General features: G+C 62.7%; 112 protein-coding genes (1 of these 112 only partly in view). 52 read left to right on the top strand and 60 right to left on the bottom strand.

Annotation, left to right across the window (positions count from 1 at the left end; translation table 11 throughout):
- From HJA_RS07120 to HJA_RS07090, 7 genes are all read right to left on the bottom strand, one after another.
- Positions 1 to 679, bottom strand: partial view of an alpha/beta hydrolase gene (locus tag HJA_RS07120; protein ID WP_035580145.1) — the 5' portion only. 356 nt of this gene lie to the left of the window's left edge; only the first 679 of its 1035 coding nucleotides appear in the window; it begins with the start codon at positions 677 to 679; its stop codon lies off the left edge, out of view.
- Positions 680 to 751: 72 nt separating this feature from the next.
- Entirely contained in the window at positions 752 to 1375 is a 624-nt protein-coding gene (locus tag HJA_RS07115; RefSeq protein ID WP_035580143.1) for a TetR/AcrR family transcriptional regulator, read from the bottom strand.
- 133 nt (positions 1376 to 1508) lie between these two features.
- The gene (locus HJA_RS07110; protein ID WP_051597469.1) at positions 1509 to 2543 is read right to left on the bottom strand and encodes a hypothetical protein; all 1035 of its coding nucleotides are present in this window, start codon (positions 2541 to 2543) and stop codon (positions 1509 to 1511) included.
- A 7-nt stretch (positions 2544 to 2550) separates the two neighbouring features.
- Positions 2551 to 3249 (bottom strand): DUF6498-containing protein, encoded by a 699-nt coding sequence (locus HJA_RS17940; protein WP_051597468.1) that lies wholly within the window; start codon positions 3247 to 3249, stop codon positions 2551 to 2553.
- On the bottom strand, positions 3246 to 3851 hold the full coding sequence (locus HJA_RS07100; protein ID WP_035580140.1) for a hypothetical protein: 606 nt from the start codon (positions 3849 to 3851) through the stop codon (positions 3246 to 3248). Before HJA_RS07100 ends, HJA_RS17940 begins: the two co-directional genes overlap by 4 nt.
- A gap of 33 nt (positions 3852 to 3884) precedes the next feature.
- Positions 3885 to 4556, bottom strand: coding sequence for a M23 family metallopeptidase (locus HJA_RS07095; protein ID WP_051597467.1), 672 nt, complete (start codon positions 4554 to 4556; stop codon positions 3885 to 3887).
- Positions 4553 to 5884 carry a flavin-containing monooxygenase gene (locus HJA_RS07090; RefSeq protein WP_035580138.1) on the bottom strand — a complete coding sequence of 444 codons (1332 nt, stop codon included), beginning with the start codon at positions 5882 to 5884 and terminating at the stop codon, positions 4553 to 4555. The genes HJA_RS07095 and HJA_RS07090 overlap by 4 nt, the downstream gene beginning before the upstream one ends.
- Before the next feature lie 90 nt (positions 5885 to 5974).
- On the opposite strand from HJA_RS07090, the gene HJA_RS07085 reads away from it, so the two are divergent.
- Together HJA_RS07085 and HJA_RS07080 are read left to right on the top strand one after the other, a co-directional pair.
- Complete coding sequence (locus HJA_RS07085) at positions 5975 to 6454, top strand: PaaI family thioesterase (protein WP_051597466.1); 480 nt, start codon at positions 5975 to 5977, stop codon at positions 6452 to 6454.
- The gene (locus HJA_RS07080) at positions 6454 to 6885 is read left to right on the top strand and encodes a PaaI family thioesterase (RefSeq protein WP_035580137.1); all 432 of its coding nucleotides are present in this window, start codon (positions 6454 to 6456) and stop codon (positions 6883 to 6885) included. The genes HJA_RS07085 and HJA_RS07080 overlap by 1 nt, the downstream gene beginning before the upstream one ends.
- Positions 6886 to 6965: 80 nt before the next feature.
- Here the strand turns inward: HJA_RS07080 and HJA_RS07075 are convergent, their stop codons facing one another.
- Positions 6966 to 8129 (bottom strand): serine hydrolase domain-containing protein, encoded by a 1164-nt coding sequence (locus tag HJA_RS07075; protein WP_051597465.1) that lies wholly within the window; start codon positions 8127 to 8129, stop codon positions 6966 to 6968.
- Between the two features lie 44 nt (positions 8130 to 8173).
- Between HJA_RS07075 and HJA_RS07070 the strand changes: the two genes are divergently transcribed.
- On the top strand, positions 8174 to 8506 hold the full coding sequence (locus tag HJA_RS07070; protein WP_035580135.1) for a hypothetical protein: 333 nt from the start codon (positions 8174 to 8176) through the stop codon (positions 8504 to 8506).
- Positions 8503 to 8946 carry a DUF6265 family protein gene (locus HJA_RS07065; RefSeq protein ID WP_051597464.1) on the top strand — a complete coding sequence of 148 codons (444 nt, stop codon included), beginning with the start codon at positions 8503 to 8505 and terminating at the stop codon, positions 8944 to 8946. The genes HJA_RS07070 and HJA_RS07065 overlap by 4 nt, the downstream gene beginning before the upstream one ends.
- Positions 8947 to 8961: 15 nt before the next feature.
- Here the strand turns inward: HJA_RS07065 and HJA_RS07060 are convergent, their stop codons facing one another.
- Both HJA_RS07060 and putA read right to left on the bottom strand, forming a co-directional pair.
- A complete protein-coding gene (locus HJA_RS07060) occupies positions 8962 to 9849 on the bottom strand; it encodes a DUF3298 and DUF4163 domain-containing protein (RefSeq protein ID WP_035580129.1) in 888 nt (295 codons plus the stop codon).
- A gap of 9 nt (positions 9850 to 9858) precedes the next feature.
- Positions 9859 to 12993, bottom strand: coding sequence for a bifunctional proline dehydrogenase/L-glutamate gamma-semialdehyde dehydrogenase PutA (putA, locus tag HJA_RS07055; RefSeq protein WP_035580127.1), 3135 nt, complete (start codon positions 12991 to 12993; stop codon positions 9859 to 9861).
- A 151-nt stretch (positions 12994 to 13144) separates the two neighbouring features.
- Here putA and HJA_RS07050 point away from each other — a divergent pair, with 151 nt between their 5' ends.
- The gene (locus tag HJA_RS07050) at positions 13145 to 14365 is read left to right on the top strand and encodes a glycosyltransferase family 4 protein (RefSeq protein WP_422119971.1); all 1221 of its coding nucleotides are present in this window, start codon (positions 13145 to 13147) and stop codon (positions 14363 to 14365) included.
- Between the two features lie 16 nt (positions 14366 to 14381).
- Here HJA_RS07050 and HJA_RS07045 read toward each other — a convergent pair whose 3' ends face one another.
- The gene (locus HJA_RS07045; RefSeq protein WP_241764313.1) at positions 14382 to 15491 is read right to left on the bottom strand and encodes a substrate-binding domain-containing protein; all 1110 of its coding nucleotides are present in this window, start codon (positions 15489 to 15491) and stop codon (positions 14382 to 14384) included.
- A 277-nt stretch (positions 15492 to 15768) separates the two neighbouring features.
- Here HJA_RS07045 and HJA_RS07040 point away from each other — a divergent pair, with 277 nt between their 5' ends.
- Entirely contained in the window at positions 15769 to 16962 is a 1194-nt protein-coding gene (locus HJA_RS07040) for a type III PLP-dependent enzyme (protein ID WP_035580125.1), read from the top strand.
- Here the strand turns inward: HJA_RS07040 and murI are convergent.
- Positions 16908 to 17777 carry a glutamate racemase gene (murI, locus tag HJA_RS07035; protein ID WP_051597463.1) on the bottom strand — a complete coding sequence of 290 codons (870 nt, stop codon included), beginning with the start codon at positions 17775 to 17777 and terminating at the stop codon, positions 16908 to 16910. The two genes, HJA_RS07040 and murI, sit on opposite strands and share 55 nt — an antisense overlap.
- 186 nt (positions 17778 to 17963) lie before the next feature.
- On the opposite strand from murI, the gene HJA_RS07030 reads away from it, so the two are divergent.
- The 5 genes from HJA_RS07030 (at position 17964) to HJA_RS07010 (ending at position 22088) form a co-directional block, all read left to right on the top strand.
- Positions 17964 to 18251 carry a DUF2218 domain-containing protein gene (locus HJA_RS07030; protein WP_035580123.1) on the top strand — a complete coding sequence of 96 codons (288 nt, stop codon included), beginning with the start codon at positions 17964 to 17966 and terminating at the stop codon, positions 18249 to 18251.
- Positions 18252 to 18347: 96 nt separating this feature from the next.
- Positions 18348 to 18746, top strand: coding sequence for a hypothetical protein (locus tag HJA_RS07025; protein WP_035580121.1), 399 nt, complete (start codon positions 18348 to 18350; stop codon positions 18744 to 18746).
- A gap of 76 nt (positions 18747 to 18822) precedes the next feature.
- Positions 18823 to 20832 (top strand): copper resistance system multicopper oxidase, encoded by a 2010-nt coding sequence (locus HJA_RS07020; protein ID WP_035580115.1) that lies wholly within the window; start codon positions 18823 to 18825, stop codon positions 20830 to 20832.
- Positions 20832 to 21641, top strand: a complete 810-nt coding sequence (locus tag HJA_RS07015; RefSeq protein ID WP_035580112.1) for a copper resistance protein B — start codon at positions 20832 to 20834, stop codon at positions 21639 to 21641. Before HJA_RS07020 ends, HJA_RS07015 begins: the two co-directional genes overlap by 1 nt.
- Positions 21642 to 21785: 144 nt before the next feature.
- Positions 21786 to 22088 carry a hypothetical protein gene (locus HJA_RS07010; RefSeq protein ID WP_035580105.1) on the top strand — a complete coding sequence of 101 codons (303 nt, stop codon included), beginning with the start codon at positions 21786 to 21788 and terminating at the stop codon, positions 22086 to 22088.
- 14 nt (positions 22089 to 22102) lie between these two features.
- Here the strand turns inward: HJA_RS07010 and HJA_RS07005 are convergent, their stop codons facing one another.
- On the bottom strand, positions 22103 to 23500 hold the full coding sequence (locus HJA_RS07005; RefSeq protein ID WP_051597462.1) for a sensor histidine kinase: 1398 nt from the start codon (positions 23498 to 23500) through the stop codon (positions 22103 to 22105).
- A gap of 211 nt (positions 23501 to 23711) precedes the next feature.
- On the opposite strand from HJA_RS07005, the gene HJA_RS07000 reads away from it, so the two are divergent.
- From HJA_RS07000 to HJA_RS06970, 7 genes are all read left to right on the top strand, one after another.
- The gene (locus tag HJA_RS07000; protein ID WP_035580100.1) at positions 23712 to 25166 is read left to right on the top strand and encodes an efflux transporter outer membrane subunit; all 1455 of its coding nucleotides are present in this window, start codon (positions 23712 to 23714) and stop codon (positions 25164 to 25166) included.
- A 19-nt stretch (positions 25167 to 25185) separates the two neighbouring features.
- The gene (locus HJA_RS06995; protein ID WP_035580097.1) at positions 25186 to 26457 is read left to right on the top strand and encodes an efflux RND transporter periplasmic adaptor subunit; all 1272 of its coding nucleotides are present in this window, start codon (positions 25186 to 25188) and stop codon (positions 26455 to 26457) included.
- Entirely contained in the window at positions 26454 to 29687 is a 3234-nt protein-coding gene (locus HJA_RS06990) for an efflux RND transporter permease subunit (RefSeq protein ID WP_035580094.1), read from the top strand. The genes HJA_RS06995 and HJA_RS06990 overlap by 4 nt, the downstream gene beginning before the upstream one ends.
- Before the next feature lie 77 nt (positions 29688 to 29764).
- Complete coding sequence (locus HJA_RS06985; protein ID WP_035580087.1) at positions 29765 to 31951, top strand: M13 family metallopeptidase; 2187 nt, start codon at positions 29765 to 29767, stop codon at positions 31949 to 31951.
- 148 nt (positions 31952 to 32099) lie between these two features.
- Positions 32100 to 32456 (top strand): hypothetical protein, encoded by a 357-nt coding sequence (locus HJA_RS06980; RefSeq protein ID WP_035580084.1) that lies wholly within the window; start codon positions 32100 to 32102, stop codon positions 32454 to 32456.
- Positions 32457 to 32649: 193 nt separating this feature from the next.
- Positions 32650 to 33831 (top strand): thiolase family protein, encoded by a 1182-nt coding sequence (locus HJA_RS06975; protein ID WP_035580082.1) that lies wholly within the window; start codon positions 32650 to 32652, stop codon positions 33829 to 33831.
- An 82-nt stretch (positions 33832 to 33913) separates the two neighbouring features.
- Positions 33914 to 34372, top strand: a complete 459-nt coding sequence (locus HJA_RS06970) for a GNAT family N-acetyltransferase (protein ID WP_035580078.1) — start codon at positions 33914 to 33916, stop codon at positions 34370 to 34372.
- A 13-nt stretch (positions 34373 to 34385) separates the two neighbouring features.
- Here the strand turns inward: HJA_RS06970 and HJA_RS06965 are convergent, their stop codons facing one another.
- Complete coding sequence (locus tag HJA_RS06965; protein ID WP_034769371.1) at positions 34386 to 34871, bottom strand: Lrp/AsnC family transcriptional regulator; 486 nt, start codon at positions 34869 to 34871, stop codon at positions 34386 to 34388.
- A gap of 127 nt (positions 34872 to 34998) precedes the next feature.
- Between HJA_RS06965 and HJA_RS06960 the strand changes: the two genes are divergently transcribed.
- Both HJA_RS06960 and HJA_RS06955 read left to right on the top strand, forming a co-directional pair.
- On the top strand, positions 34999 to 38457 hold the full coding sequence (locus HJA_RS06960) for an indolepyruvate ferredoxin oxidoreductase family protein (RefSeq protein ID WP_035580073.1): 3459 nt from the start codon (positions 34999 to 35001) through the stop codon (positions 38455 to 38457).
- A gap of 55 nt (positions 38458 to 38512) precedes the next feature.
- Positions 38513 to 39892 (top strand): serpin family protein, encoded by a 1380-nt coding sequence (locus tag HJA_RS06955; protein ID WP_035580070.1) that lies wholly within the window; start codon positions 38513 to 38515, stop codon positions 39890 to 39892.
- A 2-nt stretch (positions 39893 to 39894) separates the two neighbouring features.
- On the opposite strand, the gene HJA_RS06950 is transcribed toward HJA_RS06955, so the two are convergent.
- The 3 genes from HJA_RS06950 to HJA_RS06940 all read right to left on the bottom strand — a co-directional run bounded on the left by HJA_RS06950 (position 39895) and on the right by HJA_RS06940 (position 42212).
- Positions 39895 to 40221, bottom strand: a complete 327-nt coding sequence (locus HJA_RS06950) for a hypothetical protein (protein ID WP_035580066.1) — start codon at positions 40219 to 40221, stop codon at positions 39895 to 39897.
- A 70-nt stretch (positions 40222 to 40291) separates the two neighbouring features.
- A complete protein-coding gene (locus tag HJA_RS06945; RefSeq protein WP_035580063.1) occupies positions 40292 to 41884 on the bottom strand; it encodes a lysine--tRNA ligase in 1593 nt (530 codons plus the stop codon).
- Between the two features lie 91 nt (positions 41885 to 41975).
- Entirely contained in the window at positions 41976 to 42212 is a 237-nt protein-coding gene (locus HJA_RS06940) for a hypothetical protein (protein WP_206741695.1), read from the bottom strand.
- A gap of 173 nt (positions 42213 to 42385) precedes the next feature.
- Between HJA_RS06940 and HJA_RS06935 the strand changes: the two genes are divergently transcribed.
- Together HJA_RS06935 and HJA_RS06930 are read left to right on the top strand one after the other, a co-directional pair.
- Positions 42386 to 42808 (top strand): hypothetical protein, encoded by a 423-nt coding sequence (locus tag HJA_RS06935; protein WP_051597461.1) that lies wholly within the window; start codon positions 42386 to 42388, stop codon positions 42806 to 42808.
- 2 nt (positions 42809 to 42810) lie between these two features.
- Positions 42811 to 43038, top strand: coding sequence for a helix-turn-helix transcriptional regulator (locus HJA_RS06930; RefSeq protein WP_035580060.1), 228 nt, complete (start codon positions 42811 to 42813; stop codon positions 43036 to 43038).
- On the opposite strand, the gene HJA_RS06925 is transcribed toward HJA_RS06930, so the two are convergent.
- Positions 43010 to 43627 carry a TetR/AcrR family transcriptional regulator gene (locus tag HJA_RS06925; protein WP_035580058.1) on the bottom strand — a complete coding sequence of 206 codons (618 nt, stop codon included), beginning with the start codon at positions 43625 to 43627 and terminating at the stop codon, positions 43010 to 43012. The two genes, HJA_RS06930 and HJA_RS06925, sit on opposite strands and share 29 nt — an antisense overlap.
- A gap of 76 nt (positions 43628 to 43703) precedes the next feature.
- On the opposite strand from HJA_RS06925, the gene HJA_RS06920 reads away from it, so the two are divergent.
- The 3 genes from HJA_RS06920 (at position 43704) to bfr (ending at position 45307) form a co-directional block, all read left to right on the top strand.
- Positions 43704 to 44411 (top strand): O-methyltransferase, encoded by a 708-nt coding sequence (locus HJA_RS06920; RefSeq protein WP_051597460.1) that lies wholly within the window; start codon positions 43704 to 43706, stop codon positions 44409 to 44411.
- Positions 44412 to 44455: 44 nt separating this feature from the next.
- Positions 44456 to 44665, top strand: a complete 210-nt coding sequence (locus tag HJA_RS06915; protein WP_241764312.1) for a (2Fe-2S)-binding protein — start codon at positions 44456 to 44458, stop codon at positions 44663 to 44665.
- Between the two features lie 153 nt (positions 44666 to 44818).
- Entirely contained in the window at positions 44819 to 45307 is a 489-nt protein-coding gene (gene bfr, locus HJA_RS06910) for a bacterioferritin (RefSeq protein WP_035580055.1), read from the top strand.
- A gap of 71 nt (positions 45308 to 45378) precedes the next feature.
- Here the strand turns inward: bfr and HJA_RS06905 are convergent, their stop codons facing one another.
- Entirely contained in the window at positions 45379 to 46194 is an 816-nt protein-coding gene (locus HJA_RS06905; protein WP_162177037.1) for a lipoprotein N-acyltransferase Lnb domain-containing protein, read from the bottom strand.
- Between the two features lie 5 nt (positions 46195 to 46199).
- Complete coding sequence (locus HJA_RS06900) at positions 46200 to 47792, bottom strand: FMN-binding glutamate synthase family protein (RefSeq protein ID WP_035580050.1); 1593 nt, start codon at positions 47790 to 47792, stop codon at positions 46200 to 46202.
- A 334-nt stretch (positions 47793 to 48126) separates the two neighbouring features.
- Between HJA_RS06900 and HJA_RS06895 the strand changes: the two genes are divergently transcribed.
- A complete protein-coding gene (locus HJA_RS06895; RefSeq protein WP_081814583.1) occupies positions 48127 to 48549 on the top strand; it encodes a DUF2853 family protein in 423 nt (140 codons plus the stop codon).
- A gap of 79 nt (positions 48550 to 48628) precedes the next feature.
- On the opposite strand, the gene HJA_RS06890 is transcribed toward HJA_RS06895, so the two are convergent.
- The 4 genes from HJA_RS06890 to HJA_RS06875 all read right to left on the bottom strand — a co-directional run bounded on the left by HJA_RS06890 (position 48629) and on the right by HJA_RS06875 (position 52719).
- Complete coding sequence (locus HJA_RS06890; protein WP_035580048.1) at positions 48629 to 49765, bottom strand: acyl-CoA dehydrogenase family protein; 1137 nt, start codon at positions 49763 to 49765, stop codon at positions 48629 to 48631.
- The gene (locus HJA_RS06885; RefSeq protein WP_035580045.1) at positions 49762 to 50130 is read right to left on the bottom strand and encodes a single stranded DNA-binding domain-containing protein; all 369 of its coding nucleotides are present in this window, start codon (positions 50128 to 50130) and stop codon (positions 49762 to 49764) included. Before HJA_RS06885 ends, HJA_RS06890 begins: the two co-directional genes overlap by 4 nt.
- On the bottom strand, positions 50131 to 51345 hold the full coding sequence (locus tag HJA_RS06880; RefSeq protein ID WP_035580043.1) for an acyl-CoA dehydrogenase family protein: 1215 nt from the start codon (positions 51343 to 51345) through the stop codon (positions 50131 to 50133).
- A gap of 75 nt (positions 51346 to 51420) precedes the next feature.
- The gene (locus HJA_RS06875; protein ID WP_162177036.1) at positions 51421 to 52719 is read right to left on the bottom strand and encodes a glycosyltransferase family 2 protein; all 1299 of its coding nucleotides are present in this window, start codon (positions 52717 to 52719) and stop codon (positions 51421 to 51423) included.
- Positions 52720 to 53085: 366 nt separating this feature from the next.
- Here HJA_RS06875 and HJA_RS06870 point away from each other — a divergent pair, with 366 nt between their 5' ends.
- The 3 genes from HJA_RS06870 (at position 53086) to HJA_RS06860 (ending at position 55567) form a co-directional block, all read left to right on the top strand.
- The gene (locus HJA_RS06870; protein ID WP_241764311.1) at positions 53086 to 54669 is read left to right on the top strand and encodes an FAD-binding domain-containing protein; all 1584 of its coding nucleotides are present in this window, start codon (positions 53086 to 53088) and stop codon (positions 54667 to 54669) included.
- Positions 54670 to 54945: 276 nt separating this feature from the next.
- Positions 54946 to 55128: a hypothetical protein gene (locus tag HJA_RS06865; RefSeq protein WP_035580036.1), complete on the top strand. Its 183-nt coding sequence runs from the start codon at positions 54946 to 54948 to the stop codon at positions 55126 to 55128.
- A 127-nt stretch (positions 55129 to 55255) separates the two neighbouring features.
- Positions 55256 to 55567: a UrcA family protein gene (locus tag HJA_RS06860; RefSeq protein WP_035580033.1), complete on the top strand. Its 312-nt coding sequence runs from the start codon at positions 55256 to 55258 to the stop codon at positions 55565 to 55567.
- A 105-nt stretch (positions 55568 to 55672) separates the two neighbouring features.
- On the opposite strand, the gene HJA_RS06855 is transcribed toward HJA_RS06860, so the two are convergent.
- Positions 55673 to 56197 carry a SixA phosphatase family protein gene (locus HJA_RS06855; RefSeq protein ID WP_035580028.1) on the bottom strand — a complete coding sequence of 175 codons (525 nt, stop codon included), beginning with the start codon at positions 56195 to 56197 and terminating at the stop codon, positions 55673 to 55675.
- A 114-nt stretch (positions 56198 to 56311) separates the two neighbouring features.
- On the opposite strand from HJA_RS06855, the gene HJA_RS06850 reads away from it, so the two are divergent.
- Positions 56312 to 56947 carry a peroxiredoxin gene (locus HJA_RS06850; protein ID WP_035580025.1) on the top strand — a complete coding sequence of 212 codons (636 nt, stop codon included), beginning with the start codon at positions 56312 to 56314 and terminating at the stop codon, positions 56945 to 56947.
- Between the two features lie 60 nt (positions 56948 to 57007).
- Here the strand turns inward: HJA_RS06850 and HJA_RS06845 are convergent, their stop codons facing one another.
- The gene (locus HJA_RS06845) at positions 57008 to 57892 is read right to left on the bottom strand and encodes a branched-chain amino acid aminotransferase (protein ID WP_035580020.1); all 885 of its coding nucleotides are present in this window, start codon (positions 57890 to 57892) and stop codon (positions 57008 to 57010) included.
- 55 nt (positions 57893 to 57947) lie between these two features.
- On the opposite strand from HJA_RS06845, the gene HJA_RS06840 reads away from it, so the two are divergent.
- From HJA_RS06840 to HJA_RS17935, 5 genes are all read left to right on the top strand, one after another.
- On the top strand, positions 57948 to 58412 hold the full coding sequence (locus HJA_RS06840; protein ID WP_051597458.1) for a MarR family winged helix-turn-helix transcriptional regulator: 465 nt from the start codon (positions 57948 to 57950) through the stop codon (positions 58410 to 58412).
- Entirely contained in the window at positions 58412 to 59092 is a 681-nt protein-coding gene (locus HJA_RS06835) for a response regulator (protein WP_035580017.1), read from the top strand. Before HJA_RS06840 ends, HJA_RS06835 begins: the two co-directional genes overlap by 1 nt.
- A gap of 6 nt (positions 59093 to 59098) precedes the next feature.
- Positions 59099 to 60394, top strand: a complete 1296-nt coding sequence (locus HJA_RS06830) for an ATP-binding protein (RefSeq protein WP_035580015.1) — start codon at positions 59099 to 59101, stop codon at positions 60392 to 60394.
- A 69-nt stretch (positions 60395 to 60463) separates the two neighbouring features.
- On the top strand, positions 60464 to 62014 hold the full coding sequence (locus tag HJA_RS06825; RefSeq protein WP_035580012.1) for a bifunctional GNAT family N-acetyltransferase/carbon-nitrogen hydrolase family protein: 1551 nt from the start codon (positions 60464 to 60466) through the stop codon (positions 62012 to 62014).
- Between the two features lie 69 nt (positions 62015 to 62083).
- A complete protein-coding gene (locus HJA_RS17935) occupies positions 62084 to 63946 on the top strand; it encodes an alpha/beta hydrolase (protein WP_051597457.1) in 1863 nt (620 codons plus the stop codon).
- Here the strand turns inward: HJA_RS17935 and HJA_RS06815 are convergent.
- Positions 63915 to 64925: an alpha/beta fold hydrolase gene (locus HJA_RS06815; RefSeq protein WP_081814582.1), complete on the bottom strand. Its 1011-nt coding sequence runs from the start codon at positions 64923 to 64925 to the stop codon at positions 63915 to 63917. The genes HJA_RS17935 and HJA_RS06815 overlap by 32 nt on opposite strands.
- Positions 64926 to 65043: 118 nt before the next feature.
- On the opposite strand from HJA_RS06815, the gene HJA_RS06810 reads away from it, so the two are divergent.
- Positions 65044 to 65544, top strand: a complete 501-nt coding sequence (locus HJA_RS06810; RefSeq protein ID WP_035580009.1) for a hypothetical protein — start codon at positions 65044 to 65046, stop codon at positions 65542 to 65544.
- A gap of 3 nt (positions 65545 to 65547) precedes the next feature.
- On the opposite strand, the gene HJA_RS06805 is transcribed toward HJA_RS06810, so the two are convergent.
- Positions 65548 to 66450 (bottom strand): GNAT family N-acetyltransferase, encoded by a 903-nt coding sequence (locus HJA_RS06805; protein ID WP_081814581.1) that lies wholly within the window; start codon positions 66448 to 66450, stop codon positions 65548 to 65550.
- Positions 66451 to 66707: 257 nt separating this feature from the next.
- Here HJA_RS06805 and HJA_RS06800 point away from each other — a divergent pair, with 257 nt between their 5' ends.
- The 3 genes from HJA_RS06800 (at position 66708) to zapE (ending at position 69002) form a co-directional block, all read left to right on the top strand.
- The gene (locus HJA_RS06800; RefSeq protein ID WP_035580006.1) at positions 66708 to 67151 is read left to right on the top strand and encodes a DNA-binding transcriptional response regulator; all 444 of its coding nucleotides are present in this window, start codon (positions 66708 to 66710) and stop codon (positions 67149 to 67151) included.
- A 100-nt stretch (positions 67152 to 67251) separates the two neighbouring features.
- Positions 67252 to 67866, top strand: coding sequence for a rhomboid family intramembrane serine protease (locus HJA_RS06795; RefSeq protein ID WP_035580003.1), 615 nt, complete (start codon positions 67252 to 67254; stop codon positions 67864 to 67866).
- 8 nt (positions 67867 to 67874) lie between these two features.
- Positions 67875 to 69002, top strand: a complete 1128-nt coding sequence (gene zapE / locus HJA_RS06790) for a cell division protein ZapE (protein ID WP_035579999.1) — start codon at positions 67875 to 67877, stop codon at positions 69000 to 69002.
- Here the strand turns inward: zapE and HJA_RS06785 are convergent.
- On the bottom strand, positions 68989 to 69933 hold the full coding sequence (locus HJA_RS06785; RefSeq protein ID WP_035579996.1) for a LysR substrate-binding domain-containing protein: 945 nt from the start codon (positions 69931 to 69933) through the stop codon (positions 68989 to 68991). The genes zapE and HJA_RS06785 overlap by 14 nt on opposite strands.
- Positions 69934 to 70223: 290 nt before the next feature.
- Between HJA_RS06785 and HJA_RS06780 the strand changes: the two genes are divergently transcribed.
- The 3 genes from HJA_RS06780 to rpoH all read left to right on the top strand — a co-directional run bounded on the left by HJA_RS06780 (position 70224) and on the right by rpoH (position 73761).
- The gene (locus HJA_RS06780) at positions 70224 to 70895 is read left to right on the top strand and encodes a carbonic anhydrase (protein WP_035579993.1); all 672 of its coding nucleotides are present in this window, start codon (positions 70224 to 70226) and stop codon (positions 70893 to 70895) included.
- Positions 70896 to 70924: 29 nt separating this feature from the next.
- Positions 70925 to 72595 (top strand): SulP family inorganic anion transporter, encoded by a 1671-nt coding sequence (locus HJA_RS06775; RefSeq protein WP_051597456.1) that lies wholly within the window; start codon positions 70925 to 70927, stop codon positions 72593 to 72595.
- A 266-nt stretch (positions 72596 to 72861) separates the two neighbouring features.
- Positions 72862 to 73761, top strand: a complete 900-nt coding sequence (rpoH, locus tag HJA_RS06770; RefSeq protein ID WP_035579990.1) for an RNA polymerase sigma factor RpoH — start codon at positions 72862 to 72864, stop codon at positions 73759 to 73761.
- On the opposite strand, the gene HJA_RS06765 is transcribed toward rpoH, so the two are convergent.
- Entirely contained in the window at positions 73758 to 74981 is a 1224-nt protein-coding gene (locus HJA_RS06765) for a hypothetical protein (protein WP_035579987.1), read from the bottom strand. The genes rpoH and HJA_RS06765 overlap by 4 nt on opposite strands.
- Before the next feature lie 158 nt (positions 74982 to 75139).
- On the opposite strand from HJA_RS06765, the gene HJA_RS17930 reads away from it, so the two are divergent.
- A complete protein-coding gene (locus tag HJA_RS17930; RefSeq protein WP_051597455.1) occupies positions 75140 to 75472 on the top strand; it encodes an RcnB family protein in 333 nt (110 codons plus the stop codon).
- A 111-nt stretch (positions 75473 to 75583) separates the two neighbouring features.
- On the opposite strand, the gene HJA_RS06755 is transcribed toward HJA_RS17930, so the two are convergent.
- Positions 75584 to 76171, bottom strand: a complete 588-nt coding sequence (locus HJA_RS06755) for a hypothetical protein (RefSeq protein WP_035579985.1) — start codon at positions 76169 to 76171, stop codon at positions 75584 to 75586.
- 115 nt (positions 76172 to 76286) lie between these two features.
- Between HJA_RS06755 and HJA_RS06750 the strand changes: the two genes are divergently transcribed.
- The gene (locus HJA_RS06750) at positions 76287 to 77114 is read left to right on the top strand and encodes a TrmH family RNA methyltransferase (RefSeq protein ID WP_241764310.1); all 828 of its coding nucleotides are present in this window, start codon (positions 76287 to 76289) and stop codon (positions 77112 to 77114) included.
- 87 nt (positions 77115 to 77201) lie between these two features.
- Here the strand turns inward: HJA_RS06750 and HJA_RS06745 are convergent, their stop codons facing one another.
- Genes HJA_RS06745 through cysG form a run of 6 tightly spaced genes read right to left on the bottom strand, consistent with a single transcriptional unit; the run spans position 77202 to position 82423 of the window.
- Positions 77202 to 77945 carry a phosphoadenylyl-sulfate reductase gene (locus HJA_RS06745; RefSeq protein WP_035579983.1) on the bottom strand — a complete coding sequence of 248 codons (744 nt, stop codon included), beginning with the start codon at positions 77943 to 77945 and terminating at the stop codon, positions 77202 to 77204.
- 4 nt (positions 77946 to 77949) lie between these two features.
- Positions 77950 to 78444, bottom strand: coding sequence for a DUF934 domain-containing protein (locus HJA_RS06740; RefSeq protein ID WP_035579980.1), 495 nt, complete (start codon positions 78442 to 78444; stop codon positions 77950 to 77952).
- Positions 78431 to 80086, bottom strand: a complete 1656-nt coding sequence (locus tag HJA_RS06735) for a nitrite/sulfite reductase (protein ID WP_035579977.1) — start codon at positions 80084 to 80086, stop codon at positions 78431 to 78433. Before HJA_RS06735 ends, HJA_RS06740 begins: the two co-directional genes overlap by 14 nt.
- Positions 80086 to 80718, bottom strand: coding sequence for a glutathione S-transferase family protein (locus tag HJA_RS06730; protein WP_155839885.1), 633 nt, complete (start codon positions 80716 to 80718; stop codon positions 80086 to 80088). The genes HJA_RS06735 and HJA_RS06730 overlap by 1 nt, the downstream gene beginning before the upstream one ends.
- Positions 80718 to 81023, bottom strand: a complete 306-nt coding sequence (locus tag HJA_RS06725; RefSeq protein ID WP_035579974.1) for a DUF2849 domain-containing protein — start codon at positions 81021 to 81023, stop codon at positions 80718 to 80720. Before HJA_RS06725 ends, HJA_RS06730 begins: the two co-directional genes overlap by 1 nt.
- Positions 81020 to 82423 carry a siroheme synthase CysG gene (gene cysG / locus HJA_RS06720; protein ID WP_035579971.1) on the bottom strand — a complete coding sequence of 468 codons (1404 nt, stop codon included), beginning with the start codon at positions 82421 to 82423 and terminating at the stop codon, positions 81020 to 81022. The genes HJA_RS06725 and cysG overlap by 4 nt, the downstream gene beginning before the upstream one ends.
- A 109-nt stretch (positions 82424 to 82532) precedes the next feature.
- On the opposite strand from cysG, the gene gcvA reads away from it, so the two are divergent.
- Complete coding sequence (gene gcvA, locus HJA_RS06715) at positions 82533 to 83465, top strand: transcriptional regulator GcvA (RefSeq protein ID WP_035579966.1); 933 nt, start codon at positions 82533 to 82535, stop codon at positions 83463 to 83465.
- Position 83466: 1 nt separating this feature from the next.
- Here gcvA and HJA_RS06710 read toward each other — a convergent pair whose 3' ends face one another.
- Positions 83467 to 85617, bottom strand: a complete 2151-nt coding sequence (locus HJA_RS06710; protein WP_035579961.1) for a hypothetical protein — start codon at positions 85615 to 85617, stop codon at positions 83467 to 83469.
- Positions 85618 to 86010: 393 nt separating this feature from the next.
- Between HJA_RS06710 and HJA_RS06705 the strand changes: the two genes are divergently transcribed.
- Positions 86011 to 86391: an Hpt domain-containing protein gene (locus HJA_RS06705; protein ID WP_035579958.1), complete on the top strand. Its 381-nt coding sequence runs from the start codon at positions 86011 to 86013 to the stop codon at positions 86389 to 86391.
- Here the strand turns inward: HJA_RS06705 and HJA_RS06700 are convergent.
- From HJA_RS06700 to yghU, 3 genes are all read right to left on the bottom strand, one after another.
- Entirely contained in the window at positions 86352 to 86696 is a 345-nt protein-coding gene (locus tag HJA_RS06700) for a chorismate mutase (protein WP_051597454.1), read from the bottom strand. The two genes, HJA_RS06705 and HJA_RS06700, sit on opposite strands and share 40 nt — an antisense overlap.
- An 84-nt stretch (positions 86697 to 86780) precedes the next feature.
- Positions 86781 to 87758 carry a hypothetical protein gene (locus tag HJA_RS06695; RefSeq protein ID WP_035579950.1) on the bottom strand — a complete coding sequence of 326 codons (978 nt, stop codon included), beginning with the start codon at positions 87756 to 87758 and terminating at the stop codon, positions 86781 to 86783.
- Complete coding sequence (yghU, locus tag HJA_RS06690) at positions 87755 to 88636, bottom strand: glutathione-dependent disulfide-bond oxidoreductase (RefSeq protein WP_035579947.1); 882 nt, start codon at positions 88634 to 88636, stop codon at positions 87755 to 87757. The genes HJA_RS06695 and yghU overlap by 4 nt, the downstream gene beginning before the upstream one ends.
- A 177-nt stretch (positions 88637 to 88813) precedes the next feature.
- On the opposite strand from yghU, the gene HJA_RS06685 reads away from it, so the two are divergent.
- Entirely contained in the window at positions 88814 to 89515 is a 702-nt protein-coding gene (locus tag HJA_RS06685; RefSeq protein WP_051597453.1) for a class I SAM-dependent methyltransferase, read from the top strand.
- Here the strand turns inward: HJA_RS06685 and odhB are convergent.
- From odhB to HJA_RS06645, 8 genes are all read right to left on the bottom strand, one after another.
- A complete protein-coding gene (gene odhB / locus HJA_RS06680; RefSeq protein ID WP_051597452.1) occupies positions 89512 to 91026 on the bottom strand; it encodes a 2-oxoglutarate dehydrogenase complex dihydrolipoyllysine-residue succinyltransferase in 1515 nt (504 codons plus the stop codon). The genes HJA_RS06685 and odhB overlap by 4 nt on opposite strands.
- A 35-nt stretch (positions 91027 to 91061) precedes the next feature.
- Positions 91062 to 94070, bottom strand: a complete 3009-nt coding sequence (locus tag HJA_RS06675) for a 2-oxoglutarate dehydrogenase E1 component (RefSeq protein ID WP_035579944.1) — start codon at positions 94068 to 94070, stop codon at positions 91062 to 91064.
- Between the two features lie 165 nt (positions 94071 to 94235).
- Positions 94236 to 95138, bottom strand: coding sequence for a succinate--CoA ligase subunit alpha (sucD, locus tag HJA_RS06670; RefSeq protein WP_035579941.1), 903 nt, complete (start codon positions 95136 to 95138; stop codon positions 94236 to 94238).
- Between the two features lie 8 nt (positions 95139 to 95146).
- On the bottom strand, positions 95147 to 96343 hold the full coding sequence (sucC, locus tag HJA_RS06665) for an ADP-forming succinate--CoA ligase subunit beta (RefSeq protein ID WP_035579938.1): 1197 nt from the start codon (positions 96341 to 96343) through the stop codon (positions 95147 to 95149).
- A 105-nt stretch (positions 96344 to 96448) separates the two neighbouring features.
- A complete protein-coding gene (locus HJA_RS06660; protein ID WP_081814580.1) occupies positions 96449 to 97801 on the bottom strand; it encodes an MFS transporter in 1353 nt (450 codons plus the stop codon).
- A gap of 5 nt (positions 97802 to 97806) precedes the next feature.
- Positions 97807 to 98973: an alkaline phosphatase D family protein gene (locus tag HJA_RS06655; protein ID WP_035579931.1), complete on the bottom strand. Its 1167-nt coding sequence runs from the start codon at positions 98971 to 98973 to the stop codon at positions 97807 to 97809.
- A 69-nt stretch (positions 98974 to 99042) separates the two neighbouring features.
- On the bottom strand, positions 99043 to 99591 hold the full coding sequence (locus tag HJA_RS06650; protein WP_155839884.1) for a DUF2306 domain-containing protein: 549 nt from the start codon (positions 99589 to 99591) through the stop codon (positions 99043 to 99045).
- 38 nt (positions 99592 to 99629) lie between these two features.
- Complete coding sequence (locus tag HJA_RS06645; protein ID WP_035579928.1) at positions 99630 to 100049, bottom strand: DUF2141 domain-containing protein; 420 nt, start codon at positions 100047 to 100049, stop codon at positions 99630 to 99632.
- 175 nt (positions 100050 to 100224) lie between these two features.
- Here HJA_RS06645 and HJA_RS17925 point away from each other — a divergent pair, with 175 nt between their 5' ends.
- A complete protein-coding gene (locus HJA_RS17925; protein ID WP_206741694.1) occupies positions 100225 to 100965 on the top strand; it encodes a LytTR family DNA-binding domain-containing protein in 741 nt (246 codons plus the stop codon).
- A gap of 10 nt (positions 100966 to 100975) precedes the next feature.
- Here the strand turns inward: HJA_RS17925 and HJA_RS06635 are convergent, their stop codons facing one another.
- The 4 genes from HJA_RS06635 to HJA_RS06620 are packed head-to-tail and all read right to left on the bottom strand — an operon-like array spanning position 100976 to position 102741.
- Entirely contained in the window at positions 100976 to 101251 is a 276-nt protein-coding gene (locus HJA_RS06635; protein ID WP_051597450.1) for an HNH endonuclease, read from the bottom strand.
- The gene (gene folD / locus HJA_RS06630) at positions 101248 to 102135 is read right to left on the bottom strand and encodes a bifunctional methylenetetrahydrofolate dehydrogenase/methenyltetrahydrofolate cyclohydrolase FolD (protein WP_035579925.1); all 888 of its coding nucleotides are present in this window, start codon (positions 102133 to 102135) and stop codon (positions 101248 to 101250) included. The genes HJA_RS06635 and folD overlap by 4 nt, the downstream gene beginning before the upstream one ends.
- The gene (locus HJA_RS06625; protein WP_035579922.1) at positions 102132 to 102413 is read right to left on the bottom strand and encodes a DUF167 domain-containing protein; all 282 of its coding nucleotides are present in this window, start codon (positions 102411 to 102413) and stop codon (positions 102132 to 102134) included. The genes folD and HJA_RS06625 overlap by 4 nt, the downstream gene beginning before the upstream one ends.
- A 7-nt stretch (positions 102414 to 102420) precedes the next feature.
- Positions 102421 to 102741, bottom strand: a complete 321-nt coding sequence (locus HJA_RS06620; protein WP_035579919.1) for a YggT family protein — start codon at positions 102739 to 102741, stop codon at positions 102421 to 102423.
- A 200-nt stretch (positions 102742 to 102941) separates the two neighbouring features.
- Between HJA_RS06620 and HJA_RS06615 the strand changes: the two genes are divergently transcribed.
- Positions 102942 to 104183, top strand: a complete 1242-nt coding sequence (locus HJA_RS06615) for an MFS transporter (RefSeq protein ID WP_241764309.1) — start codon at positions 102942 to 102944, stop codon at positions 104181 to 104183.
- Here HJA_RS06615 and HJA_RS06610 read toward each other — a convergent pair.
- Both HJA_RS06610 and HJA_RS06605 read right to left on the bottom strand, forming a co-directional pair.
- Positions 104175 to 104552 (bottom strand): VOC family protein, encoded by a 378-nt coding sequence (locus HJA_RS06610; protein ID WP_035579917.1) that lies wholly within the window; start codon positions 104550 to 104552, stop codon positions 104175 to 104177. The genes HJA_RS06615 and HJA_RS06610 overlap by 9 nt on opposite strands.
- A gap of 75 nt (positions 104553 to 104627) precedes the next feature.
- Positions 104628 to 105389 (bottom strand): hypothetical protein, encoded by a 762-nt coding sequence (locus HJA_RS06605; RefSeq protein WP_155839883.1) that lies wholly within the window; start codon positions 105387 to 105389, stop codon positions 104628 to 104630.
- A 141-nt stretch (positions 105390 to 105530) separates the two neighbouring features.
- On the opposite strand from HJA_RS06605, the gene HJA_RS06600 reads away from it, so the two are divergent.
- On the top strand, positions 105531 to 105773 hold the full coding sequence (locus HJA_RS06600; protein ID WP_035579913.1) for a hypothetical protein: 243 nt from the start codon (positions 105531 to 105533) through the stop codon (positions 105771 to 105773).
- A 3-nt stretch (positions 105774 to 105776) separates the two neighbouring features.
- Here HJA_RS06600 and HJA_RS06595 read toward each other — a convergent pair whose 3' ends face one another.
- The 5 genes from HJA_RS06595 to HJA_RS06575 all read right to left on the bottom strand — a co-directional run bounded on the left by HJA_RS06595 (position 105777) and on the right by HJA_RS06575 (position 109158).
- A complete protein-coding gene (locus HJA_RS06595) occupies positions 105777 to 106553 on the bottom strand; it encodes an SDR family oxidoreductase (RefSeq protein ID WP_035579911.1) in 777 nt (258 codons plus the stop codon).
- Between the two features lie 96 nt (positions 106554 to 106649).
- Positions 106650 to 107381 carry a sigma factor-like helix-turn-helix DNA-binding protein gene (locus tag HJA_RS06590; protein WP_035579909.1) on the bottom strand — a complete coding sequence of 244 codons (732 nt, stop codon included), beginning with the start codon at positions 107379 to 107381 and terminating at the stop codon, positions 106650 to 106652.
- 216 nt (positions 107382 to 107597) lie between these two features.
- Positions 107598 to 107894 carry a 4a-hydroxytetrahydrobiopterin dehydratase gene (locus tag HJA_RS06585; protein ID WP_035579907.1) on the bottom strand — a complete coding sequence of 99 codons (297 nt, stop codon included), beginning with the start codon at positions 107892 to 107894 and terminating at the stop codon, positions 107598 to 107600.
- Positions 107895 to 108521, bottom strand: a complete 627-nt coding sequence (locus tag HJA_RS06580) for a hypothetical protein (RefSeq protein ID WP_155839882.1) — start codon at positions 108519 to 108521, stop codon at positions 107895 to 107897. It abuts the gene before it with no gap.
- Positions 108508 to 109158 (bottom strand): HAD-IA family hydrolase, encoded by a 651-nt coding sequence (locus HJA_RS06575; protein ID WP_035579901.1) that lies wholly within the window; start codon positions 109156 to 109158, stop codon positions 108508 to 108510. The genes HJA_RS06580 and HJA_RS06575 overlap by 14 nt, the downstream gene beginning before the upstream one ends.
- Before the next feature lie 113 nt (positions 109159 to 109271).
- On the opposite strand from HJA_RS06575, the gene HJA_RS06570 reads away from it, so the two are divergent.
- Both HJA_RS06570 and HJA_RS06565 read left to right on the top strand, forming a co-directional pair.
- The gene (locus tag HJA_RS06570; protein WP_035579897.1) at positions 109272 to 110189 is read left to right on the top strand and encodes an SDR family NAD(P)-dependent oxidoreductase; all 918 of its coding nucleotides are present in this window, start codon (positions 109272 to 109274) and stop codon (positions 110187 to 110189) included.
- 445 nt (positions 110190 to 110634) lie between these two features.
- Positions 110635 to 111069: a hypothetical protein gene (locus tag HJA_RS06565; RefSeq protein WP_035579894.1), complete on the top strand. Its 435-nt coding sequence runs from the start codon at positions 110635 to 110637 to the stop codon at positions 111067 to 111069.
- Positions 111070 to 111129 lie beyond the last annotated feature (60 nt).

Here is a 111129-nt window from a genome sequence, read left to right as displayed (position 1 = left end):
GGAATTCCTCGACGAGATCGATGGCCGGATAGATCAGCAGCTGCATGGCGGGCAGCGGCTTGTCTTCGCGCTGCATTTCCTGCGCGATAATGGCCGAGAAATTACCGCCCATGGAATCCCCGCCCACGGAGGCAACGCCTTCCGGTGCACCGAACTTCGCAGCATTGCGCATGCCCCACTCATAGGCCGCGCAGCAATCGTCGATCCCGGCCGGGAATTTGTGCTGCGGCGCCAGGCGATAGTCGATCGACAGGACCGGGCATTTCACGCGGCTTGCGATGATCGAGCACCAGGCATGGCAGGTTTCCAGATCTCCAATCACGCCCCCGCCCATATGATAGTAGACCATCAGCGGCGCCTTCGGATCCTGATCGTCCGGCCGGTAAATCCGTGCCGGAATCTGGTTCTTGTTCGGGCCGGGAATGGTCAGGTCCTCGGTGCGCACACCCGGCTCGATCGGTGCCGCAACGGAGGCCAGCGTCTCCTTGGTGACGGCCTGGACGGTTTCAGCCGGCAAGCTCGACAGCGGCGGGGCATTGCGACCATTCCAGGCCATCAGTTGCAACTGAGGCTCCAGCGTCCGGCCGCGAATGGTCAGCGGCTTGCCGCCTGCCATTTTCACGAGCAGGCCGCCCGGCAGCTTCATGACGAGCTTGGTGATGGTTTGCTGAAGGCTCATGGCCGCTCCCCTGCTGTATTCTCCGGGGAAGCTTAGACCTGCCGCGCCTCGCTCGCCAAGGGGGCAACAGGCTTACTTCGCGGCAAGCTCCTTCACGCCCGCCATCAGCATGCGAGAGGCAAACTCGGTCGCGCCTTCCACATCGACCGGCCGGCGGAGCAGCATGATCTCACCCATTTCCCGGGCCGTTCCGATCGCGGCGGCCGTGAGAAATTCAATGTCGATATTCGAGGATGTGTCTGCAGACAGGATTCGCTCAAGATCTGACCGGATCTCCGCTGCGACGGCCAGCATTTCCGGCGTATCCACCCGCACGCCGATCAGCGCCATATGGGGTGCCCCCTCGGACAGGGCCTGACGGTTCTCTTCGGCAATGAAGCTGAAATAGGCGTGATAAGCGTCGTGCATGTAATCATGCGCCGTGCGGGCACTGGCGCGGACGTCTTTGAGCATGTGGCGGAAACGATGCGTGGAATCCTCCGCGATCGCTTCGAACACTTCTTCCTTGGACTTGAAGTAGTTGTAGAACGTGCCCGCAGCGAGATCGGTTTCCCGGATAATGTCCCGCACCGTCGTCGCCTCGAACCCGATCCTGGCAAAGACGCGACGTCCGGCATCCAGAATGGCCCGGCGGTTTGCTGCTTTGGAGCGTGCTCTTTTGCCGGCACCCGATGCCGTTTTCACGTCAATTGTCATGAATCGCCGTCCTTACCTGCCCACACCGTGACCCACGGCGTCACCATGTGTCAACTTTTTAACTCTGCAAGGCTGCAATGCATTTCGTTTCAACGAAATCAGGGATTTGCCCTATTGCCAGCCATCGGGCCAATCATCCGGCTGCAGGCGCTATCCGCCAGATCAGGCCTTCGCCGTCGCGGTCACAATCGACCGTCATGAAAGCGCGCTGGGAATGGATCGCCCCGCGCCATATCTCGATCCAGCTTGAGAGCAGATTCTCCCGCTCTGCCCCTTCCAGGCCGCGCGCGATCCGCAAGCCGGTCTGGTACAGGATGGCTTCATCATCTGAGTGTTCCATCCGGGTCTCATCGCCCATGCCTGCAAACATGGCAGCAAGGAACTCCGCCGCCTCCACTGGTCCGCCGTCTGCACCGCCGACAGCATCGGCCATGCGCCGGAAATGCTGCAAGCCCGTCAGACGCGCTGCAAGATGGCAGAGCTCAAGCGCCCGCGCCTGCCCCAGCACATGGACCAGTTCGCGCACACCATTGCGGATATATTCGACGGCATAGTTCCGGTTGGCCTTTGCGAGGCGCTCGGCCGTCCACTCCCCGGGCGGCGGCTCAGGCTGTTTCGCAGGATCGAAAGGCGGCGGGCGCTCATCCGGCGCGAACCGGAGCCGCTCGTCTTCCGAAAGCTCGTGATCGTATTCGCGGAAATAGCCGCAGAGGCCGAACTGGCCGGTCATGTCTTCAGACACGCACACAAAGCCGAGGCGCGGATTGCCGAGCGAGATGCCGTTCTGGCCATACCAGCCGCGCAGGAAGCCCCTGCTCGCCTCGACCGGTACGCCGCAGATCACGGCGCCATCATACATCCAGCGCGGATAGCGGAAGCGCACCCAGGCCTTGGTATCGCTTTCTTCCATATATTCGACGGCCACACCGCCGACGCCATTGGACAGGACATGATACTTTGCGCAGGCAACGGCGTCCGGCTCGCCTTCGAGGCCCAGCTTGCGGAAGGAGGACAGGAACTTGTCCTCATGCTGGCGGCGGAACAGGCGGAACATCCAGTCGCCCACGACTTCCGGCCCTTCACGCGTTGCCACCATCAGTTCGAGGCCCAGCAGGTACTGGTGGTGCAGCTCGGCCTGCGCCTCGATCGCAGCGGTGTTCAGCGTCATGTCAGCCCTACCCTGCCTCGGCCATGGCACCCGCCAGCGGGCCGGTTTCCCCGTCCATTCGCCGCCGGCGGAGCATGTTCATCGCCATGCCGAAGGCGACACGCAGCATGATAAGGATCAGCACGCCAAGCAATGGCTGGCCGAAAGCCAGCATCAGGCCCGCCCCCAGAATGATCGCCACGTGCAGCGTCACGATCCGGCCGTAGGGCGCGAACATTTCGGTCGGCAGCTGCGTCTCGCGATAGCCGCCGCCCACCACGTAATCGACGAGGTAGAAGACAGCGTTCACCGCGATGATCGCCGCGACGAACCACAGCATGTAAGGCCCGGTGCCGAGCGCCCAGTCGACCAATGCCCGCATGCCGTCAAACCCCGGCGCAGGGTCGCCAACCTTGCCGCCCGCAAAGGCGCTGAGGAAGATCCCATGGCCGAAACAGAACATGCCGTAATGCACGGTAAAGAACGGCACCATGAAGGCCGCCACGGCAAGGTTCAGGATATTTGCCGCCACCGTGCCCAGCATGCGCAGGATGGTGAAAGCCCCGATGACCAGGTTCTCCAGCCAGTAGAGCGCGACCAGCGGCACAGCTTTCCAGCCGAAGAACACAACGGCGATGACCGGCAACAGGTCGACCAGCAGGGTCAGCCACGCCATCGGGTCCCGATAGGTCCGGGCAAACAGGTCAGGATCGAAGAAACGGGTCATTCCGGTGCTTTGCCCGCGGGTATGAGATCCGGCAAGGGCTGATCCGTGGGCGAATAGGTGAAGGCATGGCCCGGGCCCCATTCGCCATCATCGCCGAGGAATTCCGAGACACTGGACAAGGTGCCATTCGCATTGATCCGCCCTGTGGAGCGCACTTTGAGAATGTGCGGCAGGCCTTTCACCTCCTCTTCGGCGGTCCAGCTGCCGTCGGGGTTCAGGGTGAATGTTCCGCTGGTGCGGAAATTGGCGCTGGTGATGTAGACATAGTCCAGCACACCCGGAGTCCGGGACAGCTGAACATAGGTGACCCCGCCATAAGAGCCGTCTTCCAGAACATGCCGGTTGACCAGCACGCTGCCGCCAAGGTCCCAATCCCATTCGGAGTAATCCGCAGGCTGGCCGTGTTCCTTGTCGGCGTCGCCCGGCTCGCCGCGCCAACGCGTCCCGGCCAGATCGGCCAGCACGCCGAAGCCATACTCGGCGGCCGGAGCGTCCTGAATTGCCTCAGCTTCTTCAGCCGCCGCCAGCGACGTGGCTGGCCGAACCTGCGCACAGGCCGCGATGGCCAGGACAGCCGCCCAGATCGTGAAACGCCTCGACATGCCCGTTTCCTCCACCCTTTTGTTCTTAATCCGTCAGCTACCGGCCGGATTATAGGCCGGGAACTCAAACGGATTGCGGGGGGCAAGCCCCTTCGACCCTCTCGGATTATTGTAGTTACCGGTCAGGATCTCGAAATGGAGATGGATCGCCGTCGCATTGCCGGACCGGCCCATCATGCCGATTTCCTGCCCGAAGCCGACTTCGGCGCCCGCGCGGATGCCCTGGGCAAAATGGTCGAGATGGGCGTAGCGCGTGTAGACGCCGCCGCCATGATCGATCAGGATCATGTTGCCATACCCCGTCGAGACGCGCGCTTCGAGGATACGGCCAGGGGCCGCCGCATAGATCGGCCCGGCCGGAATGGACTGGAGATCGATCCCGTCATGGCGGCGCTCGGACCGGATACCGAAGCCGGACGACAGGCACACATCGTTCGCCGGCGCCGTCGCCAGGACGATGGAACCGACGACGATGATCGGCTTGTAGTCGACCACCCAGAAATCACTGTCCATGGGCGGCGCGTTGGTCACATAAATCCCCCCGCACGAGCGGAGATAGGCATTTGGCTGGAAGGCGCCCTGCGCGGCCGAGACCTGTGGCGGCCCCGGCGGCGGGGTATAGGTCCGCACCTGTCGCGGCGGGGGCGATGAGGCACAGCCCGCCAGGAAAACAAACGTGAGTGCAGCCCCCAGCAGCTGCCTCATGCGTGAGCCTTTGCGCGTTTCATACCCTTTTCGATCTCCTTCAAAAGGTCCCGGCAGTAGAGGTTGAAGTCTACCTGCATGCGGTGGCGCGGACTGTCATAGAAGTGCCCGAGATGCTCTTTCTCGTCTGCAATCGTGATACGCTCCATTTCCGCAGCATCGGGGAAAGCGTACTCGCCATCAAGGGCGGCCGCGACCAGTTTGGACTGCTGTTCGGCAAAATTCACAAGGGTCGGCAAAGGCTGGGCGAGACCGAGGAAGAAGATCGTCTCGCGGCCTGGCTTCACCATCCGCTTGTAGAGCGGGAAGACGTTTTCCTTCGGGGTCAGGTCATCCTGCTTCAGGAAGGGGAAGGTCACGTTGTAGCCGGTCGCCCAGACAATTGCGTCGATCTTCTCACGCGTGCCGTCGGTGAAGACGACACCGTCGCCGTCCAGCTTTTCGATGCCGGGTTTCGGCGTGATGTCGCCGCAGCCGACACGCGTCAGGAACTCACCTGACACGGAGGGGTGGCCTTCCAGCGGCTCATGATCCGGCTTCGGCAGGCCATAGTCTTCCATCATGCCGATGGTTTTCTTGATCTTGGCGCGGGCGAGCTTGCGGCCGAGGCTCGCCGGCATCCAGGCCGGCAGCACCGCCTTGTCCGCCGGTTTGCCGTCCATGTATTTCGGCATCACCCAGACGCCCCGGCGCATGGAGATGAACAGCTTCTCCGCCAGCGGGCGCTGGGAGAGTTCCGAGGAGATGTCCATCGCCGAGTTCCCTGCCCCGACAATCATCACCCGCTTGCCGCGGAAATCGTACGGCTCGAACGGATCGGTATAGTTGTGGGAGTGGACCTGGTAACCATCGAAATGCCCGGGATAGGTGGGCGTGCGCGGATCCCAGTGGTGGCCGTTGGCGACCACGACAGCATCATATTCCCGCGTCTCGCCGGTCGACAGCGTGACCTTCCAGCGGCCGCCCGGCAGGTCTTCGACATTGGTGACGGCCGTGTTGAATGTGATCGTCTCGCGCAGGCCGAAATGATCCACATAGTCGTGGAAATACTGCAGCAGCTGGGCATGATGCGGAAAGTCCGGCCAGTCTTCCGGCACGGGATAATCCTCGAAGGCGAGGCGCCATTTTGACGTATCGATATGCAGCGACTGGTAACAGGAGGAAGCCCCGTTCGGGTTCTTGTAATACCAGTTCCCGCCAATGTCGTCCGACATCTCGAAACAGTCATAGGGCAGGCCCCGGTCCTTCAGCCGCTTGGCCATCGTGAAGCCCGAACACCCTGCCCCGATAATGCAGGTTTTCGGCTTTCCCGCTCCGTCAAATGCCATTGTTTCCTCCTGACCTCAGGTCATGTGTATGGTCTCTTCCCTCTCGATGTTATCCGAGGCTAATTGCAGGTCAAATGAATGAGGGCCGATATGGAAGATGACGCCACGCCAACCGTCGAACCCTGGCAGGTGATGGGAGAAAACCTGGACATCATGACCGGCGGCATCCCGTGGGGGCGCCGGATGAGCTTCCGCGTCACGAAGCTGGAAAAGGGCCGCGTCTGGGGCGTTCAGCCCTGGAAAGAGCGCCTTGTCGGCGATCCGGACACGGGCGTGATTCATGGCGGCGTGCTGACGTCTTTCCTCGACAATCTCTCCGGCATGGCGGCGAGCTCCTCGCTCGACAAGGCGCGCTTCGTCTCCACGCTGGACCTGCGTATCGACTATATGCGACCGGCCGAACCGCACCGGGAAATCCTCGGGGAGGCGGAGTGCTACCACATCACCCGCAATGTCTGCTTCACGCATGCCTGGGCCTATCATGAGAGCCGGGACAAAGTGATCGCCACCGCCGCGGGCGCATTCGCCATTAACAAGCCACGCCCCATTGAATCATTGAGGGAATTTTGATGTCCGAAGACATTCTCCCGACCCGCGCCGAACAGGTACAGGCCTTCCTGGGCCGCACTCCGTTCGCGCAGGAAATCGGCATGCGCTGCGAAGTCATGGGCGACGAGATGACGGCCATCATGCCGTTCCAGCAGAAACTGATCGGCAATTTCACGATCCAGGCCCTGCATGGCGGCGCCATCGCCGCCTTTCTGGAGCTGACCGCCATGGCGCAGGTCTATCTCGTGACCGAACATCTTGAGCGCCCGCCCCGGCCGATCAATCTGACGATCGACTATCTCCGCCAGGGACACGCGAAGGACACCTATGCCCGCGCGACCATCACCAAGATGGGCCGGCGCATGTGCTCGGTGCGGGCAGAAGCCTGGCAGGACCAGCGCTCAAAGCCGGTCACATCGCTGCTCGCGCATTTCAAGGTCGGTGGCGACTGAGGTGTTGGATAAGGTCCCGTCCGGACCATGAAGAACACCGTGAATAGACCATATATGGACCATTTATACGGGCCGCTTTTTCATGGAAAAGCGCGGGCCAGCGCGAGGTTCCACTGAAGGTCGGCCTCCCAGTTGGCGTCATTCTCTTCCATCAGGGCGAGGCGGACGACGATCAGGTCCCGGCTCGGCACGATGAAGATCGTCTGGCCTTCATGCCCCTGGGCATAGAACGCATCGCCTGCGCCCGGCAGCAGCCAGAAGCCGGCCCCGTAGAAATTTGCCGGCCCGCCCGGCGGCGGCGTGCGGGTCATGTCGACCCAGCCCTCCGGCAGGAGCCGTTCGCCATCCCAGACGCCGTCGCGCAGGTACAGCAGGCCGAGTTTGGCATAGTCGCGCGCCGTGGCCCAGACATGCGAGCCGCCAAGATACGTGCCTGACAGATCGAACTCCGGCTGGGCATCCATGCCGAGCGGCCTGAACAGGACCTCGTCAATCCAGGCAGCCATGGGCGCATCGGCTGGGGAACAGGGTGTCTGCGGAGACGCGCCTTCGCTTGCCGCTTCTGAAGACGCGGTCGAGCACCAGGTGTCGACCCCGATGACATTCTGAAGTGCCCGGCCGACCAGGCTGAAACTGGCCGTCGAATAATTCCATCTTGTGCCGGGCGCATATTTCAGCGGGAAGGAGTCCCGGATATAGCCGACCACGTCGAACCGGCCTGCGCCATACATCATCTGAGCGACGTCATTGGCTTCGAGAATGTCGGACTCGAATTCCAGATATTCCAGACCATCGGTCATGGTGATCCATTGGCGCCATGTAATGGCCGCACGCGGATCATCCTCGGGAAACACGCCGGGCATCGGCGCATCGATATTCTCCACCAGGCCAAGCTGTACCGCCCGGCCAACGAGCGCCGACGTGACCGATTTGGCGAGGCTCCATGACATGTGCCGCGTCCCGGCGCCGAACCCGTCCCGGTAAACCTCTGCCACCAGCCTGCCCTTGTGGACGATCACCACGGCATGGGTCTCGCCGCCAAGATCCCCCCGGTTGCCGACCATGGCGATGTCCAGCAGCTCCTGTATCTCATCGGCATGCTCGGGCGGAAGCACGCCCGTCTCCCACCCCGCTGTTGGCCAGGCCACGCCATCCGGCTGGGCCGGCAGCGGCACAAGCGCCTGTGCCGCGGCAAACGGCGCGGCCAGGCAGGCAAGGCAGATCAGGAATATGTTGCGCAACATGGCGCTTGTCTCCTATTGTCCCGATCCGGACATAGGGGAAAAAAGTGAAACACGTCAAAGCACTTCTGGTCGTGGCAGGTATTGCTGCGTTCTCCGTTGGGTTGATAGCTGTATTTTACCCCAACCAGCAGGCAGCGCATGCGGACTCACTCGCCCGTGCGGAGATTCTGGCTTCCCTCGGCGCCAAGCAGGTCTGCTCCTGCCTTCACATCGCAGAGCGTGACCTGGACAGCTGCGAGGGCGATTTCACCTTCGACATGACCGGCATTTCCTATACGGATGAAAATAATATAACCCGCGCCGTGTCGCATGATGGCCGGGTCAGCGCGCAAGCGAAGTTTACCCCCGGCCTTGGCTGTACCCTGATCGCGCCATGAAGCGCGTCCTGTCCGCCTGCCTCATCCTGATCGGCGGATGCACCGCCGCCCCGGAGACTGCTCCCGGACACCCGCTTGGCTGGATCAGCGGCTGCTGGGAAAATGCGGACGGGGACTATCGCGAAGTCTGGTCCGCGCCCGACCATGGCTATCTGTTCGGTTATGCCCTGGCGCTGAAGGGGGATCAGGTCAGCTTCTTTGAACAGTCCCGCATCGATCCCGGCAAGAGGTTTACCTTCAACGCCTATCCCGCCGGCAAGGGCCCTTCCCCGTTCCGTGAAATCGAACGCGGCGCATCCCACATCGTGTTTGCCGACCCCGGCCACGATTATCCCCAGCGTATCCGCTACGCTCGTGAAGGCGACCGGATGACGGCGGAAATTTCGCTTATGGACGGCTCCCGGGGCCAGGGCTTCGCTTTCCGGCGCTGCCGGGACTGACGCTCACTCGCCCGCTCACTCGCCAAGACGCTGGATCTCTGCCGGCTCACCCGCAAACAGGGTCCGGTATGCCGGCTTCAGCAGAGTCCGGAAATCGGCCTGCGGCAGCGTGATGTGATACGCCCCTTCCGCATACGAACCGATTTCATAGGGCGCATAATGCAGCGCGAGACCGCCCAACTTGCCGGCCTCTGTCGAGGCAATGAGGCTGATATTCCCCGCCAGGACATCCGAGACACTCATGGCATCCTTCGACTCCCCGAGGAACATTTCATAACTGTCCGGAGATCCGCTGCGGGCCGTCTTGGCGCGGGCAACCAATTCATACACTTTCGGGGCAAGCGCGACGGCGGCGGCCTCCTTGTCGGAGAACAGGTCGCCGATGCGCATCCGTTCGCCGGTCTGCGTGTTATAGATACGCCCGTCGGTCATGTAATTGCCATGCGCCCCGCCGGTGTGGGTGTAGATGAAGCCTTCCAGCCCGGCGAGCATGCCGGCGGCGCCGGTCACCTGCCAGTCGATTTTCAGGGCGTAGGGACGGAAATAGTCCGGGTCCACTTTCTGGTAGGTTTTTGCATCTGCCTCCATGGCATCGATGCGCGCCTGCGCGTCGGCCACGATGTCCTGCGCCAGGGCCGGCGTGAAGGAAAAGACCGCTTCATCGATGCTGACGTCTGCGGTCAGAACATCATTGTCTACCACGATCGTGCGCGGCAGGGCCGCCAGGATCGCTTCCGGTGAGTCAGCCGGATTTACCTGTGTCTCCCCGTCCGGCGTATCCGTGCCGGGCAGTTCCGCCACGGGCCGGGTATCGGGTGTGCCCCCGGCTTCCCCTGCCTGCCCGCAGGCGCCAGACAAGCCGGCCATCAGAAAGGCGGCAGAGAGAAGCAGGGTCTGTTTCATCGTCTTTTTCTACAGGCTCAGCAGTTCTGCGTCACCTCCCTGTGCCGTGATATTCACGGTCAGCGCCCTTTCTGCGGCGAAGCGATGGAGATAATGCGGCCCGCCGGCCTTTGGCCCGGTGCCGGAGAGCCCTTCCCCGCCAAAAGGCTGCACGCCGACGACGGCCCCGATCATCGAGCGGTTCACATAGGTATTGCCCACCGGACAGGCCGCACGGACTTCCTTGTAGAAGCTGTCGAGGCGCGAATGCACGCCCAGCGTCAGGCCATAGCCCTTGGCGTGGAGTTTGGCGCCGACTTCATCAATGTCGTCCGGGTCATAGCGGATGACATGCAGGATGGGGCCGAACTTCTCTTCCGTAATCTGATCGAGCGAAGACAGCTCCACCAGCGCCGGGCCGAAGCCATAGCCTTCGCGGCCGATCTGGCCGGCGTCGATCTGGTGGAGGACTTTCGCGCGGGACTTCATGTCTTCGAGGTGCGCTTCCAGCATGTCGCGCGCCTCCGCATCGATGACCGGGCCAATGTCCGTTTCAGGCAGGGCCGGATCGCCGAGCTTCAGCTCGTTCATTGCGCCGATCAGGCCTTCGATCAGATGGTCGGCGGTGGCTTTCGGCAGGAACGCAACGCGCAGTGCTGAACAGCGCTGGCCCGCCGACCCGAAGGCGGAGATGATTATATCGTCCAGCACCTGCTCGCGCAGGGCCGTCGTGTCCACGAACAGGCCGTTCAGGCCGCCGGTCTCGGCGATCAGCGGAATGATCGGCCCGTCACGGTCCGCCAGTGTGCGGTTGATCATGCGGGCGGTGTTCGTGCCGCCGGTGAAGCAGACGCCGGAGACGCGCAGGTCGGACGTCAGCTTCGCACCGACCGTCTCCCCCTTGCCGGGCAGAAGGTGCAGCGCGTTCACCGGCAGGCCAGCCTTGTGGAACAGTTTCACCGCCTCGAACGCGATCAGCGGCGATTGTTCAGCCGGCTTGGCGACGACCGTGTTGCCCGCGGCAAGCGCGGCGGCGACCTGGCCGGTGAAGATGGCCAGCGGGAAATTCCAGGGCGAGATGCAGCAGAAGACGCCCCGTCCGTGCAGGGACAGATGGTTCGTTTCCCCCGTCGGTCCCGGCAGGCGCACGGGCGCAGCGAAATCCTTTTCGGCGCCCATCGCATAGTAGCGCAGGAAGTCGACTGCTTCGCGCACCTCGGCGATGCCGTCATTCAGCGTCTTGCCGGTCTCGCGCGCCATCAGGGCGATGAGGCGCGGCATGTTGCTTTCCAGCGCTTCGGCCATGGCCCGCAGATGGGTCGCCCGCTGGGGCCCGCCCAGCTTGTCCCATTCCGGCTGAAATTTGACCGCTGCGTCCAGCGCGCGATCCATCGCCTCTTCGCTGGCTTCCTTGCAGGCGCCCAACACGGTTTCGGTGTGGAACGGCACACGGCAGAGCTCTCCTCCGCCTGTGTCTGCCTTGCCGGAAACGATGGCCCCGGCGGCGATGGCCGGGCTGTCGCGGAAGACGCGGATCGCCGAGGCGATATCGTCGCGCACATTCTGCTGCGACAGGTCCAGGCCGGAAGAGTTGCGGCGTTCCGGCCCGTAAAGGCGCGGCGGTGTCGGGATGCGCGGGTGGCGGCGTGGACCAGCCTCGACCTTGGTGATCGGATCGGCGACGACCTGTTCGGCCGGCACATCCGGATCGAGGAAGGAGTGTACGAAACTCGTATTGGCACCATTCTCCAACAGGCGGCGGACGAGGTATGGCAGCAGGTCCTTGTGCGCTCCGACGGGGGCATAGACCCGTACGCGATTACCGGCTTTCGCCGCCGCGTAAAGCGCTTCGCCCATGCCATGCAGGCGCTGGAACTCGAACGCGGTGACGCCCATGGAATCCGCCATCAGGTCCACCGTCGCCAATGTGTGGGCATTGTGCGTCGCAAATTGCGGATAGAGGACCGGGCTCGCCTCCAGCAGCTGCTTCGCGCAGGCGAGATAATGGAAGTCCGTCCCCTGCTTTGTGGTGAAGACCGGGAAGTTCGGGAAGCCTTCGACCTGGGCGTGCTTGATCTCGCTGTCCCAATAGGCGCCTTTCACGAGGCGCACCATGAAGCGCTGGCGCGTGTCACCGGCCAGCTGTTTCAGCTTCTCGATCACGCCGCGGGCGCGCTTCTGATAGGCCTGCACGGCAACGCCCAGGCCGGACCAGCCCTTGAGCGACGGCTCACGCGCAAGCGCTTCCATCAGCTTGAGCGAGATCACCAGCCGGTCGGCTTCTTCCGCATCCAGACAGAGATTGATGTTCGCGTCGGCCGCCTGTTTGCAGAGGCCCAGCAGGCCGGGGTAAATCTCTTCCATCACCCGGGCTTCGTTGACTGCCTCATAGCGCGGATGCAGGGCGGAGAGTTTCACGGAAACGCCATTGGCCGCTTCCGGCTTGACGGATTTGTCCTTGCTGGCGGCCACCTGTTCAATGGCACTCTGATAGGCCTTCAGATAGCGTTCGGCGTCAGCCGCGGTACGGGCGCCTTCTCCCAGCATGTCGAAACTGAAATGCGCCGCATCGCCCTGGCGCACCATCCGGCCACCACGCTTCAGCGCATCCTTCACGTTCCGCCCAAGGACAAACTGCTCGCCCATGATCCGCATGGCCTGCATCATGGCGGCGCGGATCACCGGCTCACCGCTTTCGCGGACGAGGCTGGACACGAAGTGACTGGGCCCCTTCTTGGCGGCCGCCGGCACACCGATGACGCGGCCGGTCAGCATCAGGCCCCAGGTGGAGGCATTGACCAGCCAGGATTCCGACTGGCCCTGATGGGCGCCCCAGTTTCCGGAGCGGATCTTCTCGGCGATAAGGTCGTCGCGGGTCTCGGCGTCGGGCACGCGCAACAGCGCCTCGGCAAGACACATGAGAGCAAGGCCTTCCGCGTTCGACAGGCCGAACTCCTCCAGGAAGCTTTCCATCATGCCCTTGCGGCGCCCGGTGGCCCGCGCCGTCTCGACCAGATCGAGCGCCCGCCGCATCGCCGCCTGGCGAAGATCGTCACTGACAGGCGTCTCTTTCAGGAGATCCTCGAGCAAGGCCTCCTCATCAACAAACTTGTTGGAGTCGAGCGCATCCCAGACGAATTGTGTGGCGGCGAGGGCGTCGGTCATAAATGGTGGTCCCTTCTGGCAAAAACTTGGTACAAAAGCAGAATAACGGGGCAGGTCTTATGCCGGTTCCCACCCATCTGGGAAAAAACTATATCGTCTCCACGTATCGAGTGCGAGGGTAGTGGACAGCGAAAGGGGCCTTTACGGTCCCGTGCAAGCCCGCCATGTTGCGCGCGGCTGCGTGGCATTGATGGGAGTCCACATGCGGATCATGCTCGTGACAGACGCCTGGGATCCTCAGGTCAATGGCGTCGTGCGCACCATGAAGCGCGTCATCGCCGAATCCGAGGCGATGGGCCATGAATGGGAAATCGTGCATCCCGGGCAGGGCTTCATGACCATGCCCCTGCCGACCTATCCAGAAATCAAGCTGGCTCTGTTCGCCCGGGGCGAGATCGAGGAACGGTTCAACGAATTCGAGCCGGACGCGGTTCATATTGCGACCGAGGGCACACTCGGCATGGCCGGCCGGGCCATGTGCCTGAAGATCAAACACCCCTTCTCCACCGCCTATCACACGCGTTTCCCGGAATATGTGTCGGCCCGCCTGCCGATCCCGATTTCCTGGGGCTATAATTTCGTGCGCTGGTTCCACAAATATTCCGGCAAGGTCATGGTGCCGACCCCGTCCATGGTGGAGGAATTGCGGGCCAAGAAGTTCATCAATCTCGTGGCCTGGGGCCGCGGGGTCGATACTGACCTCTTCCACCCCTCCCGCCGGATCGAGGAAGGCCAGCCGGGCGACCCGTTCGAAGGTCTGGCCCGCCCGATCTTCCTGAATGTCGGCCGCGTGGCGGTCGAGAAGAATATCGAGGCCTTCGCCGAACTGGACCTGCCGGGAACGAAAGTGATCGTTGGCGATGGCCCACAGCGCGAGGAACTCCAGAAGCGCTATCCGGAGGTCAAATTCCTCGGCGCACGCTTCAATGAAGACCTCGCCACCGTCTATGCCAGCGCAGACGTTTTCGTCTTCCCCAGCCTGACGGACACGTTCGGCCTTGTCGTGCTGGAGGCGATGTCGTCCGGTACGCCGGTGGCCGCCTATGATGCGACCGGCCCGCGCGATGTGATCCCGGGCTCGAATGCCGGAACCATCACGCCGGTCGACGGAGACCTCGCGTCGGGCGCTATCGCCTGCCTGGATCTCGACCGGGAAACCTGCCGCAAATATGCCGAAGGCTATAGCTGGCAGGCCTGCGCGGAGGCCTTCATCGAGAACCTCCAGCCCCTGCCCGCCCCGGCCCGGAAACGCTTCTGGCAGAAAATCCGCCTGCGCCGGCGCAAGAAACCGCTGGAACTGGTCATCCCGCCGCTGCTGGACCTCAGCCCGAAGCCGAAGGATTCCAGCGACAAGCCGGACGACAAGGCCTGAGTCTCAGGAGCAGCGTTTAGTTCTCGGATGCCGCCTTCAGCTCGGCCGCCCTTGCCTGTTCGGTGGCACGGTCTTCATCGGTGAGCGGGATCAGGCCCTTGTCGAGCAGATACCCGTCCGGCCCCATGGCGCCGTCTGACACGAACTCTTCGACGAATTCGGCAATGCCGGGCACAAAGCCGAGGTTTTCCCGCTTCACATAGATGTAGAGCATGCGCGACAGGCCATACTCGCCATCCTTGATGTGCACGAAATCCGGTGTAACGCCGGAGAGCAGCCCCGCCTTCACCCGGTCCGAGTTCTGCTCAAGGAAGGAAAAGCCGAGGATGCCGATTGCCGCCGGTGTCTTGGTCAGGGCCTGAACAACAGCCGCGTCGTTCTCCCCGAAATCGATCCAGGCGCCATCCGTGCGGATCGTATGCGCGCGCTGGAGGAAAGCTGTTTCATCGAGCTGGCTGAGCGCGCTCATCTGCGGGTCTTCCAGCGCGCCATGCTCCATGCCCAGTTCGACAAAAGCGTCCCGCGTGCCCGACGTCGGCGGCGGCCCGAAAACAAGGATCGGCTCATCCGGCAAAGAGGGGCTGACCTCGCTCCAGGACTTGTACGGATTGGGCACGAAACCGCCCTGCCCGTCTGGCAGGTCCTTGGCGAGGGCGCGGTAAAGCTCAGCCTTGGTGATGTCGAAATCCGGCCCGGCCTTCGAATTGGCAATAACAATCCCGTCATAGCCAACGCGGAACTCCGCCGGATTATTCACGCCATTGGCCGCGCACAGGGCCCGCTCGGCCTTCTTGATGGGGCGCGAGGCATCGGAAATGGAGGGCTGCGACGGGCCGGCGCCAAGACAGAACGCCTTGAAGCCGCCGCCTGTCCCGGTCGTCTCGACCACGGGCGTCGGCCATTTGGTGACCGCGCCGAACTGTTCGGCGACAGCCGTGGCAAAAGGCGAGACTGTGGAGGAGCCGACAATCTTGATCTTCTCGGCCTCGACCCCGGTAATCGAGGGCGTGACAATCCGGTCTCCCACTTCCAGTTCCGAAAGGTCTGTTCGTCCGCATGCGGCAGCCAGCAGCAAAACTGCTGCTGTCAGGGCAGGTCTGAAGGCCGGGGGCCACCCGTGCATCATGCTCGATTCCTTCCCAGTGGTGCCCGCATGTATCCGGAATTCTGTATGACTCCAAACATGCTACGCCTTCTTCAATAACTGCTACAGGCCTCGTCAAAGAAGGTTTCATGAAAAATTTCAGTCCGAGGGAAAAAAATTTCTTGCGCCCCCGGAAAATGTCCATTACATGCCCCCTCGAAATAAAGAGATGTGGCGGACACTCTGCGCTAACCCACTCGGTGGGGGCCCCCGTACTAACGCCCAAAGCTGGTTAAAAGCCCTTTGGAGGTTAGGTGTCATGCACTCCTATGCTACCCCAATTCATATTGTTCGTGAGTCCCAGCCGGACGTTCCCGTCTGGTGTTTCCGTCCGGAGCGCGTCACCGCGTCGGCGAAATGGTTCCGTGAGTCCTTCTCGGCCGAGCCGTTCTATGCTGTGAAGGCGAACCCCGGCGTGCACGTGCTCGACGCCCTCTGGGCCGGCGGCGTGCGCAGCTTCGATTGCGCCTCCGATACGGAAGTCGAGCTGATCCGTACACGTTTCCCGACCGCGCGCATCGCGTTCCTGCACCCGGTGAAAAACCGCCGTGCGATCGCCCGCGCCTATAACGAGTTCGGCGTGCGCATCTTCGTCACCGACACGATGGCGGAGCTGAACAAGATCCTCGAGGAAACCGGCTATGCCGACGACCTGACGATCATTGTCCGTGTCGCCGTGTCCTGCGACGGAGCCGCCCTGCCGCTGGCCGGAAAATTCGGTGCAAGCGCTGAAGACGCCGCAGAAATCCTGCGCGAAGCCCGCCGCTATGCTGACGAGCTGGGCGTGTCCTTCCATGTTGGCAGCCAGGCCCTGAAGCCGACCGCCTGGGCAACCGCCATGGCCGACGTGTCGCGGATCATCATCACGGCAGGTGTCACGGTGGACATCGTCGACGTCGGCGGCGGCTTTCCGTCCGTGTACGCTGACAACGCCCCGCCGGCGCTGGAATCCTATGTCGCCATGATCGAGGCCTCGTTCGAGGAAATGTTCGTTCTCGAAAACGCTGAACTGTGGTGCGAGCCGGGCCGCGCGCTGGTCGCCGAGTCCGAAAGCCTGCTGTGCCGGATCGAACTGTCGAAAGACGGCGCGCTCTACATCAATGACGGCTCCTATGGCGCCCTCTACGATGCCGTGCACGAGCGCTGGCAATTCCCGAAACGCGCCATCGCGGGTGACGGCCGCAAGCTGCACGGCATGAAAGCTTACCGCGTCTACGGCCCGACCTGCGATTCGACGGACAAATTCCCGGACGAGATCATGCTGCCGGCCGGTCTGACCGAAGGCGACTATATCGAGTTCGGCAACCTCGGCGCCTATGGCCGTGCCATGTCCAGCCGCTTCAACGGCTTCGGCGAAACCGAAGTGGTGGAAGTGCAGGACGCGCCGTGGCCGAGCCTTTACGGGTCGGTCGGGGCCGAAGTCGTGTCCATCGGGTCCAGAGCCACGCTCTGAAGCTCCGGAAAACCGTATCGCCTGAGGACGAGCGCGAGATCCGCCTCGTCCTCGGGATGACTGGTCAGGAAAGCCTGACCGCCAATGCCGCGCGCCTCGGTCTCTACCGGCAGCACACGGATCGTCTGGCGCGCAATCGCGGCGCCTGAATCGACATAGCTGACAGGCTGGGGCGCGCTGGCGATCAGCTGTCCGCGCACCAGCGGGAAATGCGTGCAGGCGAGCACGATTGTGTCGATCTTCTCCCCGCCCGGCACATCGAACAGAGGTGCCTGCACTTCGACAAACCGGTCGATGGGAATATCCTCGCCGCGCGCATGGGCCTCGGCCAGGCGGACAAGCTCGATACTGCCATGCATGATAACGTGCAGGTGTCCGGCGAATGTCTCGATCAGTTCGGACGTATAGGCCCGGCGGATCGTGCCCGGCGTCGCCAGCAAGCCGATCGTGCCGGTGCGAGTGAGCTGGGCCGCCGGCTTGATCGCAGGCACAGTGCCAACGACCGGAATGTCGAGCACGGCCCGCACCTCTGACAGGGCAAGTGTCGAGGCTGTGTTGCAGGCGATGACGAACACGTCCGGCTTCACCCGATCGCACAGTGCCTTGGCGACTTTCGGCAGGCGCTCGCGCAGAGCCTCGTCGGACTTGTCGCCATAAGGAAAGAAACCGGAATCGGCGGCATAGTGCACGCCGAGCGCCGGGCCGAGCGCGCGGATCTCCTCCGCCACGGTCAGCCCCCCGACCCCGGAATCGAAGACGAGCACCCGCCCGCGGGCAGGAGAGGGAACAAAATTGCCGGGCAATGATTCAGGCATGATGAAAACCTAATCGCATTCGCGAACGGCGAAAACGGGGCAAGCATGAGGCGATGTGAATTGCTTCGCGCCAAGCGGGACCGGCGAACGACCCCTTCAATGCATAAGACTTATGAGAGACCGTAACTTGCTCTTCACCGCTCAATCCCTAAAATGCGAATGATTATCAATTGCGAGTTATGACCCATGATCACCAGCACCCTTGTCCCGACTGCCAAGGCCGAGAAATACATCACCCAGCTTGCCAGGCATTGGGGCCATAAGTTCGAAGTGACTGAAGATGCCGGGACCCGCATCATCAATTTCGGCGCGGCCCGTTGTTTCCTCTCGGCCGAACCGGATGCCTTGAAAGCCACGATCGAAACGCCGTCAGAGGATGCCAGCAAACTGGAAGAGGTCGTCGCCGACCATCTCAACCGATTTGCCCATCGCGAAGGCCCGCTGACGTTCAACTGGACCCGCCTTCCGGCCTGATCCCCCACAGCAAGTTTATTTTGAACCCGCCCCCAAACATGCTTATTTGAGCCGGAATGCCGCCTGGATGACCGGGCGGCTCAACCGGCTCGGCGCATGATCATTCTGAGATCCTTCTTCCTGGCAGGCCTTGCCATGTTCTTTGCGGCCCAGCAGGCGCTCTGCGCCTGTGAAGCGCCGCGAGCGCCTGCGCCGGTTGCAATGGAGATGGCGCACAGCATGCCGGCCGGTCATGCCTGTGACGAAACCAAAGCGCCGCACCATGACAAATCGGCTTGTCCGCATTGCAATGCTGACCATGACCTGATCGCCAAGGCCCCGCAGGCGATGGCCACCCCCCTGCTGCCTGTCAGCACGGCGCCGGCCCTGTTCCTGCCGTCCGAGGCATTCAGAGTCTCAGCGCCGCCGATGCGGCCACCGAAATACATGCTCTACCAAGCGTCCGGCCCGCCACGGCTGACGCCGCTCCAGCTGAAAACACGCTTCCTGAATTGAGACCGGCCCGGTGGGCTGCACCGTCTGTGCGCCTGCCCGTGATGCCTGTTCCCCTCAATTCAGAAGGATTCTTCCCATGTTCAATCGACGGCATTTCCTGCAGGGCAGCGCCCTGATGGGGCTTTCGTCCCTGCTGCCCGCCTCGCTGCTTCCGGCCTGGGCCCGCAGCGCCAGCGACGGTAATACCGGCCTCGCACCCACCACGGCGACGGAGTTCAATCTCTCGGTCGGCCGCTTTCCGGTCCGCATCGACGGACGCGCGGGCGAAGCGGTGGGCGTGAACGGCACCCTGCCCGCACCGCTGATCCGCTTCCGTGAAGGCGACGAGATCACGCTCAATGTGACCAATACGCTGGATGAGGACACCAGCATCCACTGGCACGGCCTGCTCGTGCCGTTCCAGATGGACGGCGTGCCAGGCGTGACCTTCCCCGGCATCCGGCCGGGCGAGACGTTCACCTACAAATATGCCGTGCCGCAATCAGGCACCTATTGGTACCATTCCCATTCCGGCCTTCAGGAGCAGGAAGGCGTCTACGGCCCGCTCATCATCGACCCGCATCATCACGACCCGGTCAGCTATGACCGCGAATATGTGCTGGTCCTCTCCGACTGGAGCTTCGAGAGCCCTTACCGGATCTTCGCGAAGCTCAAGAAGATGAGCGATGCCTATAATTTCCAGCAGCGCACCATGGGCGACTTCCTGAAGGACGCGCAGGAACGCGGCCTCGGTACCGCCTGGGACGAGCGCGCCATGTGGGGCCAGATGCGGATGTCGCCGCGCGACATCGCGGACGTGACGGGCGCGACCTATCACTATCTGATCAACGGCCACGCGACCGCTGACAACTGGAACGGCGTCTTCCAGCCGGGCGAACGCGTGCGCCTGCGGATCATCAACGCCTCGGCCATGACGATCTTCAATGTCCGCCTGCCCGGCCTGCCGATGACCATCGTCGCGGCCGATGGCCTGAACGTGCAGCCGCTGGAAGTCGACGAGTTCCAGATGGGGGTTGCCGAGACCTATGACGTGATCATCGAGCCGAAGGACGACCGCGCCTATGCCTTCGTTGCCGAGAGCATCGACCGGTCCGGCCAGGCCGTCGCGACCTTCGGCCCCCGCCCCGGCATGCGCGCCGAAGCCCCTGCCCTGCGCGCTGTCCCCACCCTCACCATGAAAGACATGGGTATGGATCATGGGAGCATGGATCACGGCGCCATGGGGCATGGAAACATGGACATGAGCGGCAAGGAGATGGGCGACATGGACCACTCCATGATGGACCATTCGAAAATGGACCACGCCGCCATGGGACACGACATGAGCGAGATGGACATGACGGGTCACGAAGGCCACGACATGGGCGGCATGGAAATGGACCACTCCGCACACGGCATGACCGAAGACGCCAGCTGGCCCGTTGAAAAGAAAGACATCAAGCGCGGGCCCGGTGTCGCGAATGTCGCCATGATGCCGATGAGCCGTCTCGACGAGCCGGGAATCGGTCTTGAGAATGTCGGCCACCGCGTGATGCGCTATTCCCAGCTGCGCAGCCTCGACCGAAATCCCGATCTGCGCCCGCCCGGCCGCGAAATGGAGATCCACCTCACTTCCAACATGGAACGCTATATGTGGAGTTTCGATGGGGTGAAATTCTCCGAGGTAACCGAACCCATCATCTTCCATGAAGGCGAGCGCCTGCGCGTGACGCTGATCAACAATACGATGATGCCCCACCCGATCCACCTGCACGGCATGTTCTTCGACCTCGTCAATGGCGGCGGAGATCACAAACCGCGCAAGCATACCGTGATCGTGAAGCCGGGGGAAAAACTCTCCTTCGACGTCTCGGCCGATCATGTCGGCGACTGGGCCTTCCACTGCCACCTGCTCTACCACATGCATGCCGGCATGATGCAGGTCGTTTCCGTCCTGCCGTCCACGGACAAGAAACCGATGGATCATGAGCACATGGATCACGAGATGATGGACCACGACATGCCCATGGAGCACGAAATGCCAATGGATCACGACATGATGGATCATTCCGCCATGGGCCATGACAAGCACGGGGAGATGAAGTGATGCACAGGACGCTTTTTTCCGCATTCGCCGCGCTCGCCATCGCAACAGGTGCCTCGGCGCAGACGCACGACCAGCATGGCGACGCTTCAGGGGACAAGCCCTGGTCGCAGGCCGACGCCTATTTCGACCCGGCGGAAATGGATGCCGCCCGCGCGCATGCGCAGGGTCATTCCGGAGACACGCCATTCGCCATGGTCCGGTTTGACCGGCTGGAAGCTCAGTCCTCTGATGGAGAAACCGTCGGCGTCTGGGATGCCGATGCCTGGTATGGCGGTGACATCAACAAGGTCTGGCTGAAAACCGAAGGCGAATACTCCTTTGAGGAGAACGACCTGGAAGAGGCCGAAGTCCAGTTGCTCTGGTCCCGCGCCATCTCCCGCTACTTCGATCTTCAGACCGGTGTGCGCTATGATTTCGAACCGGATGGCCTGGCCCATGCCGTTCTGGGCGTGCAGGGCCTCGCCCCCTACTGGTTTGAAGTCGACGGCGCCGCCTTCCTCAGCGAGGAAGGTGACCTCACCGCCAGTTTCGAGGCGGAGTATGAGCTGCTCCTCACCAACCGGCTGATCCTCCAGCCACGGCTGGCAGCGGGCTTTTCGGCACAGGACATTCCGGAGCGGGAGCTTGGCTCTGGCCTGACGAACCTGCAGGCCGGCCTGCGCCTGCGCTACGAATTCGTCCGGGAATTCGCGCCCTATATCGGGGTCGAACACAGCGCCAGCTTCGGCCGGACGGCTGATCTGATCGAAGCTGCGGGGGGCGAGGCGGATGAGACACGCTTCGTCATCGGCATCCGCACCTGGTACTGATCCGGCGGCTCCAGCCTGACTTCATGACGCAGACCTCTTTGATTTTACTGAATTAAAGGGGTCTGCCTCGCCTTTGGCATGAGTCTTGTTGTGCATTGCAGCATAGAGGCGTACTGTTCCGGCAAGAAAAGGGAAGCAGGACTGATGGAATACTGGCTGATGCCTTGGCGCGCGACGCTGTCCGTTGCGGCCGCAACACTCGAAACCTCCCTGGTGATGCAGAAGAGCTTCGCTGGACTCACCGGCCTCGGCGGGTTCGAAGCGATGGACGAAAACCGCCTGCGCGATGCTTTCCATGCGGCTGCCGACGTCAATCTGCGCCGCTGGGGCGATACAGCAGAAATGCTGCAGAACCTGCCGGCCTGGTACCGGGACCTCGGCCGCATGCCGGGCGACCTGATGACGGACTGGTTCGACGCCCATCACCGGACCGCCAGCGCCGACTGATCCGATTTATCCCCTCAGGCGTCTTCGGCCTTGCGGCGCATCGCCGGGAGCCAGACAGCGAACGCGGACCCCTGCTCCATCACCGTCTCCACCGCCATGCCGCCGCGATGGTGCGCCATGATGTGCTTCACGATGGCGAGGCCGAGCCCCGTGCCGGTGATCTTGCCGCCGCGGCTCTGGTCTGTGCGGTAGAAACGCTCGCCGAGGCGCGGCAGGTGCTGGCGCTCGATGCCCGGGCCTTCATCTTCCACACGGATCCAGACCGCCGGCTCGCCCGGGCCCGGCCTGTTGACCGACTGTAGCAGCGTCATCCGCTCGCCCTTTTCCCAGACCTGGCCGGACTTCGCCCGTGCCTCGACCGTATCCGCCGCCGCGCCATAGGTGACCCGGACCGTGCCGTCCTTGCGGCAATATTTGATGGCATTGGAAATCAGGTTCTCGACCACCTGGATCAGTTCGTCCCGGTTGCCGATCACCGGAAGCGCCTCATCGGTGCCGGACACGACCAGTGTCACGCCGCGTTCGTCCGCCATGCCGCCCAGCGCCGCGGCGCCTGAGGCCAGCACGTCCTGCATGTCCACCTTGTCGCGCGGCGCGACCTGTTCGGACGACTCAATCCGCGACAGGGATAGAAGGTCCGAAATGAGGCGGGACATGCGCTCGGATTCCACGGCCATGATGTCCAGGAAACGGCCCCAGCTTTCCGGGTCGTCCTTTGCCGGGCCGCGCATTGTCTCGATGAAGCCGGACAAGGCGGTCAGCGGCGTGCGCAATTCGTGGCTGGCATTGGCGATAAAGTCAGACCGCGCGCGGGCGGCGCGTCTTAGCGGGGTCAGGTCTTCCAGCACGATCAGCACCCGGCCCGCATCCAGCGGCCGGGAGACATGCGCCCGCCAGGTTTCATTCGGCCCGGCATCGACATCCACCGCCAGCGGCGCATCAACCTGAGTGTGAATCGCCTTGTCGATGGCCGAGAGCAGCGCCGGGGACCGGATGACCGTCGAGGCGCGCGGGCGGACGCGATTGTCGAGGCGCAGAATGTCCTCCGCTTCGGCATTGAAAGCGACGATCCGTTCGTCGAGATCGATCTCGAAGGCCGGCAGCGGCAGGGCCTTCAGCGGAATGGATGCCGTCGATGGACCGGGTACGACATTGTCAGTGGCGCCGTCGACCACGGCCGAGGCGGGCAAAACAGTCGCCGACCCGACATAATAGGCCCAGGCGACAGCCCCCGCCGCGATCAGGGCAGCAGCCGATTCGATCAGTCCAATGGAACCTGTCACCAGTAGCAGGACCAGAACCGCCGCGAAGCACGATATAAGCACGATAAAGTCACGGACCCGTAGGGTCGTGGCACGGCGTATGCCTCTCTCGGCCCCCTTCTGGGTTGTGGTTGAAAGCACTTCAGTCATGCGGTTTCCCGGTGGGATTCCTTCCACACACTCGTAGGTTTTAGGCGCTATCGCGACAGCGGGAAGATGCCAAGCCCTCCCGGGCGCGCTGCGTCAGCTGGTGGCATTTCCTGACCTGCATGTAATTATTGAAAATCGATAATTTCTCATTGACAGTCGAGTAGAGCAAGCGTAACGCACTGCTTATACTAACGGGAGCAATGCCCAAGGCATGAAACGATCAATCCTCTTCGCGGGCACGGCAATTCTTGCGGCGTGCGCCTCTTCTCCGGCAAATATTGGCGGTCTTGCGGGCGAACCCGTTGATTTCTTTGCGCAAGCTCCGGACGCCCCGGCAGAATGGACCGCGAGCGGCGTGGCCGGCAAAGCACCAAAAGGCGACTGGTTGACCCAGTTCAACGACCCGGTGATGATGTCGCTGGTTGCCGAAGCGCTGGAAAACAACCCCACACTGAAATCCCGCGCCGCCACGATGCGCGCCGCAGAAGCCGCCACCCGGACAGCACGTTCCGCCGGCCGGCCCGGCCTCAGCGCCTCGGCGACCGCCGGCGGCAATTCCGTGGGTGTCGAAACCGCGACCGGCACGACCCGGACAGAGAGCGAAATCTATGGTGTCGGCCTGGATGCGAGCTGGGAGCTGGACCTCTGGGGCCGCATCGGCGCGTCTGTGAATGCCGCTGAAGCTGACTATGCCGCCTCCGAAGCCGATCTGGCCGCGGCAGAACTCTCCCTGGCAGCCCAGACTGCTATCGCCTGGATCAATCTCAACGAGGCAATCGCGCAGGAGCGCGTGGCCGAGCTGACCTATGATGCCCGCGACCGTGTCCGCCTCCTGACCGAGCGCCGCTTCCAGCGCGGCCTGGTCGATGCCCTCGACGTGCGCACGGCTCGGTCCGCGCTGGCCAATGCCGAGGCCGCGATCGCGACCCGCCGGCAGATCACCGGGGAAACAGCCCGCCGCCTCGAAATCCTGCTCGGCCGCTACCCGGCCGCAGAGATTGCCGCCCCCGCGGAACTGCCGTCGCTTGGCCCGCTGGAGCCGGAAGGCAACCCTGCCCTTCTCCTGTCGCGCCGTCCGGATATTGCTGCCTCCGAGGCCCGGATCGAAGCAGCAGGCATGCGGGCTGAAACCGCCCGGCTGGCCATGCTGCCCTCCCTCACACTGAGCGGCAGCGTGTCGACCACTGAATCCGATCTCGCCGATGCGTTTGACCCGGAGCTCATCGCGGCACGTCTGGTGGCCAATCTGATCGCGCCAATCTTTACCGGCGGCCGGCTGGATGCCCAGCGCGACGCGGCCGTTGCACAGGCTGAAGCGGCCGTTGCAAATTATGCCAATACCGTCCTGTCTGCCTGGGGCGAGGTCGAGAATGCCATCGCGGCCGATCAGTATCTCGCAGAGCAGGAACAAGCCCAGGCCCGCGCTCTTGAGGAAGCCCGCCTTGCCGAAGACCTTGCCCTGCGCAAGTACACGACCAGCGGTACACTGACGATCTTCAACCTGATCGATGCCCAGACGCGGCGCCTGACCGCGGAAAGCCAGCTGATCTCGGTCAGCGCCAATCGCGCCACCAACCGTATTTCGTATCACCTCGCCCTCGGCGGCGGATTGCCGGTCCTGACCGCCTCGACCGCAACGACGCCTACCGAAGCCGCCGCAGAGTAAGCCCCAGGAGTCCCGCCCCATGGCCCGTATCATCGCCATTGCCGCCCCGATCGCCATCATCGCCGTCCTCGGTGTCGGTGGAGTTGCTGTCCTGTCAGCGCTCAAGCCGGAACCGGAAAAAGCTGAGGAAGCCCGCATCGGCCTCAACGTGTTCGCAGAGAAAGTCCGCAAGGGCGATCTTCAGATCACGGTCGAAGCGCAGGGCGAAGTGCGCCCGCGCCGGGAAATCATCGTGGCGCCGCAGATTTCCGGCCGGATCGCCTATGTCTCCCCGGACTTCATCGATGGCGGCTTCATCAAGCAGGGCCAGCTACTGGTCCGCGTGGAAGCAGCCGACTATGAACTCGCCGTCGTGCGGGCCCGGTCCGGCGTCGCCTCTGCCGAACAGGGGCTGACGCGTGAAATCGCCGAAGCCGAACTTGCCCAGCAGGATATTGAAGATCTCGGCATTACCGACGTCTCGCCGCTGGCCCGCCGCGAACCCCAGCTGGCGCAGGCCCGCGCCGCGCTGGACGCTGCCAAGGCGCAGCTCAAGGATGCAGAACTCGCCCTGGAACGGACCGCCGTCTACGCGCCGTTCTCCGGACGCGTCTGGGAGCGCGATGTGGATATTGGCCAGGTCGTCGCCACCGGTCAGTCCCTCGGCCGGATCTTCGCCAATGATGTGGTCGAAGTCTCGCTGCCGCTGGACGATGAAGAGATGGGCCGTCTCGGCCTTCCCCTCGCCTTCGCCGCCAGCGATGCGCAGCCGGGTCCGAAAGTCGACTTCAGCGCCGTGGTTGGCGGGATCGAACGCCACTGGACCGGCGAAGTCGTCCGGACGGCCGCCGCCGTCAACTCTCAGACGCGCCAGATCAATGTGATCGCCGAACTGAAAGACCCCTACGGCAAAGGCGCCGATGACGGGGCGCCGATGGCCCCCGGCCTGTTCGTCAATGCCGTGATTGAAGGCAACACGATCCCGGACGTCCTGATCGCGCCGCGCGCGGCCCTGCGCGGCGAGGACCGGATCTTCATCGGCAATGCCGACAAGGGCACGCTGTCGATCCGCACGGTCGACCTGATCTATTCCGATACGCACGGGGCCTATGTCCGGTCCGGCATCGAAGCCGGCGAGTTCGCCATCACCTCCCCGATCCAGGCCGCTTTCGACGGCATGAACGTAACGGTGATGGAACGCCAGCCTGACGGCACCATCAAGACTTACGAACCGACGGAAGACACGTCGGACGCAGAAGAAACCGAGGAAACAGCCATGCGTCTCTCCAGCGCCAAGGGAGCCTCTGAATGAACGGGATCGTCGCCTGGTTCGCCCGCAACGCCGTTGCCGCGAACCTCCTCATGATCGTGTGCTTCGTCGGGGGCATCTTCGGATACACCGCGATGGAACGGGAAATGTTCCCGATCGGCACGTTCAACGGCGCAACCGTTTCGATGTCCTGGCCGGGCGCCTCGCCGCAGGATGTCGAGGAACAGATCGTCACACGGATTGAAGAAGCCGTGGCCGACCTGGATGGCGTGAAACGCATTACTTCCACCGCCGCCGAAGGCTCCGGCTGGGTCAACATCGAAGGCCAGAACGACATCGACATGATGGAGTTCCTAGACGAGGTGAAGCTGCGCGTCGACCAGATCAACAATTTGCCTCAGGCGGCCTTCCAGCCACAGGTACGGCGCTGGGAGCAGCGCGGGCAATTCATGGGGCTGGCCATTCACGGCAAGGTCGATGGCCGTGAGCTGAAGCGTCTCGGAGACCGGGTCCGCGATGACATCGCCCAATTGCCGGGCGGCGAGCTTGCCGAACTCCAGGGCACGCTGGACGAGCAGGTGAATATCGAGATCACAGAGGAATCCCTGCGCCGTTTCGGCCTCAGCTTCGGCGATGTGGCCAATGCGATCCGCCAGTCTTCGCTGAACTCCTCCGGTGGACGGATCGAGTCCTCCACCGGGGACGTCGCGATCACCGCCCGCCAGCTGGCGGATACTGAAGACCAGTTCAACAAGATCATCATCCGCCAGACCACGGAACAAGGCACGGTCCGCGTTGAAGACGTTGCCAATGTCATCGACGGTTTCGTGTCGGACAAGTTCAGCGCCCTTTACGGTGGTGAGCCGACGGCCTTCGTTATGATCCCTGCTCCGGACAAGATGGACGTCGTCAAATACACAAAGGGCTTCCGCGACTATGTGGAACGCGCCAACGACCCCAAGAGCGGGATTCTGCCGCAGGGCGTCAAGATCGACATCCTCTGGGACGATTCCGAAGCCTTCAACGACCGCATGAACCTGATCATGTCATCTGCCCTTCAAGGTGCGGTGCTGGTGCTGATCGTCCTCCTGCTGTTCCTGCGCCCGATGGTGGCCTTCTGGGTGACGGTCGGCATCATGACCGCGTTCGGCGGGGGCATCCTGATCCTTCCCTATCTGGGCGTCTCCTGGAACATCCTGTCGACCTTCGCCGTGCTGCTGGTGATCGGTGTGATCGTGGATGACGCCATCGTGGTGGGGGAGAATATCCACAGGGAAGTCGAAAGCGGCCGGCGTGAAGGTATCGACGCGGCCATTGTCGGAACGCAGATGGTTCTGAAGCCGATCATCTTCGGCGTCCTGACCACGATCATCGCCTTCCTCCCCTGGGCCTTTCTCAGCGGGCCGGAACGGCAGTTTACTCAGCAGATCACCTTTGTGGTCGTTGCGGCGCTCGCCTTCTCGATCATTGAATGCATGCTGATCCTGCCGGCCCACCTTGCCCATATGAAAAAGCAGAGCTTTGACGGGGCGAGCGGCGCGCTGATGCGTGTCCAGCGCCGGATTGCGGACAGCCTGCTCTGGTTTGCCAACAATATCTACAAGCCTGCGCTCGAGTTCGCGCTGAAGTTCCGCTATGCGACGATGGCCCTTTTCTTCTGCCTCTTCTACCTGGCCTTCAACCTGTCAGCCTTGAAGATCGTGCCGTTCAAATTCATGCCCGAGATCGAAGCTGACCTGATCCAGGTGCAGATCGAAATGCCCGACGGTACGCCGTATGAGCGCCTCGTCCAGGTACGCGACCAGCTGCAGGCTGGCATCGAGGTCAGTGAACAGCAGACCAAGGAAGAACATCCCGAAATCAAGGATGGCCTGATCCGCGACGCCTCCGTCATCGCCTATGGCACCAATGTTCGCGCCTTTGTCGGCCTCGCAGCGCCGGAAGACCGTCCGGACACGATCCGCTCCAAGGATCTTGCCGAATTGCTGCGTGCGAATGTCGGCGAGATTCAGGATGCCGAAGAGATCAACTTCGCCTTCACATTCAATGATAATGACACCGGCGTCCGGTTTGCCCTCAGCAACCAGAACCTCGACCGCCTGCGCGAAGCCGCCGAAACGGTGAAGGCCCAGCTGGCGACCTATTCCAATGCCTATGACATTGGCGACAACCTTTCTTCGGCTGCCGAGGAGATCCGGATCAGCATGAAGCCGGGGGCCGAGACCCTGGGCGTTACGCTGGCCGATGTTTCCCGTCAGCTGCGCCAGGCCTATTATGGTGAGGAAGTCCAGCGCCTGCCCCGTGACGGGGAAGACGTCCGCGTCATGGTGCGCCTGCCGGAAACCGCTCGTGAGGATCTCGACAGCCTGAACTCCCTCCGTGTCCGGACTGCAGATGGCCGCGAGATTCCCGTCACCCAGGTCGCCGACTTCTCCTACGCGCCCGGCATCAACCGCATCCAGCGGCGCGACCGGATGCGCTCGGTTTACGTCTTCGCCGAAGTCAAGGGCGAAGGCGGACGCGGTGAGATCATGGCGGACATGGAATCGAATTTCTGGCCGGAATTCCAGAAGCAATTCCCGGACGTGAAACGCGGCGAAGCCGGTGGCTTTGAAGAAGAAAACCAGTTCATGAGCGAGATCGGCCGTCTGTCGCTGATGGCAATTGGCGCCATGTACATTCTTCTGGCGATTGCCTTCCGGTCTTATGCCCAACCGCTGCTCCTGATGATGGCCTTGCCTTTCGCTTATGCAGGCGCGCTGTTCGGTCTCTGGTTCTTTGACACACCGATGGCACTGTTCTCCTTCTTCGGCATTGCCGCCGCAGCGGGGGTCGTGATCAACGACAACCTGGTGCTGATCGACTATGTCAACAAACGCAGGGATGAAGGCGCCGGTGCCGTTCAGGCCCTTGTGGATGCAGGTGTCTCGCGCTTCCGGCCGATCCTCCTGACATCGCTGACCACTATGGTCGGGATCCTGCCTCTGCTTTCACAGCGTTCTGTTCAGGCCCAGTTCCTGAAGCCGATGCTGGTGGCGCTCGGCTCAGCCGTCGGGTTTGCGATCTTCATCACGCTGTTCCTGGTGCCGGCGATGTACGTCATCGGTGCAGAGGTCAAACGCGTGTTCGCCTGGACCTGGGGCGGGCAGCCATTCCGCCATATTGGCGACGGCTACTCCGGCCATGTCACGATCGATGAAGAAGAACTGATCGGCACAAGCGGAGGTCATGACAGCGACAGTGGCAGTCCGCCTATGGCGCCGGCTGAATGATCTGCTACCAATTTATCATGAGACATGCCCCTCGCTCGTTGCGGGGGGCATGAGATTTGAGCAAGGAGAGACTCAGGATGAAACACCTTCTGATCGGCACCGCCGCAATCGCGCTGCTGGCCGGATGCGCACCGAAAGCGTCTGAACCCGCTGAGGGCGACAAGGTCGCCTTCGTTGAAACCACCCCACCGGTCGCAAACGAAGACGGTAAATTCGAAACCAGCGAAGGCCTCCTCCTGTCAGCGCCGGACTACTGGGGCAGCTGGGGAATCGACCTCAGCGTTCAGAATACGGACATCTCTCCGGGTAGCGATTTCTATGCCTGGACGAACGGCAAATGGCTCGACTCCTTCGAGATTCCGGCAGACCGTTCCCGCTACGGGTCGTTCGACCTTCTCGCGGAAAAGTCCGAACAGCGCGTGCGTACCATCATCGACGACCTGGCTGCTGAAAAGCCGGCCCTCGATACGCCGGAAGGCAAAATCGGCGCGTTCTACAACGCCTATCTCGACACCGATGCCATCAACGCAGCCGGGCTCTCCCCTGCCCAGCCCTATCTGGACAAGATCAATTCGGTGCAGTCGCTTGACGATCTCGCGGTTATTTTCGCAACGCCGGGGTTCAGCTCGCCATTTGGCGGGTTTGTCTTTGCCGACGACAAGGATCCCGACACGAACATTTTCCAGATGCGCATTACCGGCCTCGGCATGCCGGACCGCGATTACTATCTGAAGACCGATGACAAGTCGGTGGAACTGCGCGCCAAATATCTCGACCTGCTGACCTTCATGCTGGACAAGGCCGGCTATGAAGACGCCGCCGGCGAAGCGCAAAAGGTGCTGGACCTGGAAACCTCCATCGCCAAGGCAGACTGGGACCGCGCGCTCTCCCGCAATCCGGAAATCACCTATAACAAGGTGACGCGTGACGAGCTTGTCGACATGGCAGGCGACTTCCCGCTGATACGCGCCTTCAACACGATGGGCGTGGGCGGCGAAAAAGACTTCCTCGTCGCAGAAGTGCCTCCAACCCAGGAAGAACTGGATGCGGCCGGCATTTCCGCCGAAGACGCGGCCAAGCTGGGTGGCGGTTTCCCGGAAATGTTCGACATCGTCACCGAAACGCCGCTGGACACGTGGAAAGCCTATCTCACCGCTCATTTCCTGTCGGATTTCTCCAGCGTGCTGCCGGAAGACATCGATGCAGCTGACTTCGCCTTCTACGGCACGGCCCTGCGGGGCCAGCCGGAACAGCGTGAACGCTGGAAGCGCGCTGTGAGCGCGACCCAGGGCACGCTGGGCGAGGCCATCGGCAAAGTGTTCGTCGAGCGTTATTTCCCGCCGGAAAACAAGGCTGCCATGGATGACCTCGTGGCCAATCTGCGCAAGGCCATGGCTGCAAACCTCGAAGACCTCGGCTGGATGAGCGAAGCGACCAAGGTAAAGGCCGAAGCCAAGCTCGACGCCTTCACGCCGAAGATCGGCTACCCGGACGAGTTCGAAACCTATGATACGCTGGTGGTCGGCAACAATGCGCTCGACAATGCCATCGCGTCGCAGAAGTGGCAGACTGAGGACAATATCGCTGACCTCGGCCAGCCCGTGGACCGGACACGCTGGTTCATGACGCCACAGACCATCAACGCCTACTACAATCCGTCCTTCAACGAGATTGTGTTCCCGGCCGCGATCCTGCAGCCGCCCTTCTTCAATATTTCAGCAGACCCGGCCGTGAACTATGGCGCCATCGGCGGTGTCATCGGACACGAGATGGGGCATGGGTTTGACGACCAGGGCGCCAAATATGACGGCGAAGGCGTGCTCAAGAACTGGTGGACGGAAGAAGACCTCGCCGCGTTCCGCCAGCTCGGCGATGCGCTGGCCCGGCAATATTCGGCCTATTGTCCGCTGGACGACGGCGAAACCTGTGTGAACGGGCGCCTGACGCTGGGCGAAAACATCGGCGACCTCGGCGGGCTTTCCCTCGCCTACCGCGCCTACAAGATGTCCCTGAACGGCAAGGAAGCGCCGGTGATCGACGGTCTGACCGGCGACCAGCGCTTCTTCATGGCGTGGGCCCAGGTCTGGCGCGCCAAATACCGGGACGAGGCGACCCGGCAGCAGATGCTGTCAGACCCTCACTCCCCGCCTGTCTATCGCGTGAACGGCGTCGTGCGGAACCTGGATGAGTGGTACGAGGCGTTCGATATTCAGCCGGGAGACCCGCTCTACCTGCCGCCGGAAGACCGGATCCGAATCTGGTAGCCCAGGTACGAAATGTCGCAAACTGAAGGCGGCGCTGCAGAAGGCGCCGCCTTTCGCGTGTTTGCTCAATGAGATATTAAGGCTTTCGGTTCACATCTTGCGAGACAGGGTGGAGTTGGTCAGCGATTTGGAGCGCACAAACGACGCCATGGCTATAAAACCGCGCCTTTTTGGGACGAAAAAGCCGGATGGTCCCGATCTGGGACGCATTCAGCGCACGCTCCAGCAATCCAACATACCGATCGCATCACGCACCGATCACCAGAATCTGTCGCGTGAGAAACGCGCCCAAGTGTACCGTGAGGCCGCTGTGGCCTATGATTCCGGCTATCGGCGCAAAGGCGTTGTGCTGGACTATACTGCCAAAGGTGCGCGTCTTCGGTTTCCAACAAATGAGAAACTGCCGCCCACCGTGTACCTGTATGCGAGGGCGGTTGGTCTGGAAGGCCCCGCCCGGGTGGTGTGGCAACATAATTCCGAAGCCGGTCTCGCCATGGAGGTCTGACCCCCTTTCCGGGTGGTTTTACCTCCTCAACCAGCGCGTTTACCCCTTTTCAGAGTTGCTTTTCGGCACGCTTTCGGCCCCGTCTCAGTTTGCCGCACCTGATCTGACCTTTGGTCGGGCTTGACGTGCCCCCTTGTCAGGCGCTTTGTGCCTTCCGAAGTAAACAGCACGCAGATGCAGCAAGGAGACGCATATGGCTGATCAGGATCCGGTCGTAATCGTAGGCATGGCCCGCACCCCGATGGGTGGCCTTCTCGGAGACCTCGCCGGTTTCAGCGCGAATGAGCTTGGCGCCATTGCGGTCGAAGCAGCCGTGAAGGAAGCCGGCCTCGCCCCGGGCGAAGCCAATGAGATCATCATGGGCAACTGCCTACCCGCTGGACAGGGTCAGGCCCCTGCCCGCCAGGCTGGCTTCAAGGCCGGTCAGGACAAAGGTCTCGAAGCCGTCACCATCAACAAGATGTGCGGCTCCGGCATGCAGGCCACCGTCATGGGCCGTAACGCCATTCTCGCAGGCGACGCAAACATCGTGATCGCGGGCGGCATGGAATCCATGACCAACGCTCCGCACCTGATCAATGCCCGCAAGGGCCACAAATACGGCACCATGGCCGCGGAAGACCACATGGCGCTCGACGGCCTGTCCGACGCCTATTCCAAAGGCCCGATGGGTCTCTTCGCCGACAAGATCGCCGGCGAATACCAGTTCACCCGCGAACAGCAGGACGCCTACGCCATCGAAACGCTGAAGCGTGCGCAGGACGCAACCGCCTCCGGCAAGTTCAAGCGCGAGATCGCACCGGTCACCGTGAAGACCCGCAAGGGCGAGACCGTGGTCGATGTCGACCAGCTGCCGCGCGAAGCCAAGCCGGAGAAAATCCCGGATCTGCGCCCTGCCTTCTCGAAAGACGGCACCGTGACGGCTGCCAACGCATCGGCAATTTCCGACGGTGCCGCCGCCCTCGTCCTGATGAAAAAATCCGAAGCTGAAAAGCGCGGCCTGAAGCCGATCGCCACGATCGTGTCTTCCTCCAGCCACGCCCACGAGCCGGAATACTTCACCACGGCGCCGGTTCCGGCCATGCAGAAAGCCCTCGCCAAGGCAGGCTGGGGTGTCGAGGAAGTCGAACTCTGGGAAATCAACGAAGCCTTCGCGGTCGTTCCGATGATCGCCATGAAGGAACTCGGCATCAGCCACGACAAGGTGAACGTCAATGGCGGCGCCTGCGCCATGGGCCACCCGATCGGCGCGTCCGGTGCCCGCGTGATTGTCACGCTGCTGGCCGCCATGGAAGACCGCGGCGCCAAGAAGGGCGTAGCTTCGCTCTGCATCGGTGGCGGTGAAGGCATCGCCATGTGCCTCGAACGCGCTTAAGCGCCTCGCCTGACGGCACGACATAATCTAGATCTGGATGAGCCCGGGATCATTCCCGGGCTCGTTTGCATCCGGAGCCAGCATGAACATCAAACCCGGTGACTTCGACGACCCGCAAATCCGGGAACTCCTGCGCCAGCATCTTCAGGGCATGGCCGAGACATCGCCGCCCGGTCACAGCTTCGCCCTGGACCTGAGCGGTCTGCAGCGTCCGGACGTCACATTCCTGTCAGTCTGGGATGGCGACACGCTGCTGGCTATTGGCGCGATAAAAGAACTGGCTACCGACCATGGCGAACTGAAGTCCATGCGTACACGGACTGACAGTTTGCGACGCGGCACCGCAACCGCCATGCTGGAAGCGCTGTTGGACCTGGCGCGCAAGCGCGGCTACCGGCGGGTCAGTCTGGAAACAGGATCGGGCGAAGCTTTCGAGCCGGCGCTCGCGCTATACCGCAAGCACGGGTTCCAGAGCGGAGACGCCTTTGCCGATTATGTCGGCAGCGACTTCAATCAATTCCTGCATCTCGACCTGGCCTGACCGGCCGGGCGCACTACTTGACGTTCTCGACGAGATCCAGCGGCAGCGCCGTCGTGCGTTTTGCCACGCGGATCACGATGCGCGATTGCACATCCGAAACGAGCGCGGAGCCAAGCAGCTTGTCACGCAGAAAATTATCATAGGCGTGCATGTCGGTGGTCACGACGTGGATCATATAGTCCACCTGCCCTGTCACGGTCATGACTTCGGTCACTTCCGGCCAGGCAAGGACCATGTCTTCGAAGGCCTGCAGGTTTTCGCGGTTCGGCAGGGCGAGCTTTACGCTGGCGATCACCTCGAAATTCAGGCCGAGGGCAAAATTATCCAGAATAGTTACACGTCCCCGGATAAAGCCGGCCTCTTCCATCCGCTTGATCCGGCGCCAGCAGGGAGAGGAAGAAAGTCCCACGCGATCGGCAATTTCCGCAACGGAAAGCCCTGCGTCCCGTTGGATGATGTCAAGAATCTTGGCATCAACTGAGTCTATTTCTTGGGCCAATTTTCTAGTATCCTCGCATATTAGGGCATGTTTTGCCCTAAACTAGCAAAAACAGCGCAAGATAGGCAAGCTTTTTCGTGAGATTTGTCGAATAATCTTCCAGTTCCTTGGAGCGGACAGATTACCCATGCATCATCGTGAAGTTACGCTGAACGACAAATACGATCTTGTCGAGGGCAAGGCGTATATGACCGGTATTCAGGCACTGGTCCGCCTGCCTCTTGATCGAAAACGTCTCGATCTGCGCAAAAATGCCAACACAGCAGGATTTATCTCCGGTTATCGCGGATCCCCCCTTGGCGGATATGACCAGCAATTGCGCGCCGCCCAGAAATGGCTGGACGCGCATGACATCAAATTCTGGGAAGGCCTGAACGAAGATCTCGGCGCCACCGCCGTCTGGGGCAGCCAGCAGCTCGGCCTCTTTCCGGGCGCCCGCTATGATGGCCTGTTCGGCATCTGGTACGGCAAGGCGCCGGGTGTCGACCGGACGGGCGACGTCTTCAAACATGCCAATGCCGCCGGTACGTCCGCACTCGGCGGTGTGCTGGCCATTGTCGGCGACGACCACAATTGCAAATCCTCTACCCTCCCCTCCCAGTCCGAATTCGCGATGATGGATGCCGAGATCCCGGTACTGAACCCGGCCTCGATCCAGGACGTGCTGGATTATGGCATCCATGGCTGGGAGATGAGCCGCTTCTCCGGCGCCTGGGCCGGCATGGTGGCGCTGGCCGATACGATGGATTCCGGATCTGTCGTCGGCGTTGATCTCGGTCGCTTCAATATCGTCCAGCCGGACTTCGCTCTGCCTGAAGAAGGCGTGCACATGCGCCGGGGCGATGCGCCGTTGCTGAAGGAGCAGCGCCTGCGCCAGGTGAAGCTGCCGGCTGCACAGGCCTATGTCCGCGCCAACCGGCTCGACCATGTCATTCTGCCATCGCCGAAACCGCGCGTAGGCATCATCGTCACCGGACAGGCCGCCCGCGATGTGTTCGAAGCGCTCGCCGCGCTCGGTATTGATCCGCAGGAAGCTGGCCGCCTCGGCCTCGCCATCTACAAGGTTGCCATGCCGTGGCCGCTGGAACCGGAAGGCGTCCGCGAATTCTGCACCGGGCTCGACCGCGTTCTGGTCATCGAACACAAGCGCCCGCTGATCGAAGACCAGCTCCGCTCCGCCCTCTACCGCCTGCCGGACAGCCAGCGCCCTTATATCGAAGGCAAGTTCGACCGGGACGGCAAACGCCTCCTCTCCGACATTGCCTCAATCACCATCCCCGAAATGGCCGCTGCCCTGATGCAGGTCATGCCGGAAGGCTGGGACACCTCCCGCGCCGACGCCTATTTCGACCGTGTGGGCCGCGCCGGCGAAGCTGCGCGCTCCAATGCGTCGCCAACGATCCGTACCCCGCACTTCTGTTCGGGCTGTCCGCACAACACATCCACCGTTGTGCCGGAAGGTTCGCGCGCGCTGGCCGGGATCGGCTGCCATTACATGGCGAACTTCATGCCCGACCGGAAAACCGACATGACCAGCCAGATGGGCGGTGAAGGCATTGCCTGGGTCGGCCAGCACTGGGCGACCGACGAGCCGCACGTCTTCGTCAATCTGGGCGACGGCACTTATTCGCACTCGGGCAGCCTCGCCATCCGCGCTGCGGTTACCTCCGGCGCGAACATGACCTACAAGATCCTCTATAACGACGCGGTCGCCATGACCGGCGGCCAGCATGTGGAGTCCGGCCAGACACCGGCACAGATCGCCCAGCAGGTCCGCGCCGAAGGTGTGCGCACGATTGTCATCGTCACCGAAGACACGACCCGCTATGCGAACGTCAAAGGCCTGCCCGGCGGCGTGAAGATCTATGACCGCGACGATCTGGAAGACGTGCAGCTCACTCTGCGCGGTACACCCGGCGTCTCGGTCATCATCTATGACCAGATCTGCGCGACCGAAAAACGCCGCCGCTCCAAGCGCGGCCTTCGCGCGCCGGACCGTACGCGCGTCATCATCAATACAGAGGTCTGCGAAGGCTGCGGGGACTGTTCGGTCAAGTCGAACTGTCTCTCCGTCGAGCCGGTCGAAACCCCGCTCGGTCGCAAGCGCCGGATCAATCAGTCCACCTGCAATACCGACCTCTCCTGTCTGAAAGGCTTCTGCCCGAGCTTCGTCACCATCACCGATGGCGAACCGGCCTGGGAAGACCAGGAGCGCCCGGCCTTCAGCGCCGACGGCCTGCCCCTGCCCGAAACGCCGAGCCTTGCACAGCCTTACAATGTGCTGTTCACGGGCGTTGGCGGCACGGGCGTGACGACGGTGGCCGCCGTGCTTGCCATGGCCGCGCATGTGGACGGCCATGCCGCTTCCAGCCTCGACATGACCGGCCTGGCCCAGAAGGGCGGCCCGGTCCTCTCCCACATCCGCTTCGCGCGCGAGCCGGAGCAGATCTCGACCGGTCGTGTGCCGCCTGCAAGCGCCGATGTCGTCATCGCCTGTGACCTGGTCGTGGCCGCCGGCGGCGATGCCCTGAACCTGATGGATTCAGAGCGCACCGCTGCCTACGCCAACAGCGATGTAACGCCGACCAGCGAATTTATCCGCAACCGGTCCAAACGTTTCGAGAGCGATCTCCTCTCTGCCCGCGTGAAGCGGCAGGCCAGCGAGTTCGATGCGTTCGATGCAGAGGCGCTCGCCGTCGGCTACTTGCACGACGCCATTTACACCAACATGATCATGGCAGGCTTCGCCTGGCAGAAGGGCCGCCTGCCCGTCTCCCTGCGCGCGCTCTATCGCGCTATCCGCCTCAATGGCACGAAGGTGGACGACAATATGTCCGCCTTCAACATCGGCCGGATCGCAGCAGCAGCGCCAGACCGGCTGATCCGCCCGGAAGACCCGCGCGGCGATGTGCCGGAACAGAGCCTGGAAGATCTGATAGAGGATCGTGCAGCCCGCCTCACTGGCTATCAGAATGCCGCCTATGCAGACCGCTACCGCGAGATCGTTGCAAAGGTTCGCGCCGCCGAGCAGAGCATTGGCGCGGGCGACAAGCTCACGCGGGCCGCAGCCTTCTATGCTTACAAGGTGATGGCCTACAAGGACGAGTATGAAGTTGCCCGTCTCTACACGGATGGGAAGTTTGCCAAGCAACTTGCCAGCCAGTTCAAGGGCGGCAAGCTGCGCTTCTGGCTCGCCGCGCCGATGATCGCGAAGAAAGACCAGCACGGCCATCTGCAGAAAAAGCATTTCGGCCCGTGGATGATGCTGGGCTTCAAGCTGCTGTCGAAGTTCAAAGGCCTGCGCGGGACGAAGCTGGACCTGTTCGGCTATACCGAAGAACGCCAGCACGAGCGCAAACTGCGCGATGACTATCTCGCAGGTCTGGAACGGATCGCGGGCGAACTGACGGAAAAGAATCTCGAGCTGGCTGTCGCCATTGCCCGCGTGCCGGACGACATCCGTGGCTTCGGACATGTCAAAGACGCAGCACTGACCGAGGCGAAAACCAAAGAAGCGGAACTCTGGGCGGGATGGCCTGAGGGGAAACTTCCAAAGGCGAAAACCACGCTGATCGCCGCAGAATAGTCACGGTTTCCCTGCAAGGGTGATAGGGTCCACGAAAGACTCTATGGAGGCCCCTATGCGCCGTTTGATTGTTCCCGCGTTCACCGTGTTTGCTGCGCTGGGCGCCTGCCAGCAGCCTTCACCAGTGGACTTACCGGAAACGCCAGCCACGCAGGCACCCGGCACCACGCCGGCGCAGGCCTCCCCGTCGGACAAGGACAATCTGGTCGATCCAGTGGTCACAATACCCAAAAAGGAAGTGCAACCTGTGCCGATTGCCGTCACCACACTCGACGCCACGGCGCCGCTCGCCGAAGGCAACAATCTGTTCGGCTGGTCGCTGTATGAGCAACTGGAAGACAAGCCCGGCAATATCTTCGTCTCTCCGGCATCCGTCAGCGGCGCCTTCGCCCTACTCTATCCGGGCGCAGCGGGGGAAACGGCCACGCAGATTGGCGGTGTCTTCGGATTTGACGGCGTTCCGGCCGAAAACTTTGCCGGCGCTCAGAACACGCTGAATGGCGCTGTCACGGCCGACACGGACCAGACCAAACTGACCGTCGCAAATGCCGTCTGGCTGCGCGAAGGCTCCACCCTGCAGGCGCCTTATCGGCAGACCGTCGAAGACATCATGAAGGCCAAGGTGGCGTTGGTTGATTTCACACAGCCCGCCGCGGCCGCGAAGCTCATCAATACTTGGGTCGAAGATCACACCAATGACAAGATTCACGACCTGATCCCGCCAGGCGCCATCCGTCCGGGCCAGACTGAGCTGATCCTGACCAATGCGGTCTGGTTCAAGGCCGACTGGAAAAGCCCATTCAAGGCCGAGGCGACACAGGACGGAACCTTCTATGCGCCGTCGGGTGAGATTACCGCGAAGCTGATGAGCCAGACGCTGAAGAAGGCGCGCTACCTGTCCCGCGATGGCTATGCCGCGCTGAATCTCGACTATGCCGGGGATGACTACGCCCTGACCGTGATCCTGCCAGAGACGCAGGACGGCCTGACAGATGTCACCTCGGCAATGACCGCGGAAGACTTCACGACACTCCTCACCGACATGGACAGCGCCAGTGAGCGCCGCGTGCATGTCGTGCTGCCGAAAGTTTCGATCGAGGCGAACTATGAGCTGAACGATCCGCTGATTGCGCTCGGCCTCGGCGATGCGTTCTCCGGCGCGGCCGATTTTTCGGGGCTGATCGAAGGCGCTGGCCCGGGTGATCTGGCGATCAGCAAAGTGCTTCAGAAAACCTTCCTCGACATCGACGAGAAAGGCACCGAAGCGGCGGCTGCGACGGCGATCATGATGGAACGCACAGCGATCTTCATTCCGGATGAAGAGCCGGTCGAATTCCGCGCCGACCATCCGTTTCTGATCGCCCTGCGCCACAAGCCGACAGGCACAGTGATGTTCATGGGCCGGGTGGAAGCGCCGCCTCCGGCTGAGGAATAAGGTCAGCTGGCGGGCGAAACCTCGACATCGACAATCTTGCCCTTCTTGCCGAGCTTCTTCAGTTCGCGCTCAAGGTATTTCTTCTTGATCGTCTTCCGGGTGTGCTTGCCGTTCTTGTAGGTCACGTCGAGGCGGACATACTCATCCGGCCCGTCCAGCGCATCGCCGGTGACACGCACCGCCGTGCCGCCAACCCAGACCACGCCCTTGCCCGCGACGCCCACAGCATCCACCGCCAGGCCAACCGGCACGGTGACGACCTTGGTCGCAACGCAGGCTGGCGCAAAGACGAAGACAGCCGAAATCAGGATTGCCCGAACGATGCGCATGTCTGGTCTCCCCGTTTCCGGGGAGACTAGATCAGGCAAATGTTGAGAGCACCTTACGTCGCAGCAATTCTCAGCTGCGCGCCAGCGACTCGTCGATCAGGCGGGCGGTGTTGTCCTTGCCGTAGAGCGCGGCAAAGCTGCCGAAGCGCGGACCCTGTTCCTGGCCCAGCAGCACTTCATAGAGTGCCTTGAACCAGTCGCGGAGGTTTTCGAAATGGTAGTCCTTGCCGATGGTGAAGGTCAGTGTCTGCAAATTCTCCGACGTCGGCTCGTCCGCGAAGGCCTTGAGGTGGGCTGACAGGTCCTCCATCGCCGCACGCTCCTGGTCGGTCGGGGCGCGATAGGTCTTCTGCGGCAGGATGAAGTCCGTGTAGTAGCGCATCGCATAGCCGGCGAGTTCATCCAGCAGCGGGTGCGTCTCGGGCGATGCCTCCGGCGCGTACTGCGTGATGAAGCCCCAGAGCTGGGCCTTGTCTTCCGCGTTCGCCACGGCCACGAGGTTCAGCAGCAGGGCGAAGCTGACCGGCATATCCACTTTCGGCGGATTGCCATTGTGGATGTGCCAGACCGGGTTCTCGATCTGCCGGGCCGGTTCTTCGGTCGGGTACTTCTCAAGGAAGGTCAGGTATTCGTCGACCGCTTTCGGGATGACGTCGAAATAGAGCTTCTTCGCGACGCGCGGCTTCTGGAACTGGAACAGGCTGAGGCTCTCGTCCGGCGCATATTTCAGCCAGTCCTCGACCGAGATGCCATTGCCCTTGGTCTTGGAGATCTTCTCGCCTTTTTCGTCGAGGAACATCTCGTAGACGTATTGTTCCGGCGGGCGCTTGCCGAGGATCTTGGTAATCTTGGAATAGATCGGCGCATTGGCCTGGTGGTCCTTGCCGAACATTTCGAAGTCGACGCCAAGCGCGGCCCAGCGCATGCCGAAGTCCGGCTTCCATTGCATCTTCACATGACCGCCGGTGACCGGCAGCGTGAACTCCCTGCCCTGCTCGTCGTCGAAAGTGACCGTGCCCTTTGCGCCATCGACGGACTTCATCGGCACATAGAGGACATGGCCGGTTTCCGGATGGATCGGCAGGAACGGGCTGTAGGTCGCCCGGCGTTCCTCGCCCAGCGTCGGCAGCATGACGTCCATGATGTCCTGATACTTCTCCGCGGCGCGCAGCAGCATCTCGTCGAAGCGGCCGGACTTGTAGCACTCCGTCGCCGAGAGAAATTCATACTGGAAGCCGAACTGGTCGAGGAAGGCGCGCAGGCGCGCATTCATGTGCTTGCCGTATGACTCATGCGTGCCGAACGGGTCGGGCACAGAAGTCAGCGGCTGCTGCAGGTAAGGCTCCAGCTTTTCCGGGTTCGGAACGGTCGGCGGCACCTTGCGCATGCCGTCCATGTCGTCGGACACGCAGATCAGGCGCGTCGGAACCTCGCCCTTCGTCAGCACTTCAAACGCATGGCGCACCATGGTCGTGCGGACCACTTCCCCGAACGTGCCAATATGCGGCAGGCCCGAGGGGCCATAGCCGGTCTCGAAGATGACGGGATCGCCCGGTTTTCGCTGGCCGGCTTTCTCCTGCTGCTCAACACGCTGTTTGAGTTTCCGCGCCAGTTCGAACGGCCACGCTTTGGCGGATTCGGCGAGGATGGAGAAATCGGTCATTTGGGTCAGGGGCTCCCGCAGGGCAAATAAAGGAAGCCGACGGTCGCGCCTCGCGAACGCCGGCTACCGGTGAAGCATTTATTGTCTGGCCTCAGTTAAACGCGTCCGGATTACCGAGACGCTTGTGAATGGGCCATTCAGCAAAGGCCAGATACAGAAAAGCGATCAGATTGACCAGTGGGACCAGCATCAGCAGCGACCAGGCCCCGTTGAACCCTGCCTTGCTCCAGATCTTCCAGTACCCGACGATAAACAGAACGATGAAGGCGATGTAGAGCACCCCTACAAAGATCATCGCACCGCCCATGGCAGCATCATTATTCGACATGTTTCTCTCCCTTTTATTGGAAGAGGGAACCTAGGACGGAAGCCGCCGGCGCTCAAACGGAAACCCGCCAAGGCGAAACCGGCTCTGACTGGCGATGTAAGAAATGTTTGACATGTCAAATATCTTTGACCACATGGCGTGTAAGATATTTTTGACACTGAAAGGAACGCAGAATGTCATTCCGGGAGAAAACCGCCTGGGGCATGGGCCTTGTTCTGATCCTGGCCGGGATCTGGTATTTCAAGCGCGTGGTCGGATTGTCCGAGGCGCTGGGCGAGACGGCGGCGCCGAATATCCGGTTTGTGATCGGCTATATCGTGCTGGTCGTGCTCGCCTCGATCCTCGTGAACATCATGATCGCCAGCGCGTCGGGCAAGGATGCCGAAGCGCCCGCCGATGAGCGCGAACGGGCGATCCTCGACAAGGCGGGGCACTGGTCGGGCTATGTGCTGGCCATAGGCGCCGTCGCCGGCCTCTGGCATTTCAGCTGGCTCAAAGACGGGAACCTCCTGTTCCACATCGTTTTCGGTGCCCTGATGGCCAGCCAGATCGCGGAGTACGGCTTTCAGATCTTCCTGTTCCGCCGGGGCGTTTAACCATGGCCAAACGCCCCCCCATTGGGAATCGCATCCGCGAGTTGCGCGAACAGCATGGGCAAATGAGCCAGGCGGCCCTTGCCGAAGCGATCGGTGTCACCCGCCAGACCGTGATCGCCATCGAACAGGGCCGCTACTCCCCTTCCCTGGAAAGCGCGTTCCGCATTTCCCGCGTCTTCGGTGTCGGTCTGGAAGACGTTTTCAGCTGGCTGGAACCCCAAGATAACTGAGCACGGCGTGGCGGATGCGGGCCTTTAGCTGCGCCGGATCTGTCTCGCCATGGTCCCCGGCAAAGTCGCACATGCCGTGCACCATGCCGAACAGATCCCGGGCCACAGAATCGAGATCAAACGGCAGACGGATCCTGTGAGCGACAAGCAGGTCGCGGATCAACACCAGCACGGAAGCGTCCTTGGCGGCCAATGCCGGGTCGGTGGCGAGCCTCCGTTCCTCCACATCGATCAGGCGGGCGAGGTCCGGGCGGTCCAGCTGGTGGGCCACGACAACATCGATCAGCGCATTCAGCTGTGCCTGAAAGTCTTCACCTGCGGTCGCTTCGGCCGCGGCATGAACATCGTCATGCAGCCGGGCGGCGTCCGCCATGACAAGCGCGGCCGTCACTGCATCCTTGTTCGGGAAGTACTGATAGAGCGACCCGATGGAGACGCCGGCCCGCCTTGCGATGGCATTTGTGGTGTAGCCGTCGAACCCCTCGTTTTCGAGAATGTGAGCTGCTGCTTCCAGGATTGCCTCGACCGTTGCGGCGGAGCGGGCCTGAACCGGTGCTTTTCTGGGGCGTGGAATGGCTGGCTGGGTCATGGGGGAATGCGAGTATCAATACGAGCAAAAGCTCATATTCTGAACCTAGGTGCTTCAGACAGGAAAGGAAAGCCCCATGCCTTTCGATTGCAGACAGACCGGCCAGGCCAGAAGCGGGCTTAACAATGCCGATGTGGCCCAAACGCTGAAACAGCTGCACCATCAGGCCTCCGGCCGGGACGCGCTGGTCTTCGCCCGCGCCCTGCCCGCCATCATTGCTGGCAAGTTCACCGGCCGCTCGACCTTCGAGGCAGCGGAGCCTTATCTGGCGAAAGCCTTCATCCCGGTATCGGAGGAATTCGGACGGTTCATGTATCTGACTGCCCTGTCGCGCGGGTCGAAGAACATCGTCGAGTTCGGCTCGTCCTATGGCATTTCCTCCATCTACCTCGCCGCTGCCGCGCGGGAGACCGGCGGTTTTTTCACCGGCACGGAAAAGGACAGTGCCAAGGCAGCCGTCGCGCTGGAAAACCTCGACGCGGCTGGCCTCTCCCGCTGGTCGGACATCCGCGAGGGCGACGCGCTGGAAAGTCTGGCCCCGCTGGAAGGCCCGGTCGACTTCCTGTTCCTCGACGGCTGGAAGGATCTCTACATTCCCGTCCTGAAACTGCTGGAGCCAAAATTCGCGCCGGGCGCGATCGTCTTTGCGGACAATATCCACTCCTTCCGCAAGACGCTGAAACCCTTTGTCGACTACATATCAGACACGTCAGGCGACTATGAGACGACGATACTGGACATCGGCAGCGGCGTGTCGTTCTCGGTCTGGCGGAAGGCGCACTGAGCTACGCAAGAATCCGTATTGACAATCATTCGCAGTGACTGCAAATGGTTCTCATGATCATTTGCGTCTGCAATGCCCTGAACTGCAAGAGCGTGCGCGCCGCCGTCGAGGCCGGTGCGGACAGCCCGAAGGCTGTTCAGGCGCATCATGGCTGCCGCTTCCAGTGCGGCAAATGCCGGTCGTCCATCGGTGAAATGATCGCGGAAACGGACATTGATCGCGGCCCCGCCCCGGCCCTGATGGCTGCCGAATAGGCCAACCTACTGGTATCGCTGGATTTTCCGGACCGGTCTGAGACTGTTTCGCACTCTCATATGCAATTGATTTAATTGGGTTTTTCTTGCGCCCGCCACGCAATCGGCCTATCTGCTACGTATATTCACGTAACTGATTGAAGGAGCTCTCCCATGAAAGGCGACAAGAAGGTCATCGAATACCTGAACAAGGCGCTGAAGAACGAGCTCACCGCCATCAACCAGTATTTCCTGCATTCGCGGATGCTGCACGACTGGGGCGTCTCGAAGCTTGGCGACAAGGAATACAAGGAATCGATCGAGGAAATGGAGCATGCCGACTGGCTGATCCAGCGCGTCCTGTTCCTCGGCGGCCTGCCGAATCTGCAGGATCTCGGCAAGCTCCACATCGGTGAGAACGTCCAGGAAATCCTGGAATGCGACCTGAAGCTCGAGAACATGGCGATCCCGCTGCTGCGCGAAGCGATGGCCTACAGCGAGTCTGTCCAGGACTATGTGAGCCGCGATCTGTTCGGCAAAATCCTCCATAATGAGGAAGAACATGTCGACTATATCGAAACCCAGTTCGAGCTGATCGAACGGATCGGGATCGAGCGCTACACCATGCTCCAGTCCGAAGCGAATGCCTCGCCGGAAGGCTGATCGCACCATATAGAATCCAATATATATACCATGTATAGACCATTTAGAGGCGCCTTCCGGGGCGCCTCTTTTCATTCCGCGCAGGCAATCAGCGCCGCGTTGAACGCCGCCTCCGGACGGAAAGCATTCTCCCGCACACAGGCATCGACCTCTGCCTTTGCGTGCACCGCTTCAAACCCGCCCTCTCCTGAAATGCGGCCCTGCCCGTAGAGCGCGCGGTCCGCCCCGCCTGTCAGGATGAAAGCCGGATGCCAGGGCAGGTCCGCCGCCTTGGCGAGTTCGTTCGTGCAGTTGGAGGTCAGCGTGTTGTAGAAGCGCGGGCGCCGTTCGATGGAGGCTGTCTTTTCCAGCAGCGAAGTGAGATAGGCTTCCGCCTCCGCCTGGCTGAGCTGAAGCGGGTACATGAAGAGGTCCCGGTCCATCATCACCGCGCGGCGGGTCATCAGGTCCCGGGGGCTCGCCCAGTAATACATCAGCTCGAACTTGTTGAACGCGCCACCCATCGCCGAATAGGTTTCGCGCGTTTCCTTGCGCGCCTCGATCGTGAGGCCGACAAGATCTCCTTCCCCGAATTCGAACATGACGAATGTATGCGCCATGACGGCCAGGCCCGGATGCGGCTCCATCACAAACCAGACGCGGCGAACATCCGAAATGCGATGCGGCGGCACGCCGGACCAGATCATCTCCTCCGGCGCATCTTCGGTATACGTCCAGTTGCCATAAGGCGCGATGGAGAAGACGCCGTCCTGCAGCTCGACATGCGGCAGACGCGAGAGATGCGGATACCAGTCCCGGTCGTGCCGGGGCTGCTTCGTCACAACGGCAAGCAGGAACACACCGGCCGCGGCAAGCACCGCATAGAGGACCGGCGCCACCCACCGCATGAAGATCAGAAGCCTGCCGGTTTGAAACTGTCGGCCTGCGCCATCGACCATTCACTGGCGAGATGCGTGCCCGCCGCATCCGACAGGAGCTGCCCGCGATGCAGGAGGTCATAGGCTTCGTCCGCCGGGCGGACGATGTCTTCCGTTACCCGGTGCATGATGTGGCGGGGTGTCAGTTCGCCCGGATGCTTGCAGCCGGCCGCGCCCACAACTTCCATCAATGCCTTGACCGTGTTGTGGTGAAAGTTCGTGACCCTCACGGCCTTGTCTCTCACATCAAGCCCGTGCTGGCGGAACGGGTCCTGCGTTGCGATACCGGTCGGGCAGCGATTGTTGTGGCAGTTGAGCGACTGGATACAGCCAAGCGCGAACATGAAACCGCGCGCCGTGTTCACCCAGTCCGCACCCAGCGCCATGGAGGAGGCAATCGCGAAGGCGCTGGTCTGCTTGCCGGAACAGGCAAGGCGCACTTCGTCTTTCAGGCCTGTGCCGACCAGCGCATTCCGTGTCAGGACCAGACCCTGGCGCAGCGGCGCGCCGACATGATCCAGGAATTCCGCCGGCGCCGCGCCTGTGCCGCCCTCCCCGCCATCGACGACCATGAAGTCCAGCAGGATGCCGGTCTTCAGCATCGCCTTGCAGAGCGCCAGCACTTCCCAGCGATTGCCGACCGCGAATTTTGCGCCCACCGGCTTGCCGCCGGAAAGCTCACGCAGCTTTGCGACAAATTCCATCATCTCGACAGGCGTGGAGAAGGCCGAGTGCGCCGGCGGTGACACGCAGGTCTCGCCCACTTTGATACCGCGCGCTTCCGCAATGGCCTCGGTCACTTTCGCGCCGGGCAGCACACCGCCATGGCCCGGCTTTGCGCCCTGGCTGAGCTTGATCTCGATCATTTTGATCTGCGGATCTGCAGCCACGTCGCGGAAACGCTCCGGATCGAAACTGCCATCGGCTGCGCGGCAACCGAAGTAGCCGGAACCCAGTTCCCAGACGAGATCTGCCCCGCCCTTGCGGTGATAGCGCGAGACAGAGCCTTCGCCCGTATCATGATAAAAGCCGCCCGCTTTCGCCCCGGTGGACAATGCCTCGATGGCATGCGCGCCGAGCGAACCGAAACTCATCGCAGAAATATTGAAGACGCTGGCCGAATAAGGCTGCGATGTGCCGGGCGCGCCGACCATCACTCGCGGATCGGTGTCGTCGCAATGCACGGCCGCCATGGAATGGGCCAGCCACTCATAAGGCGGACGATCAATATCCAGATGACTGCCGAAGGGTTCAACAGACGTCACATCTTTGGCGCGGCGGTAAATCATCGCGCGGTCTTCGTGATTGAACGGCTTTCCTTCCGTCTCGCTCTCCACGACATAAGAGCGAATGAAGGGCCGCATCTCTTCGGCCAGCCAGCGCACACGCGAGAGAAGCGGATAATTGCGCCACAGCGTGTGACGTCTCTGGATAAGATCCGAAATGCCAAGCAGCGTGACAAGGCCTGCGAGGATTGCCGTGCTTTTCGCAACCGGTCCGGTTGGCCAGAAATAAATTCCGGCCGCCGAAATCAGTGCCGCAATGATAAGAACTGAATAACGAGACATGGATGTCCGGCGCCTCCCGACCGCTTCCCTGATTTCATAAGCCTAACGGCGTCTGCCCGCATGGGGAAGACTCCTGTGCAGGCTCATCTTTTTCCTGCAGCCGCCGGATTACGCGTCCTGTCCGGACAGATCACACAATACTTTCCCGTCTTGACATAATATCCGAATACGGATCAAATAAAAATTCGCACCCTTGTTCGATTCATGGTCGCCAAGGGTTGTGTCCCTGTGGAAATCATGGCTTGGGTGTTTTGCGTTTCGTTTTGATTCGTGAACAAGTGCTGCGTAATCTGAAATCACGCCCGTCCGTCGGGCCCATAGAGGAGACACTCCCATGGCAAAAGCTACCAAGAAGAAAGCTGCGGCGCCGAAAAAGGCCGCGGCTCCGGCAGTGACCAAGCCGGCGAAAGAGCCTTCGAAAAAAGAAGTCCTGATGGAGAAGTATGTCGCCGACCTCAAAGAGAAGGTTGGTGAAGCGCGTCCGGACATGGCTCTTCTCGAAGGCGCCGTCAAAGCTTGCGGCCCGGCCATCTACAAATCCGACTCCGCAACCGTCGCTGCTTCGCAGAAAGACGAACTGGAGCGGATCAAGAAAACCTTCATCGGCAAGAAGCTTGGCGTCGCTGACGAAGCCAAGGCCGATGCCGCGATTGCAGAAGCAATCGAAAAGTATGGCCGTTCGGTGCGCCAGAAGCATCGTCCGGTTGTCTACTACCTGATCGCAAAATCCCTGCGCAAAGGTTCCGTGCTGAAATAAGCACTGTTCCGGAAACGGAAAAAGCCGGGCCAGCTTTCGCTGCGCCCGGCTTTCTTTTGTTTTGCGATAGCTGTTTGCTCTAGTAGCCGTTCAGCTTCGCATAGCGGTCGCGGTGCCAGCTGGCAGAGCCATACATGGCTTCCTGCGCGCGGGCGCGCTTCATGTAGAGACCGGGATCTGCCACATCGGTCATGCCGATGCCGCCATGCATCTGGACGCACTCGTTCGAAACAAGATGCACCAGTTCGCTGGCTTTCGCTTTTGCAAGGCTGGCGAGTTCGGCAACATTGGTCTTGCCTTCATCGACAGCAGACAGCGCCGCTGCAACGCAGGACCGCGTCATCTCAAGCTCGGTGAACATCTTCGCCGCGCGGTGCTGCAGCGACTGGAAAGACCCGATCAGCTGGCCGAACTGTTTGCGGCTCTGCAGGTATTCCAGCGTCATGTCGAACGCGGCCTGCGCCGAACCCAGCATTTCCGCGGCCTGTCCGATCGCCGCCCGGTCCAGCACAGGCTCCAGAACGTCCGCGCCTTCATCAGCAGCGCCGATCAGCGCGCCTTCGCCCACCATCACATCGGTGAAGGTGATATGCGCCGCGCCGTGGCTGTCTGCGGTCTTCAGTTCCTGGATCGAAACGCCTTTGGCATCTGCGGGAACGAGGAACAGCGACAGGCCGTGACGGTCACCCGCTTCGCCGAAGGTCCGCGCGACAACAATCAGCATGTCGGCATGATGGCCGTCCGGCACATAGCGCTTCTCGCCATTGATCGTGTAGCCTTGTCCGTTGCGCTCGGCTTCGGTGGCGACGTTCAGCGGATTGAAGTGCGCGCTCTCGTCGAGGGCGAGCGCGAAGGTCACGTCGCCGCCGGCAATCTTCGGAAGCCACTCGGCCTGCTGTGCCGGCGTGCCGCCCAGCTGGATCGCGCTGGCGCCGATGAGGGCCGTCTGCAGAAGCGGAGTCGCTGCCAGCGTGCGGCCCTGCGCTTCAAGGATCTGGCCAAGGCCGACAAGGCCGAAATGTTCGCCGCCCGGCTCTTCCGGGACGATCACGCCAAAGAAGCCCAGTTCTGCCAGTTTCTGGCGGGTGGCCGGGTCCTTGCCATTGGCGCCGCTGTCGCGCAGCTGGCGCAGATGCGTCACCGGCAGTTCATCACGCGCGAACGCCATGGCGGTGTCGCGCAGCATTTCCTGATCTTCAGTCAGTAGAAAAGTCATTGTGGATTACCTTTTAAACATTCGCTGAGCGCGCGGGGCTCCGCGGCCCCAAGCGTTCCCTGCGAGTCATACATTTCGAGCATGCCATCGGCCCGAAGGATCACTCCGTCACCGGACGGACTTCCCACCACGCCGTATTCATTGATGCCGACGGACTTCAGGGGATAGACCAGGTCGTCTTCCCCAACCGTCTTCTGCACCATGGAATACTGGCCGGTATCGGACCGCAGGATCATGGTGGCGGAATTCGTGGCGCCTTCGACGTCCGACGCTTCCCAGCACCATGTTCCGAGTTCCAGGTCTTCCGCCTGCGCGGCACCGGCCGGCACCGCGAGGAGAAGTCCGATGGCAAGCAACGCCCGCATTTATTTATGGTCCTTCAGGCCAAGCACGCGCTTGGAGATGACGTTGAGGTTGATCTCGCTGGTGCCGCCCTCGATGGAGTTGCCCTTCGAACGCAGCCACTGGCGGGTGACTTTCTTGGCGGTCGGGTCGAAGCCCTCCCCTTCCCAGCCGAGCCCTTCGGTGCCGAGCGCTTCGATCAGAAGCTCATGGCGGTCCTGGTTCATCTTGGCCGCGCCGTATTTCAGGATGGACGCTGTGTGGCTGACGGCCTGTCCGGCCTTGGCCTGTTCGGCCTGGCGCTGAACGGTCAGGCTGAAGGCCTTGGCGTACATCTTGTGATCGGTGATGCGGCCACGCAGGTCACCATCGAGGAGACGGCCATCGCTGTCGGTGCCGATATGCTGCTTGGCATAATCTTCCGGCCCCATAATGCCCGAGCCGCCGGTGCCGCCGAAGCCGCCGGCGGAGATGGAAGAGCGTTCGAACTGCAGCAGGCGCTTGGCGATCTGCCAGCCGCCATTCACTTCGCCGACCAGCTGATCCTTCGGAACCTTCACATCGGTGAAGAAGGTTTCGCAGAACGGGCTCTCGCCGGAGATCAGCAGGATCGGGCGCGCTTCGACACCTTCGCTTTCCATGTCGAACAGGATGAAGCTGATGCCTTCATGCTTCACGCTGGTATCGGTCCGCACGAGGCAGAAGATCCAGTCGGCCTTGTCGGCGTAGGAGGTCCACACTTTCTGGCCATTGATCAGATAGTGGTCGCCCTTGTCTTCGCAGCGAGTCTGCAGGTCGGCGAGGTCAGAGCCGGCGCCCGGCTCGGAATAGCCCTGGCACCAGCGGGTGCGGCCATGCACGATGTCCGGGATGAAGCGCTGCTTCTGCTCTTCATTGCCGAACTCCAGCAGGGCCGGGCCGAACATCCAGAGGCCGAACGAGAACAGCGGCTGGCGCGCCTTGATGCGGCTCATCTCCTGCTGCAGCACGCGGGCCTCAGCCGGGGAAAGGCCGCCGCCGCCATATTTCTTCGGCCATTGCGGTGCGGTCCAGCCTTTTGAAGCCATCCGCTCCAACCAGACTTTTGACTCCGGGTTCTTGAACTTCTCGCGCTTGCCGCCCCAGACGATCTCGTCGTCCTTCATCGGCGTGCGCATGGAAGGCGGGCAGTTTTCCTCGAGCCAGGCGCGCGTCTCTGCGCGGAAGGTCTCGAGCTCGTCGACGGCTGTATCGGCCATGGCGGTCTCCTGATTGGATTTGACTGGGCGCGACCCTATTCCCCCGCAGCGGCGGAGCCAAGCGTTGCCGCTAGGTCAGATATGCGGCGTCTTCACCCAATAATGCGGCGTCCGGCAGAGACTCCAGAGCGCGCGTACCATGGCGAGGGTCTGCAGCGGCCAGTAGAGCGGCAGAGTCAGGATGTCGAACAGACGCCGCCAGCACCAATGCCCCGGCGCAAGACTTGCCGACAGTACCCCGGTGAACAGCGACAGCCACAGCGCCGCAAGGCCAAACGCCCCGAGCGACAAGTCCGGACTGGCCAAGCACAGTGCGCACCACGCCATCCACGGTCCATGCACCATGGCGGAGAGGATCGCCGCACCGAGCGTCAGCTGGACCGACAGGAACGATGCGGGCTTCAGGCCCGGCGCCTCGCCCCGCCCGCGCATCAGCACGCACCAGGTCTGGATATATCCCTTCAGCCAGCGGGACCGCTGGCCACGCCAGATGCGGCCCTGCTCCGGCGGCGCTTCCAGTGTCGGAGACCGGATGGCACCAACCCGGTGGCCAAGCCGGGCGAGCCGCAAGCCGAGGTCGGCATCTTCCGTCACGTTCCATGCATCCCAGCCCCCCGCAGCGACCAGCGCCGTGCGGCGGAAGTGATTACTCGTCCCACCAAGCGCGACCGGCAGACCCAGCCGCGCGAGAGCCGGCACCAGCAGGCTGAACTGGATGGCATATTCCAGCGCCCATTGCCGCGCGATCCAGCTGCCGCCGGCCGGTACACCCACCAGCGGCGCCTGCAGGCAGGCCATGTCCGGCCCGTGAGCGTTGAATGCCTGGACCGCCGCTTTCAGCTGGCCGGGATGCGGGCGGTCTTCAGCGTCATATACAACAACATAGGTGCCCCTCGCCCGGGCAAGGCCATAATTCAGGGCGCGTGGCTTGGTCTGCGGCACCCCCGCCGGAACAACCAGCAGCTCCGTACCGGCCGGCCAGGACTGGGCCATGACGGCGGTCCTTGTGCCCGGGTCGGCCTCTTCGATCAGCAGCTTCAGATCGATCCGGTCCTGCGGGTAGTCCAGCGCGGCGATGGCCCTCGCCAGTTGCGGCACAATGAAGCTCTCGTCCTTCAGCGCGATCAGGATAGTATAGACCGGCAAAAGCGGGGTCGCGCCGCGACTGGGCGCGAGGTCTTCCCGGTCCAGCCGCACGGCAATGCTCAGAAGGAATAGTCGAAACAGGACAATCGCCAGAAAAACCGGCGGGATGACGAGTGTCGCCAGCAGGCCTGGCAGTTCCGGCACCAAGACGGTCAGGACGCCAAGCCCGGTCAGGAAGCGGCGAAGGAACAGGTGTTGCGCCGGGCTGAACGTGCGGCGCGCAGACAAGCCAGGTGCCCGCCTGTGAAGGCCATAGGCAGATTCCAGCGCTATGCGGATGTCCGGTTTCGGACACCGCAATGGCGCGCGCGCTTGCGCACGGCTCGTTTCGCCGTTGAACCCCTCACCACCCATGGCTGCAGAAAAGCCTGTGGATAAGATTCAGACTACAAATCACAGGTTGAATTTGTTTCGTTTTCGAAACGATTCTCCCCGCGAGTGAGAAGAATCCCCTGAAAACAGGTACCGTCAGCCCGCATACGCCATCCACAATTCCATCCAAAGGCGTATTGTACGCGGGCGTCTGCGCGTTCTGAAACCCGTCTGAAAATCAAAGATCTTGCACCTTCTCCTCGGATGTTCTATTTTTGTTCCATGACGCGCAACGTCCATCTCGTCTGGTTCCGCCGGGATCTCCGGGTGCATGATCATGCTGCCCTCGCCGCTGCTGTGGCGAGCGGGGCGCCGGTTCTGCCACTCTATATCTTCGAACGGGACTTCTGGGCCTTGCCGGAACATTCGCGGCGCCAGTTCGACTTCCTGATGGACTCCCTCACAGAGCTGGACGATGCGCTGACCGAGCGCGGCGCGCGCCTGATCGTGCGCCGGGGCGATGCGCTGGATGTGCTGGCGGACCTGCACCGTCGCCACGGCATCGAAGCCATTCATATGCACGAAGACTCCGGCCTGCCCTGGACACGCGCCCGCGACCGGGCGGTGCGCCGCTGGGCCGTTCAGGCCGGGATCTCGCTTCGCGAACAGGCCCGGCCCGGCATCATCCGCGGCCTGGGTGCACAGGCAGACTGGGCCAGCCAGTGGGCTGAAGCGATGAGCACGCCCCGGATCAGGGCGCCTGAGACGATCCGGGCTGCGACGCAGGCCGCCGGCCCGTGGCCAATTGCAGAGGATTTCTGCCTCGGCCCGGAAGACTGCAACGACCGCCAGAAAGGCGGCCGGACGGCCGGCGTGGAATTGCTGCGGAGTTTCGTCGCCGGACGGGGCCGCCGTTACCAGCAGGAGACCGACCAGCCCGCGCTGGCGGACGTATCGGGCTCGCGGCTTTCTCCACATCTGGCCTTCGGCACGGTATCCGTGCGGGAAGCCTGGCAGGCCGCCGTCCGGGCGCGTGCCGCCTATGTTCAGGATGGTGACCAGACGTTCGCGGCCTCGCTGGCAGCGTTTCTGGAGCGTCTGGAAGGGCGGGCGCGCGCCATTCAGGCCTTTGAAGACCGCCCCCTGCCCCAGACCGGCAGCAGCGAAGACCTGCGCCCCGAAGCGGCACCGGGCGATCCGCGCCTTGCCGCCTGGATCGAAGGGCGGACCGGCTTCCCCCTGATCGATGCCGGCATGCGCGCCCTCCGCCAGACCGGCTGGCTGAATGACCGCATGCGGGCCATGCTGATCGGGTTTGCCGCTTACCAGCTCTGGATGGACTGGCGCCTGCCCGCCGAAAAGCTTGCGGCCCTGTGCACGGATTTCGATCCCGGCATTCACTATCCGCAGGTCATCGCGCAGGCCGGGCTGAAAGGCCGCCGCGCCCCGGCGATCCGGAACCCGGTCCGTCTGTCGCAACAACTCGACCCGGACGGCGCGTTTATCCGCCGCTGGGTGCCGGAGCTGGCCGCCTTGCCGGACGCACATATTCATGCGCCATGGGATGCGCCGAAAGCAGACCTTGCGGCGGCGGGCGTGATCTTCGGCCAGACCTACCCCATGCGCATGGTCGACCATGTCGCCGCCGCACGCGAAGCCCGCGAACGGATCGCCCAGGTCCGCCAGCCCGGACGGGTCGCACCGCCTCCTGCACCGCGCCAGTCCGGACCTCGGGAGACGAGGCAGGCTGACTTGCCGTTCCGCAAGACGCGGCCAAAAGGGATCCGCCGGACCGGCAAGGCTCCGGTCCAGCTGAGTTTTGACCTCGGCCTGTCAGGTGCAGCGCCGGAAACCCGCCCGGTCTAGAAAGCTTTTTCCACGCATTTGCCTGATGAGGGGTAATCCGAACTGCGGCCAGGGCTGATTCCCGGAAAAATCCTCCATGAACCGCAATTAATTGGCCTTGAAGGCCGGTTCTGGCGTACCATATCGATATTCGAGAAAACAAAGTGCCTTGAAATTCCTAGCATTTATTGTTTTTCGATATTTTCTTATTGAAATTCGATATTTGCTGTCCTATCTTGAGGGTGTCGGCGGCGGGATGGTCCCGCCAAGACAAGAAACCAAGAAGGACTTTCGAACATGACCCCCCGCGCCCGTCAGTATGACCACGAGATCGCCGCGCCCGCCGCGCCGATGGCAGGTGCCATCCTTACCGGCAGCCAGACGCTGCTGTCCCGACCGGCAAATGATGTGGCCGACCGGGGCCGCCCGAACCTCCTGGTCCGCCGCCGCCGCCGGTCCATTCGCCGGGACCAGCACTAAGCCGCCCGGACGGCGCTGCACAAAAAGGCCATTTCCCCTGATGGCCCGCAGCGCCGTCCACCTCCCCCCCTCCAACTACCAATAGGCCCAACAGGCCACCTGAACTCAAAGGAAGGACTCTCTCGTCATGATCCGCACCATTCTCGCCGCCACCGCTCTCTCCATCGCTGCCATGCCGGCCCTCGCCAGCACGACCGATCAGTTTGAAATGAACGTGAACATCGACCGCAGCACCCTGCAGACCACCGAAGGGGCCCAGCAGGAATTCGTGAAGCTGAAACAGGACGTCCACGAGCGCTGCGTCGCCGAGACCTCCGACTGGGCCTTCGCCAGCAGCTACGCCGTCAGCTTCTGTGAAAGCCGCACCCTGAAAAGCGCTGTGACCACGATCGACGAACCGGCCCTGACCGCTGTCTACGAGGCATCTGTCTCCCGCTAAGCGGCGTCTTCTCCCGCGGGAGGCGCCTGCCTCTCCAAAACCCCGTCTCCCGCGTTCTACCGCCCTGCCCGTCTCTCCCGGGCGGGGCTTTTTTTGGGAGGCATGTCAGGCCGTTGCGGTGCGGTAGTCCTTGGCCCGCAGCACATTTGCGAGGCGGAACAGGACCGGCACGAAACTGCCATCGTCCTCCCGCTCGAACATGGCGGCGCAACTGGTCGGGAATTTCTCGGCGAGCCGCTGGGAGGCGTAGTGATCCTGGCTGCCGCCATCGCGCAGAATGTCCAGCGCGAAATCATGCATGCCGGGATTGTGGCCGATCACCATCAGCGTGCCGGCCCCGTCATTCTGTTTCACCGCTTCGGCGAGGCCGCGCGCGCCGCAGAGATAGAGCGACTCCATCGGACGCACTTTTTCGCCCTCGAAGACGCGGGCAACTTCCGAACAGGTTTCGCGCGCCCGCCGGGCGGTGGAGACGAGGATTCGCTCCGGGCTCCAGCCCAGCGCGACAAGCTCCTCGGCAATCCGTGTCGCGTCGCTGTGCCCCTGCTCTGTCAGCGCGCGGCCAAAATCGTCGATGCCCTCCCCGAAGGGTTCGGTCTTGGCATGACGCATCAGGATCAGGCGCTTCATTGGCAGGTCCGGAGATTAGAAATTCTGATCGACACCTTCAGGCACCGCTCATTGGCTCAGTCTCTCTTAGGCACCATTTTCGCCCTCGAAATCAAGTCACAGGAGACGGTTTAGATGAGCTTGCTGATCGGCGACGTAGCGCCCGACTTTGAAGCGGATACGACAGAAGGCCGGATCCGGTTCCATGAATGGGCCGGGGACGACTGGGTGGTGTTTTTCTCCCACCCGGCGGACTTCACCCCCGTCTGCACGACCGAGCTTGGCTATACAGCCCGTCTGAAGGACGAATTCGCCCGCCGCGGCGCCAAGGCACTCGTCATCTCGGTCGACAGTGTCGAGGATCACAAACGCTGGATCGAGGACATCGAGGAAACCCAGGGGGCAACGGTCCAGTTCCCGATCATCGCCGATCCGGCCCGCAAAGTGGCAACGCTCTACAACATGATCCACCCGAACGCCGATCCGAAGGTGACCGTGCGGGCCGTCTATGTGATCGACCCGAACAAGAAGATCCGCGCCTCGATCATCTATCCACCCAGCGCCGGGCGGAACTTCGACGAAGTGCTGCGCCTGATCGACAGCCTGCAGCTGACCGACGGCCACAAGGTGGCAACGCCTGTAAACTGGGTTGACGGTGAAGACGTGATCGTCGTGCCGAGCCTGTCGGACGAAGAAGCGGAAAAACTGTTCCCGCAGGGCTTCCGGAAAGTGAAACCCTATCTGCGATACACGGCCCAGCCGAACAAGTAAGCCAACAAAAAAGGCGGCCTGCGGGCCGCCTTTTCATTTTGTTCGGATACGGACCCAAGCCTAAAGCGCGACTTCCAGCTTGCCGTTGACCAGGGCCGAATAATCGTTGACCAGCGCTTCGGAGATCTGGCCCGGCTTGTAGGTGTGCGCGCCGATTTCGGCGACCGGCGTGATTTCTGCGGCAGAGCCCGTGATGAAGCATTCCGAGAAGGTCGCCAGTTCGTCCGGCATGATGGCCCGCTCGATCACTTCGAGCTGGCGCTGTTGGGCGAGCTTGATCGCCGTCTGGCGCGTCAGCCCGTTCAGGAAGCAGTCCGGCGTCGGCGTGTGCAGCGCACCGTCCCGCACGAAGAAGATGTTCGCGCCCGTCGCCTCGGCCACCTGGCCGCGATAGTCCAGCATCAGCGCGTCGGCATAGCCGTCACGTTCGGCGGCATGCTTGGAGAGCGTGCAGATCATGTAGAGACCGGCGGCCTTGGCATGGCAGGGCGCAGTATCCGGGGCCGGACGGCGCCATTCGGCATGCGTCATCCGGATGCCTTTCATCTTGTCGGCAAAATAGTCGCCCCAATGCCAGACGGCCACAGCCAGGTGGATCGAGTTCTGCTGGGCCGACACGCCCATCATTTCCGATCCGCGCCAGGCGATCGCGCGCACATAGGCGCTGTCGAGACCCGACTTGGCCAGCGCCTCGCGCTTCACGTCTTCGATCTGTTCCACGGTGTAAGGGATGTCGAAGCCCATGATCCGCGCCGAATTGTGCAGGCGCCTGGAATGGTCCAGCGAACGGAAGATCTTGCCGTTGTAGGCGCGCTCGCCCTCGAATACTGACGAGGCATAGTGCAGCGCATGCGTGAGGACGTGTACCTTGGTGTCACGCCACGGCACGAACTCACCGTCCATCCAGATGTAGCCATCGCGGTCGTCGTATGCGGTTCCGGCCATCGTATCTCAGCGCTCCTCGCTTGCACTTCTTCGAATTTCGCGTTCATTTCACCGGATGGCACCTGACGTCAACCTGAACCGCCCGTTCGACCCCCGCCTTTTCCTGATGGATCAGGAGCTGGATCGCGGCGTCGGCCTCCTGCTGGCTGGCGCATCCGAACTCACCAGAGCCGCCGAAGCGGCCCGGCGCAAGGCAGGCCTGAGCAAGCCAGAGATGCAAATTCTCATGACCATCCGCTACTGGCCCGGACTTACCGTGTCGGAATTGCGGGACTCGGTCGGCATGACCGTGCCGACCTTTGCCCGCATTCTCGGCCAGCTGGACCAGCGCAGCCTGATCGAAAAGGAAGTCGGCAACCGCGACGCTCGGCAGCGCAAGCTGACCCTGTCGGACTCCGGCATCACCCTGACCACGCAGCTGACCATTGTGCTGCGCGAACGTCTGCGCCTCGCCTATCGCAGCGCCGGCCCGGACGCCGTGGACGGCAACCGCCGCGTGCTCGACGCCCTGGTGCGCTGATGCCCGACGCCGCGCATATCCTCGTCGTCGATGACGACGACCGCATCCGCGAGCTGCTGAAACGCTTCCTCAGCCGCGAGGGCTACCGGGTCACGGCCGCCCCGGACGCCGAGGCCGCGCGCCGCCTGATGGATACGATGGCCTTCGATCTGGCCATCCTCGACGTCATGATGCCGGGCGAAGACGGCTTCTCCCTCCTCTCCGGCATCCGCCAGGGCGTGTCGCGGGAGACTCCCGTCCTGCTGCTGACAGCGCGCGGGGAGTCCGGCGACCGGATCGAAGGTCTGAAGCGCGGCGCTGACGACTACCTCGCCAAGCCGTTCGAACCGGAGGAACTGGCCCTGCGCTGCGCCGCGATCCTGCGCCGCTCGCACAAGGAGGCGCCGCCCGAAGAACTGGAAATGTCCGGGCTCATCTTCAATGCCGCCCGGGGTGAACTGAAATCCGGCGACGAACGCGTGCGCCTCACCGATGCCGAACTGCAATTGCTGACCGCCCTCGCCGCGCGGGCCGGTGAACCGATCAGCCGTGAGGAACTGGCGCAAATCACGTCCGCCGGCATGGAGCGTTCTGTCGATGTGCAGGTCACCCGCCTGCGCCGCAAGATCGAGCCAAACCCGAAAGAACCGGTCCATATCCAGACGGTACGCGGAATTGGTTACCGCCTGATGCCGGACTGACACGCCATGTTCCGCTTACGCGACATCACTCCCCGCGGCCTCTATGCCCGCAGCCTGCTCATGGTGGTGCTGCCGGTCGTCCTGATCCTGACGCTGACGACATGGTTTTACTATGACAACCATATCGCCGAGGTGAACCGCAAGCTCGGCCAGTCCATCGCGCGGGATGTCAGCGTCGTGCAGGACTATTGCGAGCGGCGGTCTGAATCGCCGATTTCCCGGGAACTGATCGCCACCCGGCTGGACCTGACCTTCAGCTGCGACGCCCCGCATGCTGTGCCGGAGGAAGAAGGCTTCCTTGAAAACTTCTCTTATCGTCACGTCCTGCGGGAAGAGCTTTCGACGCGCCTCGGCCTGCCCGTTGTGGTCGGGCTAAGCCCGAATGACTCGCTGATCCACATCCGCTTTCCTGCCGCGGGACGGACGGTCGAAGTGCTGGTCGAACGCAAACGCGCGGTGACGATCACCTCGCACGTTTTCATTGTCTGGGTCATCATATTCAGCCTTCTGATGATAGCGCTGGCCGTTGCCTTCCTGAACCAGCAGGTGCGGTCGATCCTGAGCCTGTCGAAAGCCGCACGCGCCTTCGGACGGGGCCGCGACGTGCCGGACTTCCGGCCTTCGGGCGCCAATGAAGTCCGTGAAGCCGCCCGCGCCGTGATCGACATGAAAAACCGGCTGACCGCCTTCGCAGAGCAGCGCACAGCCATGCTGGCCGGCGTCAGCCACGATTTGCGCACCCCGCTCACCCGGCTGAAGCTCTCCCTCGCCATGATGGAGGAGACCGACGAGATCCGCGCCATGAAAGCCGACCTCAAGGACATGAGCATGATGCTGGACGGCTACCTGGCCTTTGCCAGGGGGGAGGAAAGCGACGAGCTGACGGAGTTCGACTTCGCCGAACTGGTGCGCGAGGCGGCTGCCGGGTTCAGCGAGGACATCCCGGTCGCCGGTCCGGAAACGATCCGGGTGACAGGCCGCCGCCTTGCGGTGAAGCGCGCACTGACCAACCTGCTCTCCAACGCCCTGAAATTCGGGGACACGGTGCAGGTCATGCTGGTTGATGGGCCCTATGCGGCGGAAGTCCATGTGGACGATGACGGGCCTGGCATTCCAAAGGACCAGTATGAAGACGCCTTCCGCCCCTTCTCGCGGCTGGACGAGGCGCGCACGCAGAACACGTCCGGCATCGGGCTCGGACTGACACTCGCCCGGGACACGGCCCGCGCCCATGGCGGCGACCTGCGCCTGTCGGAAAGTGCACTCGGCGGCTTGCGCGCGAGTTTCCGCCTGCCACATTGAGACTCTCTCAATCCGCTTGTGGCAGACAAGGCGGAAAGCTGAACAGCCAGGCAGCCCAGAAAGGCAGTCATGTCAAACAAACCCGCCAAGCTCATCGTCCGCAATGCCGAGGTCCGCGACATTCCCGGCATCATGGAAGTGTCCGAGCGCGTCTACGGCCCCGGCATGGGCTATGCCCGAAGCGAACTGTTCGGCCAGATCAACCGCTTCCCGGACGGCCAGTTCGTCGCCGAATATGAAGGCGTCATCGTTGGCTACTGCGCCACTTTCATGATCTCCAGTGACGTCGCGCTGAAGCCGCACACCTGGAACGAAATCACCGGCGTGGGCTTCGCGGCCCGTCACGACCCGGAAGGCGACATGCTGTACGGCATGGATGTGATGGTCCATCCGGACTACCGCCGCCTGCGTATCGGCGAGCGCTTCTACCGGGTACGGAGAGAACTCTGCCAGTGGCTGGAGCTGAAAGGTATTGTCTTCGGCGGCCGCATGCCCGGCTATGCCCGTCATGCGAAGGAGTATCCGAACCCGCAGGATTATGTCGATGCGGTGGTCGACCAGAAGCTCAAGGATCCGGTGATCAATTTCCAGCTGCGCCAGGGCTTCAAGCCGATCGGCGTCATGCGCAACTATCTGGTGGGCGACCCCCAGTCGAAGGATTGCGCCACGCACATGATCTGGGAAAACCCGCTGGAGCAGGACAAGATCCAGGCCAAGCCCGGCCTCGGCGACACCTCCCTGCCTGAACGCGTCCGCATCGCGACCGTCCAGTTCCAGATGCGCAAGATCAACTCCATCGACGAGTTCGAACAGCAGATCGAATATTTCACCGACATCGCGTCGGACTACAAATCGGACTTCGTTGTTTTCCCGGAGCTTTTCACCCTGCAGCTCCTGTCGCTGGAACACCGGCCGCTCGGTCCGGTGGAGGCCATCGAGAAGATCACCGAATACACGCCGCGCTTCATCGAATTCATGGAGAAGCTGGCCGTCTCCTACAACGTCAATATCATCGGCGGCACGCACCCCAGCATGATGGAAAACGGCGATGTCCTGAACATCTCCTATGTCTTCCTGCGCGATGGCTCGGTCCACACCCAGCAGAAGCTGCACCCGACCCCGTCGGAACGGATGTGGTGGAATATCAAGGGCGGCGAAGGCGCGCTTGCCATCCAGACAGACTGCGGCCCGATCGGCGTGATGATCTGCTACGATTCCGAATTCCCGGAACTCGCCCGCCACCTGGTCGACCAGGGCGCGCTGATGCTGTTCGTGCCCTTCTGCACCGATGAGCGCCGCGGCTACATGCGGGTACGCTATTGCTGCCAGGCCCGTGCGGTGGAGAACCAGTGCTATGTCGCCCTCTCCGGCGTGGTCGGAAACCTGCCGAATGTGGAGAACATGGACATCCACTATGCCGAAAGCTGTATCCTGACGCCGTCGGACTTCCCCTTCGCCCGCGATGGTGTGGCCGCCGACACAGCGCCCAATACCGAGACCATCGCACTGGCGGACCTTTCCCTGTCAGACCTGCTGACGGCCCGCCAGTCCGGCGCCGTTCAGAACCTGAAAGACCGCCGGTTCGACCTTTACTCCGTGAAGTGGAAGAAGACGGACTGACCCCGCGCCCTGTTGCAGGCGGGGCGCGCGCTTTTTAATATCCCCTCTCGTTCGGGAGGAGGACGCCGCATGAACAGCATTCGCGTCACACTGATGGCCACGCTGCTGGCAATTCTTGCCGCCTGCGCCACTCCGCCTCCGCAAACGCCTGCCCCGGCTGCACCGCCGCGCGATCTGCTGGTCGAACTGGGCGATGCCGAAGCCGCCGGTGACCACGATGCCATGCTGTCGCTCGCCCACACGCTGCTCGCCGATCCGGCAACCGACGATGCCCTGACGCTGGACCTGGCGGACCTGCTCGCCCGCGAAGGCGATACCCAAGGCGCCCTCGCCGCTTATCAGGGTGTCGCCGACAAGGAAGCCGCAGCTCCCGAGCCGGATTGGGCCCGCCTCATCAACCTCGAAGGCCGCATGGCGGAGATTGCCGCCGCTGCTGGCGATACCAGCAGCGCAAGCATCCATACCGGCCGCGCCGTGGGACTCGTGACACAGCATCTCGGCATCGACCATCCGCGCCTTGCCCCCCTGCTCGCCTTCGCCAAGGCGAACGGGCTGGACATGCCGGCCATCGCCATGGCCGGCGGCTTCGCGACTCTGCAGGACATGGAACTGGCACTCGCCGACAGTGTCGAGCGCGGCCGCGATACCGGCGCGGCCATGCCATCAGGACGCCGCCTGTCGCCTCGCGTCTTTGGCGAGGAACCTGACTTCGATCTCGTCAAAGTCTTCTATGGCACGGACCGCGCGCCCGATCCCGGTGAACTCCTCATGGTCGACGGCAAGCCCGTGCTGGATGCCCGCACCTATTACGGCAGCGAGCGGGGCAAGCTGGAAACCGGAACGGTGATCGTCTCGGTTCCGCGCAACCGCTCGCTTGGAGAGATTCCGAAACCGAGCGTGCTGCGCTTCGACGTCCGCCCGGATCCGGCCCGGCACGTCATCGTCGGCGACATGAAGATCCATCCGGACATGGAAGCCTTTGTCCGCGAGATGAAGCTGGAGCTCGCCAAGTCCAAGCGCCGTGAGATCTTTGTCTTCATCCATGGCTACAACACCAAGTTCGATGCCGGTATCGAGCGCACGGCGCAGCTTTCCGTCGACCTCGAAGTCGATGGCGCGACGGCTTTCTATTCCTGGCCCTCGGCAGGTAGCCTGTTCGGCTACAAGGCAGACCGTTCGCAGATCACCGAAGAGGCCGTGAAGGACCTTGAAGACTTCCTGCTGATCCTGGCGGACCGGACCGGCGCCGAACGGATCAGCGTGGTCGCCCATTCGATGGGGAACGAATTCCTGACCCTCGCGCTGGAACAGATGTCGCGTGACCGGCCGGGTGAGAAACTGTTCAACGAAGTGATCTTCGCCTCCCCCGATGTGGATGCGGACGACTTCATAGAACGCGTCTCGGCCATCGACAGCCTCGCCGATGACTTCACCCTCTATGCCAGCTCAAAGGACCGGGCGCTTCAGGCGTCCCGGCGGTTCAATGGCACGGGCCGCCGCGCGGGCGACTCGGCCGAACCGGTCCTGTTGCCGGTCCTGAACACAATCGACACCTCCGCCGTTTCCGATGGCGGGCTTGGCCATTCAGACATATTCGGCGGTGCCTTCACTGACTTCCAGGCCATCCTCTGGCTCAGCATTGAACCGGACCAGCGCTGCCTGCTCGGACGGCGGGAGGAAGGCAATGCCGTGGCATGGGTGCTCGGCAGTCCACGGACAGAGTTCTGCGACCAGAAGGCCTTTTCCACAGCCATGACGACCATGCGCCGTGTGGGCGTGGAGGAATCTGCTTTCGTCCTGTCCGAACAGGCTGCAGAGGCGCAATCCATAGGCTCGCCCGACGCGCCGCTCTGGCAATCGGCCCTAAGGATCGTTCAGTGGCTGGGCGTGGCGGGCCGCTTCATGCCTGAGACGACGGCCGCACCTCAGTGACCGTCCGGTGCGGATCGGAATGGGTCCACTCCGCCAGCATCGTTCTCAGCGCCGCCACGAAGGCGATCGGCTGGTCCAGCATGACATGATGGTCTGCATGCGGAATGGAAATGAATGGCACCTGGTATCCGAGCAGTTTCCGCATGTATTCACGCACCTCGTCCGGCATCAGTGAACTGTTCTCGCCCCGGATAATGGCGACGCGGCAGCGCGCGGCCTGTAGTAATTCGCCGGGGTCCTTGCCCGGGTCGAAATGCTTCCAGATCATCGGATCGAACTTCCAGGTCCAGCCGCCTTCGTCCGCCTTCTTCAGGCTCCAGCGGGCGATATAGTCGACGGCATAGAGGTTCTCGCAGAGCTGCGGCGGGGCGAGGCGGAACCGGCTGAGGGCAGCGGCGAGATCTGGATAGACCCGGTTCGGACGGCCCTTGCGATCGGGTCCGCGATGCGGTCGCTCCGGCGGGTTCACCGGACTGTCGACAATGACCATGCCGTCGAACCGGTCGCCATATTTCGCGCCGGTCACCAGCGTGACGAAGCCGCCAAAAGAGTGCGCCACGATGATCGGCTTGGTCGGCCCGTCGAAGAGGCCCGCCGCTTCGGCCACGGCGACCTCTTCTTCCGCGAAGGTCGCCATATTGTAGCTTTCGCGGAAATCGCTGTCGCCCATACCCGCGAAGGTAATGGCGGCGACATTGTACTCCTCGACAAAGTATGGCGCGATGAAATCCCACCAATGAGCGTGGGCACCATTGCCATGCACAAGCAAGAGGCCCGGCGCCCCGCGCCTGCCCCAGCGCTGGTAGGTCACTTTCGCGCCCTGCACCTCCACCGAACCGGTCTCATAAGGCGTGGCGACCGCCTTGCGGAACCATTCCGGCGCTGGCGGCACGGCGCCTTTGAACTCTGCCAGCGGCCCGCCTTCCGAAGGGATCTCCGGCGGCTGGTCCCTGACAATGCCCTTATTCTCCCCGCTCATACGTCTCTTCCCTTTTTGCGAAGTCTGGGGTGCCGTCCGGCATCTGGCAAGCCCGGCCCTTGGGGCACATCCGGCACGGCTTTTGCGGACTTTGTCCCGAAAAGGGACACCCCGCCCCATGCTGAAACAGATCTGTATCGCCTCTGCACTCGCCCTTGCGGCCGGAACCGCCTCTGCCAGCCCGGAATTTGCCGAGCTCTGGGGCGCGAAAGCCACGGCGCTCGCCAGCGACTCGGCGCCCCTGCTGGACACGGCCCGGCAAGGCCGTTTGCCGGTGCTGGACGATGATTATGTGATCGAAGTGGAGCGGTTTGCGTTTAACGCCACCCGCCTCGGCGCCTGGACAAGGCAGGCCGGCGTGCCCTCCACCATCGGCTGCCGCTTCCTCAGCCTCGGCGAGGAAGCGGAAAACCAGCTCGAAGCCCTCGAAGGCGCCCGGTCTGCCCGCGCGTCGGCGGACGCGCTGGACGGATTGCTCAACCTGTTCGCAGATGCCCGGACGCTATCAGCCGCCGCGGCCTGGTCTGCCCGGCATGCAGGCGACCAGCCGGTCACGCTGAGCCAGCCCGCCCCCTGCCCGGAGCAACCGCTGCGCATCGACCGCGTCGCTGTGCGCTAAGCGTCAGGGCCGGAATTCGGCGCCTGGATCTTCCAGCAATTCATAGGCGACGTGCGCCTTCAGCTTTTCAGTCAGCTCGTTTGCGTCGCCCTGCAGCGTCTCGGGGTCGATCATCTGGCCGAACGTCATCCGCATTTTCGAGCCCTGCTTGTTCAACAGTTCGTGGAACAGGGTGATGTCGCGCAGCTCTCCGCTGATATTGCAGAGCAGGTAATAGAGCCGGGAATTCCACGCATCGAGGTTCAGCGGCAGGATTGGCGCCTTTTGCTTTTTCGCGAGGCCGATGACGGTGGAGAACCAGTCCTTCTCGATCAGCCGGTCGCCTTCCTTCCGCGCGAGGCGCCCGGACGGAAAGATGACAACGCACTTCTCTTCCGCGAAGGCCTCCCCTGCCCGTTTCAGGGTTTCTCGCGCCTTGGCGGGGGAACGTTTCTCCATCACCCACTCGACCGGGATGATGACATCCTCAAACTTCGGATTGACCCGGATCGCATCGGCATTCGCAAAAAAGATGATGTCTTCGCGCACGCGTTTCAGCAGGTCCCAGACGGCCACCCCGTCGGCGAGGCCGGTCGGATGGTTGGCGGCAATGATCAGCCGGCCCTCGCGCGGCAGACGCTCGATCCCCTCGACAGACAGATCGAAAGATAGCTGGCGGGACAGGCGGTCAAATGAGTCGCGCCCGTTCAGCTGGACGATCTCGTCCGCCATGCGCCGGGCCTTGTCATAACCAAGCATGGAATAAAGCACCGGGCGCACCAGCGGCCAGGCGGGGCTCGCCCGTAGTTTCGGGCAGCGCTCCTCGATCAGCACATCCACAATGTGCAGGTCATCCGGCGTTTCCACATCCAGGAACGCGGATTTCCGCGGAGCGAGCGGTTTCTGGGGGAGCGTTTCATCACTCATGTCGGGGCGTTTCTCCAGAAAACAGCATAAGCCAAGCCCGATACGTGCGGAAGCGCCGCGAACAGCCCCGGATTACAAGGTGATTCGGGCGAATTCCGACCTCTTTTGCGAGAAGGCCCGGCAATCGCAGTTCGTTGAGTTTTCAACACTTCTGAAAGGAACGCTTTACTAAGCCGTAAGCTGCGCGTGGCAAAGTGAACGCACATCGGGGGCAGGTTAAGGACCCGCCATACAGGAAAGGCTTCGGGGTAGATTTTATGAAAGTTCTCTGGGTTGAAGATCACGCGCCGGTGCGCGACATGCTGGCCATCGCTGCGGACAAGGCTGCCCGCTCGCGTGTTCAGGTAGACCTCGTCATGGCACCGACGCTGATGGCTGCGGAATCGCGCCTGCGTCTTGAACGTTTCGACCTTGTCGTGCTGGACCTCGGCTTGCCGGACTCCATGGATCCGGACATGACGATCGCCCGCATCGCCAATATGGGTAAATACCGGATCGCCGTCGTCTCCTCCATGGATACGCGCGACCAGGCGGTTGAAGCTGCTGTGCGCTGCGGCGCCAACATTCACCCGGAAGCCATTTTCAAGGCCGGCCTGCCGTTCAATCGCTTCATCCAGCGCCCCGACAGTTTCGAGGACTTCCTGATGGATCTGATGCCGGACGCTGCCGACGCCAAGGGTGTGACGGTCCGCGCGGCCTGATCCCACACGCTTGCCCTGCGGGGCCAGAGCTTGCTAAGCCGCTCGGAAGCTTTTCCGGGCGGTTTTCTTTCGCCTGATACAGACGGGAAACTGCCAGAATATGGAATATTTCTCCGCTGCGCCGGTTACATCCAGCCTGCTGCTCGCGAATATTATCGCCAGCATGATCGGCTTTGCCTCGCCTGACTTCGTGACCCAGAACGCGTTCTGGATCCGGCCGATCCGCGAACAGCGCCAATGGCACCGCGTCATCACCTCCGGCTTCCTGCATGTCGCGACATGGCACCTGTTCGCCAATATGATCACGCTCTATTATTTCGGCCCCTGGCTGGAACATGTGTTCGGGGCGACGGGCTTTCTGATCCTGTATTTCGGATCCCTCCTCGGTGGATCGATGTGGGATGTTGTCGACAAGCGCAACAAGCCGGACTACCGGGCCGTCGGCGCGTCCGGCGCGATTTCCGGCCTGATGTCCGCCGTCGGTATCATCTTCCCGTTCCTGACCATCGGCATTTTCGGCATCCTGCCGGTCTGGGCCGGGGCCTATGCGGTGATCTTCATCATCATCAGCTATGGCCTGTCGAAGCGGGAGGATGCCATCATCGGGCATGGCGCCCATCTTGGCGGCGCCCTTGCGGGTATCGTGATCACCCTGCTGCTGCGTCCGGAATCCTTCTCCGAGCTGATCCAGCAGATCTCAGAAAAATTCGGCTGATCCCGCCCATGGCCAATGTGCTCCGCCAGTACAGGGAACGTGTGGACGCGGGCCTCCTCACCAATGATCCGGTGCAGGCCGAAGCGGCCGAACGCCTGGACGACCTTGCCCGCCGCCTCGCCGATCCGCCAAAGGGCGGCTGGTTCTCGAAGCCGGAGCCTGTGCGCGGCCTCTATCTCTGGGGCGGGGTCGGCCGCGGCAAATCCATGCTGATGGATCTGTTCTTCGAGGATGCTGCCCCGAAGGCGAAACGCCGGGTGCACTTCCACGAATTCATGGCCGAGATCCAGGACCGGCTGGACACCTGGCGCAAGATGCCGGAAGGCGAGCGCAAGCGGTCTCCGTGGCGCGTAAAAGGCGCAGGCGACGACCCTATCCCGCCGGTCGCCAAGCAGGTGGCCGCCGAAGCGCAGCTGCTCTGTTTCGACGAATTCCAGGTGACGCAAATCGCCGATGCCATGATCCTCGCACGCCTGTTCGACCAGCTGTTCTCACGCGGTGTGACCATGGTGGCGACCTCCAACCGCGTGCCGGATGATCTTTACAAGGACGGCATCAACCGCCCCCTCTTTATGCCTTTCATCCAGCACCTGAAAGACCGCTGCGACATCTTTCATCTGGCCTCCGACCGTGACTACCGGCTGGACCGGCTGATCGCTGCGCCGGTCTGGTATTCCCCGCTGGGGCCGGAGGCAGATGCTGCCCTGGAAGAGGTCTGGACCCGGCTTACCTCGGGCGCGCACGCCCAGCATGTGACACTGACCGTGAAGGGCCGCAAACTGGAAGTCAGCCGCGAAGCGGCCGGTGTCGCCTGGTTCAGCTTCGACGAGCTTTGCGCCCGCCCACTCTATTCGCGCGACTATCTCACCATCGCGGCAAACTTCCACACAATCATCCTGCGCGGCATCCCGCAGCTCGGCTCTGAAAAGCGCAATGAAGCCGCCCGCTTTGTCGCACTGATCGATGCGCTTTACGAAGCGAAGATCAAGCTGGTCGCCAGCGCCGCCGCCGAGCCGGAAACACTTTACCCGGAGGGCGATGGTGCCTTCGAATTCGAGCGGACCGTCAGCCGACTGCATGAAATGCGCTCGACCGACTATCTCGCCGAAGAGCGCGTCGAGATCAGCGTCGACTGACCCGGCGCTTCGGCTCCTTGCCATCGCTGCTCAAAAGTTCTGCCGCAACGGCGCGCATGACCTTGCCCATCTCTGTCATCGGCTCGGACAGGGGCGAGCCCTCACGCCAGATGAGGCCGATCTTCCGGCGGGCCAGCTTGTGCCGGATCGGACGGACGACCTGGCTCGGGTCGCGCTTGGCCTCAACCACGGCATAGAGGTTCGGCAGGATGGCCACCCCCTCCCCCATGCTGGCCGTCTGGCGGACGGCATCCAGCGACGTGCCTTCATATTCGGTACTGACATGGGCACCTGCGGCATCCGCCAGCTGCTGGATGATCAGGCTCAGCCTGTGACCGGGACCGAGGCTCAACAGCTCCCGCCCGCGCAGGGCCTCCACATCGACCGGTCCCTTCTCGGCGGACAATTCGTCTTCCTGGGCGGCGCAGACGTACAGGGTCTCTTCGAACAATTCCATGAAGGCACTGCTGGCATGGTCCTCCGGTGTCGAGATGATCATGTCGAGCCGGCCATCGTTCAGGCGGTCGTTGAGGTCTGCAATGCGGGACTCGTGCACACTCATGCGCAGCTCGGGAAACAGGCGGTGCAGTTCGCGGACGGCGCCGGGCAGCAGATAGGGCCCGATGGTGGAGACCGTGCCCAACCGGTAGCGCCCGGCAACCTCCCCCGCGGGACGCAGCGTGAAGGCCTTCAGATCCTCCACCTGGATCAGGATCGCCCGCGCGCGGCGGACGACTTCCTCACCCAGCGGGGTCATGAAGGCACCGTGGCGGCCGCGTTCGACCAGGACGGCCCCCAGTTGGTGTTCGGCCTCGGCGATCTGGGCAGAGAGGCTCGGCTGGGAGACGTTGAGCAAACGGGCCGCCTCGTGAAACTTGCCGGTATCGGCCACCGCGACGAGGTATTGCAGCTGTCTAAGCGTTGGGCGCATTCGTCATTCCCTGTTCAGAATCAGGTCATTTTTGATAGTATTTTGCTATTGAAACAAGAGAGTTTTTATATTGGAACTATCTATTGCGCCACGCCAGATTACAGCCTTCAGACCCAAGGAGCCTGCTTTCTGTGCACGAACTGATGGCATTAAATCTTAGTGCGTGTCGTCACTACAGCGAAGTGACCCGGTCTGTTGTGGACCCGCCGTCCACATACTGAGCGCCCCCACCGCGCAACTTTCCTCCCTCCCTAATACAGTTTAGACCCCAGCATCGAAAGGAGTTTCGCATGCCGCGCTTTGCTGCAGGCGTTGTCCGCTTCCAGAACAATGTTTACCCTGAAAAACAGGGCCTTTTCGAAGAACTCAGCAAGGGACAGTCCCCTGAGGCGCTTTTCATTGCCTGTTCCGACTCCCGTGTCGAAACGGCGATGATCACCCAGACCGAGCCGGGTGAACTGTTCATCTGCCGTAACGCCGGCAACATCGTTCCACCGCATACGGAATCTACCGGCGGCATGACGGCATCGATCGAGTATGCTGTCGCTGTCCTCAAAGTTCCGCATATCGTGGTCTGCGGCCACACCGAATGCGGCGCCATGAAAGGCGCTATGAACCCGGAAGGCCTCGAAGGCCTGCCACATGTCGCCAAATGGCTTGGCTATTCCAAGGCCGCTGTGGACGTCGTCGACAGCATCGCTGAAGACGGCGCTTCCCCGGAAGAGCGCATGAAGATGCTGATCGAGCAGAACGTCCTGCTCCAGCTGCAGCACCTGCGCACCCATCCGAGCGTTGCCGCCGCCCTCGCAAAAGGCACGACCGAGCTGCATGGCTGGGTCTACGACATCCGCTCCGGCGAAGTCGAAGCCTGGGACGAGGCCGAAGGCAAATTCATCACCATCGACTCCCGTTACGCCGCCCAGATCCGCGAACTCGCGGGCGAACATACCTGCGCGGCATAAACGGGTCCTGACAGAACGGATCCAGACATATGTCTTCTTCCCAGACAGCTGCGCCCGGCGGGCGCAGCCCATTCTTTGACCTCTCGAACATGAGAGGCGACCTGTTCGGCGGCCTGACCGCCGGCATCGTCGCCCTGCCGCTCGCCCTCGCCTTCGGTGAAGCCTCAGGCGCCGGCCCGATTGCCGGCCTCTGGGGCGCGATCTTCGTTGGCTTCTTCGCGGCCCTTTTCGGCGGCACCGGCTCTCAGGTCTCCGGACCGACCGGCCCGATGGTCGTCGTCTTCGCCGGTCTTTATGCGGCACTTGGCGGCAACCCGACGCTGGTCTTCGCGGCCGTCGTGCTGGCCGGTATCCTGCAGATCGGCTTCGGTGTGCTGAAATTCGGCCAGTATGTGAAACTGGTGCCCTATCCGGTGATTTCCGGCTTCATGAGCGGCATCGGCGTCATCATCATCGCGCTTCAGCTCTCCCGCCTGTTCGGCCACGAGCCGGATGGCGGCGGCACGATCCCGGCCTTCACCGCCGTTCCGGGCGCCGTGATGGACCCGAACCTGATCGCTGTCGGTATTGCCGCGATGACCCTCGTCATCGTCTTCACCTGGCCGAAGAAGTTCGCCGCCTATGTCCCCGGCCCCCTCGCGGCGCTGGTGATCGGTACGCTGGTCAGCCTCTTCATTCCGGGCGCGCCTGTCCTTGGCGACATCCCGACCGGCCTGCCGGAGTTCGTCCTGCCGAGCTTCAGCACGGATACGGCCCTCGTGGTGCTTGAGGCCGCCTTCATCCTGGCAGTCCTCGGCTCCATCGACAGCCTGCTGACATCCCTCGTTGCCGACAACATGACCCGTACGCGTCACGACTCCGACAAGGAGCTGATCGGCCAGGGTATCGGTAACACGATCGCCGGCATGTTCGGCGCCATCCCGGGTGCCGGTGCAACCATGCGGACGGTGATCAACATCCGCTCCGGCGGCCGTACCAAGATCTCCGGCATGACGCACGCGATGGTGCTGCTGGCCATCGTGCTCAGCCTCGGCCCGCTGGCCTCGCAGATCCCGCACGCCGTTCTGGCCGGTATCCTTGTAAAAGTCGGCTTCGACACGATCGACATGTCCTACATCAAGCGTGCGCACAAAGGCCCGCGCTGGGACCTGGCGCTGATGGTGCTCGTCCTTGGCCTGACGGTCTTCGTTGACCTGATCACGGCTGTGGCTGTGGGTGTGATCCTCGCCGCGCTCGCCTTCATCAAGAAGCTGGCCGACGACCAGATCGCCTCCGTGCAGCACGATGCCCCGCCCCAGTCCAGCGAAGAGGAAGTGACCCTTCTCTCCCGCTGCGGCGGCCGCGTGATGCTGTTCGACTTCGGCGGCCCGCTCAGCTTCGGCGCAGCGGCTGACCTTGGCCACCATGTCCGCAGCAAGGCGGGCGACAAGGTCGAGATCATCGTGCTGGACTTTGCCCGCGTGCCCTTCATCGACGTCTCCGCCGTCCGTGCGGTCGAGACGATCATCGAAGACGCGCATGATGCCGGCAAGGATGTCTACTTCACCGGCATGAGCGAGGAGGTCGAAGCCGTCCTCCACCGCTTCGCCGTCGACCAGGTTCCGGGCAGCGAGGACAAACGTTTCGGCAAGCGCCGCGACGCCCTCACCGCCGCCCTCGACCGCCTCAACGAGAAGCCGGCCCCCGTACCGGCCGAATAACAGGATAGACCCCCGTTCCTGACCTTCACCCCGCGCCTCCTCTCTCCAGGCGCGGGGCTTTTTTTGCCCGAAATTCCCCAAAAATCCCCTTGGCCCCGCCCCTTCCCTAAGAAGGCCGCAATTCCTATCTATACCCGAGCGCGATGAAACTCATGCGCATTCCGGTACAAGACGCCGCCGCCAGACGGGGCTAAACAGGTCCGGACATTCCAAATTGGAACCATTGCCGGTTTCGCGGGATAGGTTCCGGAAGGAGGATTTTAGATATGGCAAACAAGATTTCTGCCAGCACGAGCATGACGCTCAGCCCGGAACAGGGCCTTAGCCGTTATCTCACCGAAATTCGCAAATTCCCGATGCTCGAGAAGAACGAAGAGTTCATGCTGGCCCGGCGCTGGCGCGAGCAGGAAGACACCGAAGCCGCCGAGAAGATGGTGACGAGCCACCTGCGTCTCGTGGCCAAGATCGCCATGGGCTATCGCGGCTATGGCCTGCCGATGGCCGAAGTGATCTCCGAGGGCAATGTCGGCCTGATGCAGGCCGTGAAGAAATTCGACCCGGACAAGGGCTTCCGCCTGGCCACCTATGCCATGTGGTGGATCCGCGCCGCGATCCAGGAATACATCCTGCGCTCGTGGAGCCTCGTTAAGCTCGGCACGACGGCCGCCCAGAAGAAGCTGTTCTTCAACCTGCGCCGCCTGAAGGGCGAGATGCAGGCGCTGGAGGAAGGCGACCTGAAGCCGGAACAGGCCAAGCTGATCGCCGAGAAGCTCAACGTCTCGGAAAGCGAAGTCTATTCGATGAACGGGCGCATGTCCGGCTCGGATGCCTCGCTGAACGTGCCGATGGGCACCGATGGCGACATGGAATGGCAGGACTGGCTGGCCGATGACGAGCCGGGCCAGGCCGAGGAATTCGCCAACCAGCAGGAATTCGATGCCCGGATGACCCTCCTCTCCGCGGCGATGGAAGACCTGAACGAGCGCGAACGCCACATCCTGACCGAGCGCCGCCTGACGGACGACCCGAAAACTCTGGAGGAGCTGTCGGAAGAATACAATGTCTCCCGCGAGCGCATCCGCCAGATCGAGGTCCGCGCTTTCGAGAAACTGCAAAAGGCCATGAAACGCATGGCCAAGGAACAAGGCCTGCCGGCGGGAGCTTAATCCCCGCCGGCGGTCTCCACCACGCTTTTCACCGCTTCTTCCACATCCTCATCCTCCAGAATGTCCGTCGGGTCGATGCCCAGCACGACGGAGAGGATGAGTGCGCCCACGGCCACCGCAAACACGATAATCGCGACCAGCCCGCCGCCGATGCCCAGCGTGCGGGCGAGATAGTTCGTGATTTCCTCATAGCGGAACACCCCCACCGCCGCGACGACGAAACCGCCGATCTTGGCGGCATATTCGATCTGGCTGGGATAGGAGCGCAGATGGAAGAAGACGAGCAGCAGCGTCCACACCCCAAAACCCAGCGCCACGAGCGGCGCGACCACCGTATAGGCGCTGGCCGAGCCTGCCCCGGTCAGCAGCGCCATGGTCTGCAGATAGGCGGCGTTCAGCAGCGGCCAGATCAGCATTACCGACCCGCCGAGGGCGAGACCAAAGGAAATGCCCGACGGCGTCGCCCCGTGCAGCCGCTCCAGCCCCTTGCGGTACTGGACCAGCAGAATGCCGATGCCGAGCAGGAGCAGCAGGAAGAACACTTTCACCGGCATCACCCAGGCATGCACGGCAGCCGTCTTTGACGGGGTCTTCGCCGCCAGCATGTTGAGACGCTGGCGGAAGTCCGCCTTGGCCGTGCAGCAGTCGCGTATCGACATGCGCTCGCCTGCCGGAAAGCACAGCAGCGCCGCATCGGCCGCCACGGAATAGCGCAGCCATTCCTGGTCGCACTGGGCCTGGTATTCGCCAAGGCCGCGATCGACGCCCGACAGGATACGCATCCGCGCCAGCACTTCCTTCACCGGCGCCAGCGGCGGCGCGCCATCTGTTCCGGGTACGCCCTGATCTGCAGCAAGGGCTCTCGGCGAAATCTCGAAGACCGACCGGGCCCCTGAGGACTCAAACGCATCGGAGATCAGCCAGGCGCCGATCAAGGCCACAAGCAGGCTGCCACCCAGCACGATCCGCCCATATTTCAGCTGGCCGCGCCACATGGCATCGACCAGCAGCACGGCCGGCTGCCAGAAGGCGACAAGCGCCAGCAGGCCCGCGACCGGGAAAAAGATGAAATTCTGCGAGTCGAGAGAGGCCAGCCGCAGCGCCAGACCCGACGGCCCGAACTCCGCCAGCAAAGCGCCCGTCTCCGTGAGAAAGGCGAGGTAGAGCAAAGTGAACAGGAGGGTGACCGCAATACGGCTCGCCAGATGCGTTTTCGTCATGCGCGGCGCTCCCCTTCCGCTTTCCCCTATGCCTTATTCCTACCGCAATACTCTATGTAAACAACATATTGCGTTGCCCCGCCGCTTTCCTGCCGATTTCCGGGAACCGGCCGGCGCCACCAGCCGTTAATGCGACAAGACCTGAAAGGAGGTTTGACATGAAGCTCAGACTTGCAACCACAGCCCTCGCCGCTGCGTTAGGCGCAGGCCTGATGGCCCATGCCGACCCGCCGCACGCCCGCCCGGGTGACCTGCCGCCGGGCCTTGCCAAACAGGGCAAGATCCCGCCGGGCCACGCCAAGAAAATGTGGAAAAAAGGCGAATACCTGCCGGTAGACTACCGCACCGGCCACTATTTCGAGGACTGGCGCCGCTATGACCTGGAACCGGCCCCTCCGGGCTATCGCTGGGTCGTGGTCGATCAGGATGCCTACCTGATGGAGGTCACCACCGGCCTCGTCGCCAACGCCATCATTGATCTGCTCGACTGATCGTAAACCCCAAGCGATTGATCGCAGCAGACGGAACGGGCATGGGGTCTTCCCATGCCCGTTCTTTTTGGCCCGTTCTTATGGGCTGTTCTTATGGGCTGTGCCTTTTTCTCAGTCTGCGGAAGGCTCTGCCTCAACAGGCTCGACCTCAGCCTCACCAGCAGCTTCCAGCGCATCCAGCTTTTCGGCCTTATCCATCAGGACGGAATTGTCGTGGAAATTGACGTAGAACCCGCCGAGCTTCCACACCTCGTCTTCCCTTACCCAGGTTACCGTCACCGTGCCGGGCGAATGCTCCGCCTGTATCTGGAGCACGCAGATCGCAAAAGTGCCGGACTTGGCCGCGTCCGTATTGGCTGACGTTTTCATATTGCAGTTTGGAACCGAATACTCTGACACAGGCCCAAACTGCGCGAAGAAGCGATTGATGTTGTCCACCTTCTCCTGCGTGAGATCCATCCGGCGCGAATAGATGGGATCGTCTGCCGCTGGCATGCCATCTGTCAGGAAAGCCTTGCTCACTTCGACACTGGCTTCGCTGCGCTCGCCAATGGCGCCGAACAGTTTGACGCCATTGAAAATGCACGTGCCAAGCCCGATGAAAGCCAGCGCAATCAGGCCAAAGACCCAGAGGGGGATCCCCTTCTTCGGTTTCTCTGCGATGGCATAAGATGGCTGTTGTTGCGGCGCGTCTGTCATGTTTCCCCCTTGAACGGATCCAGACTGGTCAGGATTCCTACCAGAAGCAGGTTGCGGAATTTTATCAAGGGTTGCCGGACGTCAGGCATCGTTGATTGCAGCCCCGGAACGGGGCATGGGATCGCTCATGCACCTGATCCCCGTCACAGACCCTGCCGATCCGCGCCTCGCCGCCTATACGTCCATCCGTGAGAAGGACCTGACCTCCGGCCATGGCGGGCGCTTTATCGTCGAGGGCAAGGTGACGCTGGAGACGCTGCTGACGCGCTCCCGCTTCGCTGTAGAGAGCCTGTTCCTGGCCGAGTCCCGGCTGGCGCCTCTGGCAGACCTGCTGGCAAAAGTACCTGCCGATGTACCGGTCTACACCGCCCCGCAGGACATCATGGACCAGGTGGCCGGCTTCCCCATGCACCGGGGCGTTCTGGCCTGCGGCCTGAAGGGCGATATTCCCCTTCCAGGCGAATTTATTTCGGAGGATAAGCCCCGTTCAGGCCCGCTCCTCCTGCTCTCCGACATTTCCAACCACGACAATACCGGCGCCTGTTTCCGTAATGCCGCGGCCTTTGGTGCGGGCGGCTTGCTGCTGGATGAGCGCTGCTGCGATCCGCTCTACCGGAAAGCCATACGCGTCTCGTCCGGGGCGAGCCTCTTCCTGCCCTATGCCCACGGCGGGACGGGCTTGGACATGGTAAATGCTGTCTTAAACGCGGGCTATACCGTGTGGGCGATGACGCCCCGGGCGGAGGCCCAGCCGATGCAATCCCTGCCCGTGCCTGACAAGCTCGCCATCCTGCTCGGCGCCGAGGGGCCGGGCCTGCCCGATGCGCTGATCGCGGCGGCGGAGCCTGTGCGCATCCCCATGTCTGCAGGCTTCGACAGCATCAATGTCGCCACCGCCGGCGCGATCGCGCTGGCACACGTATTTGGGGAAAAACAAGGCTAAGGCCCATCAAGAAAACGCCCTCCCCGATTGTGCCGGGAAGGGCGAATGGGGGACCCCCTGGTGTGAAAGAGCCGCCCCGAGAGAGCCTCAGAATACGCGCGGACGTTCCGCCTTGTCGAGATGGAGACCGCACTCGGTCTTGTTCTGGCCCGCCCAGCGGCCGGAACGCGGGTCCATCGGGTCCGATGCCGGGCGCGTGCACGGCCAGCAGCCAATGGACGGATAGCCCTGGTCGACCAGCGGATGGCGCGGCAGGTTGCGCTGCTTCATGAACAGGTCGACGTCGTCGGCCGTCCAGCCAGCCATCGGGTTCACCTTGTAGCGGCCGTTCGCGAATTCGAAGACCGGCAGTTTCATCCGCTCGCCGCCATGGAAGCGCTTGCGGCCGGTGATCCAGGCATTGAAGCCTTCCAGCGCCGGCTCCAGCGGACGCACCTTGCGCAGGGCGCAGCAGGCATCGGAGTCCGACTTCCAGAGCTTGTTGTCCGGATCGAGGATCTTGCGCTCGGTCTCGCTCGGCGGGATGGACCGCACACCGGTCAGGCCAAGGCGCTCGATCACCTCGTCGCGATAGTCCAGCGTCTGCGGGAAGTGCATGCCCGTATCCAGGAAGATGACCGGCAGGCTCGGGTCCACTTCGGCGATCAGCGACAGCATGGCGATGCTCTCTGCCCCGAAGCTCGACACATAGGTCAGCTGCTCCGGCCATTCGCGCACCATGGCGACGCGCAGAATGGTCTGGGCCGACGCCTCGCGCAGCTCGCCATTCAGGCGGGCCAGGCGGGTCTGGGTGTCCTCTTTCTGGCGGAGAGAAATATCGCCATAGGGCATGGGCTCAGCTTCCGTGTCTTGCGTGGAACACCGAAACCCGGCCATCGGCGGCGGGCTGGTAGGTGTCCCGGAATTCGTTCAGGGCTTCCAGAACACTAGGTAGGTCAGCGCGGGCCGTCTCGTAAGCGTCGAAGCCTGAACGGTTCATGTAGAAAATCTGATCGCGCAGCACGTGTCCCACCGCACGCAGCTCGCCCTGATACCCATGACGGCGGCGCAGGAGCTGGGCCTGGGAGTAGCCCCGGCCATCGGTATATTTGGGGAACGAGACCTCAACCAATTGAATCCATTCAAGAAATGGCTCCAGAAGCGTCGGATCATCCTCCGGAACGAGGCGTACACCCACCGGCGCATTGCGCCCGGCCAAGCTTTCCGCCTGTTCCAGGAACCGGGCCAGTGGCAGGGTCACAGCCTGGTCAGGCTTTAGCTCAGCTTCACTATCCTGATCGAGAAACAGCCAGATATTCTCAATCTCTGCACCATCCTTAAGCAGCGGCATAGAGGGCCTCCTTGAACGGTTCTGCGCCGGCGCGCTCCAGCGTGTCGATGAACAGCTCATCGGGCGAGGTGCGCAGCGCCATATAGGTGTCGACGATCCGCTTCACGGCGCCCGGCACGTCCTCCCCCTTCAGGGCAGGCCCGGCGATGGCGCCGATGGCGGCTTTTTCGTCCGCCCGGCCGCCGAGGCTGATCTGGTAGAACTCCTCGCCTTTCCGGTCGACGCCGAGAATGCCGATATGGCCGACATGGTGATGGCCGCAAGCATTGATGCAGCCGGAAATGTTGATGTGCAGCCGCCCGATCTCGCGCTGGTATTTCGGATCCGCGAAGACTTCCTGCACCGCCTGCCCGATCGGGATGGAACGCGCATTGGCGAGGTTGCAGTAGTCGAGGCCCGGGCAGACGATCAGGTCGGTGATCAGGCTTTCGTTCGGCGTGGCGAGCCCCGCCGCATCCAGCGCCTGCCAGATCGCATAGAGGTGCTTCACCGGCACATGCGGCAGGACGAGGTTCTGCGCGTGAGAGACGCGAATATCGTCATAGGCGTAGCGCTCGGCGAGGTCTGCAACCAGCGCCATCTGCCGGTCGGTCGCATCGCCCGCTGCCCCGCCGATCGGCTTCAGGCTGACCGTGACGGAGGCATGGCCCGCCTGCTTGTGCGGATGGAGGTTCACCTCCGCCCACTGGGCAAAGTCCGGCTCGGCCGCCTTGGCGGCCTCGAACGCTTCCGTGCCGTCTTCGGCATCATAGGCCGGCGGCGCAAAATAGGCATGAATGCGGTCGATCTCGGCCTGCGGCAGGTCGATCTTTTCATGGCGACGCTGGGCCGCATATTCGGCTTCCACCTGGCGCGTGAACTCTTCCGGACCAAGCTCCTGCACGAGAATCTTGATCCGCGCCTTGTACTTGTTGTCCCGGCGGCCATAGCGGTTGTAGACGCGCATGATGGCCTCGACATAATCGAGAAGCTCCGCCTCCGGAACAAAGTCGTTGACCAGCGCGGCCAGCAGCGGCGTCCGCCCCTGCCCTCCGCCGGCATAGACTTCAAAGCCGACATCCTCGCCGCGCTTCACGATACGCAGGCCAATGTCATGCACGGCAATTGCGGCCCGGTCATGGGCTGCTGCCGTCACCGCGAATTTGAATTTTCGCGGGAGGAAAGCGAATTCCGGATGGAACGTGCTCCACTGGCGGATGATCTCGCACCAGGGGCGCGGGTCCATCACCTCGTCAGCAGCGGCGCCCGCAAAATGGTCGCTGGTCACGTTGCGGATACAGTTGCCGGAGGTCTGGATGGCGTGCATCTCCACCTCAGCGAGGTCGTTCAGCGCATCCGGAATGTCCTTCAGCGCCACCCAGTTATACTGGATGTTCTGGCGCGTCGTGAAATGGCCATAGCCGCGGTCATATTTGGTGGAAACTTCCGCCAGGCGGCGAAGTTTCGCCCCGTTCAACTGGCCATAGGGAATGGCCACGCGCAGCATGTAGGCGTGTAGCTGAAGGTACACGCCGTTCTGCAGGCGCAGCGGCTTGAACTCGTCCTCCAGCAATTCGCCGGAGAGACGCCGGGTCACCTGCCCGCGGAACTGTTCCACCCGGTCTTTCACGATCCGGGCATCGAATTCGTCATACCGATACATTACGCTGCAACCTCTCTTGCGTGCGGGATGCCGAGCGCCGCTTCGGTGCGGCTGACCCAGCGCTCGACCGCAGGGAATTCTGTCAGATCAAATCCGCCTTCATGCGCCAGGCGCGTGTAGGCGACGAGGGCGATGTCAGCGAGTGTCATCTGATCACCAACAATCCAGTCGGTGAAGGTCAGCTGCATCTCCATCACGCCGAGGGCCCGGCGGCCCTTGGCCATCAGGTTCGGGTCGATCTCATCTTCGGATTTCTTCAGATAGTGTTTGTGGAACCGGCGCACCGCGATGGCCGTTTCGTGCGAATACTGTTCCCAGAACAGCCAGCTCATCATCTGCGCCCGGCGGAAGCTGTCCTCTGGGATCAGGTCGCTTCCCGCCTCTTCGGCAAGGTAGAGCATGATGGCATTCGACTGGGCGAGCGTGCGCCCGTCCGGCCAGCGGGCGACAGGCACCTGTCCGACCGGGTTCACGGCCAGGAAGTCTTCCGTCTGTGTACCACCTTTCAGGATGTCGACCTCAACCCAGTCGAAGGGAATGCCGAGCAGGTCAGCGGTCCATTTCGGCTTCTGGCAGTTGCCGGAAATCGAGTCGCCATAAAGCGTCAGGCGGGTGATCTCACGGGTTGGCATCAGGCGCCCTCTCCATAGGCCACGGTGGGGCCAGTCGCGCGAATGGTTTCACGGATCGTCTCGCGCCCGGTGATGCCGCCGGTTTCCGTGACTTCCATGAAATACGGATCCGTCACCTTGCCTTCCTGTTTGAAGGCTTCGGCGAGGCGTGCTTCGGCAATCTCACCGGTGAAGGCGGCGGCCTTCGCAACATCGTCAGACCATGTGCCGACTTCCGTCATCCAGACGCATTTGCCGGTAGCGGTTTCCCAGGCCGTCACGGCCTTTGGCGTTTCGGGCTTCAGTTTCGGGCGGACGGACGTCATGCGGAGACAACCTTTTGAGTAGGAATGGAGGCTTCAATGGAAACACTTGCGGCAACAGGCCCTGCACGGAGGCCAGCCACTTCGCCGATGATCAGCAGCGCCGGGCCCTTGATGCCATGCGCCTCGATCAGCTGGGGCAGTTCTTCCAGCATGCCATAGGCGCGGACTTCATTTTCCCGTGTGCCATTCTCGATCACGGCGACCGGCGTTTGCGGCGCGCGGCCGGCTTCGATCAGTTTCTCGGCAATCGCGGCCGATGTGCCGACGCCCATATAGACGCTGACGGTCTGCCCGCGCTTGGCGAGCGAGGCCCAGTCGAGATCCGGCACGCCGCCGGCTTTCGCATGGCCCGTCACGAAGGTGACGGCCTGCGCATGGTCGCGGTGGGTCAGCGGGATGCCGGCGCTTGCCGCACATCCGAGAGCGGAGGAAATCCCCGGCACGACAAAAGCGGAAATGCCTGCGGCCTCGACCGCGTCCAGCTCTTCCCCGCCCCGGCCGAAGATGAACGGGTCCCCGCCCTTCAGGCGCACGACGCGCTTGCCTTCGCGGGCGGACGCGATCAGCAGTTCATGGATCTGGTCTTGCGGGACGGAATGGTTGCCCTTCGCCTTGCCCACGGAAATGCGGTCTGCATCGCGGCGGATGAGGGAGAGAATCCCATCCGAGACGAGCCGGTCGTAGTAAACCACGTCCGCTTCCTGGATCAGGCGAAGGGCTTTGAGTGTGAGGAGTTCCGGGTCGCCCGGGCCGGCACCGACAATGTGCACGACGCCCTCTTCCGACGGTGCGGCGAGTTCCGCGCGCATCGCGGCTTCGGCGCCGGTCAGGTCTCCGGCATAGGCGAGCTCTGCCGCGCGGCCCGTGAGCGTGCGCTCCCAGAATTTGCGGCGGGCGGAAAAGTCCGGCAGCGCCGCCTTCACCGTCTCGCGCAGGCGCCCGGCGAGCGCGGCAAGGTCTCCGACGCGCGCGGGCAGCAGCGCCTCAAGCTTGGTGCGGATGGATTTCGCAAGCACCGGCGCCGTCCCGTTGGAACCGATCGCAGCGACCAAGTCGCCCCGGTCCAGGATGGACGGCACAGTGAAATCGCAAAGCTCCGGCCGGTCGACCACGTTCAGCGGCACACGGGCGGAGCGGATGGCGGCGATGGCGTCCGGATTGTCCTCGGCGACGATGGCGAGACGGGCGGTTTCGAGCGCGGCGGGCAGGTCATCCATGGTCATGGAGATCGCCTTCGAAGCGGCCTCATGCTCATGCGCTGGTCCGGTATGATCCGATATGATCACGGGCAAGGCCCCTGCAGACACGAACAGACGCAGCTTGCGCAGGGCTTCCTCGCCGCTGCCGACGATGACGACCCGCTGGCCGGACAAATTAAAAAACGCTGGAAACTGGCGCATGGGCACAGAGCCCCTATTTAGCAAAGCTGATCAACACGCTGCCAAAATGGCTCTTGACGGGAGAGACACAACTGGCAACCCCTACAGCGATGCTTTAGAGAAACTATTTATGGCCGAACCGACTGACCGTTTGCCCCCGCTGAACGCCCTGCGCGCCTTCGAAGCAGCCGCCCGGCGCCTGTCATTCACACAGGCAGCAGATGAACTAAATGTGACCCCGGGCGCGATCTCACAGCAGATCCGCCAGCTGGAAGACTATGCCGGAACGCCCCTTTTCAAGCGGACCGGACGTTCAGTTTTGCTCACAGATGCCGCGCAAGCCAGCCTGCCGCTGGTGCGTGAAGCGTTTGAGAGAATTTCTGAAGCTGGCCGCATCATGCAATCGCCCGCCCGCAAAGGCCGTGTCATGGTCTCATGTGCGCCCAGCTTCGCCGCCAAATGGCTCGCCCCCCGCCTCGACAAATTCCACCAGCTCCACAGCGGCACCGAGGCCTGGATCAGCGCCGACACAGGCCTGACGGACTTCACGACCGCCGACGCAGACTTCGCCATCCGCTATGGCCGGGGCAGCTATGACGGGCTGAAATCGGAAAAATTGCTTGATGAAACAGTGCTTCCGGTCTGCTCGCCTGCCATGCTGGAAGGCCCGGACGCCATCCGCCGGCCGGAAGACCTGAAGAACCACACGCTGCTCCACGACGAGAGCACCGAAGTCGACCCTTCCTGCCCGGACTGGGCCAGCTGGCTGCGCGCCCGCAAGGTAGAGGGCGTCGATGCCAGCCGCGGCCCACGTTTCAACCAGGCCATTCTTGTCATCGAAGCGGCTGCTGCAGGCCGCGGCGTGGCGCTCGCCAAACAGGCCATCGCCGCCTCCGACCTCGCCTCAGGCCGCCTCGTCGCACCGTTTGCAGACGGGTCAACCAGTATCGATTTCGGCTACTGGCTGGTCTGGCCGAAAGGCCGTCACCTCAGCCCGGACGTGCGCGAATTCATCAAATGGATCAAGGCAGAAGCCGCCGAGACGGAAGTCGTCGGCGTCTGATCTAGAGCGCTGCGTCGAGCAGGAGGTAAGCCGCAAGACGCGGGCTCGCATTGCGGCTGGTCCGCTGCGTCTGCTCCAGCGCGTTCAGCGCATCGTCCTGCTCCATCTCGATGAAGCTTTCCGCCAGCGTGCGAAGATCGTCGTCATTGCGCAGGCGCTGGGTCACGCGCTCCACCTGACGGCTCGCCTGCTCGAGGATCGCCGCCTTGCGCTGCTGTTCGCCCTTCCGGGCGGCTTCGGCGATCTTGCGCTTCATCTTCGGCTTGAAGGTTTCCGGCAGCTGAATGCCGGAGGACTGCAGGCGCGCGATCAGCCGGTCGGCCACTTCCTCACGGTCGCGCGGCAGCGGATCGTCCCGGCTCATATCGGAAATGATGTCCCGCCAGCCCATTTCGCCTCCCTGCTCCGCCTTTGAGGCAGGCGGCGTGACGACCGATGGTGGCGGCTCACTGGCCGGTGCTGACGCGGTTTCCATGCCCGCACCAGCCTCGGCCTGCGGGAAGTCCGTGGCGCGCCGCAGGGGATGCGGCGGCAAGGCCGGCTCGTCTTTCACATCGTCGAAACGGCGCCGCAGCGTGACAGGACCCAGGTCTTTCGGATCGACCGATTTGCCGAGTTCCAGCGGCGAGCCGCCGGATTCCGGTTCAGTCTTGTTCTCGGGCGCGGCCTCAGACCCAATGTCTGGCCCAATCTCTGGCCGCATTTCAGGCGTCTTCTCTTCTTTGCCGTAGCGGTCTGCCGAGGCGAGAATGTCAGCTGCCGCATCGAACAGGTCCTCGTCCGGGTCTGTTGCCCGGCGTGGCGGCATGGGGCGTTTCGGGGCGTCATCCTTCAGGGAGTGCCCATTGGTCAGCGAATGACCATTTGTGTGGCCTTTACCATTCACATGCCCGGAACGCGGCGGCGCAGCCGGTTCGGCGGCGCGCGGCGGCGGGGTGACGGTGGGCGCCGGGGCCGGCTTTTCCTGAACAGGGTCGGCCGCAGCCGCCGGCTGGATCACGGGAGGCGGATCGCCTGCGGGCGGTTTCGGCTTCTGGCCTTCAATCATGGCCGCGCGCTCGATCCTGGCGACTTCGGCCCGGGCGGCAAATTCGGTGCTGCGCAGCGAGGCTGCGGTTTCCTGCCCTGCCTGACGCAGCCGGGCGAGCGCCTGAGCCGCCTCCTCGGCGGCCGCGCGGGTGGACTGGTTGATCTCGTGATTGGCCTGCCGGGCACCTTCGATAGCGGACGAGACGGCATCTTTCAGCGCATCGCCCGTCGTCATGGCGGCGGCCGCAGCGATCTCCCCTGCCCGCACGGCCGTGTCGACGGTACGGCGGGACTGATCCAGCTTTTCCTCGATCCGGCTGATGGCGAAGGTCAGCGTTTCTGTACGCGCCCCGGCTTCGCGGGCGAGATTGTCGAGGTCGGCCAGACGGGCCGCAAGCGCCTCGCTGGCGGAGCGCATGGCTTCAAGCTGATTGTCCAGCGTCTCGTCGGCTTGGCCGATTTCCGCCGTCGCCGCGCGGGCCGCCGCCACCATGGCCTCGGCCTGGCGCGGGATCGCATCGTTCATTTCATGGAGCTGGCTGCGCAAATCCCGGGCGAGGCCTTCCAGTGCCTGGCGTTCGGAAGACAGGCGCTCGGTCAGGTCGCGCGCATTGTCGGCGCTGGCATAGGCAACGGATTCGAGGCGCATGCGCTCATCGCCGATCTCGCCGGACATGGCCTTCATCGCTGTCAGGGCATGCGCCATGGCATGGTCGATCTCGGCAGCGGCCTGTTTCATCTGTTCGGCAAAGGTGATGCCCTCTGTGCCGGCCTCGCGTGCAGGCGCCATCAGGCGGGTCGCCGCCGACATGACGAGCGCATTGGCCGCGCTCGCCCGGCGGTTGGTGCGCCCCATATAGCCGGCCATGACCAGAAGCAGCGCCGGCACGGCGATGCCCATCGCGCCACCTGCCAGAATGAAGGGATTGAGCGCCATCAGCGCCGGGACGCCGTAGTAGCCGAGGATCACACCGGCGGCCGCACCGATCCACATGGACGCGGCGACGAATCCGCCCACGACCATCCAGCTGCCACCTGACTGTGCCAGCTCGAAATATTCCGAGGCCTCTTGCCTGGCCAGCAAATCCCGGCCAGAGGGCCGAGCTTCGGGATTTTCGCTCATACCACCCTTATACCGCGTCATAGCGTCCGGCGCGAGACCGGAATGCTTAACAGCAGCGGGCCTGGCGACAGAACTTATTTAAGAGAATGGCCGAGAATCAAGGCGCTTTGAGGGCCGGGCTCGGATCTGTCTGAATTGTCATCCGGGGCGAACTCGATTCCGAGCCAGGCCAGGACACCGGCGATGACAAGATTTCGGATCAGGATGATGATAGCCACAACGGCCCCCATGACGTCAGATTTTCGGATAGCGGGGGCAGCATCGCCCCTCTTGCGCGCTCTATAACGCGAAAACGTTTCACCGACAAACGATAAATCGCGGTATTTCGGTCCCGTTAACCTGGCTACAAAGCGGCGTGTGTAAGAGTCTCTGCAATTGCCGGAGATTCCAAAAATGTCTTCCACGCTTGCCCTGCTCGACCGCGACCATCTCAAATCCATGACCGGTGGCGACACCAGCCTCGCCCTTGAAGTCATCGACATTTTCCGGGAGCAGACCGGGCTCTGGATGCGCCTGATGGACCCGAAAGCCGAGCCAAAACAATGGGCGGATGCGGCCCACACGCTGAAAGGCGCCTGCCTGTCGCTGGGGGCCCTGCGCCTTGCCAGCTATTGCGAGCTTGCCGAAAAGGCCGGGCGTTCAGAAACGCCGCCGAGCGTCACGGCGGCTGCCGTCCTGCTGGGAGACGTGCGCGATTGCCTGAGTGCCACGATGGAAGAAGTGGCGAAAGCCGCTCACGAACTGGCGGGCAAGGGCGCGCTCAGAGCGTCGTAGCTCTCGAATTCATAGGCGATGCAGCGGTCGATCAGCGTCCGCCAGACAGGCTCTGCGATGGCTGGCGACAGGCCGGCTGCTTCACAGGCCGCTTTCACCTTCGCCACCACATCCTCAATCCGGGCGCGGTCATGCACGATGTTGCGGTCGCCCTTGATCCGGGCCGCTGCGTCCATGAAGGACTGGCGTTCGGCCAGGATCTCCACCAGGAGCCGGTCGATCCGGTCAACTTCGTAGCGGACATCGGTCATCGTCTCTGCAGTCTCGGCGGTGTGCCGGCGCGGGTCGGAAGTATAGGTCGTCATACGGCCTCTCAGAACTGATCGTCCTGCCCTATATGGGCGGCCGCCGCGGCGCAAGGAACGAGGTGCTGTGCCGCAGCAGCAGGGTCAGAGTTGCGGCAGACCAGCCGCCTTGCGCAACTTGTTCAGCCCCTTCGGTACGTTTTCGCCAAAAACATACCCCCAGGGCATGCTCATCGGCGCGCTGCCAATGGCTTCGAGATGCGGTTTCAGCCGCGCCTTGTCGGCATTCAGATGAAACAGCATGGCGAAATTGTTATGGGCGACCTGGCGCTCTACCCGGCTCGGCGCCGGCAGGCCTGCCAGCAGCGCATGGAAGCGGTCGTCCAGCGCGGCAATCCCGGCCCGGAAGTCATCCGAATCCCGGCGCGCCCGGAATGCGGCTTTTTCCTCCGCGTCATCATTCATGGCGGTTTCATAGAGCCATTCCTCAATCCACGCCCGCGCCGACAGCGCCAGAAAAGCCGCGTTCGGCGGATTGGCAGCGGCTGCATCGGCGACGCCGTACATCTGCTCATGGCTGCCACCCCACTTCGTGGTCAGAAAGTTCAGGCGGGCCATTTCCGCGAGGAGGTTCGCCTCCCCTGTCGCCTTGAGGTCGGCACAGATCGCATCGAATGCGTCCTCTTCCCCGCCGGTCAGCATCATGGCGCGGATGCGGAAGGCGTGCAGCGCGCTGTCGCCGGGCGTCTGCCTGGCCGCCTCGGCCAGCAGGTCCTGCGCGTGGAAAGCCATTTCCGCCATGTCCATCACCTGGCCATCGCTGGTCCGGTCCGCCGTTGCATAGCCGCGCAGGCGATGGGCCCAGATATAGCAAAGTCCGCCTTGAATGGCGGGCATGGCCGGATGCGCACCCAGGGGCGGCAGCGGCGCGGCGATCTCTGTCAGGAGGCCAACCCCGTCGATGAAATGGACACGGTCCGCCGGTGGCAGGTCCACATAAAGCGCGCCGAGCGCCGCCCCGTCCCCGGCTTCGATGAAGCCAAGGCCGGGCGCGACGTTCGGATCGCCTTCAGCGGGGTCAAATGCGGGCTGTTTCTTCCCGAACAGTCCGAACAGGCTCATTCACCCGCCTTTTCTGCTTCCAGCTTGTCCTGAGTCTTCGTGTCGAAGTCGCTGGCGTCGTGACGCTCGCGCAGCTGGCTTTCCGGTTTGCCGAACGTGCGGTTCACCATCTGGCCGCGGCGCACGGCAGGTCTTGCCCCGACCTGCTTCATCCAGCGGATGACGTTGGTGTATTCCTGAACCTGCAGGAATTCGCCCGCGTCATACACCGCTCCGGTCACCAGCGCGCCATACCAGGGCCAGATCGCCATGTCGGCGATCGTGTACTCGTCACCGGCCATATACTCACGGTCCTTGAGATTGCGGTCCAGCACGTCCAGCTGGCGCTTCACTTCCATGGCGTAGCGGTTGATCGGGTATTCGTATTTCTCCGGCGCATAGGCATAGAAATGGCCGAAACCGCCGCCGAGGAAGGGTGCCGAGCCCATCTGCCACATCAGCCAGTTGATCGTCTCGGCGCGTTTATTGTGATCCTTTGGCAGGAAAGCGCCAAACTTCTCGGCAAGGTAAATCAGCATGGAACCGGATTCGAACAACCGCGTCGGCGGATTGGTGGAATGGTCCATCAGCGCGGGGATCTTTGAGTTCGGGTTGATGTCGACAAAGCCGGAACCGAACTGGTCCCCTTCCCCGATATTGATCAGCCAGGCGTCATATTCAGCGTCCTTGTGGCCGGCCTCCAGCAGCTCCTCGAACATGATGGTGACCTTCACGCCATTCGGCGTGCCGAGGGAATAGAGCTGGAACGGATGCTTGCCGACCGGCAGCTCCTTCTCATGCGTCGGCCCGGCGATGGGACGGTTGATATTGGCGAAGCGGCCGCCGCTGGCCTTGTCCCAGGTCCAGACTTTCGGCGGCGTGTAAGTGGGATCGGTCATGGCGTTCCTTCCTGCGTTTTGGTGCAGCTTAAGCTGTGGCGCACGGTACGCAATGCAAGGGTCCGCACAATCAGGACCGCTCAATCTATCGTGAAGCCGCTCTGCACAGGCGATCAGGACTTGCCCCAACGGCGGAAGCAGATAAGTTGTTATAATATTACTTATCTGGAGTTCTGTATGACACCCCCCACCCGGCCGGTGATGGCCGCTTTCAATGCCGACCAGGCCCCAACCTATGATGACCGTTTTGCACAGATGAGCGCGATCCGGGATATGATGCATCTGGTCGCCCGGGCAGAATTTGCCAGACTACCAGCCGATGCCCGCATTCTGATAGCCGGGGCCGGTACGGGTGCGGAAGTTCGCACACTGGCTGCGGTTTTCCCGGAAATGCGCTTTGCCCTGATCGATCCGTCCGGCCCGATGCTGGACGTTGCCCGCACACATGCCGAGACCGAAGGCTTCGCCAGCCGTTGCAGCTTCCATATCGGTTATGTCGAAGATGTGGACGAGACCGGCTTCGACGGCGCGACCAGCCTGCTCGTCTCGCACTTCCTGACCGATGCGGCAGGGCGCACGGCCTATTTCCGCTCCATTGCAGGGCGTCTCGTTCCCGGTGCACCGCTGTTCAATGCTGACCTCTGCGCGGACCGTTCAGACACAGGCTTCCCGCGCCTGCTGGAGACCTGGCTGAATATGACGGCGCTCACCGGCATGACGGCCGAGGGCCGTGCGCATTATGCCAATACCTTCGGGCAGGACTTCGCCGTGCACGGACCTTCCGAAGTGGAAGGGATGCTGGAAAACGCGGGATTCGCCCGGCCGGTGCAGTGCCTGCAGGCCGGGCTGATCCGTGGCTGGATGACCGCGAAGGTCTAGACTTCCAGCAGCATCCGCTCCGGGTCTTCCAGCGCTTCCTTGACGCGGACGAGGAAGGTCACCGCTTCCTTGCCGTCGACGATGCGGTGGTCATAGGACAGCGCGAGATACATCATCGGACGGATCTTGATCTCGCCATTCACGACAACCGGGCGCTGTTCGATCCGGTGCATGCCCAGCACGCCGGACTGCGGCGGGTTGAGGATCGGCGTCGACATCAGCGAGCCATAGATGCCGCCGTTCGAAATGGTGAAGGTGCCGCCCTGCATGTCGCCGATGGTCAGCTCGCCGTCGCGGGCCTTCTTGCCAAGATTGGCGATCGCCTTCTCGATGCCTGCGAGGGACATATCGTCAGAGTCGCGCACAACCGGCACGACGAGGCCCTTTTCAGTGCCCACGGCAACGCCGATGTCATAGTAGTTCTTGTAGATGATGTCCTGGCCATCGATCTCGGCATTGACCGCCGGAACCTCTTTCAGCGCATTCACACACGCCTTCACGAAGAAGCTCATGAAGCCGAGCTTGATGCCGTGCTTGGCGACAAACGCCTCCTGGTGCTTCTTCCGCAGGTCCATGATGGCGCCCATGTCGACGTCATTGAACGTCGTCAGCATGGCGGCCGTGTCCTGAGCCTCTTTGAGGCGGCGCGCGATGGTCTGGCGCAGACGGGTCATCCGCACACGCTCTTCCCGCGGGCCGGTTTCACGCGGCGCGCTCGGTGCGGCGGCAGCGGCAGCAGGCGCCTTCGGTGCATTCACATAAGCCATGGCATCAGCCTTCGTTGCGCGGCCGTCACGGCCAGTCCCCGGAATATTCTGCGGATCGACACCGGCCTCTGCCGAGATACGGCGGACCGACGGAGCGACCGGCCGGTCGCCCGAAGCAGCCTCCGGAGCCGCAGCTTTCGGTGCGGGCGCAGAGGCGGCAGGCGCAGCAGCGGCGCCGGCAGACGCGCTGACGCGGCCGATGACCGAACCCGGCGTCACGGATGTGCCCTCGGCGACGGTCCATTCGGCAATCACGCCGTCGGCGGGGGCCGGCACTTCCAGCGCGACCTTGTCGGTCTCGATTTCGGCGATGGTCTCGTCTTTCTTCACCGCTTCGCCCGGCTTCTTGAGGAAGGTGGAGAGCGTGCCCTCAGCGACGCTCTCGCCCATCACCGGCACGACGATGTCGGTCGTCTCGCCGCCGGAAGCGGCAGGCGCAGCAGCAGGCTTTGACTCTTCCTTGGCCTCCTGCTTGGCAGGCGCAGCCTCAGCCGGCTTCGCACCGCCTGCCCCGCCATCGATGCGGCCAAGCACGGCGCCGATTTCAACCGTGTCGCCCGGCTGGGCAGTGATGGCACCAAGCACACCGTCTTCGGTGGCGGAAACTTCGACGGAGACCTTGTCGGTTTCAAGCTCGACGAGCACGTCGTCTTTCTTCACGGCGTCGCCCTCGGCTTTCAGCCACTGGCCAACCGTGGCCTCGGTGATGCTTTCGCCGAGTGTGGGAACAGTAATGTCGGTCATGTGATGATCCGTATGGGTTATTATGTTTCTGAAAGTCAGGGCGAAACGATGCGGTCATCGACCGGATCGGTTGACAGGGCTGTCATGACGAGGGCGTTCTGCTCGGCATTGTGCTTCGACAGAAGACCGGTAGCCGTCGCCGCCGAAGGGGCACGGCCGGCATAGCGCGGACGCGGAATTTTCGCGCCGATCTGCCCGGCACACCATTCGATCTCGTCACGGATGAACGTCCAGCCGCCCATATTGCGCGGCTCTTCCTGGCACCAGACGAATTCAGCCTGCTTGAAGCGGGACATTTCCTTCATCATGGATTTGCGCGGCACCGGATAGAACTGCTCGATCCGCATCAGATAGACATCGTCGATGCCCAGTTCTTCGCGCTTCTCGAACAGGTCGTAATAAACCTTGCCCGAACAGAGCACGACGCGGCGGATCTTGTTGTCCTTCACCAGCTTGACCTTGCCTTCGCGGCCTTCGGTCTCCGCATCGTCCCAGAGGACGCGGTGGAAGCTGGTCTTGGAGCCCATATCGTCCAGCGAAGACGTCGCCAGCTTGTGACGCAGAAGCGATTTCGGCGTCATGATGATCAGCGGCTTGCGGAAATCACGATGGATCTGGCGGCGCAGGGCATGGAAATAGTTCGCCGGCGTCGTCAGGTTGCAGACCTGCCAGTTGTCTTCGGCGCACATCTGCAGGAAGCGTTCGAGGCGTGCGGAGGAGTGTTCCGGCCCCTGACCTTCATAGCCATGCGGCAGCAGGATGGTCAGGCCGCTCATCCGCAGCCATTTGCGCTCTGCCGAGGAAATGAACTGGTCGAAGAAGACCTGCGCCCCGTTGGAGAAGTCACCGAACTGGGCTTCCCACAGGGTCAGCGTGTTTGGGTCGGCCAGTGAATAGCCGTATTCGTACCCGAGCACCGCCTCTTCGGAGAGCAGCGAGTCGATGACTTCATACTGGGCCTGGCCTTCGCGGATATTGTTCAGCGGCGTGTATTTCTCGCCGGTCGTCTGGTCGACAATGTGGCTGTGACGCTGGGAGAAGGTGCCGCGGCCGCAGTCCTGGCCGGACAGGCGCACCGGGAAGCCCTCATCCACCAGCGTCGCGAAGGCGAGGTGTTCGGCGGTTGCCCAGTCGAGCCCCTGCCCCTTCGAAATCGTCTGGGCACGGTTCTCGATGACGCGCGCCAGCGTGCGGTGGATGTCCACACCTTCCGGCACCGTGGTAATGGACTGGCCGAGCGCCTGCAGGCGTTTCTTGGCAACGCCCGTCTTGCCGCGGCGTTCGTCATCATGCGGAAGCCCGAGGCCTTTCCATTCGCCGTCCAGCCAGTCAGCCTTTTTCGCCTTGAAGGCCTTGCCGGCCTCGAACTCGCGGTCGAGATAGGATTCGAAGTCAGCGACCTGCTGCTCGACCTGTTCCGCCGTCAGAAGGCCTTCGTCGACCAGGCGCTTGGCGTAGATCTCACGCGTCGAGACGTGGTTCTTGATCTTCTTGTACATCACCGGCTGGGTGAACATGGGCTCGTCGCCCTCATTGTGCCCGAAGCGCCGGTAGCAGAACATGTCGATGACGACGTCCTTGTGGAACTTCTGCCGGTATTCGGTCGCCACCTTGGCGGCATAGGTCACCGCTTCCGGATCGTCGCCATTGACGTGGAAGATCGGCGCCTGAACCATCAGCGCCACATCCGACGGGTACGGAGACGAGCGCGAATACATCGGGCTGGTCGTGAAGCCGATCTGGTTGTTCACGATGAAGTGGATCGTGCCGCCGGTGCGATAGCCCTGCAGGCCGGAGAGCGCGAAACACTCCGACACAACCCCCTGCCCTGCAAAGGCAGCGTCGCCATGCAGCAGCAGCGGCAGGACGATCGAACGGTCGAGCTTGCCGGTCTCACGGTGCGCCATTTCCTGCTTGGAGCGGGACTTGCCAAGCACGACCGGATCCACCGCCTCAAGGTGAGACGGGTTGGCGTTCATCGACAGGTGCACCTTGTTGCCGTCGAACTCACGGTCTGACGAGGCGCCGAGGTGGTATTTCACGTCGCCGGAGCCGAACGCATCGGCGCCTTGCGTGTTGCCGCCCTGAAATTCGTGGAAGATCTGCTCGTAGGGCTTGCCCATCACGGCCGCCAGCATGTTGAGGCGTCCGCGGTGCGGCATGCCGACCACGATTTCCTTCACGCCGAGCGCGCCGCCGCGCTTGATGATCTGTTCCAGCGCCGGCACGGCGGCTTCGCCGCCATCAAGGCCGAAACGCTTGGTACCCGGATAGCGCTTGTGCAGGAAGCGTTCGAACGTCTCCGCTTCGATCAGCTTGGCCAGGATCGCCTTCTTGCCTTCATTGGTGAAGGCAACCCCCTTGTCCGGGCCTTCGATCCGTTCCTGCAGCCAGGATTTCTCCTCCGGATCGGAAATGTGCATGAACTCGATCCCGATCGTGGAGCAGTAAGTCCGCTGCAGGATCTCCAGCATTTCCGGGATCGTCGCCGTCTCGAGGCCGAGATAGCCGTCGATGAAGATCTTGCGGTCCATGTCCCCGTCGCCGAAGCCATAGGTGGCCGGGTCGAGTTCCGGCTGGTCGCCGGGATTGTCGAGGCGCAGCGGGTCGAGCTGGGCGGCAAGGTGGCCGCGCATACGATACGCACGGATCATCATGATCGCGTGGATCGAATCCTTCACCGCGCGGTGGACGTCTTCCTCGGACGCCGCCGGCCGGGCGCCCTTGATCTTCTTTTCCAGCTTCGGCTCAAGCAGCGCCCAGTTGCCGTCAAAGGCGGCAACCTGTTCGTCCAGCGCCGGCCGGGGCCAGTCGCTGCGCTTCCAGGTCGCGCCTTCGGCATTGCGCTCGGCGCTCGATGTGTCGTCGCCAAGATCGGCGAAGAAGGCCCGCCAGCTCTCAGGAACAGAGCTGGGGTTTTTCGCATAGGCCGCCTGCATCTGCTCGATCCACTGGGCCGAGCCGCCATACAGGAAGGCTGTGTCCAGAAGGGCCGAATTGCCCTTGCTGCGCGAACCATTCATCGGGCTGCCGTCGTCTGCCATTTCCAAGTCGTCCTCTGGGACATTTAACGTTCCCCACTATTTAGGAACGCAATGGTTTCCCGGTACCTACCGGGTGCACATAAGAGGACGGCCTGGGCGGGGTCAGATCCTGGCCACGCCAGAGGGCCCCGCCAAGGGCCGTCCTGGCTAATTTATCAGGGCTTTCTAGCCCTTCAGTACCTCGACCATGGTCGTACCAAGGCGTGCCGGCGAAGGCGAAACACGGATGCCGGCTGCTTCCATTGCAGCAATCTTGCTCTCCGCATCGCCTTTGCCGCCGGACACGATGGCACCGGCATGGCCCATCGTCCGTCCCGGAGGCGCGGTCCGGCCGGCGATGAAGCCGACCATCGGTTTCTTGCGGCCTTTCTTGGCCTCGTCGATCAGGAACTGCGCGGCTTCTTCTTCCGCGCTGCCGCCGATCTCACCGATCATGATGATGGATTCGGTTTCGTCATCGGCAAGGAACATTTCGAGGATGTCGATAAATTCCGTGCCTTTGACCGGGTCGCCGCCGATTCCGACAGCGGATGTCTGTCCGAGGCCCACCTGGGTGGTCTGGAACACGGCTTCATAGGTCAGCGTGCCGGAGCGCGAGACGACGCCAACAGAGCCCTTCTTGAAGATGGAGCCCGGCATGATGCCGATCTTGCACTCATTGGCCGTGATGAGGCCCGGGCAGTTCGGCCCGATCAGGCGCGACTTGGATTTTTCCAGCTTCGCCTTCACGCGCACCATGTCGAGCACCGGAACGCCTTCCGTGATGCAGACGATCAGCGGGATTTCAGCGTCGATGGCTTCTTCGATGGCAGCCGCCGCGCCGGCCGGCGGGACGTAGACCACAGAAGCCGTGGCGCCGGTCTTTTCCTTGCCTTCGGCAACGGAGGCGAAGATCGGCAGTTCCTGGCCGTTATCGGCGGTCCAGTTGGTGCCGCCCTTCTTCGGGTGGATACCGCCAACCATCTGGGTGCCGAAATAGGCAAGCGCCTGGTTGGTGTGGAACGAACCGGTGTTGCCGGTCATGCCCTGCGTGAGGACCTTGGTGTTTTTGTCGATAAGAATGGACATGTCTGGTCTCAGGCGCCTTTAACTGCGTTCACGATTTTCTGGGCGGCATCGTCGAGGTCATCGGCCGGAATGACGTTCAGGCCGGACTCGGCGATGATTTTCTTGCCGAGGTCGACATTCGTGCCTTCGAGGCGAACGACCAGCGGAACCGCCAGATTGGTTTCTTTCACGGCTGCGATCACGCCTTCGGCGATCACGTCGCACTTCATGATGCCGCCGAAGATGTTCACGAGGATCCCCTTCACGTTCGGATCCTTCATGATGATCTTGAAGGCAGCAGCCACTTTCTCCTTGCCGGCGCCGCCGCCGACGTCACAGAAATTGGCCGGCTCTTCGCCGTACAGCTTGATGATGTCCATCGTCGCCATGGCGAGGCCTGCACCGTTGACCATGCAGCCGATGGTACCGTCGAGGGCGATGTAGGCGAGGTCCCATTCGGAGGCCTCGATTTCCTTCTCGTCTTCCTCGGTCTTGTCGCGGAGGTCCACGATGTCCGGGTGACGGAACAGGGCGTTGCCGTCGAAGGAGACCTTGGCGTCGAGGACGCGCAGGTGGCCGTTGTCCATCACGATCAGCGGGTTCACTTCGAGCAGGCTCATGTCCTTTTCGGTGAACGCCTTGTAGAGGATCGGGAAGAGTTTCTTGCCGTCTTCAGCCGCTGTGCCTTCCAGCTTCAGCGCGTCATTGAGCTTGGCAATGTCTGCATCGGTGACGCCGGTTTCCGGGTCGATGCTGAGCGTCAGGATTTTCTCCGGCGTGTCGTGGGCCACCTGTTCGATGTCCATGCCGCCTTCGGTGGAGACCATGAAGGCGACGCGCGACGTGCTGCGGTCAACCAGCATGGAAAGGTAGAGTTCCCGGTCGATGTCGGCGCCGTCTTCGATGTAGAGACGATTCACCTGCTTGCCGGCCGGGCCGGTCTGAGCCGTGACGAGGTGATGGCCAAGCATCTGCTTGGCATAGGTCATCACGTCTTCCTTGTTGAAGGCGAGGCGGACACCGCCCTTTTCGCCGGCTTCGGGCTCCACGAACTTGCCCTTGCCGCGGCCACCTGCGTGGATCTGCGATTTAACGACCCAGAGCGGGCCCGGGAGTGTGTCGACAGCTTTCTGGACATCGTCCAGAGACAGGACGGGAACGCCGTCCGCGACCGGCGCACCGAAAGATTTCAGCACGGCTTTGGCCTGGTATTCGTGGATGTTCATTCTGTGCTCTTGCCTTGTTTGCCTGGCCCGCCCCGGCAGGATCCCTGCCCCAGCGTGGTGGGGGGCTGTATAACAGGCCTGCGCCACGCGGCAACCAGCTGGGTACTAAACTTTGGACTTAGGGCTGTCTTCCATATCGGCCGGGGAATCCGGTCCCTCTTCCCCGTCTGCGTCCTCACCGGTTTCGGGTTCTGCTTTGTCGGGTGCGTCCGACATGCGCGGATCGAGCTTCACACTGGCCAGCGGCGTCGGCAGGACGGGGCTCCATTCGGCCAGCTTGTCTTCGATGGCGACGGGTTTGGAGCGCACGCGCAGCACCATGATGATGGTCAGCGCGATCAGCAGGATTCCCGCCAGGCCGAACAGGCCAAGCTCGCCCACGGCCCGCATCGCAAAACCCGAAAGCAGCGGCCCGATGATCGATCCGCCGGCCCACACGAACAGCAGGCCTGACATAACCTGTGGAATAAGCACTTTGGGCGTCCGGTCGATCGCGTGCGCCACGCACAGGCTGTAGAAGGACAGCGCCCCGGCACCCCAGACGCCGAGCGCGATGATCACGGAAACTTCACTGAGCCGCGTCCCGAAAATAGCGATGAACAACGCCGCCAGTGCCGACATGGCACCGAGACCCGCAATCACAAGCCGGCGTTCGATCCGGTCGGACAGGCGCCCGGCCGGCCATTGCAGAAGGAGACCGCCCATCCAGGCCGCCGCGCTGGCGATGGCGGCCGCGCCGGTGCCCCCTCCCCCGAGCTTGAAGCTTTCGAAATAGATCGGCAGCAGCGACTGGGTGCCGGTGTTCACCGTCCCCGCGATCAGCGCCCCCAGCACCGCCGCCGGGGCGAGCTGGTAGAGCGCCTTCAGCGGCATGGACCGGCGTTCCGGAATGACCGGCTGTTCGCGGCGCGTCAGGCAGACCGGTACCAGCGCCAGTGTCAGGAACAGCGCCGCCCAGGTATAGGCCCGCGTGTCCAGCGGCGAGAGGCCTGCCACGAAAAACGGACCAATCATCAAGGAGAGTTTTGCGCCCGTGTGATAGATGCCCATCACATTGCCGCGCGACTTGTCCGGCACGGCGCTGCCGAGCCAGCTTTCGATGCTCGTAAAGCTCAGCGCCAGCGACACGCCCATGATCACCCGGACCGGTGCCCAGAACAGCGCATCATGCACCAGCGACAGAGACAGCACGCTGACCGCGTTCATCGCGGAAGCTGCGGCAAAGAGGCGGATGTGTCCGAATGTCGCCAGCGCCCGGGGCGAAATCCAGGCCCCCAGCATGAAACCGGCCGCATAGAGCGCCGCGATCAGACCGATGGCCTGCGGCGGCGTATCCATGGCTTCGAGGCCGAGAGGTGTCAGCACGCTGATCAGACCGCCCGCGATCTGAAGGATCATCACGGCGATGATGAGGACGATCACGTTACGCGTGTCGGACATCGAGGGACTGAGCGGCATTCTGCCTACCTGAATTTGTCGGTTGCTTCCTCGACAGTTGAACCGTCACTGGCGTGGATGGCGAGCGTCACCGTACCCTCGTCCCAGTTAATATCCAGTGATCCGAAATTCTCCTTCGGATACCCCGCCCCGATCTGGCGGGCGTCCATTTCGTCAGTCGTATCCCGGTAGGACTTGTTGAACGAGGATGCGGTCAGCTCATAGACCGGATACGGCAACAGATCGTCCGCCTTGTAGAGGAAGCCTGTGTGCCGGTCGCCCGATACGAAGACGACGCCCTGCGCACCGGTCTCGCGGATCAGTCTGTAGAGCCGTTGCCGCTCTGCCGGCAGGCGCGACCAGGCCTCCCAGCCATGCGCATCGGACATGACCTGGATCGAAGACACGATCAGGCGCAGGTCTGCCGGCTTCTGCAGCTCATTCTCCAGCCAGGTCCACTGGTCGTTGCCCAGCATGTCCTGATTGGGATCGCTGGACGGCATGTAGCGCTCCTTGCCCTTCACGCTGGCATCGTCCGTGTCGGTCAGGTCAGAGCGGAAGAAGCGCGTGTCCAGCATGATGATCTGGGTGCGCTTCCCTTCCGGGCCGAAACTGCGGGCGTAATAGGTGCCGGGCCAGGCGCCGACATCCTTGTTCGCGAGGCCCCAGAAGCGTTCATGGATCCGCTCCGACAGGCGGCGGAACGCGAAATGCTTGCCGCCATCGTTCAGGCCGTAATCATGATCGTCCCAGGCCACCATCATCGGATGCGCCTTGCGCACGGCCTGGAAATCCGGCCGCGCGGCGAGATCGGAAAAGCTCTCGCGCAGTTCGGTCAGGTCCGCGTCGCCGGTGCGATAGGCGTCCCCGTCGGAGTCGCCATAGACATTGTCCCCGATCATCAGGAACAGGTCGGCGGGCGTCGCCGCAACCGAGCGGAGGGTTTCGTTATCGCCCTTCTCCTCGTCGAGGCAGGAGCCGACAAGAATGCGGCTGATGGCCTGATCGGAAGACGGTAGCGGCAAGCCTGGGGGCGCCTCGGGGTAATAGTCATCCGGCAGTGCGCGATAATAGGCTTCCAGCGCCTCTTCGGCACTTTGAGGTGCGCGCGTAATCCCCGGAATGGAAATCGGCCCCGGCGCCTGGCAGGCGGCAAGACCGATCAATGATGCCAACAAGGCTGCCCTTTTCATCTCCCGCTCTCTTTTCTGGCTACACTTCCCTGTAGCGGCCTTTCGGCGGAGCGGTAAGGGCCTAGTCCGTCACACCGCGAAGAAAATCGACCAGAGCATGCGTCCGGGCAGGAAGGTGAACAGTCCGGCAATCAGCAGGCCTCCGACAAACATGTTGGTCATATCCTTCGAATGCTTGCGGATATTCTTGCGCCGCGCCGCCGCGATGCCCATCGGCAGGCCGATGATCGTCCAGGCCGAGAGGCCGTGAATGAAGCTGAAATTCGCTCCGTTCAGCCCCGTGATGAAGAACGAGCTGACCGCCGTGACAGCCATCGCCGCGACCCAGGTGTAGCCAAGCTTGCGATGCAAGCCTGACCCTTTCACGCCGCGCAGCAGCACGACCCCTATGGCAAACGCTGTCACCGCCCCCAGCACGTGAAGCTTGATCACGAAACTGGCCTGAAGGAAGGGCGTGACATCAATCCGGAAGCGGACCGGCGGATTGCCGGCCGAATTCAGGATCATCCAGCTGACCAGCCCATAGGCGATGGCCGCGATGAGCAGCAGGATCGTCAGGCGGCCTGGCCGTCTTCTGGGCAGGGCGAAACGGCGGAAGGTCTGGGTGAGATCGGACATGATAGCGTGTTCCTTCAGAGAAAAAGGGGCGAAGTGGATTACTGAAGCGTGATGGTGTGAACGGTGCCGGCTTCCGGCAGGTCGATGCGGGCCAATTTGAATTTCGGCGGGCCCATGCTGGCCGACGCGTCATTCGAGAAGCCGTAGGGCTCGGTCGGGATGCGCCACATGCCAAGGTTCAGCTCGCCATTGTCGTCGACATCCTGATAGACCTTGATGCCGTATGCGCCCGGTTCGAGGCCGGTGAAGACCAGCTCGGCGCCCTCTTCCGCCGGGGCCAGCCTGCCGGCCACGGCATCGTTTTCGTCCCAGCCATCGGCGCCGAACACGGCGACATGGATTGTGCCGGTGGCCTCCTCCACGCCTTCGATGCGGATGGTCAGATCCGCGGCGGCGGCCTGTCCGGCGATCCCGGCAGCAAGGGCAGCGGCGATGATGGAATTCAGAATGCGTTTCATAAGTTGTCTCCTCGTTTGGGGGCCGAGCCCGGCGTTTTAAGGCCCTGTCCGGCGGTCGATGAGGAGAGATTGCGCAGCCCTGCCGCCCCTGCCATGCGAACTACGCGGAGAGGCTGGAATCCTTCGTGAAATGCGGCCAGAACGGTTCGCGAAGCGCGAAATGCAAGGAGCTGACATGCCGGATTACCTGAAGAACCGGCTGCGGGATGCAGCGGTGATCCTCGGGATCTCGGCGCTGCTCACCTTTTTCGGCGTCTACGACCAGGATTCGCCGGTCTGGGTCCGTTTCCTGATGTGGGTGGTCACCTGTACGGTCGGCGTTGCCACATCCGAATTCGTCATCCCGGCTATTTTCGATCGCAAACTCGTGGGCAATCTGGTGCCGGTTCAGGTCACGGTGACGGCGGCGCTCATTTCCGTGCCCGTGCTCGCTTCACTTTACCTCTATATGGGCGCTTTCGGCATCTGGGTGCCGGTCCATCTTCTGCCGCTGCAATATGTCTATGTCTTTGCGATCTCAGTGATGCTGACGCTGGCCGGTTTGCTGATCTCAAGGGCCAGGGAAACAGCTTCTGCCGGAGGAGCTGAACCGGCCGATACGACGCAGCGCTTCCTTGACCGGCTGCCCGTGAAATTCCGCCGGGCCGAGCTCTGGGCGGTCTCCTCCGAAGACCATTACCTTCGGGTCTATACCAGTCTCGGCGAGGAACTGATCCTGATGCGGCTGGCCGATGCGGTGCGCGAACTGGACGGCGCCGCCGGCGTGCAGGTGCACCGGTCCTGGTGGGTGGCGAAGGCTGGCGTCAGCGATGCGCGGCGTGACAATGGCAAGCTGGTGCTGGTTCTGAAGAATGGCACAGACGTGCCGGTGTCGCGCACCTATCAGGCCGCCGCGAAGGACGCCGGGCTCGCCTAGTCTTTTCTGCCTAGTCTTTCCGGAGGGGCGGGCGGACATTGCCCATGCCCTTCACCTTGTTGCAGCGCGCATGCGCCAGCTGGAGATTGTCCGCCGTATCCGGCCCGCCGCGGGCAACAGCGATGATGTGGTCATAGGTCGGCCGCTGGTGTTTCCAGAGCGTGGAATGGGCGACATCGAACCGGCTCGACGGCATCGACAGGCCGCACAGCGCGCAGCGCCCTTCCTGGGCTTCCCACAATGCCTTGAACAGCGGCGTCTCGGTCGGGGCGTAGGGTTGGCTCATCCGATTTCCGGTGCCTGCCAGCCGCGGCGGGCGCAGGCGGCATAGAGCGTATTCACCAGCAGGCAGGCCCGCGTCATCAGGCCGACCCCGCCCGGCACCGGGGTGATGTATCCGGCGACGTCCGCGCAGCTCTCAAAGTCCGCATCGCCGACGAGGCGGGTCTTGCCCTCCCCCTTCTCCGGGGCGTCGATCCGGTTGATGCCGACATCGATGACCATGGCGCCGGGCTTCAGCCAGTCGCCTTTGACCATTTGCGGACGCCCGACGGCGGGCACGAGGATGTCCGCCTCGCGGCAGACGGCGGGCAGGTCCTTCGTGCGCGAATGGGCGATGGTGACGGTGCAGTTCTCGGCCAGGAACAACAGCGCGGCCGGCTTGCCGACCAGGATGGAGCGGCCGATCACCACTACATGCTTGCCGGAAAGATCGTTGCCAAGCGCGCGCTTCGCCATGATCACGCAGCCGGACGGCGTGCACGAGCGCAAGCCGGGCTTGCCCAGAGACAGGCGCCCTGCGGAGACTTCGGTCAGGCCGTCGACATCCTTGGACGGGTCGATCCGCTCAATCGCGGCATCGGCGTCGAGCCCCTTGGGCAGCGGTAGCTGCAGCAGGATGCCGTCCACATTGTCGTCGCCATTGAGGCCGGCAATCAGGTCTTCCACTTCGGCCTGCGTGGCGGTTGCCGGCAGGCGATGATGCACCGAGATCATGCCCGCCTCTTCGGTGTCCTTCAGCTTGCCGCGGACATAGACTTCGCTGGCCGGATCTTCGCCGACCAGGATCACCGCAAGGCACGGCTTCACCGGCAGCTTCGCCACTTCGGCGGCCACTTTGGCCCGCACGTCGGCAGATATGTCTTTTCCACTGATCCGGATGGCGGTCATGTCTCGTCCCCGCTTAAGCGAGCCGCGAGCTCCGGCGGCCCATCGATTTCGAGGCCTTTTAGCCGAGTCTTGCCGCCTGTCACGACTCTGACCGCAGACTTCGGCACGCCAAGCCACTTCGCGACCAGTTTCTGGACAGCTTCATTCGCCTTGCCATCCTCCGGCACGGCGCGCACGCGCACTTTGAGGAATTTCCGCCCGGCATCGTCCTCGCTCCAGTCCTCGACCCGGTCGGCCGAGGCCTTGGGCTGAACGCGGACGGTCAGGCGGTGCAGCAATCCGGCCTCAGTATCCGATGGAAGGCGCGGTCATGTTGATGATCGTGGGCAGCAGCCAGTCCTTGGTGAACATGATGCCCAGCGCCAGCAGGAAGACCGAAAGGTCCAGCTGGCCGAGCGGCGGCACATAGCGCTGAATCGGGCGCAGCATGGGCAGCATCACGCTGTCCAGCGCATACTGGATCTGCCGGACGGTCTGGTTGCGCATCGACACGACGCCGAACGCAATCAGCCAGCTCATGATGACATAAGCGAAGATCAGAAACAGGAGCAGCGTAAGAAGCGGGCTCAGGAAATAGATGTAGATCGCCACCAGAAGGGAATGCATGCGCGGGGTCCGTGGTTTCAGCCAGGGTTTCGGCCAGGGTTTGTTCGTCCTTAAACTGGTGTGCCCCTTCCCCGCAAGCCAGCCCCCTGTCGCAGTGCCCTCTCGCAGCAAAAGGGTTTGGCAAGCCGCGCGGGGCGTTCTAGCGTTGTCCGGTTCGGGGCAAGATCAGCGGGAGGCACAGGCGGCGGGTGACGGAATATATGGACTCCGATACCCCGCTTTTGCCGCTCACCCGGTTCCAGAAGCTGATGATCGCCCTCGGCACCGTGTCCATGGGCGCGGGCATGACGATCAATTTCGTGGTTGTCGCCCCCCTCGCCCGCGAGGCCGGGCTGACCGAAATCGAGATCGCCGGCATCCTCACCTTCTCCTCGGTGCTCTACACGGTTTTCACGCCCATCTGGGGCCGCATCGCCGACCGGGTCGGGCGCAAGCGTGTCATGGTGTTTTCGCTGACGGCCATGGGCTTTGCAAACATGGCCTTCCTGTTTGCGCTGAGCGCGGCGCTGGCCGGCCTTGTCACCGGGCTGATGGCGTTCCTGCTGCTCGCCTTTGTGCGCACCCTGTTCGGCTTTCTCGCGCCCGGCCTTCAGCCCGCCGCCATGGCAGCGATGACGGATGCGACCACGCCCGCCACCCGCGCCGGCGGGCTCGGCATGCTGGGCGCGGCAATGAGCCTTGGCTCGATCCTAGGCCCGGCCGGCGCCGCAGTCCTCGCCCGGGTCGGGGCGCTGGCGCCGCTCTGGGGCACGATCGTCTTCAACCTGATTGTCGCCGTCCTGATCGCCGTGGCCCTGCCGCCGACAAGGCCGCTGCCGCATCATCACGACCGGCCGCCGCCGCTGTCGATGCGCGACCCGCGCGTCTTCCCGCACCTGATGTTCCTGTTCGTCTATTTCGTCGCTGTCGGCATGATCCAGCAGACGATTGGCTGGTTCATCGCGGACCGCTACGAATTCACCGACACCGCCGCCCAGACGGCCAAACAGGCCGTCGTGCTCTATACCGGCCTGACCATGGCATGCACGTCCATCGCCATCATCATCGTCCAGTTCGGCTATGTCTCCCGGCGCAGCCCGGACCCGCGGCGCATCCTGCCCATCGGGCTCGGCCTGCTGGCAGTGGGCTATATTTCGGCTGACCTGTTTCACCCCTTCTGGATGGTGATGACCAGTTTCGTGGTCGTCGGCATCGGTGCAGCGCTGGCCGTGCCGTCCGCCAATGCCCTCGGCAGCCTGTCCGTCGGCCGGTCCGAACAGGCAGGCGCGGCTGCCTTGCTCGCCTCTGCCCCGCCTGCCGGATTTGTCGTCGGCCCCCTGCTCGGCTCAATCCTCTATATGGCGAACCCCAGCCTGCCCTTCCTCGCAGCAGCCATCGTCTTCTGCATACTGAGTGTCTATGCCCTGCTGGTGACCGGCCGCCGGCCCCTCGGGTCAGGCTGACATGCTGGAATAATAGACGTTCAGCTTGTTGCCATCGAGGTCACGGAAATAGCCGGCATAGAAGGTCTCGAAGCGCTGGCCGGGCGCCCCCTCGTCGCTGGCACCGTTCGCCATCGCAATCTCGTAGATCCGGTCGACCTGTTCCTTGCTGGACGCTTCAATCGCCACCATCGTGCCATTGCCGACCGAGGCCGGGTTCTGGTCCCACGGATAGGTCAGGGTGAAATCGGCCTTGTGGCCAGGCTTGCCCCAGACGATCAGCTGCTCGTCTTCCATCAGCCGTTTCGCGCCCAGCTCCGCTGCAATGGCATCATAGAACTTCCCGCCGCGCGCGAGATCCTTCGTGCCAAGCATTACATATCCGATCATCCGTCAGCTCCTTGCATGAGGCCGGGGGCATAAAGGGAGTAATTTATTCGGCAAGCGCAAAAGTGCGCCCGGAAGCTATTTCGGGAAACTCCCCATGCAGACGCCCTCAGCCTGCCGCGGTGTACCGAAGCTCAGCGTCTCGAAACTGAGCGCATCGTCGCTCAGCACCACCGTGCCGTCCGGCACAATGTCTTCCGGAATCTGGTTGCCGCTTTCGACGTCCAGATGGATCGCGCGCGTCTCCGCGTCATAGGTATAGGTGCCCCAATAATCCTTGTAGACTTCGAACGGCGTCCAGGTGACGGAGAAGTCGCCGCCGCCGGTGAAGACAAGTTCCTGGATGGCACTGTTCGCCGGGCAGTTTTCCCCGTCCTGCCGCCAGGTGCCGACCAGCGGATTGTCCGCCGCGCGGAACACCTCCACCTGCCCCGACAGGCCATGGCCCCGATAGGTGCCATCGAGGCGCACACGCGTGCCCGCCTCAACATCTTCGCTGACCGTAGCGATGGCGAGGCCATCTTCCTCACGGCTGAAAGTGGCTGCGCCTTCGGGATAGACGCCGAGTTCATCCAGACAGCCGGGCGGCAGGTCGTTGTAGGCACCCGGCATGTCGGTCCAGTAGGGGAACAGCGCGATCTTGTCGCCGGGCTCTGCGGAGCGGGGCTGCATCCAGAAGAAATAGGCCCGGTCACCAATGTCCGGACAGGCCTCGCCCGAGAGAGTCGCCTCAGCGGCACTGACCGGTTCGACCGGGTCTGTTGTCCGGGCTGGCTCCGTTTCCGACTGACACGCCGCCACCAGCACCGCGCCTGCCGCCATCAATGCAAATCGTTTCAAACCAGCCTCCCCGAACAGTCCTGCCCTATCGTTAGTGCACGTCACGGCGATCGTCTACTTGAAGGCCGGGCCGCACAGGATTCGGAACCTGTCGCAGGTTCACGGATTGATTCAGGTGAAGCAACCCGAAAGGAAACCGTCATGACCAATCGGACAGCCATCTCATTGCTGATTTACGGCATGGTACAGGGCGTGCTGTTCGGTACAGGCATCCTGGCCGTTGTCTACATCCCGGCCCTGAAGACTCATGCAGCCTTGTCCATTCCGGTCGTAATCGCCGCCAGCGTGGCGGCAGCCATTCCCCTGTCGTGGAAGATCGCACCCATGATGCGGGCACGCCACCAGCGGCGCATGGCACGCCGCCGGGAGCCTGCCGGCGCCTGAGGCCTACATGGCCGAGATGCCGCCATCCACCTTCAGCTCGATGCCGGTGACGAGTTTCGACTCGTCCGAGGCAAGATAAAGCACGGCATAAGCAATGTCGTCCGGCTCACCCACTTTGCCGAGCGGGATCTGGCGGCCGAGCTTGGCGAGCGCTTCTTCCTCGCCGAACATTTCCTTGGTGCGGTCCAGGATCGGCGTGTTGATGAAGACCGGGTGCACAGAGTTGCAGCGGATCTGGCCGCCGGTGGCCTTGGCGCAATGCAGGGCGATCGACTTCGAGATATGCCGCACAGCTGCCTTGGCCGTGTTGTAAGAGACATAGTTCCCGCTGGCGATGATACCGGCGATGGAAGAGATGTTGATGATCGAGCCCATCCCGTGCGGCCGCATCATCGGGATGGCGTATTTGCAGCCGAGGAAGATCGAATCCACGTCCACGGTCTGGACGTGCTTGAAGGTCTCATAGCTCTCGTCTTCGACCGAACCGAGCGAGCCGATACCGGCATTGTTGACCAGCACATTGAGCCCGCCCATCGCATCATGGGCGGATTTCAGCACCTCCTGCCAGCGGTCACCGTCAGTCACATCATGCTGCCAGGCGAAGGCCGTACCGGCGCCGTGTTCTTCATTGATGGAGGCGGCGACAGCTTCGGCGCCGGCGCCATTGATGTCGGTCACGGTGACCTTGGCGCCTTCGCGCGCGAACATGCGGGCCGTCGCCTCGCCCAGCCCCTGCGCGCCGCCGGTGATGAACGCCATTTTGCCTGAAACCCGTCCCATGCCGGTATCCTCCTGTTATGTGCAGCCAGTTTTCTGGGCGCAGCTAACAGGTCGCGGGCAGCCCCGCCAAGATGGTCCTAGGGGAAACCGCCAGGCTCAGGCAGAAAAAAGCAGCGCGCGGATCAGCATGCTGCTGAACAGGGTCTGGTCCGACAGCGCGTCGTTCGACAGCGTCCAGTGCTTCATGCTCAGACGGTCTTCGGCCGCACCGTCATAGGTGAGGATGACCGGGCCTTCATAGCCGCCGCACATATCCAGTGCCTGCTGCCGGGTTGCACCTGCCTGCGCGACAACGACCAGGCTGGCCGGCGGCAGCGTGGCAGGGTCCGTGCCGCTGTCTGCGGGAAGCGTCCAGCGCAGGCTGTGGCCGACGGACCGGAGCGCCTGTTCAATGACGCGGCGGACACGGTCGTCACCGCCAATCAGGCCGAGGCGGGCCGGAAACCGGTCCGCATAGATCAGCTGGGCGCGCGCCAGAATCCCTTTCACCTGCCCCCGGTCGAGGCCGGTGATCTGCGCGGCCTCCCGGGCACTGAAGCCTTCGACAACACAGAGCAGAATGACCCGCCGCTCCAGCGGGCTCAGCACCTGCCAGCGGCCAAGCTCTGCAAACAGCGAGTCTGCACCAGGCGGCACCGTCTCAAGCGTGGCGTCCAGCTTCTGGAACAAGGCGATGAGGTTTGCGGTTTCCGCAGACGACATGTCGATCAACACGTCTGACAGCGCCTCCGACACGACCCCGTCGCCCAGCCCCTCGCTGCCGCACGAAAAGGCGGCGTACCGGCAGAGCCGGTCCAGATTGGTTTCGTAGGCGCGCACCCAGGTCATGAATGACTTTTAGTCTGGCCTGACTATTCCGTCTGTCCCGCGACTGAGGGACAACTGCAAAAAAACTCGACGACGATTGGCCGCTTATAGCACGGAATAACCGCCGGTTGCAGAGAAGACACAGGTAATTGTCCTCAAGGCAAGGCCGAAAAGGCGCAAACATGCAACAATGACAACAGATACAGAATTCCGGAAAATATCACCCGGAGTGGAAAATCAGCGGAACTTCGCCGCCATCGCGTCCATGAAACCGGCAAGTTCCAGGTCGCGCGTCGTCACGCCGTCGGCATCATGCGTGGTCAGTACGACCTCGACGCGGTTGTAGACATTCGACCATTCGGGATGGTGATCCATCTGCTCGGCCTTCAGGGCCACCGCGCTCATGAAGGCGAAGGCCTGCTTGAAATCGTCGAAGCGGAACGTGCGGGTGATCTCGTCACGCTCCCCTTCCCCTTTTGTCCAGCCTTTCAGGGCCAGCACGGCCGCGTCGGCACCGATTGTCTTGGTCATCATCTATTCCTCCGCATCCTGGCCCAGCACGAAATACACCCAGCGCCCGTCCTCGGTGATCGCGGTGCGCATGCCGGGATAGCCCTTGCCGGCCCGGATCTCCTCGATCCCGTCATCACCCACCAGATCCTGCAGCCGCTTGCGGTCGCGGAAGGAGAGCTTCTCCGGGATCAAATCCTCGGCATTCTTCGCGGCAAGGTCCGGCCAGACATACCATTTCACCCCGTCGACCTCGCGCACGCCCACGGGCAGCTCCATCAGCGCGCGCAGCTGGCGGTTCGGGTCAACGCCAATCCGGCGCATCAGGTCCCAATAGGCGCGATGGTCCTGGCCGCCGAGATTGGAGACAAACCCCTCATTCTCCCGCGCCAGCCGCGACAGGCCAGACAGCGAGCCCCGCTTTGCATAGCCGAGCATCTCGTCCCGCATGGCCGCCACCGCCTCCGGGATCTCTACCGGTTCCGGCGCCTGCGGGTCCTGCGAGAGGGATTCCGGCGGATAGACCGGCGCTTCCGGGGCTGCCGGCGAACACGCCGCCGCGCCCAGCATCAGGCCGGCCGCCAGAGCCCCGGGAAGAGCCCCGGGAAGGGCCCCGCGAAGAGCAGACGCGCGCAGCCTAGACCACTGCATATCCCGTCGCCGATTTCAGATCTTCGAGCAGCTGGTCTTCGCCCAGCACCTTGATCGTGGTCATGCCCATCTCGCGGGCCGGTTTCAGATTGATGCCGAGATCGTCGAGATAGACGCACTCCTCCGGCGCCACATCCAGCGCCTCGCACATCAGCCGGTAGATCTGCGGGTCCGGCTTGCGGATGCCGATCTTGGAGCTTTCGATCAGATGGTCGAACAGGTCGAACACCCGCGCCAGTTCCGCGGCCTTGCCGTCATCATTGGTCATCGAAGCGCCCTTGCCGATCGGCGCATTGTTGGTGATGCAGCCGACCTTGCCGTGGCCCTTGCAGACTTTCAGCGCCTCCACCACGCGCGGGCGCAGGCTGCCGGACAGCAGCTTCAGCACATCGGCGCCCGGCACTTCATGGCCAAGGGCCTTCGATTCTTCCCGGAACAGGCTGTCGAACTCGGCCGCATTGACCTTGCTCTGCTCGAGCTTTGCCCACGCATTGTCCAGCGGATTGGTGGCGTTGACGGTCCGGATGAAGTTCTGGGGCAGCCCCTGCTCGGCTTCATAACGGGCGAATGCGTCGAAGGGTGAGGAGGTAAAAACGCCCCCGAAATCCCAGATCACGGCCTTGAAAGTCTTTGTCATGCGAGACGTCTAGCCGCGCCTGACGGAACTTTCAAACCTTGAAGATTGGCGGGCCGCTCTTAGGGTGGCGCCAGAACAACAAACAGACGCGACAATCGAAGGAGAAACAACAGATGGGCGTGCTTGAAGGCAAAGTGGTCCTGGTGACCGGCGGCGGCAACGGGATCGGCAAGGAAACGGCGCTGCTCGCCGCAAAGGAAGGCGCCAAAGTCGTGGTCAACGACCTTGGCGGCGGCCTCTCCGGCGGCGACGAGGGCGATGCCGGCCCGGCCGAGAAAGTGGCTGCTGAAATCCGCGCTGCCGGCGGCGAAGCGGTGTCGAACTCCGACAGCGTCACCGACATGAAAGCCGTCGAAGGCATGGTCGAACAGGCGAAAGACACGTTCGGCGCTCTCGACGCCATCATCAACCCGGCCGGCATCCTGCGCGATACGATGTTCCACAAGATGAGCGAAAGCGACTGGGATGCCGTGATCGACGTCCACCTGCGCGGCAGCTTCAACGTCACCCGCGCCGCGGTGGAACTTTTCCGCGAACAGGAAAAAGGCGCGTTCGTGCTGTTCACCTCCACGTCGGGTCTGATCGGCAATATCGGCCAGGCGAACTATGCCGCCGCCAAGATGGGCATTGTCGGCCTCTCCCGCATCGTCGCCATGGAAGGCGCGCGCAAGAATGTCCGCTCCAACGTCATCGCGCCCTTCGCCTGGACGCGCATGATCGCCTCCATCCCGGTCAAGGATGAGGCTGGCGCCCAGCGCGTCGAGCGGATGAAGAACGGCATGCGCGCCGACCAGGTCGCCCAGCTCGCCGTCGCCCTCTGCGCCGACAAGGCCAAGGACGTGACCGGCCAGATCTTCGGCGTGCGCGGCAATGAGGTCGTCCTGTTCGACCAGCCCCGCCCGGTGAAATCCGTCGCCCGCCTTGAAGGCTGGAACCCGGAGACCCTGCTCGACCAGTGCATGCCGGCCATGCAGGCCGACTTCACCGACCTCGGCGCCACAGCCAGCGTCTTCCCTTACGACCCGATCTGATCCGGCGATCCGATCCGATCATTCCTGCGCGCCCCGGACTTCGGTTCCGGGGCGTTTGCACATCTGGTCCGGTATAGTCGCCTATAGTCCGGTATGGTCATGGGTAGTCATGACAGGTCATGGCGTAGACGGATGTAATCCTGTGGCAGTCACCCCTGGTCACGTGTCATCCCGGAATTTGCGCAGCAAATATCCGGGACCTTCTCTCATGCCGCTTCATCCTTCGACTTCGCTCAGGATGAGTCCGTCCTTTAAGAGCGCTCATGCTGAGCGAAGTCGAAGCACGAGCACGAGCGCGGGCTGGGTCCCGGATAAGCGCTGCGCGCTTTCCGGGATGACACGTGGGCGGGGCTATCCGCCACCTGACACGACCCAACCTGCTGCAACCACTCACCCCAAAACAAACTTATCCAACACCTCCGTCCCCTGACGTATAGTGCGGGCCATGTCACTCTTTCACCCTCCCGCGCACTTCCCGCCGCAGCTCGCCTTTCTCTGGCCCATCATCTGGGTCCAGGTGCTGATGCTGCGCGCGCAGATCCGGGCCGCCTATGGGCGCGGCGTGGTGTATCGCTGGAGCGTGACGGACAATCTGCGCGTCTATCTGGTCAGCATTGAATGGATGCCGGGGCAGAAAACCGAACACGCATGGCTGAAGCCGCGCGCGCATGTCAATGATCGCCTCGCCGCCGCTTGTGATGGGCGCGGGGCAGCACCCGCCTATCTCCACTTGCAGCCCCTCTCCCTCGGGAGAGGGGTTAGGGTGAGGGGCAAAGGCGTTTCCACGAGTGTAGTCTGTGCGGCGGCTACGTCACCCCTCATCCCCAACCCCTTCTCCCCGGGGAGAAGGGGCTTTCACCTGCCCCTGCCGGAAACCTGAAGCCAACCCTGACCTCAAAAACCAAACACAAACACCAAGCGCCTTCACGGGCGTCGCACG

This window comes from Hyphomonas jannaschiana VP2 (genome assembly GCF_000685215.1).
GTDB classification, from domain to species: Bacteria; Pseudomonadota; Alphaproteobacteria; order Caulobacterales; family Hyphomonadaceae; genus Hyphomonas; species Hyphomonas jannaschiana.
This window is presented reverse-complemented; position numbering and strand designations above follow the sequence as displayed.

Excerpts from the sequence above, each read along its gene's own strand:
- HJA_RS06840 (WP_051597458.1), top strand. The coding sequence starts at position 57,948 with ATGGCACCTGACGTCAACCTGAACCGCCCGTTCGACCCCCGCCTTTTC.
- HJA_RS06650 (WP_155839884.1), bottom strand. The coding sequence starts at position 99,591 with ATGTCCGATCTCACCCAGACCTTCCGCCGTTTCGCCCTGCCCAGAAGA.
- HJA_RS06695 (WP_035579950.1), bottom strand. The coding sequence starts at position 87,758 with ATGAGCCTGTTCGGACTGTTCGGGAAGAAACAGCCCGCATTTGACCCC.
- HJA_RS06705 (WP_035579958.1), top strand. The coding sequence starts at position 86,011 with ATGTCTTCCACGCTTGCCCTGCTCGACCGCGACCATCTCAAATCCATG.
- HJA_RS06685 (WP_051597453.1), top strand. The coding sequence starts at position 88,814 with ATGACACCCCCCACCCGGCCGGTGATGGCCGCTTTCAATGCCGACCAG.
- HJA_RS06565 (WP_035579894.1), top strand. The coding sequence starts at position 110,635 with ATGTCACTCTTTCACCCTCCCGCGCACTTCCCGCCGCAGCTCGCCTTT.
- HJA_RS06970 (WP_035580078.1), top strand. The coding sequence starts at position 33,914 with ATGAACATCAAACCCGGTGACTTCGACGACCCGCAAATCCGGGAACTC.
- HJA_RS06995 (WP_035580097.1), top strand. The coding sequence starts at position 25,186 with ATGGCCCGTATCATCGCCATTGCCGCCCCGATCGCCATCATCGCCGTC.
- putA (WP_035580127.1), bottom strand. The coding sequence starts at position 12,993 with ATGACCGACGCCCTCGCCGCCACACAATTCGTCTGGGATGCGCTCGAC.
- HJA_RS06935 (WP_051597461.1), top strand. The coding sequence starts at position 42,386 with ATGTCATTCCGGGAGAAAACCGCCTGGGGCATGGGCCTTGTTCTGATC.
- HJA_RS06620 (WP_035579919.1), bottom strand. The coding sequence starts at position 102,741 with ATGCATTCCCTTCTGGTGGCGATCTACATCTATTTCCTGAGCCCGCTT.
- HJA_RS06575 (WP_035579901.1), bottom strand. The coding sequence starts at position 109,158 with ATGACAAAGACTTTCAAGGCCGTGATCTGGGATTTCGGGGGCGTTTTT.
- HJA_RS06930 (WP_035580060.1), top strand. The coding sequence starts at position 42,811 with ATGGCCAAACGCCCCCCCATTGGGAATCGCATCCGCGAGTTGCGCGAA.
- HJA_RS06750 (WP_241764310.1), top strand. The coding sequence starts at position 76,287 with ATGGGATCGCTCATGCACCTGATCCCCGTCACAGACCCTGCCGATCCG.
- yghU (WP_035579947.1), bottom strand. The coding sequence starts at position 88,636 with ATGACCGATCCCACTTACACGCCGCCGAAAGTCTGGACCTGGGACAAG.
- HJA_RS06800 (WP_035580006.1), top strand. The coding sequence starts at position 66,708 with ATGAAAGTTCTCTGGGTTGAAGATCACGCGCCGGTGCGCGACATGCTG.
- HJA_RS07085 (WP_051597466.1), top strand. The coding sequence starts at position 5,975 with ATGGAAGATGACGCCACGCCAACCGTCGAACCCTGGCAGGTGATGGGA.
- HJA_RS06960 (WP_035580073.1), top strand. The coding sequence starts at position 34,999 with ATGCATCATCGTGAAGTTACGCTGAACGACAAATACGATCTTGTCGAG.
- HJA_RS07010 (WP_035580105.1), top strand. The coding sequence starts at position 21,786 with ATGGAATACTGGCTGATGCCTTGGCGCGCGACGCTGTCCGTTGCGGCC.
- HJA_RS06745 (WP_035579983.1), bottom strand. The coding sequence starts at position 77,945 with ATGCCCTATGGCGATATTTCTCTCCGCCAGAAAGAGGACACCCAGACC.
- HJA_RS06700 (WP_051597454.1), bottom strand. The coding sequence starts at position 86,696 with ATGACGACCTATACTTCCGACCCGCGCCGGCACACCGCCGAGACTGCA.
- HJA_RS07100 (WP_035580140.1), bottom strand. The coding sequence starts at position 3,851 with ATGTCGAGGCGTTTCACGATCTGGGCGGCTGTCCTGGCCATCGCGGCC.
- HJA_RS06710 (WP_035579961.1), bottom strand. The coding sequence starts at position 85,617 with ATGAGCGAAAATCCCGAAGCTCGGCCCTCTGGCCGGGATTTGCTGGCC.
- HJA_RS07090 (WP_035580138.1), bottom strand. The coding sequence starts at position 5,884 with ATGGCATTTGACGGAGCGGGAAAGCCGAAAACCTGCATTATCGGGGCA.
- HJA_RS06725 (WP_035579974.1), bottom strand. The coding sequence starts at position 81,023 with ATGACGTCCGTCCGCCCGAAACTGAAGCCCGAAACGCCAAAGGCCGTG.
- HJA_RS06990 (WP_035580094.1), top strand. The coding sequence starts at position 26,454 with ATGAACGGGATCGTCGCCTGGTTCGCCCGCAACGCCGTTGCCGCGAAC.
- HJA_RS06635 (WP_051597450.1), bottom strand. The coding sequence starts at position 101,251 with ATGAGCCAACCCTACGCCCCGACCGAGACGCCGCTGTTCAAGGCATTG.
- HJA_RS06660 (WP_081814580.1), bottom strand. The coding sequence starts at position 97,801 with ATGCCGCTCAGTCCCTCGATGTCCGACACGCGTAACGTGATCGTCCTC.
- HJA_RS17930 (WP_051597455.1), top strand. The coding sequence starts at position 75,140 with ATGAAGCTCAGACTTGCAACCACAGCCCTCGCCGCTGCGTTAGGCGCA.
- HJA_RS07065 (WP_051597464.1), top strand. The coding sequence starts at position 8,503 with ATGAAGCGCGTCCTGTCCGCCTGCCTCATCCTGATCGGCGGATGCACC.
- HJA_RS06860 (WP_035580033.1), top strand. The coding sequence starts at position 55,256 with ATGATCCGCACCATTCTCGCCGCCACCGCTCTCTCCATCGCTGCCATG.
- HJA_RS06830 (WP_035580015.1), top strand. The coding sequence starts at position 59,099 with ATGTTCCGCTTACGCGACATCACTCCCCGCGGCCTCTATGCCCGCAGC.
- HJA_RS06655 (WP_035579931.1), bottom strand. The coding sequence starts at position 98,973 with ATGAAAAGGGCAGCCTTGTTGGCATCATTGATCGGTCTTGCCGCCTGC.
- HJA_RS06825 (WP_035580012.1), top strand. The coding sequence starts at position 60,464 with ATGTCAAACAAACCCGCCAAGCTCATCGTCCGCAATGCCGAGGTCCGC.
- HJA_RS06940 (WP_206741695.1), bottom strand. The coding sequence starts at position 42,212 with ATGTCGAATAATGATGCTGCCATGGGCGGTGCGATGATCTTTGTAGGG.
- HJA_RS07060 (WP_035580129.1), bottom strand. The coding sequence starts at position 9,849 with ATGAAACAGACCCTGCTTCTCTCTGCCGCCTTTCTGATGGCCGGCTTG.
- HJA_RS06835 (WP_035580017.1), top strand. The coding sequence starts at position 58,412 with ATGCCCGACGCCGCGCATATCCTCGTCGTCGATGACGACGACCGCATC.
- HJA_RS06675 (WP_035579944.1), bottom strand. The coding sequence starts at position 94,070 with ATGGCAGACGACGGCAGCCCGATGAATGGTTCGCGCAGCAAGGGCAAT.
- HJA_RS06945 (WP_035580063.1), bottom strand. The coding sequence starts at position 41,884 with ATGACCGATTTCTCCATCCTCGCCGAATCCGCCAAAGCGTGGCCGTTC.
- HJA_RS06755 (WP_035579985.1), bottom strand. The coding sequence starts at position 76,171 with ATGACAGACGCGCCGCAACAACAGCCATCTTATGCCATCGCAGAGAAA.
- HJA_RS06920 (WP_051597460.1), top strand. The coding sequence starts at position 43,704 with ATGCCTTTCGATTGCAGACAGACCGGCCAGGCCAGAAGCGGGCTTAAC.
- HJA_RS07025 (WP_035580121.1), top strand. The coding sequence starts at position 18,348 with ATGATCATTCTGAGATCCTTCTTCCTGGCAGGCCTTGCCATGTTCTTT.
- HJA_RS07000 (WP_035580100.1), top strand. The coding sequence starts at position 23,712 with ATGAAACGATCAATCCTCTTCGCGGGCACGGCAATTCTTGCGGCGTGC.
- HJA_RS06890 (WP_035580048.1), bottom strand. The coding sequence starts at position 49,765 with ATGACTTTTCTACTGACTGAAGATCAGGAAATGCTGCGCGACACCGCC.
- HJA_RS07030 (WP_035580123.1), top strand. The coding sequence starts at position 17,964 with ATGATCACCAGCACCCTTGTCCCGACTGCCAAGGCCGAGAAATACATC.
- HJA_RS06805 (WP_081814581.1), bottom strand. The coding sequence starts at position 66,450 with ATGAGTGATGAAACGCTCCCCCAGAAACCGCTCGCTCCGCGGAAATCC.
- HJA_RS06590 (WP_035579909.1), bottom strand. The coding sequence starts at position 107,381 with ATGACCTGGGTGCGCGCCTACGAAACCAATCTGGACCGGCTCTGCCGG.
- HJA_RS06775 (WP_051597456.1), top strand. The coding sequence starts at position 70,925 with ATGTCTTCTTCCCAGACAGCTGCGCCCGGCGGGCGCAGCCCATTCTTT.
- HJA_RS07115 (WP_035580143.1), bottom strand. The coding sequence starts at position 1,375 with ATGACAATTGACGTGAAAACGGCATCGGGTGCCGGCAAAAGAGCACGC.
- HJA_RS06570 (WP_035579897.1), top strand. The coding sequence starts at position 109,272 with ATGGGCGTGCTTGAAGGCAAAGTGGTCCTGGTGACCGGCGGCGGCAAC.
- HJA_RS06780 (WP_035579993.1), top strand. The coding sequence starts at position 70,224 with ATGCCGCGCTTTGCTGCAGGCGTTGTCCGCTTCCAGAACAATGTTTAC.
- odhB (WP_051597452.1), bottom strand. The coding sequence starts at position 91,026 with ATGACCGACATTACTGTTCCCACACTCGGCGAAAGCATCACCGAGGCC.
- gcvA (WP_035579966.1), top strand. The coding sequence starts at position 82,533 with ATGGCCGAACCGACTGACCGTTTGCCCCCGCTGAACGCCCTGCGCGCC.
- HJA_RS06785 (WP_035579996.1), bottom strand. The coding sequence starts at position 69,933 with ATGCGCCCAACGCTTAGACAGCTGCAATACCTCGTCGCGGTGGCCGAT.
- HJA_RS06795 (WP_035580003.1), top strand. The coding sequence starts at position 67,252 with ATGGAATATTTCTCCGCTGCGCCGGTTACATCCAGCCTGCTGCTCGCG.
- HJA_RS06585 (WP_035579907.1), bottom strand. The coding sequence starts at position 107,894 with ATGATGACCAAGACAATCGGTGCCGACGCGGCCGTGCTGGCCCTGAAA.
- HJA_RS06615 (WP_241764309.1), top strand. The coding sequence starts at position 102,942 with ATGGACTCCGATACCCCGCTTTTGCCGCTCACCCGGTTCCAGAAGCTG.
- HJA_RS17925 (WP_206741694.1), top strand. The coding sequence starts at position 100,225 with ATGCCGGATTACCTGAAGAACCGGCTGCGGGATGCAGCGGTGATCCTC.
- HJA_RS06975 (WP_035580082.1), top strand. The coding sequence starts at position 32,650 with ATGGCTGATCAGGATCCGGTCGTAATCGTAGGCATGGCCCGCACCCCG.
- HJA_RS06950 (WP_035580066.1), bottom strand. The coding sequence starts at position 40,221 with ATGCGCATCGTTCGGGCAATCCTGATTTCGGCTGTCTTCGTCTTTGCG.
- HJA_RS06645 (WP_035579928.1), bottom strand. The coding sequence starts at position 100,049 with ATGAAACGCATTCTGAATTCCATCATCGCCGCTGCCCTTGCTGCCGGG.
- HJA_RS07095 (WP_051597467.1), bottom strand. The coding sequence starts at position 4,556 with ATGAGGCAGCTGCTGGGGGCTGCACTCACGTTTGTTTTCCTGGCGGGC.
- HJA_RS07015 (WP_035580112.1), top strand. The coding sequence starts at position 20,832 with ATGCACAGGACGCTTTTTTCCGCATTCGCCGCGCTCGCCATCGCAACA.
- HJA_RS06905 (WP_162177037.1), bottom strand. The coding sequence starts at position 46,194 with ATGCGGTGGGTGGCGCCGGTCCTCTATGCGGTGCTTGCCGCGGCCGGT.
- HJA_RS06925 (WP_035580058.1), bottom strand. The coding sequence starts at position 43,627 with ATGACCCAGCCAGCCATTCCACGCCCCAGAAAAGCACCGGTTCAGGCC.
- murI (WP_051597463.1), bottom strand. The coding sequence starts at position 17,777 with ATGCCTGAATCATTGCCCGGCAATTTTGTTCCCTCTCCTGCCCGCGGG.
- HJA_RS07040 (WP_035580125.1), top strand. The coding sequence starts at position 15,769 with ATGCACTCCTATGCTACCCCAATTCATATTGTTCGTGAGTCCCAGCCG.
- HJA_RS07110 (WP_051597469.1), bottom strand. The coding sequence starts at position 2,543 with ATGACGCTGAACACCGCTGCGATCGAGGCGCAGGCCGAGCTGCACCAC.
- HJA_RS06900 (WP_035580050.1), bottom strand. The coding sequence starts at position 47,792 with ATGTCTCGTTATTCAGTTCTTATCATTGCGGCACTGATTTCGGCGGCC.
- HJA_RS06870 (WP_241764311.1), top strand. The coding sequence starts at position 53,086 with ATGACGCGCAACGTCCATCTCGTCTGGTTCCGCCGGGATCTCCGGGTG.
- HJA_RS06845 (WP_035580020.1), bottom strand. The coding sequence starts at position 57,892 with ATGGCCGGAACCGCATACGACGACCGCGATGGCTACATCTGGATGGAC.
- HJA_RS06915 (WP_241764312.1), top strand. The coding sequence starts at position 44,456 with ATGGTTCTCATGATCATTTGCGTCTGCAATGCCCTGAACTGCAAGAGC.
- HJA_RS17935 (WP_051597457.1), top strand. The coding sequence starts at position 62,084 with ATGAACAGCATTCGCGTCACACTGATGGCCACGCTGCTGGCAATTCTT.
- HJA_RS07020 (WP_035580115.1), top strand. The coding sequence starts at position 18,823 with ATGTTCAATCGACGGCATTTCCTGCAGGGCAGCGCCCTGATGGGGCTT.
- sucD (WP_035579941.1), bottom strand. The coding sequence starts at position 95,138 with ATGTCCATTCTTATCGACAAAAACACCAAGGTCCTCACGCAGGGCATG.
- HJA_RS06595 (WP_035579911.1), bottom strand. The coding sequence starts at position 106,553 with ATGGGACGGGTTTCAGGCAAAATGGCGTTCATCACCGGCGGCGCGCAG.
- sucC (WP_035579938.1), bottom strand. The coding sequence starts at position 96,343 with ATGAACATCCACGAATACCAGGCCAAAGCCGTGCTGAAATCTTTCGGT.
- HJA_RS06895 (WP_081814583.1), top strand. The coding sequence starts at position 48,127 with ATGGCAAAAGCTACCAAGAAGAAAGCTGCGGCGCCGAAAAAGGCCGCG.
- HJA_RS07080 (WP_035580137.1), top strand. The coding sequence starts at position 6,454 with ATGTCCGAAGACATTCTCCCGACCCGCGCCGAACAGGTACAGGCCTTC.
- bfr (WP_035580055.1), top strand. The coding sequence starts at position 44,819 with ATGAAAGGCGACAAGAAGGTCATCGAATACCTGAACAAGGCGCTGAAG.
- HJA_RS06885 (WP_035580045.1), bottom strand. The coding sequence starts at position 50,130 with ATGCGGGCGTTGCTTGCCATCGGACTTCTCCTCGCGGTGCCGGCCGGT.
- HJA_RS06765 (WP_035579987.1), bottom strand. The coding sequence starts at position 74,981 with ATGACGAAAACGCATCTGGCGAGCCGTATTGCGGTCACCCTCCTGTTC.
- HJA_RS17940 (WP_051597468.1), bottom strand. The coding sequence starts at position 3,249 with ATGACCCGTTTCTTCGATCCTGACCTGTTTGCCCGGACCTATCGGGAC.
- folD (WP_035579925.1), bottom strand. The coding sequence starts at position 102,135 with ATGACCGCCATCCGGATCAGTGGAAAAGACATATCTGCCGACGTGCGG.
- rpoH (WP_035579990.1), top strand. The coding sequence starts at position 72,862 with ATGGCAAACAAGATTTCTGCCAGCACGAGCATGACGCTCAGCCCGGAA.
- HJA_RS06740 (WP_035579980.1), bottom strand. The coding sequence starts at position 78,444 with ATGCCGCTGCTTAAGGATGGTGCAGAGATTGAGAATATCTGGCTGTTT.
- HJA_RS06735 (WP_035579977.1), bottom strand. The coding sequence starts at position 80,086 with ATGTATCGGTATGACGAATTCGATGCCCGGATCGTGAAAGACCGGGTG.
- HJA_RS06955 (WP_035580070.1), top strand. The coding sequence starts at position 38,513 with ATGCGCCGTTTGATTGTTCCCGCGTTCACCGTGTTTGCTGCGCTGGGC.
- HJA_RS06580 (WP_155839882.1), bottom strand. The coding sequence starts at position 108,521 with ATGCAGTGGTCTAGGCTGCGCGCGTCTGCTCTTCGCGGGGCCCTTCCC.
- HJA_RS07075 (WP_051597465.1), bottom strand. The coding sequence starts at position 8,129 with ATGTTGCGCAACATATTCCTGATCTGCCTTGCCTGCCTGGCCGCGCCG.
- HJA_RS07045 (WP_241764313.1), bottom strand. The coding sequence starts at position 15,491 with ATGATGCACGGGTGGCCCCCGGCCTTCAGACCTGCCCTGACAGCAGCA.
- HJA_RS06815 (WP_081814582.1), bottom strand. The coding sequence starts at position 64,925 with ATGAGCGGGGAGAATAAGGGCATTGTCAGGGACCAGCCGCCGGAGATC.
- HJA_RS06985 (WP_035580087.1), top strand. The coding sequence starts at position 29,765 with ATGAAACACCTTCTGATCGGCACCGCCGCAATCGCGCTGCTGGCCGGA.
- HJA_RS06855 (WP_035580028.1), bottom strand. The coding sequence starts at position 56,197 with ATGAAGCGCCTGATCCTGATGCGTCATGCCAAGACCGAACCCTTCGGG.
- HJA_RS06880 (WP_035580043.1), bottom strand. The coding sequence starts at position 51,345 with ATGGCCGATACAGCCGTCGACGAGCTCGAGACCTTCCGCGCAGAGACG.
- HJA_RS06600 (WP_035579913.1), top strand. The coding sequence starts at position 105,531 with ATGACCAATCGGACAGCCATCTCATTGCTGATTTACGGCATGGTACAG.
- HJA_RS07005 (WP_051597462.1), bottom strand. The coding sequence starts at position 23,500 with ATGACTGAAGTGCTTTCAACCACAACCCAGAAGGGGGCCGAGAGAGGC.
- HJA_RS06730 (WP_155839885.1), bottom strand. The coding sequence starts at position 80,718 with ATGCCAACCCGTGAGATCACCCGCCTGACGCTTTATGGCGACTCGATT.
- cysG (WP_035579971.1), bottom strand. The coding sequence starts at position 82,423 with ATGCGCCAGTTTCCAGCGTTTTTTAATTTGTCCGGCCAGCGGGTCGTC.
- HJA_RS06610 (WP_035579917.1), bottom strand. The coding sequence starts at position 104,552 with ATGATCGGATATGTAATGCTTGGCACGAAGGATCTCGCGCGCGGCGGG.
- HJA_RS06810 (WP_035580009.1), top strand. The coding sequence starts at position 65,044 with ATGCTGAAACAGATCTGTATCGCCTCTGCACTCGCCCTTGCGGCCGGA.
- HJA_RS06865 (WP_035580036.1), top strand. The coding sequence starts at position 54,946 with ATGACCCCCCGCGCCCGTCAGTATGACCACGAGATCGCCGCGCCCGCC.
- HJA_RS06850 (WP_035580025.1), top strand. The coding sequence starts at position 56,312 with ATGAGCTTGCTGATCGGCGACGTAGCGCCCGACTTTGAAGCGGATACG.
- zapE (WP_035579999.1), top strand. The coding sequence starts at position 67,875 with ATGGCCAATGTGCTCCGCCAGTACAGGGAACGTGTGGACGCGGGCCTC.
- HJA_RS06980 (WP_035580084.1), top strand. The coding sequence starts at position 32,100 with ATGGCTATAAAACCGCGCCTTTTTGGGACGAAAAAGCCGGATGGTCCC.